Raw genomic sequence first — 115343 nt, 5'->3', positions numbered from 1 at the left:
ACAGGGTGAGTAATAAATTTGCGGTCATTTGCCCGAGATAATAAGCTTGAAGTGACCAGGCAGGGTGTTCCTCTGGCAGCATTTGTGCCAATGTATGATAGCGGCCTTCTATGGCAGGTCCAGATGCCAATCCCTCTAAACAATCATGATGGATCGGGCAGCAGCCCCCATAGGTGTCATGAGGGTGGCGCTGAACGGTGATATGTCCCATTTCTGGATGAAGCAGTCCGTGAATGAGGCGGTTTTCAATATAGGCACCGCCACCGATTCCCGTCCCAACCGTGATATAGATCAAGGAATTTGGTCTGTCTGTTTCCATTGAAAAACGAGCTTCACCGAGCGCCGCACAGTTCACATCCGTATCAAGCTTCATAGGGAGACCGAGTGCTTGTTTTAAGGTTGAGAGTAATGGAAATTGGCGCCAAGCTGTTTTGGGTGTTTCGAGAATCGTTCCATAGCTGGGGCTGTGTTCTTTTACATCGACAGGTCCGAATGCGCCTATGCCAATCGCATCAACTGGATGCTCTGTAAAGTATTCGATCACTTGCCGGCATGTTTCTTCTGGGTTCCCTGTTGCAAAGGAAGTCATATGTTCAATCGTTCCGTCTGTTGTTCCGTAGCCGCAGACAAATTTTGTACCGCCTGCTTCGATGCCTCCAATTCGCATGATCAATGCCCTCCATTAAAGAGAGGCGGAATCCAAATGGATCCCGCCCCTACATGTTCATTTTTTCTTTACAATGTAGGTTTGTACCTGACAAGGTGTGAGCGGTTCAATGTGTAATGATCCATGTTGTGCTTTCAGTATATGTCCTTCAGGTGTTTCGCCTAAATTCGCTGTTTCTCCATGTTGTAGAGATGAACTATTGATTGAAGCGGCTGTTTGACGTGTTAAATATGGATTGAAGAGACGAATGACAATGCCTGTTCCATGCTCTTCTTTTTTCAAAGCGCTTAGAACGGCCCCGTCTGTCTCAATGTCAAGCAGGCTATAAGTAGATTGTAAGTCTTCTTTTTCATCTCGGAAAGAGAAAATTAAACGACCGTTTAAAAAGTCTGCCCGCTCGTAGCACTGAACCGGGGTGGTGTAACGTTTAGCAAGCTGAGCCAAGTGTCCTTCACTCACCGCTTCTTGGCTATAGTGCATGCCAAAGGAGAATGATAGCGATCCTTGAAGCTGGGCATCAGGTGTTTCCACGATTTTTTCTCCAGAAGCCCGGCCGGGACGGTAAAGAAGGTTTTCTTTCCCCATTTTTCCGAAACAGCGGAAGAGTGTATACGCGATCGTTGTGTAGTCTTCTCCTGTGATCTGGTATTCTCTCACGCAGTCCGTCAAAAGAGAGACACCATATGCTTCATCGCGAAGTGCAACAAATGATTGCATGGGTTCAATGGTAATCGGTTTTTCTTCCCAATGTTCATTGTTCCACCATTCTAGCTCTTGCGTCAGCTCCGTTGGACGTTCGATGGTGCCAAACTGTTGATCGCTGAGTGATAAGTTTGACGCAATACCTGTATCAAAGAGCACCCGTAGACGGTGGTCTAGCGCATGGTTGTCCACATTCACATGAAAACGGATGACCGCTTCATCTTTATTTAAAGCCACCTTCGCTGTGATCGGGAGGGAAGTCGTCACCTTTTGCTCCGAACGTTCCTCTAAATCATATGGGACAGTCAATTGAAGCTTGATGGTGAGCTCTTCCTGTAAACTGCTTTTAGATACGGTGATGTCGGCTGATGAGATATCTTTAGATGATACATAAAGATCCTCACGCGGTGGTGAATAGTTATAAGAATCCCCATCATCTCCGTTGTCTTCAAAGATCATTTGCTCAGAGAACGTTCGTCCGGTCTGTTTATCCGTAATTTCTAATGACCCATTGTCATTTGCTGCAATGCGGTAAAACGTATTTTCAATGACACGACCTTCTGTTTTTTCCAAAATGGATTCACTAGATTCATCGAAAACCATGCTAACTTGTGTATAACCAACGGATGGTAAGTCGACTGCTTCAATGAGTAAAACAGCTTTCCATACTTGCTTTGGCATGTACACTTCTTTGCTTGGGTTAAGTGAAATCTGCTGTGCTAAGACATAATCTGTCACATCGGTTTTGCTTTTGACTGTGTAGTAAAGAGTTCGTCCATCAGCGTCTTTTAGTGTAAATGGACGTTCTGTGATAAAGGTTTCGACTTCAATGACTTCAGAGCGCTTTGAAGGCAGTGTATTAAATAAAGTGAACGTGATTTCTTGCTCAGTTTGCAGCCGGATGGCGATGAGACGCATGTGTAAGTCCACAAGATTCTCGGCGATTTCCTTTGCCTGTTTATAGCGGAAGAAGACATCTTGATTCGTCGTATCACTGTTACAGCCGCCAATGCTATCATGCGCTGCATTTTCAAACATGAGGTACCAAATATCACGCACCGTGTCATGCGGATAGTCATGTCCGAGTGAATAGCTGATTGTAAGGATCGGCTCCATCACATTAACAAGATAGTTTTCAATTTGATTGTTTAAGATTTTCAAATCTGCTCTTGTTGAAAAAATGGACTTATGAATTCGCATATGCTTGGCATGAATGAGCTCTCCTTCTAATGTCTCAAAAGAAGTTCGCTCTTTTTTCACTGCTGCAATGTAGTCTTCTAAACTGCTGATTTGATAGTTATGCTCATCTATTTCATTGGCTTTTTCTAATAAGTCAGGCAGGTTTTTACGAATAGGCGCTTGGTCAAAGCCATTTGGGAAATAGACATTCTTTGTCGTAGCTTTTGCTTGCAGCGCCCCGATTTTTTCAGAAAGAAAGGCTTGCAGGTCTTCATCCTTCTCAGGAATATTTCCTCCGTAGTAGTAGCCAAATGGCAGATTCACTGCAAACACTTCACTGCCATCCGCCCCGCGCCAATTAAATTCTGTGTGATTCGTCATATGATCAGAAACGCCGCGCCAAAAGGCTGTATCGACAATTCCAAAGCCTTGATAAATTTGAGGCATTTGTGCAGATTGACCGAAGGAATCAGGGACATAACCGACCTTCATGACATGTCCAAACTGCTGACAGCGCTCAATCCCATATTGCAGATTCCGTACAATCGATTCCCCAGAAATCACGAGCTGATCCGTTTGTGTATACCACGGACCGATGATGAGGCGTTTTGCTGTGACGAGCTGTTTGATTCGATTTTCATCCTCGGGGCGCCATTTTAAGTAATCATCTAGCAAGGATGCTTGCGCATCGAGCATGAAGTAATGGAATCGTTCATCTGTTTCGAGGGTGTCCAATATGTCCATTACGCTTTTCATTAAGTAGATACGGGAGCGGGAGGTGGTAAAATACCATTCCCGGTCCCAGTGAGTATGTGGAATCACATGTACATTGACAGTCATTGTGTAACGACACCTTTCTTTGTTCAAATTATCCTTCTAGCACAAGGTCAAAATCATCTTCTTCTTTCTGCTTCTGATCATGTTCTGGCTTTTGGGGTTCTTTTTTCTCAGAGAAGTTCACAAGTAGGTTGGCACCAATTCCAATAACAAGTGCGCCAGTTAGCGCGCCGATTAAATATGCCCACCAGTTTCCTACTGAGAAGAATCCGTAGAGTCCGCCAATTGGCGGCATGATGTCATGGACACCTAATAAGGCAGCAACCCCGCTTCCAGCAGCACAAGCGACGACATTCAGCGGAATCAATTTCAAAGGATTGACGAGTGTAAAGGGAATGGCTCCTTCTGTAATCCCGATAATCCCCATCACAAGACCGCCTCGTCCGGCTTCTCTAAACGTAGGAGAGAAGTTGCGTTTTCGAATCAATGTCGCAAGCCCGTATCCAAGCGGAGGAATGACAATCGCGATATTGACGAGAATGGCAGGAAGATAGACACCTGATAGGAAGAGCGCGTTACCAGCCATCCAAGCTGATTTATTCACTGGGCCGCCAAGATCAAAGCCAATCATGGCACCTAGAATGAGAGCAAGTGCGAGTGTACTTGTTCCATCTGCAACCATGCCTTTGATCCATTCAATTAATGCGGTGTTCAAAGCCCCTAATGGACCGCCCAGCAGAACGGACATGAGAAGTCCGGTTAAGCCAACAGTAATGAGCGGTAAGATGAGCAGAGGGACGAGTCCAGCTGCAGAGCCTTGAATTTGAATTTTTCTTTTCACAAAGAGAGCGACATACCCGGCAAAGAAACCTGCAATGACGGCGCCGATAAAACCAGCATTTGTTGAGCTGGCAAGAGCTCCGCCGATAAAGCCGGCCGCAAGACCTGATTTATCCGCAATCGAATAGGCAATAAAGCCAGCGAGCAGTACGTTCATTAAGCCAATGCCTGTCCAGCCAACCTGTTCCATCAAATAGGCACCATGTAAAATCCCGCCTGCATCTTTATAGGCGTTTAAATCTGACACACCAAAACCTAACCCGACTAGTTTGGCTAAACCAACGATAAGTGAAGCTCCGATGATCACCGGAAGAATATAAGAAATACCGGTCATGAGGTGGCCTTCAATGACTTTTAATTTTGCTTTCATTCTGCTTTGCTCCTTTCTATATGGCATTGCTCTTGTTTATTGGGATTCAGATTTTTTCTTTTCAACCAGCGCAACGGCTTTTGTGATGATTTGCTCGGCATTTTTTAGGGCGCGTCCGATTTCGACACGAACAGTAGGAATACCTGAGAAGCGTTCAGCGTCGTTAATGTGCTGATTGGAGGCGATAATGCAAAGGTCTGCCTGCTTGGCTTCCTCTGCTGTAATGCCATTCACTTGTCCCATAATTCCTTGTTGTTCGATTTTAATCTCGTGTCCAAGCTGTTTACCCGCATTCTCTAATGCTTTTGCTGCCATTGGTGTATGAGCTAACCCTGCTGGGCATGAAGTGACACCGACAATTTTCATTGTGTAATCCCCTCTTTCAATTGTTGTTCAATGACTTCGTAATAATAGTCTGCTGTTCGACCGGGTTGAATCTTTTCGATGAAAGCAGGCTCCATTAAACTTGTGGCAATGCCAGACAGTAATTTGAGGTGTGTGACATTGGCCTCTTCTAGTGGAACGAGCAGTGTAAATAAATAACTTGTTGGCAAATCGTCGAAGCTTCCCCATTCAATGGGTTGTTCAAGTTCTAAAAAGAGAAGTGAAGCCGTTTGAACAGCAGAGCTTTTTGTATGAGGAATCGCAAAACCTTGCTGAAGTCCTGTTGAGACTTCGTCTTCGCGTTTCAACAAATCTGTTAATAACCCTGACTGATCATCTGTAATGTGAAGGTCTTCAGCTTTCTCGGAAATGTATTGTAAAATCTCATTCTTTGATCGACCGTTTACTTGTGTAAAAACATGATCTTTTTGGAACAAGCTGATCCCTTCTCTCTTGTTTGTTAAGCGCTTACAATTTGATTGTAATGTACTTTTCAACATGGTTAAATAGCATCATTTTCCGTTTGAAATGGCAAAAAGTTTATGAAGCGATTAGACTAGTCATCTGAATATCTCAAATCCTAGCTTAAAACGAGTTTAATTATGTCAAAAATAGATTCTACTAAAAAGGATTCTGTGATATTCTTCCAAGGTATTGTAAAAGATAAGGGGGTCTTTTCATGTTTAAAAAGCAGGTCAAATCCTGTGTGGTTGTACTCATGGCCATCATTCTATGTATGGCTGCATTACCTGGGTACAAGGCATCAGCAGTTAGTAAAGGCACAAGTGTCAATGAAGCCATTGGGTTAAAAAATGGTGAAGTCATCTCAGGTACATTACAGAATGAAAAAGAAGAGTCATGGTACCAAATCACGCCATCTGCACAAGATGTGGCAAAACATACACATATGCAAATTGCTGTCAAAAGCAAACAAGTGTTATCTGTATCGGTCTACCCAAGTAAGGATAGAGCGATAAAGGATGACACTTATTCGAGATATCGTGTGGACACAGCAAGTGGAGAGACAGAAATCAACTTCCCGCATGCATGGTCAGGTCCTTACTATGTCAAAGTGCTGTATTTAGGTTCAGAGGAAGACAGCCGTGATGAGGAAGAGGATGCAGCATATACAATCGGGTATAAAGGCGCGAATCTTCCGCCATCTGAACCGATTTTCCCTGAAGAAGAAGAGCCAGGGATCATCATTATTGAGAAAAAGCATGGACGTCAAATTCTTCAATCCATTCGTACGATCGAAGACAAACGATTCAATGAAACAGCCGATGGTCAGAAGCTTACACGTCTGCTACAAAAAACAAAGCCGTTTCTTAAATCTAAACTCATCAACAATCAAAAAAAGCAGCAAACGGTGTACAATCATTTGCTTACATTAAAATCATTGCTGAATGACGTAGAGAAAAATGGTGCATTCAGCGGTCATATCGTCACAGAGAAAGAGCAACAGGCGATCCGTTCCCTTTTTGATATGCTCAAAGAGGCAAGTCCAGCCTATCTAAAAAAGGAATTAGAAGCAGTGGGGCAAAAAGTAGGAATCGATCAGCTTGAAGGAAAATCGATCGGTTATGTATTAGAGAAACAAAAGCTTGTTCCAGAAGAAAAGGTCAACACAAACAAAATCATCTTTAAATTAAAGGATGGACAAACGCTTCAATCCGCAAAAAAGAAAATGAAAAGCTACGGAATTCAAGAAAACCGTGTGACATCTCAATCAGTAAATCCTTTATTTAAAGGAATGTATGTTTACGATGTACCGGCAGGGAAAGAATCAGCTGGCAAAACGCTTAAAGCAGGCAAAGCTGTGATCAAAAGCACGGCGAGAAAGCTTTCTAGTATGCCGAATGTTGAATTTGCAGAGCCTGTACAAACGTATCGTGCGCTCAGTAATGACGCGCAGTATGGTTACCAGTGGCCGCTGAAAAACAGTGCGCAGAACAGTGGGAAAAAAGGCGCTGATGTGAAGTTTGAACAAATGAATACATTGATTGGCACAAGCAAAATGAAGCAAACGTTAATTGCTGTTGTGGATACAGGTGTCGACAGCCGTTTGTCCGATTTAAGCGGAACGGTTCGCACAGACTTAGGTGCTAATCTGATTGGCCGTAATAAAGATGCAATTGATGACAATGGCCACGGTACCCATGTGGCAGGTATCATTGCAGCAAAAGCCGACAATCATTACTCCATGGCAGGGCTGAATCAACATACAGGTATCATCCCAGTCAAAGTGCTGGATGCGTATGGAAATGGAGATACAGAGCATATTGCTCTTGGCATTAAACATGCAGTGGACAAAGGTGCAAAGGTCATCAACATGAGCCTCGGTGGCTACTATAGCAAGGTCATTGAATATGCGATGAACTATGCTGCACAAAAAAATGTATTAGTGGTAGTGGCGAGCGGAAACGATGGCATTCCAGAAATGGGTTATCCTGCGACTTCCAAATATGCCATGGCAGTTGGTGCAAGCAATCGCATGGATATTGCCGCTGAATTCTCAAGCTATGGGAAAGGATTAAGCATGTCTGCACCAGGGTCCGATATCCCAAGCTTAATGCCTGATGGGAATGTTTCATACTTGAGCGGGACATCAATGGCTACACCGTATGTTGCAGCAGCAGCAGGATTACTGCTTTCTAAAAATCCAACCCTGAAACCAAACCAAGTGAGAAATATTTTACAAAATACAGCGGATGATATTTCATTTAAAGCTGTTGATGGAACAGATGACATTTTCTATGATGAAAATGACGAGCCTGTTGTCGATCCGAAAATTCCGGGTATCGATTGGATGACTGGACATGGCAGACTCAATGCTTTTGCCGCATTAAGTGCTGTTGAATTAAACGCATCAGTCAGCAAAGTAGAAGATCAGCATCAAAAGGTGACAGGAAAGGCGAAAGCCGGCGCTGCCATTTCTGTGTATAGAGGCAAAACCCTGCTTGGAAAAGGCACGGCAAGCAAAAAGGGAACCTTTAGTGTGAAGATCAAGCATCAAAACAAAAATAAAGTGCTTCACATCAAGATATCAAAAGGAAAGGCTGCGACTTCGCTCAAAACGGTCGTGAAAAAGGGCAAAGCACCAGCTAAGCCAAAGGTGAATCGAGTAACAGTGAAAAGTAAAACGGTCAAAGGAACTGCGGGTGCAGGCTTGACAATCAAGGTGAAGAACAAATCAAAGAAAGTCATTCAAACGGTCAAAACCAATAGCAAAGGCGCATTTACGGCTAAAATCAAGCCGCAAAAAGCCAAAACCGTCTTGTATGTGACGGCTTCAGATGTGAGAAAAAGAGAAAGTAAAGCAGTGAAAGTTGTTGTGAAAAAATAGTTTTGCAGCTTCCCTTTTGAATAAAAAGGGAAGTTTTTGTTTTTTACTGGAAAAATGACAATAACTGTCGATAGTAATATAGTAGGAAAAAAAAGGAGGATTTATCGATGAAAAAAATCATGTTTGCTTTCTTTCTATCATTGCTTCTCGTTTTCCCAAGCTTTGCACATGCAGAGGAAACAGGAGCAGTACCAGCATCCGTACAAGTAACAGGCGTCACAGCAGCAGACGGTGGTATGGTTAATTACGGTTCTGGCAGTAAATATCGTGTAGGTTCATATTATCCAGCTACTTTTAAAGGAACATTAAAGGACACAAGTGGTCAACTCATGGCGAATCAGCCAATTCAGCTTTATTTTGAAGCAGCAATCAAATCATATGCTCAAACAGCGACAGGTACAACAGACGAGAATGGACAATTTTCACTAACGATTCAAGTTCCTGCAGGTGCAGGCTACCGTACATACAATAATGCAGGCTGGTCTACACATTACTACGATATCGTTCCAGTGACTTTTACTTCAAACGACATCACGCTATCTTCAAATGTGACAAGTGTGTACCATTTGGCATATACATCACGTTACTAATCTGCTAGAAGAGGCGACTTGGCGAAATTCCTGTCGTTTTCATAGAAAAAAAGGATGTCAGCTAGTGACATCCTTTTCTTTTTGTTAGCAAACCTGCTGGGCGGCAACCGAAAGAGTCGATAAACAAACACTCATGAGCCGTTTCTCCCAGATTCGATCGAGCATTGAGCTTTTCATCTTGAACTTTGATGGATAAGAACTTTGAATACTTGAGCTTTCAGCTTTGAACGTTCAGCTTTGAGCTTTTATCATGGATCATCCTAAGATGATCATCAGATGAGGAGGGAATGACCTTTCCCTCGGAGGTGTTTAGTCCTATCGATTTTCGGCTCACTAACAAAATCGACTAGTCGATCTGTATTTTTGTCAAGGTATTGCTTTCTGACAAGGAGAAATCCACTTCCATTTGGAAATCTTCAATCTCTTTCGAAAGCTGTTCAATCTTCACTCGGAGACGAAGAGGGTCAATGATCGCCGCCTCATTTTCAGCTAGGAATGACTTGACGATCTCTTGGTTGGCAGCGGCTTGTGTTTTCCCGTCTTTCCCAAATAGTGTTTCTAAATGCTGATCCAGTCTCTTTTTCACATCTTCATTGATTTGTTCTGACCGGTCAACCAGCTCTGTGTAGACCTTTTTTAATTTTCGTAAATAACGAATATCGTAATCTATGGATGTCTTGCGTTCAATGGCTTCTGCTACGGTCATGCTAACACCCGCCACCTCAATCGTTGTCGTAGCATTCGACACAACGATGGCTGATTTAATGGCATTTCGGCGTTTGATTAATGCTTGAATCGATTGGTCATCTGCTTTTGCCTTTTTTTCTACTTCTTCTTGATTTTGAAATCCGTTCTGTATATGTTTCCCGATGATCAAACCACCGAGTACGGCTTCATCAATCGTTCGGCTGATTCTCTTATCTAACATTTTCAGTTCACTTAATGCTCTTGTAATGGTCATTTCCATATTAAAAACAGCTCCCTTGATTCATCCTGAAAATCATAGATTCCTATCATATACCAAAATGTCTTTGTTTTGCTAGTGATATCCTTTTTTGGGACAAACAAAAACCCTGGTGCTATACACCAGGTTTTTCTCGTTTTTTCTGAATCCATGTTGTCATGTAATAGGCAGCATAGCAGAGTGCGATAAAAGGGATACCGCAGATAAGAGCAATACGCTGATTTGGATCAAAAGCAATGCCGATCACAGATGCAAGGCATAGGAGGAAGGCAGCAATCGGAACCACCGGATAGAGCGGGGTTCGGAAAGATAAATCATGAAGCTGTCCGCCATCCTGTAAGAATTTTTTGCGAAACATGAACTGTGAAGCTGCAATTCCCATCCATACAACAACAACGGCGAGTCCAGAGATTGAAACAAGAACCAGATACACCGTTTCAGGTGCGATGACACTCGATAGCAAAGAGAGAATGCCCCCAATCATACTCAAAATGAGTGCATTCAAAGGAATTCCCTTTGACGTCAATTTTGCCAGCTTTTTAGGTAATGTTCGTTCTTCAGAAAGGGACCATAGCATGCGAGATGAAGCGTATAGTCCTGAGTTTGCAGCAGATAAGATCGCCGTCAGAATGACAAAGTTCATAAAATCTGCCGCATAAGGAATACCGATGCGGTCAAAGACCACAACGAAAGGACTTTTGATCACCCCGGCTTCTTCTACTGGAATTAAGCCGGCTAAGACCACGATCGTTCCGACGAAAAACAGGACAAGACGTAGCACAGTCGTGCGAATCGCCCGGGGAATGGTCTCATCTGGATTGACACTTTCGCCCGCAGCAATCCCAATTAGCTCAGTACCCGAAAAAGCAAAATTAACAGCCAGCATTGTCATTAAAATCGGTAAAAAGCCGTTTGGGAAGAGACCCCCATCTCCAGTGAAGTTAGAGAAGAACGGAGCGGCCTCACCGCCTTTTAGTGGAATCAATCCAAACATCGCGGCTCCGCCAAGGATAATAAAGAGAATAATAGCCATGACTTTAATGCTAGAAAACCAAAATTCCGATTCTGCAAAAAACTTAACTGTAAAAGCATTGAGTAAAAAGATGAGAATGGCAAAAACACCGCTCCACATCCAAACTGATGTGTCCGGGAACCAGCGCTGCATTAAAAGACCTGCCGCTGTAAATTCTGAACCAAGTGCCACGGTCCATGTCAGCCAATAAAGCCAAGCCACTGTATAGCCAGTGCCGGGCCCAATGTATTTTGTTGCATATGTGTGAAAAGCGCCTGTAACCGGCATTGCGACAGACAGTTCACCTAAACAGAGCATCACGAGATACACAATTAATGCCCCAACCAGATAAGCCAAAATCGTTCCCGCAGGTCCGGCCTGATTGATCGTATATCCTGAACTTAAAAAGAGTCCTGTGCCAATCACGCCACCTAAAGAAAGCATGAACAGGTGACGGCTTGTCATTTTTCGTTGATATTGTTGTGACTGATCTTTTGCTTGTTCCATGTCTTCCCGCCCTTTTGCTTAAAAGTATGTGTGTTGAGTCATGATGCTACGATGTTGCCTGTTTTAAGATATCGGTAATATCCTCTGGTGTCGTCCGGCAGCAGCCGCCGATGATTTGTGCGCCGTCTTTATACCATTGCTGCGCACATTCACCAAATGTATGGTGAGACGTATCGCCGCTCCAAACCTTTTCTTCAGGATCATATAATTCCCCTGAGTTCGGATACACGACAATCGGTTTGCTCGTCCCTTTTTTCATCTCCTGAATAAGAGAAGACATATATTGCGGCGGTGTACAGTTTACGCCAACAGCAGCGATTTGCTCATATGGCTCGAGTGCTTGTACACAGTCTCTAAGTAAATCTCCTTCACTAATGTGCTGACCATCTTTTGCACTAAATGTAATCCACGCATATACACCGCTGAACTCATCCTCCAGCAGTTTAGCGATGGCGATCGCTTCAATGAGACAAGGGATGGTTTCACAAGCGAGAATATCTGCACCAGCCTCTACCAATGCTTGAATTCTTGGTCTGTGAAAATCAATGAGCGCCTGCTCTGTGAGTCCGTAATTCCCCTTATATTCTGAACCGTCAGACAAATAAGCGCCGAAGGGCCCCACAGATCCAGCGACAAATGGTTTTGTCCGCTCTTTACGTTGTGTCTCATCCTGCCAAAACTGCTCACATGCTTCTTTTGCTAAAATGACAGATCGTTTCATTAATTCGATGGCTTCTTCTTTTGTATAGCCTTTTTCAGCAAAGCCATCAATTGTCGTTTGGTAGCTGGCTGTTGTTGCACAGTCAGCACCTGCTTGGAAGTAGTCCAAGTGTACTTGCTGAATCAATTCTGGCTGTTCAATGAGGATTTTGGCTGACCATAAACTGTCGTTTAAATCACAGCCCTTTCGTTCAAGCTCCGTTGCAAGTGCACCATCTAAAATCAATGGTGTGTGAGCCTGTAAACGGCTTTGAATAGGATTCATATAAATCAAACAGCCTCCTTTGTCGATCGGAAATAATGGATATGATATGAGGCAGTAGTTTAAATGACTAAAGTGTTTTTGTCAAGGAGAGGAATAAGCATCATATGACGGAAAAACCCTGAAAACATGCGGGTTTGAGTGCATAAACATACAGTTGAAATAATAGAAAACCAAGTCATTGACAGCCTCTAAAAAGAGATATATATTATGGAAAGGTTCATTTCAGAAAGCTTCATCAAAAGGCGCCGTCTTTTGATTTTTATTTTGTCCAACGACTGTCTTCTTTCGTGCAGAAAGAGGGTTTTTTATATGCTTAAAAAAAGGAGGAAAGAAGAAATTGAAAAAATGTGTAAAAGATATTGCAATGATTCTAGTTGGTTCTTTTTTATTTGCTGCAGCTGTGAACATGTTTGTCATTCCACTTGAGTTTGGTGAAGGCGGCGTAACGGGGCTGTCCATCATTTTCTACTATATGTTTGAGATTGCGCCGTGGCTGACAAACCTTGTGTTGAATGCGATTTTATTACTTGTGGGGTATAAATACTTGGACAAGAAGACCACGATCTACACAGTGGTAGCTGTCGCAAGTAACTCTCTATTTTTACATTTGACCACTACATGGGTGGTGAATGTCCATGAATTGATCATTGGTTCTATTTTCGCTGGGATCATCATTGGGATTGGTATTGGTCTTGTTTTAAGAGCGGGCGGTACAACAGCGGGATCTGCCATTCTTGGTCGAATTGCGAATAAGTATCTAGACTGGAACGTGAGCTACGCCATCTTGTTCTTTGATCTGATCGTTGTTTTTGCTTCTTACTTTATTATTGGTGCGGAAAAATTAATGTTTACGATTGTGATGCTGTATGTGGCGACTAAGGTGATGGACTTCGTCATAGAAGGGCTTAACACGAAAAAAGCAGTGACGATCATTTCTTCATGCAAAGATGATATTGCAGAAGAAATCAATCACACCTTGGATCGAGGCGTGACAATATTAAACGGTCGCGGTCATTATTCAAAGGAATCGAAGGAAATTCTCTATGCGGTCATTCAAAAACAGGAGCTGATGCGTTTAAAGAAAATCATTAAGAAAATTGATCGAGACGCATTCGTTGTTGTCCATGACGTGCGTGATGTGTTTGGAGAAGGATTTGTGAATATATAAAAACGAAAAGACCCAAAAGGGTCTTTTTTTATATTTTATACCTCTTGTCACATCATACTATGTATTGTATAGTATAAATAGTTAGGAGTTGTAAACATGAATGCACAACTAAAAAAAGGATTACTGGAATTCTGTGTACTGGCGGTATTAAAGAAAGGCGATTCCTATGGTTATCAAATGATTAAAGATATGTCCCATTGTATTGAGATTTCAGAATCGACATTATATCCGATATTAAAGCGGTTAGAGCAAAACAATTATGTGGAGACCTATTCACAGGAACATAACAGTCGATTAAGAAAATACTACCGGATGACAAAGAACGGACGGGAGCATATCGCGCAATTTTTAGCGGAATGGGATCAAGTGATGGCGATTTACGACTTTATTTCTGGAGGACAGAGCAATGAATAAAAAAGAATTTTTAGCCAGCTTGGAGAAGCATCTGCATCGTCTAGGCGAAAAAGAAAGTGATCGGTTCATCGAGTATTACGATGAAATGATCGAGGATTATCAGGAAGATGGCTACAGTGAACAGGAGGCAGTTCATCAAGTCGGTCAGCCTGCCATCATCGCTGAAGGGATTATGAAGGAACAAGGAATCAAAACCGTTCAGGTGCCGACGTTTGGAGAAAAAGCCACAAGACTCTCCATCCTCATTTTGGGCTTTCCGTTATGGGGCAGTATTCTAGCAACAGTCTTCCTGCTGATTCTTTCTGTGTATATGGTGATTTGGTGCATTCCACTCGTGACAGGTACAATGACGCTAGTTGGTCTGCTCGGCGGTTTTTGGAGCATCATTGGTTCTCCGTTTATCTTTCAAGACGGTTTGCATGTGGTGGTGACGCAGATCGGAGTTGGTATTCTTCTATTAGGTGTCGGATTATTAAGCGGCATAGCCACGGCGTATTTGACAAAGCTATTTGTGCAAGGGACTGTTCAATCCACTAAGGCATTCATGGGAATGTTTAAAAAGAAGGTCGTGAGAGTATGAACGTGAATGATTTAAAAAAGCAATGCATCAAATGGGGGATCATCTTCACCGTTGCCGGAGGAATTGTCATGGCAATTGGTTTTGGACTTTCAGGCTTTGACCTAGATGCATATCAAAATAATGACCAGTACAATGTGTTCCGCACGATCAATTGGAGCAAGCCATAAATGAAAGGCCCGCTTATGCGGGTCTTTTTTTCGCTCTGGCAACAAAGAAAAAATAACAGCAAAGTGCGCCAAGGTCACAGAGCATAATAATCAGCCCCATGGGAAAGGCAGTCTGGCTTCCAGCTAAGCCGACAAGGGGTGTCATGCATGCGCCAAGAAGCATTTGTGCCACACCGATGAGGGCAGCGGCACTTCCAGCATGCGCACCGTGATGTTGCATCGCAAGAGACGGTGCAGACGTGCCGACAATCCCAACGCTTGAGACCACAAAAAAGAGCGGGATGAGGATGCCATAAAGCCCTGCATCAATAGAGATCATCACACACAAGGTGACGCCCCCTAAAGTAGCTGTCAGCAGCCCGATGCGAAGGACTTTCTCCTCACCAATTTTCGAAGCAACGCGGGCAAATACTTGTCCGGCTGTGATGATGCCAAGACTATTCACCGCAAAGGCAGCACTGAAGCCTTGCGGAGAAAGGTTGAAAATCTCCTGCAATACAAACGGTGATCCAGAGATATACGCAAACATTGCTGCGAAGACAAGTCCTTGTGAGAGAGCATATCCGACAAAGAGTCGATCGCTCGCTAGAATTTTCATCGCACCTAGGATCTGTTTAAAGCCTCCAGTCTGTCTACGTTCCACAGGTAAGCTTTCTTTCAATGAAAACATCGATCTTAGAAGCATGAGCGCCCCGAGGATTCCTAGCAGAACAAATACTCCCTGCCACGTCGTGAACCGTAACATTTGTCCGCCCACGATCGGTGCCGCTGCAGGAGCCACTCCGTTGACTAACATGAGCAAAGCAAAGAATTTCGTCATTTCTGAGCCTTCATAATGATCTCTCACGATGGCTCGTGCAATAACAATGCCTGCTGAACCAGCAAGTCCTTGAATCAGCCTTAAAAGAATGAATGTCCAAATTGATGTGACCACTGTACATAAAAGAGAGGCCGCAATAAAAATGATCAATCCAACCATCAGCGGCTTTCTTCTGCCAACTGTATCACTGATTGGACCTGCAATGAGCTGTCCAAGCGCAAGTCCAATCAAACAAGCCATGAGACTTAACTGAGACAGCGCCGTGCTTGCTTCAAAGTCACGGGCGATATTAGGTAAAGCAGGTAAATACATATCCATTGCCAGCGGTGCAAGGGCTGTTAAAGAGCCAAGAAGCGCGGCAAGGAGGAATCGATTTTTTTTCGATTCTTGGGGATAAGATAAAGAATTCATATGATGACACTCCTCGTATACGTCCTCAAATCAGCATAATGAATCAAGCTTTCCATTTCAATCAAAATTTTCAAAGAAGTTTTCGTGCAAAATCATTGATCTTTCGAAGGAGACTCTTTACATTGAATGAGTAGAGAAAAGAATTAGATCATCGGCATGCAGTGATTGCATGATACGTATATCCATTCATAGACAAACAGGAGGTGCTGGCATGGAGAAGCAAGAGTTGATCATTCGTCAAGCGGTGAGCGAAGATCATGAGGCGATCACACATGTGCTGATCAAATCATACGCACAGTATGAGCCTCAATTTACAGAGGAAGGCTGGCAAAATTATTCTGCAGCCCTGCGAGCGGCTGTAGATAACCCAAACATGGAGTTGATGCTTGTGGCCGAGCTTGAGGGCAAGGTCGTGGGGACCCTTCAAATGTTCCGATCATCAGAACAGGCATATGACAAGCCGGAGATGGGCATTACTTCAGCGATTGTCCGGTTTTTAGGGGTAGATCCTGATGTGAGAGGAAAAGGTATTGCAGAGTCATTGTTGCGTAAAAGTATAGAACTGACGCAATCGTGGGGCGAGAACGTCCTGTACCTTCATACGTCGGATAAAATGCAGGCCGCCATTCGTTTATATGAAAGAATGGGCTTCGAACGGGCACTTGATAAAGAATTTGTGAATCAAAATGGGACGCATGTGAAGAGCTATCAGTATGTGATCAAAAAAGAACAGCCGGCTGGCTCATAATATACACCGAATAAGAAGAGGAAGAGTATGTCCTGCATGGACGGGACTCTTCCTTTTTCTCATGACACCCATACGTTCAGTGCCATATATGAAAAGCACCAGGAGATTAACCCAAACATGACCAGGAATTTTAACACATGTTCATAAAGGGTTAGCTTTCGATCATTTTCGTTTTCACAAGCCGCCAGTAAAGGGCATAACCACAAAAAACCAAGATGATTTGTCCGAGTTCTGCTACGGTTTCGATGATTGTGATTCCGTTCATTTGTTTTCATCTCACCATATGTCTTCCATAGACAGCAGCAGTGAACCTTTATTTCTTCAAAAGAAAGCAGTGTATACTAGAATAAGAAGTAGATGCAGAAGGGGTTGTGACCGATTGTTTCCGCTATATGCAAATTCTTGGGATGACGTAATCGAGAGAAAAATCAAATACGATGATCAGGTTGTGGAACATACGTGTCAGCTGTTAGACGCACAGGAGCAGCAAGTCGTGTTGTTTCATAAAATTCAAGAACCATTTACAATGGTTGCTGGTGATGGCACTGTCACGATTCCAAAAGGGAGTTATACGACCGCCTATTATTGGACGGACCGGCCTTACAATGTCTATTTTTGGCGAGATGATCAAGGTAATGAACTTGGCTCTTATGTGAATATCGTCAGACATACATGGTTTGAAGAACGGGCGGTTGTTTTTGAAGATTTATTGATTGATCTACTCGTTCTTCCGAATGGTGATTTCTTTGTTTTGGATGAAGATGAACTGCCGGAGAGTTTAGCTTCCTTTGAGCAGGGCTCGGTTCATCGAGCACTCCGTGATGTCATCCATTCAATAGCGCACATCCTCGATCAAGTGAGGCTGGATGCGAAAGGGAAATATCATCACACCTTGTTTCAGAAGATGTTGAAATAGAAAAACGATTCCTTGCTGAAAGGAATCGTTTTTTTATCAAACCTTGATCCGGTTGATTCGTTTTTGTAAATCAGTTTTTGTTTTAGATGCTTTTAGTTGTTTGACCGCACTTTGAGCGGTTGCTTTTGTTTTCTTTGTTCGTTTGGCTTCCGCTTTTTTTACTTTTTGTTTGGCATCTGTCACTTTCTTTTGATAGGCGACTTGTTTTTTGACTTTGTCGAGCCGGTTTTGCAGGCTTGTTTTTTCTTTGCCTTTGGATAGCTTTTTAATAGCCGTTTGGGCACTTTTAATCGAGCCTTGGGTTTTACTTTTTTCAGCTGATTTGACCTTCGCTCGTGCGTCACGAATATCAATGGCTGTTTGGACTTTTTTGACTCGGTCAGTGAGTGCGGTTTTTTGCTTGCTGGCAGTTAGTCTGCCAATTTTCGTTTTGGCTTGATCAACATCTGTCTGTTTTTTAGATGTTTCGGCTGTCTTGACTGCGCTTGTCGCAGCCTTTAAAAAGGTTGACTGCGGCACATATTGCACGCGGCCATAGCCGAATTGTGAATCTTTTCCTTTTGCGCCGAGATCGACTGTATAGCTGCGCAATAAAGTGCGGAGCTGAACATTTGTTTTCTTAGGATGTAGCTGTTTTAACAGCGCCAGCATCCCTGTGACATGCGGTGCCGCTTGTGATGTACCGGTTGCATACCAATATTCATTTTTCAAATAGGTACTGATGACGTTCTCGCCGGGAGCGGAAAATTCAATTCCTTTCCCCGTATTAGAGATGGAGGCGAGTTTGTCTTTGTCTGTCGTTGCGGAAACAGCAATGACGCTATTGTATGCGGCAGGATAACTAATCCCATTCTTCTTTCCATCATTTCCACTTGCAGCAACGACCAGCAGTCCTTTTTTGTATGCTTCATCAACTGCTGAACGTAAAATCGGAATGTTATCTTCAAAAGCTAGACTTAGGTTGATGATGTCCATCTTATTGCTAATCGCCCAATCAATGCCTCGGAGCAGACTGTATAAGTCGCCCTCTCCTTTTTTATCTAATACTTTTACAGCATACAGCTTCACACCAGAAGCGACGCCGACCGTACCGTAATCATTATTGAGCGCCCCAATTGTACCGGCGACATGTGTTCCATGTCCTTCATCATCTTTGTAAGAAGACGTGTAATCGACGAATGATTTACCGCCGGCTACCTTTAAATCTTCATGTGGGAAAATACCAGTATCGAGAACGGCTACTTTCACATTTTTCCCTGTCACACCTTCTTTGATTGCTTGCTTTACATTGAGCTTCTGCAAGTTATAAGATTTTTGTACCAAAGCATCCTGGCCAGTAGCAGCAGCCGTTTTTTTCATGGTAGCAGCAGCGAGTTTGATCCTAACGTTTTTTGAAACATAAGCGATGTTCGGGTCTTTTTTAAGTGAGGTGACAGCTTGCTCATCTGCTGTCACTGCTACAGCTGGAAGATGTATGTATTGAGCGTTCACTTTTTCACTTTCTTGAATAGCCGTCTGTTTTCCTTTTTGATTTTTATAGACGATGATGACATCTGTTTCTTTTGGTGGTGCAGCTGCCTGCGAATGGAAGGGCAAAGCAGTTGTCAAAGCAAGAAGAAACGCGATGACCACGACGATTTTCTTTTTCAAGGCAATGGCTCCTTGCATACGAGATGACCTCCGTCTTTTTTTCTTTATTATATCGGAGAAATAAGATGGATGGTTAGAAGAATCATAGTCTAGAAAGAAAGTTTTTTTCACACGTATCCCGAAATTGAATTTCATAGAATTCTAGTAGACAATAGAGAGATCATAATATGAGAAAGAAGGACATGCCGATGAATGTAAAAGAGTATATGACGTATGATGCGACAGGACTGGCGTCACTTGTGCAGAAAAAGCAGGTCACGCCCGAAGAGCTTGTACAAGCTGCATTTACTAGATTGGAAGAAGTGAATCCAGTACTAAATGCGGTGATTCATACTAGACGAGATCAAGTGTTCAAAGACATGAAGTCACTAGATGCGGATCAGCCTTTTGCTGGTGTTCCGTTTGTGTTGAAAAATATATCGCAGGGGCTGGAGAATGAACCTTTGACGGCGGGTGCTTTGCTGTTAAAGGATGTAAAGGCGCAAACAGATTCCCACTTTGTCCGTCGATTGAAGCAGGCTGGGCTCCTCATGATCGGTCATACGAACACACCTGAATTCGGATTGCGAAATGTGACAGAACCCTTTTTATATGGTCCGACGAGAAACCCTTGGAATGCTGACTATTCTCCGGGCGGTTCAAGCGGCGGGACGGCAGCAGCTGTGGCAAGCGGCATCGTACCGGCGGGTGGAGCGAGTGATGGCGGAGGGTCTATTCGGATTCCGGCATCCTTTACTGGTTTATTTGGACTCAAGCCAACAAGGGGGAGAACACCGGTCGGCCCGGGTGCAGGAAGGCAGTGGCAAGGAGCTTCCATTGATTTTACGCTCACAAAAACAGTTCGAGACAGTGCAGCCCTGCTTGATTTGCTTCAAGTCATTCAGCCAGAGGCTGCGTTCCAAACGCCATTATATGACGGTAGCTATCAGGAGGATTTGGTGAAACGAACCTCTTCTATGCGAATTGCTTACAGTGTAGACTCTCCAGTAGGCACGAAGGTGAGTGAGGAAGCAAAGCAGGCAGTCTTGAACACTGTGAAATGGCTGAGTGAACAAGGGCATCAAATAGAGGAAGCGAAGCCGGACATTGATGGTGTCCATCTGATGCAGCAATATTATGTCATGAACAGCGGTGAAATGTCTGCCTTATTTACCTCTCTGGCTCGTTCATTCGGGCGTCCGGTGCAGCCGGAGGAGACAGATATTGTGGCATGGGTACTGGCGGAAGCAGGAAAAAATGTGACAGCTGCTGCTTATACAGAAAGTCTTGATGCATGGGATATGGCCGCTGCAAAAATGGCTGCATTTCATCAAACCTACGATCTATATGTGACCCCAGCTACTGCCTATTCGGCTCCAAAGGTTGGCGAGCTGATGCATAACGAACAAGAAATGTCTGCATTGTTACGTGTGTCATCCCTTTCAATGCAAGCACAGCAGGATCTGATTTATGAAATGTTCCTCAAGAGTTTGACCTACACACCATTTACACAGCTGGCTAACCTAACCGGCCAGCCATCTATGAGTGTGCCAGTTCATCTCACAGAAGCAGGCATGCCTTTAGGCGTACAGGTGACAGCACCGAAAGGAAAAGAGGACTGGCTGCTCAGACTGGCGTCAGAAATAGAATCATCCTCATTATGGAAAGGAACGCATCCATTACTGAATCAATAATACAATGGCATCGACGTTGGTCTATGGAGGAAAGGAGTGTCACACGTGAGTACGAAGGACAAAATCATTCAAACGGCCGCACTTCTTTTACGTAAACAGGGGTATCATGCGACAGGGTTGAATCAAATCATTCGAGAGAGCGGCACGCCGAAAGGATCTCTTTATTATTACTTTCCAAATGGAAAAGAAGAGCTAGCCATAGCAGCCGTTGAATATATTAGTCAAAGGGTCATCGATCAAATTGAAGCAAGCTTTGCCTATTCTGATGACCCATATGTCGCCGTCGATCATTTTATGACAAATATTATTCGGGGTTTTATGGAGCAAGAAAGTGAAAGAGGGATACCGATTGTCTTACTGGCGGCAGAGTCAAAACCTGAACATACAAAACTTCATGCTGCATGCAAACAAGAAATGATCCGCTGGCAAGAGCTTGTCAAAAAAAAGCTGATGAATAGCGGATATGATGAAATAAAAGCGGATGAGCGGGCATCTCTCCTTCATTCAATGGTCATCGGCGGATTATCAATGACTACTGTATTAAAGCAAACGACACCTTTAGAGCACGTAAAATGTTACCTTAGACACTTATTTATGCGAGAAGAGTAAAATCTCTCGCATATTGCCTATCTATTATATCAATTGGTCTATATAATAAAGATAGTCAATTAGTCATGAGGAGTGATGGGATGTCGGAGCAACCACAATCGATCAAGCAATCCGAAGATACCTCTTTTTATACCGTGTCCGGTTCGGGGGAGCTGTATGGTTTGGAAAATCAGCTTGTACATGTGCTGGCAGAAGCAAATCAAACAAATCAACTGTTTGAGCTTGTCTTAATCACAGGTGGGAAAGGTGCTTACTTTCCGCTGCATTGTCATGAGACGCTATTTGAAACCATCTTTGTGCTGGAAGGGAAGCTGGAAGTGATACTGGACGGTAAAAAGTATATGGTGACGGCCTGCGATTATATTCATATTCCGCCCAAAACAATTCATGGCTATAGAATGCATAGTCACAAAACAAGGTTTATTTCTTATACACTGGGCGGGCAAATGACAGATGTCTATCAGCAAATCGGAAAGAGGCTGTTGCAGAATGAATGGCCGATGACTGATCACCCATTTGATGCAGACAGCTTTCATCAGGCTGAAAAAGAAAGCGATATCATATTGATGCACGGCATTAGGGAGCTATCCAATACAACCAAGCCAGCTGTTTTGTTTCATAGTCAGCTCCCGCGCGCAGTGCAGCCATATGTGCTGGAGGCTGGTGAAGGAAAGCAATACATGGTCGAAGGTCAGCTTCATGAGCTGATTGCGACAACGGAAACAACAGGAGACGGATTTAGTTATTTTGTGATTGAAGGGACAAAGGGAAAAGGATTACGTTCGCATTATCATGAAATGCATACAGAAGCACTTTATTGTGTTGAAGGCAGAATCAATCTTCAGTTAAACGGAGAAAATATTTGCTTGATGCCAGGGGATTTTGCCTATATTCCTCCGAATACCGTTCACTTGTATGAATTCGTGTCTCATTCAAATAAAATGTTGGTTTTGCTGCTGCCTGGCTATATTGAGCAAGTGTTTGAACAATTTGAAGAAGCACAAAGTCCAGGTATGTGCCCTTATTTTATACAGGAAGGGAACATGATGGAGGGTGGGGAGACCTCTGCTCAGTATGATTTGGTGTTTGTCGAAGATAAATAGCTGTGTAACGCGTTACACAGCTTTGAATAAACAGCCTGTCGAATCACGGGTTATTTTGTTTTCCCTTGTGGAACAGCATCCCTATTCATATGTATGAACCATCCATTCAAGGTGAAGCTATAGAAATGATGACTTGAACTAAAGGAGGAAATGCAAATGAGAGCTGTCACCTATCAAGGGAAAAGCCGCATTGCGGTAAAGGAAGTAGCTGCACCATCCATACAAGATCGTGAAGATGTCATCGTTCGGATAACATCTACAGCTATTTGTGGGTCAGATTTACATTTATATCAAGGGAATTTCCCGCTTCCTATCGGCTATGTGATTGGGCATGAACCGATGGGGGTGGTAGAGGAAGTCGGGCCGGATGTCACTGCGGTGAAAAAGGGAGATCGTGTCGTTATTCCATTTACCGTGGCGTGTGGTCAATGCCAGTATTGCCATCACCATTTAGAAAGTCAATGCGATCACTCAAATCCTCATTATGATTCAGGCGGACTTTTTGGATACAGTGAGAAATATGGGAATTACCCCGGAGGACAGGCTGAATATTTACGTGTGCCCTTTGGAAACTATACACCATTTAAGGTGCCGGATGATTGTGAGCTAGAGGATGAACAATTGCTGTTTTTATCAGATGTTCTGCCAACTGCTTATTGGAGTGTAGAACACGCAGGTGTAAAAAAGGGGGATACAGTCATTGTGCTGGGGTGTGGACCTGTTGGGTTAATGGCACAGCAATTTGCTTGGCAAAAGGGCGCAGAGCGGGTCATTGCTGTTGATTACATTGACTACCGTCTACATCATGCAAAACGAATGAGCGGCGTAGAAGTATTTGATTTTACAGAAGACCCTGACATGGGAGAAACCCTAAAGGAGCTCACAAAAGGCGGGGCGGATGTTGTCATTGATTGTGTGGGGATGGATGGGAAAAAGTCACCGCTTGAAAAGATTGAACAGAAGCTCAAGCTGCAAGGCGGAACGATAGGGCCCATTCAAATTGCCACAAAAGCCGTGAGGAAATGCGGGACTGTTCAGCTGACGGGTGTGTATGGAGGTCTTTACAATATGTTCCCATTGGGTGCTTTTTTCGCAAGAAACGTCACGCTGAAAATGGGACAGGCACCGGCGAGAGGGTACATGTCAAAGCTTTATCAAAAAGTGACAACCGGGGAAATTGATCCTAGAGCGATCATCACACATCAATTGCCGCTAGATGACGCAGCTCATGCGTATCACATATTCAATGAAAAACAAGATGATTGTATAAAAGTCATCTTAAAGCCATAAAAAGAAGGCTTAGGATATTTCCTAAGCCTTTAATGTATACTCGTCCATCATTTTTTCGATTAATTCAAAAAATGTTTTTTTATCTTCTTCTGATAGGTGATTGAACAGTTGATTGACAAGTAGCTGACGATTGTCGATCATTTGTCTGGCGATTTGTTCACCTGATTCAGAGAGTGTAATCCATACCGTACGGCGGTCATTGTTATTTCTAGAGCGGATAATCAGCCCTTCATCTTCTAAGTGATTGAGAGCGGTTGTTGTTGCGGAGGGAGATAATGAAACTTCCTGCAGAATATTTTTCACAGTACATGATTGATGGCGGTAGATGATGCGTAAAATAAACCCTTTTACATTCGTGACGTTTTTCGGGATATTCTCTTCATCTATTCGTTTCGTCGCCTTTAAATACTTTGTCAGTGCATGGTCTAACAAACTTGCCTCTAGCTCGAAATGTTGCATTCTCCATACCTCTTTTCCTATTGCATTCGCATTTTCCGATCAATTACTAGGTCTATCTTATCATAATAAGCATCATCATTTAAACCAAAATGGAAGACGGCTATAAAATTACCTATATTATCAATTAATAAAAGTAACAATTCCAAAATGAAATGATTTTACTTTCACCTCTTTTTATTTTAGAATGTGAATGAGATAAAATCTGCCAATCCAATTCACTGGAAATTGGCTATTGGACATCAAACGTTTGGAGATGAAGATATTGAATACTTTACAGGCATTACTAAACGACAGAATGGAACGCTCTTCACAAATTGAAGCGGTAACTGGCGGCGGTGTGTCTTATACATTTGAAGAATATGCAAAACGCATTGATCAGCTGGCGCATTACTTACATCGTAAAGGAATTCGAAAAGGTGACCGGGTGTGCTTTATTTGTCAAAACCATCATCACTTTTCTACGATTATGCTGGCAGCCATTAAAGCAGGTGCAGTCGCCGTACCGCTTAGCTGGCAACTTACCTCTTTTGAGCTAGAAGGTATCTTGAAAAAAGCAGAGCCAAAGGCTTTATTTTTTGACCGTGAATTCCGCGACATCATTGCGGCAGTGAATGTGTCTTTAGAAGATTGTCTCATGGTGGAATCTGGTGTCAATGCGAAAACAACACAGCTGTTTGAAGACATATTGGCGTCTAATGATGGCATTGATCTTGCTGAACAGGTATCAGAAGAAGATTTGGCCATGATTTTATTCACCTCAGGTACAACAGGCAATCCAAAAGGCTGTATGGTCGGACATGGACGAATCTATCAATTTTTAACACGACGTGGGAATCGAGGATTTGATCTGAAAGGAAAACGATACTTGGCAAGTCATCCGCTGTATCATATGAGTTCTATTAATCACTTGATTGCAGCTGCAATTGAAGGGTATACGTTAGTCTTCTTACATGATGCAACACCGAAACGCATTTTAGAAACGATTGAGAAAGAAAGAATTACGTTTATGATGGCTTTCCCATCAGCTTATACGTACATGCTAGAAGAAATGAAGCGCGGTTCGTACGATCTCTCATCTTTTGAAATTGCGATTTCTGGTGGTACGAAGGTACCGGTACGCTTAATTAAAGATTACAAAGAAGTAGGCATTCAGATGATGCATGGCTATGGAAGTACGGAAGCGTGGGTTGTGAGTGCGTGGCATCCAGCGATGGGCGAGGATAAGATGGGCTCTGCTGGTAAAGTGGATCCGGATGTAGAAGTCAAAATCGTGCATCCTGAGACAGAGGAGGCGCTCCCAGCTGGAGAAATTGGCGAGGTCGTCATGAGAAGCCCATTTTATTTCTTAGGCTACTATCATCAACCTGAAGCGACAGAGAAAGTGCTCAAAGATGGCTGGTTCCATATGGGGGATGCAGGCTATCTGGATGAAGACGGTTTTCTTTACATCACAGGGAGATACAAAGATGTGATTCTATACGGTGGGGATAATATTTATCCTGACCAAGTGGAAGAGGTCATTGATCAAATTCCAGGTGTAATTGAATCTGCTGTCATTGGGGTACCAGATGACTTATATGGTGAAGTACCAAGTGCGTATATCGTAAAAGACGAATCTGTCGATTTCTGCGAAGAAGATGTGTTGAATTACTGCAAGGAACGTTTAGCAGATTACAAAGTGCCATCCATTCATTTCACGCAGGATCTGCCAAAAAATAAACTTGGTAAAATCATGAAGAAAGATTTACGTGAATTGGTTGTGAATGCGTAGGATCTATTCTGCTATAATGAAATTTGAATGATTTTTTTGTTTTTCTAACGTTTTGGAGGGAAAGGGTTTGCGACATATACTTCGTAAGAAACACATTCACGATTTGTTAGAACAGAGCAGACAGCAAAAGGTAAAAAAAACACTGGGCGGGCTCGATCTCACGCTCCTTGGCATAGGGGCTGTGATTGGGACGGGGGTCATGGTGTTAACCGGAATTACAGCAGCTAAGGATGCAGGACCGGCTGTTATTTTCTCCTTTGCGATCGCAGCGATTGTGTGCAGTTTAGCAGCACTTTGTTATGCAGAAATGGCTTCCGCGCTGCCTGTGTTCGGCAGTGCGTACATTTATTCATATACCACAATGGGTGAGCTCGTAGGTCATCTCATGGGATGGACGTTATTATCTGTTTATATGCTGACTGCTTCAGCTGTAGCGAGTGGCTGGTCGAGTTATTTTAACAGCCTGCTGGAGGGGTTTGGAATCTCAATTCCACATCAATTTTTAGCTGGTCCAGAACAAGGCGGATATATGAATTTGCCAGCAATTATCATTGCTTTACTCATTGCGTGGATCCTATCTAGAGGAACGAAAGAAAGTAAAAAATTCAATAATATCATGGTATTTGTGAAACTTGGCATTATTGTTCTTTTCATTGTAGTAGGTGGTTTTTATGTAGAGCCAGCCAATTGGCAGCCGTTCATGCCGTTTGGTACGGAAGGGATTATTGCTGGAGCCGCTGCTGTGTTTTTTGCCTTTTTAGGATTCGATGCCATTTCGGCTTCTGCAGAAGAGGTGAAAAATCCACAGCGGAACCTGCCAATTGGCATTATTGGTTCATTGCTCATTTGTACGATCATTTATATTGTCGTTTGTTTGGTCATGACAGGTATGGTGCACTATACGAAGTTGAATGTGACAGAGGCAATGTCTTATGTATTGCAAAGTGTCCATCAACATAGCGTGGCTGGTATTATTTCTGTCGGTGCTGTGATTGGATTGATGGCTGTGATTTTCGCCAATAATTATGCGGCAACTCGAATTGCTTTTGCGATGGGGCGGGACGGGCTCTTGCCTAAAGTGTTTTCAAAAACAAACAAAAGTGATACACCTGTTGCCAGTATATGGGTGATTGGCGGGATGACAGCTGTTATTTCAGGGTTTATTGATTTGAAGGATCTGTCCAACCTAGCCAATATCGGTGCATTATTAACGTTTGCGATGGTGAGCTTATCCGTACTCATTTTGAGAAAGACACATAAACAGCTGGAAAGGGGATTCCGGGTTCCGTTTGTACCGGTTTTGCCAATTATCTCGATGGGCTGTTGTGTGTTCCTGATGCTCAATTTACCAGGCCGGACATGGCTGTATTTCGGGGTTTGGCTGATGATCGGTGTCGTCATGTATGCAGCGTATTCTAACAAACACAGTGAATTAGCGAAATCTGCTTGAGAAAAAGGTGCAAATCCGTTGACGATTTGTGCCTTTTTTCATACGATTTGGGATAAGCTATATAAGAGATAATGAACGGAATAAGAGGAGGATGAGGGAAATGATCAGCGTTAGTCCTTATATTGTCGTAGAAGACGTCAAAGAATCTCTTCAATATTATCAAGGAATTTTTGGCGGAGATATTCGTATCTTAAATGAACATCAAGACCGTGTATTGCATGCTGAGCTACACCTTGGAGAATCACTGCTCCACTTTTCAGATACATTTGGCCGCACACCAAAACCAGAGAATCTTCGATTGATCATGCAGTTTGACAATGAGGAAGAGTTAAAGGCTGTATACGAGGCGCTTGAAGCTGACGGAGATGTCCTTGTGGAATTACAGGATACGTTTTTTGGCGCACTTCATGGACAAGTACAAGATCGGAAGAATGGTCTGATATGGGTGCTGAATTATATGAAATAAAGACGTTTTGAGGTGAAGACAAACCCTCGCATTCGTTGTCAGTAATTTGAGACCTTCACCCTTGTGAAGGTTTTTTTGTGAGTGTTTTTATTTTCTGAAAAATGGAAAATATGCTATGTTGGAAGAATGATAAGACATGGGGAAAGGGTGGAAAAGGAATGGATCAAGTTGAGTTTCAATATATTCAAACAAACGGCATAAAGCTCCATACGGCAATGGCTGGTCCTGAAGATGGCCCACTGCTGGTGCTGCTGCATGGATTTCCTGAGTTTTGGTATGGTTGGAAAAATCAAATCCGCCCCCTGGCTGAGGCAGGGTATCGTGTCGTTGTTCCTGATCAAAGGGGATACCATCTGAGTGACAAACCAGAAGGAGTCGAATCATACGTCTTAGACAAATTAAGAGATGATATCGTGGGATTAATTAAGGCGCTGAGCCCAAATCAAAAGGCTATTGTCGGCGGACATGATTGGGGCGGAGCTGTTGCTTGGCATCTTGCTTCAACCCGTTCTCAATATGTAGAAAAATTAATCATCGTCAACATGCCGCATCCTCGTGTGATGATGAAGGTCCTTCCGTTTTATCCGCCGCAGTGGAAGAAGAGCTCTTATATCGCATTCTTTCAGCTTCCAAATGTACCAGAGGCAGCCCTTCAAGAAAATCACTTTCAAAGACTGGATGAAGCCATTGGACTATCTGCTAGACCTCATTTGTTTACAAAAGAAGATGTCTCAAGCTATAAGTTGGCATGGACGCAGCCTGGAGCCATTACGTCCATGTTGAATTGGTATAGAGCGATTAAAAAAGGCGGCTTTGAAAAACCGATTTCCAAACGAATTCTCGTGCCTGTCCGAATGATTTGGGGAATGGAGGACAAGTTTCTAAGCAGAAAGCTCGCAAAAGAAACGATCAAAATTTGCCCAAATGGACAGCTGATTTTTGTCGATGATGCCACCCATTGGATCAATCATGAAAAGCCAGATGTCGTGAATAAGCTCATACTCGAATTTTTAACATAAAGAAATAAGCTCTGATCATATGACCAGAGCTTATTTGTTTTATCCGATTTGATTCTTTTTCAAGGAAACAGGTTCGTCGTCCCAGCATTCAATCTCTTCATTGTTTGGAACAGCGTTTTTATAGAAAACAGGATCTTTGCCTTCTTTTTTCTGTCTCATGTAATCCTTCAGTGCTGCAAAGGCGACTTTGGACAACATGGTAATGGCAATGAGGTTGACGATGACCATGAGACCCATGAATAAGTCGGCTAGACCCCAAACGAGAGGAACAGTCGCAACAGCTCCGAAAAGAACCATGCCAATGACAGCAACACGATAGATGTTGAGCCAAATTTTATTCGCTCCCAAGAACTCAATGTTCGTTTCACCATAGTAATAGTTACCAATTAACGTACTAAAAGCGAATAAGAAAATCATGATCGCCAGGAATCCAGAAGCCCAAGGGCCAATGTGCTGGCTTAATGAAGCCTGAGTTAGCTCAATTCCTTCCAGATTGGTTGTTTTATACGCATCAGAGAACAGAACAAGAAAGGCTGTGCTTGTACAAATAATTAACGTATCTGTTAACACACCAAATGCTTGGATTAACCCTTGTTTGACGGGGTGGCTCGTGACAGCAGTTGCTGCTGCGTTAGGGGCACTACCCATACCGGCTTCGTTTGAGAAGAGACCGCGTTTAATGCCTTGTAACAATGCTCCACCTAATGTACCGCCGGCAAACTGTTCAAATCCGAAAGCGTGCTTCACAATCGTACTGATGACACCTGGTAGTTCAGTGATATTTGTGATAATCACAAAGAAAGCAATCCCGATGTAAGCAACGGCAAGAAAAACGACAATATATTCAGATGCTTTTGCAATCGCTTTGATCCCTTTGAAAATAATGAACGCAAAAATAACAGCCATAACGATTCCGACAGTTAAACGATCTAGGCCAAAAGAGTTTTTAAAAGCGACGGTGATTGTATTTGATTGCACGGCGTTAAAGACAATCCCAAAAGAGATCGTGATCAGGATGGCAAATAAAATCCCCATCCAGCGCTTATTTAATCCTTTTTCCATGTAATAAGCAGGTCCACCGCGGAATCCTGTTTTATCTTTTACTTTATACACCTGAGCTAGTGTACTTTCAACAAAGCTTGAAGCAGAACCGATAATCGCTACGATCCACATCCAGAAGATTGCGCCAGGTCCACCGATCGCAATAGCGATGGCAATCCCTGTGATATTCCCTGTTCCGACACGTGCTGCCATACTGATGGCAAATGCTTGGAACGGTGAGATTCCCTCTTTTTCTTTTCTTCCTTCTTTTAGAACACGCAGCATTTCTTTCAGCATTCTGACTTGCAGGAAGCGTGATCTATATGTGAAGTAGACCCCTACTCCAAGTAACAGAGCAATGATTAGATAAGTCCAAATAAAATCATTTGTAGTTGTTAAATAAGATAGCAAAGCTTTTTCGTTCATAACATCACCTCTTCGATTTCATCACTGTTCTCTTTAAAAAATACTGAGATCCCACTCTTTGGCGAGTTTCTTCAGCATCATGACACCGGTAATACTATTTCCACAATCGTCAATGGCAGGACCATAAATGCCGATACCGCAGCCTGTCTGAAATGGGAATTCTCTTCTTGCGCTTGGCGGAACGCAAGCCATGATTCCTCCAGACACACCACTTTTGGCTGGAACGCCTACGAAAGCAGCAAAATTACCAGACGCATTGTACATGCCGCATGTCAGCATCAATGCCTTTGTTAGTCTTGCGATATCTTTTGGGATGACTTGGACTTGTTTAAAGGGATGGAAGCCATCACTTGAAATAATCAGTCCAATCAAGGCGATGTCCTCTGTTGTGACCTCAATGGAACATTGCTTTAAATACACTTCTAACGTGTCCTCGACATCTGATTCTAAGTAATTGGTTTCTTTTAAATAATAAGCAAGTGCCCGGTTGCGGTGTGCAGTTGCCCATTCTGATTGATAAACCTCTTCATTAACAGAAGGACGCTTACCTATTAAGTTTTCGATTAAATCGAAAATATATGCTAGCTTTTCTGTAGAAGTCTTTCCAGGAAGGATGGAGGATACGGTAATAGCTCCAGCATTAATCATTGGATTAAAGGGCTTCCCTGGTTTATGCATCTCAAGGCGGTAGATGGAATTAAATGCATCACCAGTTGGCTCTACATCTACCCGATCCAAGACGTACGGAACGCCTCTTCCTAAACAGGCAGCTATAAAGCTGATGACTTTTGAGATACTTTGCAGGGTAAAGGGAACGTCCCAATCACCATAACGTACAGATGATCCATCTGGGCCTATCACGCTGATACCAAGTTGAGAGGAATTTACTTTTCCGAGTGCTGGAATGTAGCCAGCGTTCTGCCCGTTTTTGTAATACGGACGTATTTCTTCTGCCCATTGATCAACAGAAGACTGGCATGCGTGTTGTGTATTATTAGAAATTGCTGTTTTCATACGATTCCTCCAATCAAAAATCAAAAAGTACCCTATTGAATTGGCGGATGACAAAAAATGCGATCAAATAGGCACGAAAACATGTTACACATCTTCAAAGAACTTGTCATGCGCTGCTTGTACCACTCCTTTACACCTAAATATATGTTCAAATGAAGGCTTTGGCGGCGAAACAACAAAAAGGGTTTTTAGTGAAAAATCAGAAAACGCTTACATATAGTTTCACTAAAATTGTTCATTCAATTTATCTTGGAAACTACACAATCTGACGAAAATCTACAGAAAAACTTACAAATAAAAATCAGTCTGCATGCAATTGTCTAAACAATTCCCATTATTGTAGACAATTTCCAAATCGTAGAATAGCTGAAAGGTCACCATGCCTCCTCGGAGAATAGTCATAAAAAATGATTTTGAAGAGAGAAGAAGCCGTGAAAATAATTTTTTTGCTCATTGTGAAGCAAAGAGTCTCCTTGTATACTGTGGCTATGTAAACAGGGGAAGGGATGTCAGTCATTTGAGTTTAAACCAGCTTGTCAAAAAAGACGCATTTATTTTGATTTTTATGATCGTCATTGTGCCGCTTGCGGGAGAGCTGAAGTTTTATCCTGTGAATGAAACATTTCGCATTAGTTTTGGGGCACCTGCGTTTTTCTTTTGCTTATTACTTTTAAGAAAATCAAGACCATTGCTGCCAGGGTTTTTAACAGGCGCAGCCATTGTTCTATTTCGGGTAGGTTTAGATCTTATTCAGCAAAAAGCTGATCTGGCTCTGTCATTTTATCAGCAGTTTCCGAGCTTCTTTTTTTACTTTACTTATGCTTTTCTTTTCTTTGTTGTCCGTACAGGACGTTTCAAGCAACGTTCCATTTTTATTGGGCTGATCGGACTGATGATTGAACTGCTGGCTGATTTTGTTGAGCTGTTTGTACAATTTTTAGTGTTTGATACAACCATGACTTTCTCAAAGCTGAGTGATATGATCCTCATTGCATTTGCTCACAGCTTCGTGGTCATCAGCTTTTTTAATATGATGAGGCTGTATGAGGCACAATCAAGAGAGAAACAAATCATGAAGCAAAATGAGCATATGATGATGGTCATTTCAAATCTATATGAGGAAACAGTTCATTTAAAGAAAACGTTAAATCATACAGAGCACATAACGCAAGAATCCTATCGGCTCTATCGTCTGCTGAATGAACATGAGGCAGGAAAGAAAGTGAGTCAGGAGCTGCTCAAGCTTGCAGGGGAAATACATGAAGTCAAAAAGGACAATCAGCGTATTTACGCTGGGCTTTCAAAGCTAATTTCCAAGGAGAATATGCAAGATTATATGAGGGCAGAGGATCTTGTTCAAATCGTGATTCGCATTCAAGAGAAATATGCGCTATCTCTCGGGAAGAACATTTCCTTTACATCTGATATAAAAGGCATTCACTTGCATGAGTATCATGTGTTCATTTTCTTATCGCTGATTAATAATTTAATGGCAAATGCAGTTGAAGCAATCAAGGATGATGGAGCCATCTCACTCGTATTAAAAGGGAGTCATGATAAAATAGAGATTCGGGTTGAGGATGATGGACCGGGTATTCCTGAGAAATTGAGAGAGATTGTATTTGATCCTGGATATACTTCAAAATTTGATGCATATGGAACACCGTCAACTGGGATTGGCTTATCCTATGTGAGAGAGCTGGTTCAAGAGCTGGACGGTCAAATCCAGATTGAGCAGAAAGAAACGAAGGGAACAGCTTTTCAGCTTGTCCTTCCGATAAAAAATTTAATACAGAGAGGGTGAGTGTATGCGATTTTTCATTGCAGATGATGATCGTGCAATACGCTCGATTTTAGGTCAGATCATTGAGGATGAGGATCTAGGAGAGGTCGTGGATGAAGCTGATGACGGCATTGGATTAGAAGCGCATTCATTGAACCTGAAAAAAGTAGACATCCTTCTGATTGATCTTTTAATGCCAGCTAGAGACGGCATTCAAACCATACGTCATATTCACCCTGAATTCAAAGGCAAGGTCATCATGATATCTCAAGTAGAAGCAAAAGAGATGATGGCAGAAGCCTATGAACTTGGAATTGAATATTATATTCATAAACCCGTCAATCGAATTGAGATTGTCAGTGTCATTCGAAAGGTCATGGAGCGGATCAAGCTCGAAAAATCAATTTACGATATTCAAGCTTCTCTTCGACATGTGCTGCCTTTAGAGCCGGTGATTTCTCATGAGACAGGTACTGGATCGAAGCGAAGAACGATGAAAGAGGCAGGGGAATTCCTCCTATCTGAATTAGGAATTGTCGGAGAGAGTGGCTCTAAGGATTTACTAGAGATCTTGATCTATTTACATGAAACGCAGACAGCCAATTCTCATGAGGTGAATTTTCCGCCATTAAAGCAGCTATTTATCAAAACGGCGGAACGAAAGCTTGGTCGTGGTGCGTCGGATGTGGAAGTGATGCGGGAAGTGAAAGCAGCAGAGCAGCGAATTAGACGAGCCATCCATCATTCCTTAAATCATTTCGCATCACTAGGGCTCACAGATTTTTCAAACCCTAAATTTGAGCACTATGCGTCGAAGTTTTTTGATTTCACTGATGTCAGCCAAAGAATGAAAGAAATGCAGAAGACTTCTTCATCTGCAGGGTCAACAGGCAGAGTCAATACGAAAAAGTTCGTGCAAATCTTTTATTTTGAAGCAAAGCAGCTATTCGAAGGGATGAGCTGAGGGAAATCTATTGGAATGATTGGAGAAAATAAACAGAGACAGAGTGCTTTTGACTATGAGCCGCCTTGCTCTTTTAGACGTCTTTGTTATTTATCTGATCATTCTGATTTTTCTTTTTTATTGAAAATAAAACTCTCCTGTGCAATCGTTTGTTAAAATAGTGAGGTTAGACTAGAATGTCGGAGGTTTTATTTTGGGAAAAATTAAACGAAATGCGCTCTGCCCATGCGGAAGCGGAAAAAAATATAAACATTGCTGTGGTCAAAAGTCAGGCGGAGAACAAACGTCTGAGCTTGTGTTTAAGGAAGCTGTACAAGTTCAAAAGGATTTAATGAATTATGCGTTCTCTAAGCATCAGAGAGCGATCAATCAATTCATTAATGAGTTTTCTTTCCTAGCAGATATGGATAAAGAAACGCAACAAATCTCAGTCTTTCATTTGAGTGTATGGGGCATTTTCTTCCGCCCATTAACAGATAAGAAAGAGACCATCTTCCAAGAATTCCTGACAAAAAAAGCAGAAGATATTACCCGTCCTAAAACAAGACAAGTGGTTGAATCTTGGACAGACATGGAGCCATCTTTGCTTTTATTAAATGAAAAAACGGACGAGTCTCTTTACTTTGAGAATATGGTGACAGCTGAGAAGGTTGAAGTTGATGTGAAGCCGGATCAAACTGTGCTGCCAGAGAAAGGTAGTCTTGTTCTAGGTTTCCCTGTTCAGTTTGAAGAAAAAGCAGAGTTTTTCATTCAATATACGATGTTTGCGAAAGAGTTTACTGATACGCTTCTTCTTCAGGTTCGCCAGCTCGTTGAAGCACATGAGGCAAACGGTGGAGCACGCAGCACATTTATGAGAGAAGCCTTCCCTGAAGTGCTGAAGTGTATGTTTGCGAAGCAAGAAGTTGAAGAAACAGAAGCGCCTGCTCAAACAGAAGGAAGTACAGTAGGACTATCAGCAGATCGGATGGACTGGGCTAGTGACGTTCAGCTGGAAACAGCCAAGCTGATTGAAGACGGGATGAAAGAGCACGGTGACCAAAGCCTGACAGATGGTGCTTTAACAGTTTGGAAAGCTTACTGTGATCAGAAAGCACCTGTGATCCGTAAAGTGGCGTCATTTGCTGCGGGAATCGAATATTATATTCATTCACTTGCAAGCGATGCCCCGCTTTCTCAAGCACAAGTTGCTAAAAAGTATGGTATTAGTGCGTCCACTGTATCGAGCCGATTTAAAGATATTGAAAAAGCGGTCAAAGAAGAGCAAGAGACGACTGTATCATAGCATGAAAAAAGACGCGGCACCTTTCAAGGAGCCAGCGTCTTTTTTTCATCATCTTGTTTTAATAAAACCACTCATGTATTGCTCTGTATTATAATCATTGAGGTCAATTTTCCACTGACCATCTCCGTTACGTTTCATTTTCACTTCATACTCAGCAGGGCTTGAGACTGGAGGAAGCTTTTCAAACTCAGATGCGTACATATTCAAGCTTTTCTTATACAATTCTTCTTTCGAACGGATTTTGCCGTTGTAAAACTCATCTCTTTGTTTGTCTAGTTTGTCTTTTAAGTTAGAAGCATCAATACCGGTTACTTGAGCGACAACCTTCGCTTCGTCATCTGAGATGGTTTTCACACTTGTTTCCACTTTCGCTTTATCCTTCATTGTATTTTGCATGCGTTTGTACATGGATAAAATATCGCGGTCACTGACTTCGTTTCCATATATGCCTGCACTTCTTTTAAAGTCTTTTACAAACATTTCGTGATATTTATTAACGACATCTGATTGATTGTCACCTGTTAATTCTGAGAATTGATCATTCTTTTTGTCAAAAACAATGAGATCTGTATAAGCAGATAGTGCTTTTGCTGGGTTATCTAGCTTTTTCGCTGTATCCAGTATCTTTTCGCCATCTAGTTCAATTTCGATCGAATCGCTGTTTTTCTTGATGCTATCTTGGTACACGAACTGATATTTTTTGCCTTTATCTACTAGGAAATAAAGAGCTCCTGATAGTGATTTCCCTTTGTTCAATGACCCTAGATCAAGTCGGTCTTTACTGCCGTAGAATTTTAAATCAGAGACTTTGGCATCGTCCTGATAAAGGGTGAAATCAGAGTTATATAGTGAAAGGGCTTTGTCACCTTTGTTGGTGATCGTCAGGTTGACTTTTAACACCAATTCATTGTCTCGCAAGGTAGTTGTTGAGTCTTCTGGTAACGTATATTCGTAGCTATTCACTTTTACCTCTGCTGTTTTTGTTGATTTTTGGTCAGCCTTTGTTGATTTTGCTGAGCTCTGGCAGGCTGCAGAGATGATCATCACGAATGAAATCATGAGGAGTGCACTTATTTTTTTAAGATTCACAGTTGATGCTCCTTTGCTTTTCTTTCGTCATTTTCTTCCCGCTATCTGACTGAGAAAAAAGAAACAGATAGAATGGTATATTCGGGTGTTAAAGGGGAAAATCTCCTAATGACGATTTGCACTATTCATTCTATCGAATTTCATTCGTGAAGAGGAATAGGTTGTATTCCCTATCTTTGATAGATTTTTACACAAATACCTATAAAAAACGGAATTTAATAAGTAAAATATACTAGTTAATAAGAATTAATTTATCTATTTATCATGGGTTTTAAATGTTTTTTGTATAAAATTCTTGAAGTGGAGGTATTTTTCATTTCACAAGGCGATGACGAATAGCGAAGACGACAGCTTGTGTCCGATCTTGTGCATTTAATTTCTGCAAAATGCGATGGACATGCGTTTTTACCGTACTTACACTAATAAATAACTGATCAGCAATGTCTTCATTCTTTAAGCCGTAAGCCATTTGCTGCAGAACGTCACGTTCCCGTTCTGTAAAAGATTCTTGAAGAAAATGAGTGTGGTGCCGATCATTTGCCTGTTGAAGGGCCTGGGCCATCATATGCTCGGAGGCTGCCGTTTTAAACACAGATTCGCCAGCAAAAGCCGTTCGAATGGCCTCAATTAATTCCTCCGGCGATGTGTCCTTTAGTAAATAACCGACTGCTCCTGCACGGATTCCGTCAAAGACATATTCTTCTGTATCAAAGGTCGTCAGAATGACAACTTTGATATCAGGCTGCTGACTTAAAATGTGCTCTGTTGCTGTGATACCATCCATTTTAGGCATTTGGACATCCATCAGCAGGACATCTGGTTTGCGGCTAGCGCAAAGGTCTACTGCTTCCTGACCGTCTGCCGCTTCCCATATAACCTCAATATCCTCTTGAGCACTTGCAATATAACGAAATCCTTGGCGAATCAGCGGTTGATCATCAATTATGCCAATTGAAATAGGGTTTTTCATGATAGGGTATCCTCCTTGATTGGGATTTGAACAAGTATAGAGAAGCCATGTGGATCACGAATGGAGGTCTTGAGAGTTCCCCCTGCTGCCTCACAGCGGGCTTTCATACCTGACAGGCCAAACCCGTATGATATGCTGCCGCCGTTTACATATCCATCATCTTCAATGTGCATGATGAGCTCTTTATCATCATTACATAATGTAATACTCATCGTGGTCGCTTGCGCATGCCGAATTGTATTGGTGATCGCTTCTTGCAAAACACGATAGAACAGTTCAGATATAGTGAGCGGCCATTTTTTATATGTGAGCTGATTGGTATAAAAGTGAAGCTCAAGCTCTCCAGTCATTTCTCCTTGTTTCACTAAGCTGCGGAGTCCTGCAAGACCAAGTCCTGCATCATCTGACGCCATATGATGAACAACGGAACGGACCTCTGTGAGACAGTTTTTAGAAATGGAGATCAGTTCATCAAATGTTTGAGCCATCTGTTCAGGTTTTTCTTGTTTTAAGCGGTAGGGCAGAGATTGAAGCTGCACAATCATAGACGTTAATTGGTGGCCGATGCTGTCATGCAAATCCCGTGCAATTCTGCTTCGCTCTTCCAGCACAGCAAATTGCAATGACTGAACCGTCGCTTCTTCCAGTTCGATATGAGCCTGTTTCAATTTCTCATGTGCGTCTGACAATTCACGGTGAACCAGCTGAAGTTCTCCGAAGTGTTCTTCCTTTAATTCTTGTTCCCGCCGTCGCATTCTAGAGATCAAGACAATGGTATACACAAGCAGCTGGAATAATGGAAGGGTGATGACCATGCTCCAAGAAAGGCCATTCACGTAGTAACTTACACCACTGGTGAGAAAGATCAGTCCGAATAAATAGGGATGATGTGCCTCTGAAAAACGAAAAGCAATAAAACCAATCATAAAAAAGGTGAGCCCGATACTGTCTTGCAGATGTCCTGTGACGATCCAAAGGAGATGTGTCAGTATCCACATCAAGAAAAGCATGGAAAATTGCTTTTTAGGTGCCAGCTTGTTTTTTGGAAAAAGACAAAGAAGAAACACCAAATAGGCGAAGGTGCGAAACACCAATTCGCCTATAGAAAGTGGCTCGTACATTTGAATATACATATACGTCAACACAAGACCTAACACTACTTTTCGTCTCATTTGACCTAAAAGCTCGAGTGGCTTCTGAAGATTCATGTGTAAAACTCCTGTCTGTCAGTTAAATGGCTGCAGATGCTTTGAGGGCCATATATTTTTTAAAAAGGATGAACCGCAATCCAATCATGCTTCCGACTGGCAGTAATGTCAGGCCATTTGCGAAGATCATCAGCGAATGACCGCCGTCTTGAACAAATGAGCCAACTGCCATACGTATCAGGATAACCCCAATGAAAAAAAGGGTTCCAGAGAGAGAGCTTGCGGCAGTAATACGCCCTGACTGACGATCAAATGTTACTTTATATAGTGTACCTCTCCATAGCCCGATTGCAAAACCTACAAGTACAAAGGCTGCCATTACGAGCAGGCCCGTAGCAGTGATTTGCACATGCTGCATGAATGAATAAGAAAGAACGGCTAATAAAATCATCGGACCTATCAGAAGTTTGATTGGACGAACTTCTTTTTCCTTGCCTGACCTTAAAAGTAGAATGACGATGATGATCACAATTTGAATGGTCATGTGAAGAACGTCTTTTCGTTTAAGTATATCTTCATCATACGAATCTTTTTCTTTCAAAGCGTCCACCTCCAGATTGATTTTCAGAGAGCAGAATACTTGAATGTTGAAAATGATTCATGGGAAAATAAGGATGATTAAGCAGATAAGGGAGATGAGCTTTTGAAAAAAGTAACGCTTGGACGAACTGATTTACAGGTGAATCCGATAGGGCTTGGAACAAATGCAGTAGGCGGGCATAATTTATTCCCGAATCTGAGTGAAGATGCAGGGCGGGAGCTGGTAGAAACAGCTCTTGATCATGGTGTCAATTTCTTAGATTCTGCTTTTATTTATGGGCTGGGCCGTTCAGAAGAATTGATTGGTGAGATCATTGCCAAAAGAGGCGGCAGAGACGAACTTGTTCTTGCGACAAAAGGGGCTCATAAAGAGGTAAACGGGCAAATTGAACTGGATAATAGCCGAGATTTCTTAAGACAGCAAGTCGAAGACAGCCTGAAGCGGCTCCAAACCGATTATATTGATTTGTACTATATGCATTTCCCAGATGGCCGCACGCCGCTGGATGAAGTGGCCGGTACTTTAAAGGAATTGAAGGATGAGGGGAAAATCCGGGCAATTGGGGCATCAAACCTTGATTTTGAACAGCTTCAAACCTTTAATCGAGATGGATACCTAGACGTGCTTCAATCAGAGTATTCTCTGCTGAAACGTCAGGCCGAGCAAGACCTTCTCCCATACTGCGTGGAGCATGGGATTTCCTTTATCCCTTATTTTCCATTGGCGTCAGGCCTGTTGACTGGGAAGTTTACAAAGGATGCGACATTTGATGATATTCGAGCAAAGGACCCGCTTTTCCAAGGCGATGCTTTCCTTCAAAACCTCGAAAAAGTAGACAAGCTGAAGGCCATTGCGCAATCAAAACATGCCGAAACAGCTCATGTAGCGCTGGCGTGGCTATTGGCGCAGGATGGCATTGATGCCATAATTCCGGGTGCAAAACGAGCCGAGCAAGTCTTACAAAACTTGAAAACAAACGATGTTCAGTTAACAAAAGAAGAAATCAACGAAATCGATCAGATCTTTTCATAATATAAAAAATAAGGTGCCAAGCAGCACCTTATTTTTTTATGCCATTGTGAGAGGAATCTTGATCACGAGCCTCAGGTTTGGAGAACGATACGTAAAATCAAGCGTGCCGTCTGCCTTTTCAACAAGCTGATGAATGATATAAGTACCCATACCTTGATGATCACCGCCTTTTGTCGAGCGGCCAAACGTCTTAAACAGATGATCTAATACGTGTTTTTCCATTCCCTTCGTACTGTTTTCACAATGAATCAAAAAGAGCCCGCTCCGTATGGAAGTCGTGATCGAGATGCTTCCCTCGTTCCCAGCTTGCTTCGCTTCAATGGCGGCGTCTAATGCGTTATCAAGCAGGTTGCCAGTAAAACTCACCTGATCCGCCTTAGAAAAAGGCAGAGAAGAAAAGGGTGCTTGAAGATCTAGTGAAAGGGCGATGTCCTCTTTTTCAGCCCGCTGGAAAAAGGAATGAAGGGTTGAGGCCAAATAAGTATTTTCCCCTTTGATCCAAGGGAAATGTTTCACATATTGCTGAATCAAATCTTTGATCTCATGCTCGTCATTCGATGCGGAAAAGGCATTTAAATGTCTAGCTGTTTCATGGTGTTTACTTCGCAGCTCAAGCAGCAAGTCATTGGTTCTCGACTCAGCATGAATCAGCTCTTGAAGCCGTCCATTTAATCGTTGCTCCGTTTGCATTATCTTGAAGGAAAGGAGATCGGCTGTCAAAATGATGATGACAGTTAAAAGATGGCTTAGTCCATTTCCGTGCGTGAGAAAAAGTGAAATGCCTGAGCAGGTAATGAGCACAAAAGCGCCTAATATCACGTAACCACTCATACCTAGCCAAAACCTTTTGTAAATGAAAAAGGTGTAAAGGCACAAGATGCAAAAGGTCAGAAGCCACACCATGCTTGATGACAAAGGCAGAACAGCGTTAGCAGCAGCATGAACTGCAAGACCCAGCCAGATGAGCGTATATATGCGAAATCCAAGATAGAAAGCGTTCACGTTCGTTCTCCTTAAAAGTAGTATTTCTTAAAGTATTCTAATTGCTGCTTCGTCATCATGGCTTTTTTATCAGTCCCTTCAAAAGACACGATAAATGAATTTTTGGCATACGCCGAAAAGTTCTTAATGTAATGAATATTGATGATAAACGAGCGGTGGGAGCGGATAAAGTCTTTCTCAGCTAAATCACCTTTTAACTCGTTGAGAGTTTGGTATGTTTGAATATCTCCTGTTGTTGTGACAATGGTCGTCGACCTGCCAGTACGTTCAACAAAGATGACATCCTTTTTTTGCAGTACATGAATATCTGATTGCTGTTTGATGAGAAGCCGTCCGTGAATGCTTTTCTCCTGCTTGGTGGACATGTAGCGCTCTAAGGATTTGGCGATTCGATCAGCTTGATAAGGCTTCATAATATAATCATGGACATTCAAATCAAAGGCATGGACAGCATACCCACTGTTTCCCGTCACAAATACAACATCTACATTCAGTGCATGAGAGTGAATAAGGTCTGCTAATTCATAGCCTGACATGCCAGGCATCTCAATGTCTGCAAACAATAGATCAATGTCTCCCTGTTTGACCTTCTCATATGCCTCCTCCGCTGACTGCGTCACAAAAACGATGTCAACGGCATCCATTCTGCCGACAATGGCATGCAGCTTTTCTAAATCCACTCGGTAATCATCGACAAGACCTACTTTTATCATAAAAATCACCTATGACTCTTCTTATTATTTGTCTATTTTACCATTTGTTTTTTAAAATGGATCATTTCAAGACAGAAAAAGGACGTTTCGCGACATTTTTATGTCAGACAGGCGGTATTTTTTCTATCATAGACGTAGATAGTCGAAAGGGGCGAACCAAATGATTACTCTCAGCGATTGTAGTTGCTGGTTTACAGATAAGAAAAAAGTCGTAAAGGCGATGAAACATATGACGTTCTCAGTGAAGGAAGGAGAAGTTGTCGGCATCTTAGGAGAAAATGGTGCGGGGAAAACCACATTATTACGCGCCGTTGCGACATTATTGGAGCCTACTCATGGAACAGTCAATGTTGCAGGCTTTGATACAGTCAAAGAAGCAACTGAAGTGAAGAAGCGAATTGGGGTCTTATTTGGCGGCGAGACGGGACTTTATGACCGTTTGACGGCTCGTGAAAACCTTGAATACTTTGGGAAATTATATGGCTTAGATCAGCATGAAATCAAAGCAAGAATTGAGGATTTGGCAAAGCGATTCGGGATGAGGCAGTACATGGATCGCAAGGTAAAAGGATTTTCAAGAGGGATGAAGCAAAAGGTGGCGATTGCCAGAACATTGATTCATGACCCTGACATTATTTTGTTTGACGAACCGACAACAGGTTTAGATATCACATCGAGTAATATTTTCAGAGAGTTTATTCATCAGTTGAAACAGCAAAATAAAACGATTCTATTTTCAAGCCACATCATGGAAGAAGTCAGCCTGCTTTGTGACAGTGTCATGATGATACATCAAGGGGAGCTCGTGTACAAAGGAACGCTTCCAGAATTATATGCACAGGAACAAAGTGAAGACTTGAATTACATCTTTATGTCGAAGCTCGCAAGGGGGAATGCATAATGTGGAAAACCGTCTTTTTAAAAGAAATGACAGATTCGCTCAGAGACAGGAAAACGTTGCTCTTAACAGTGTTGATCCCTCTTTTGACGATGCTCGGACTCGTGTTTTTCTACGAAAGCATGATCGCTGATCCAGGCGATAAAACGTATACAGTCGCAATCAATGAAAAGCTTCCGTCCGATATGAATGACATGATCAAAGAAGTGAAAAACCTGAAACTTGAAACATTTGATGACCCGCAGCAAGCCGTTAAAGACGGTGAGGCAAATGCTTATCTAGAAATGCCAAAAGATGCAGGTGATATGCTTCAGCATCAAACATCGTTTGCCATTAAAGTCCATGGGTATCCAACAGATGATGATTCCGTGATTGCGGTTCAAATGCTGCAATCATTGCTGGAGCAATATCAAAATCAAGTCGTAGAAAAGCGTTTAGCACAGGATCAGATCAAATCGTCAGTGATTCATCCGTTTGAGGTACAATCGGTTGATGTGCAAGAAGGAGAGGACGGGGATGGAGAAAACGGTGTGACCACCATGCTGCTGTCGATTCTCCTTCCAATGATTTTAGTGACGTCCGTGATCTCAGGTGCTTTGCCAGCTGCGCTTGATATCGTAGCAGGTGAAAAGGATAGAAAGTCAATTGAAGCTTTATTCCTGACACCGGCCAGCAGACTTCAGCTTTTAATTGGAAAATGGCTAGCTGTTTCTATGTTTGGTATATTAAGTGGCATTGTGGCGATTGGCATGCTGCTGCTCTCTACATTGCTCTTTACAGAAAAACTGAAACAAGCGCTGAACTTCGGAGATCAAGTGTGGAGCATCATCGGTGTTATGTTTGCGGCATTAATTATTTTCTCATTCATGGTATCCATGATTGAACTGCTGCTCAGTGTCGTTTCAAGCTCAGTGAAAGAAGCACAGTCGTACATGTCCATGATTATTACACTAGGTGTGATTCCGATGTTTTTCACCATGAGAGCAGGCGCTACGCAGCTAGATACGTATTACTTTGCGATCCCATTCCTTAATATTCACGCACTATGCAAGCAATTGATGTTTGGCATCGTTGACCCAATGTCGATTGCCCTGACGCTCGGCTCCTCGGCGCTGACAGTGATGATTTTGTTTGTCATCGTGAGAAGTTTGTTTATGAAAGAGAAATGGATGCTTGCGAAATAGAAAGATCATTTCATTGATAAAGATGAAGAACTTGTAGATTTTTTCTACAAGTTTTTTGTTTTGTATGTTTAAATGAGTGATAAAAATTGGGTCACAATGTGAAGGAGGTTATAGAATAAAAATGCTCAGTCGTGTAAAATTTTACTTAATTTTACTTAAAAGGGGTTTTGTATATGAGTTATCAAGTAGAAGACGATGATGTTTTGGGATTATGTAATATATATGCTCAGCAAACACATCATTTTGAAGCTTTCATTTTAGGGAATAAAAAAGGACTGATAGAATTGAGAAATGCAATTGATAGAGCTTTAGAAACAGGTAGTTCTGTTGCACATTTATTCCCATCTGACTATGAAGGCGATGAGCAAAGTTTCGAGAAATTAATCACTCCTTATGTAGAGGAATACATACAAGAAGATGATGCAGTTGATCCGATTGACATCATAAAAGGATATGATGCTGAAAAGGGGAATTCATCTTCATAGTATGTTGTATCCTTTTGTCAGTATAGGCCTTGTAATAAGGAGGTGCGAAAATTGCCCGCAGCTTTCAGTTATGGAATCACCTGTTTCATCGCTTTTCTACTAATCATTTTCGTTCTCACCCATAAAAAACTAGAAAAAAAACTAGATCTCACAATTTTGATCGTAGTAGCCACCACATTATTGATGGTGAATGTCTTGTGGGTGTGGGTCACCATTTTCTTCCTTACTTGCTTGTATGTCGGAATCAAATATAGACATCAATCGAAAAAAGACTAAAGAAAACCCCCGGGAAACGGGGGTTTTTCTTTAGTTCTTGATGAACTTTTCAACCAATGAGCTTGTTTTGTAGTCGTTCAAATCAAGTTTCCATTGGTCGATATCGTTTTTCTTCATGTTCACTTCTACTGTTTCTTCAGAAGATGATGGTCCTAATTTTTTAAATTCATCTGGATAGATAGAAAGTAGATATTTCTGTGCATCATCATAAGATGCTGTACGGTTTTTGCTGTAGAATTCAGTTGCTTTTTCTTTTAAACGATCGACAAGCGGGCTTGCATCAATTGGTGTAAGTGTCACAGTCACGACAGCTTTATCACCGCTGATTGATTTTGTTTTCGTTGATACTTTTGATTTTTCAGCTAATGTTTCTTTCACAGCTTTTAGAAGCTTATCAAGGTTTTCGTCTTTTGCTGAGCTAGATGAAATACCAGAAGAAGAAATATAGCCTTGTTTGAATGATTTATCAAATTCGTTTACGACAGTTGATTTGTTATCACCTGTTAGTTTTTCGAAATCGTCATTTTTCTTACCAAAAATCATGACATCAATATAAGAAGAAAGGGCTTTTGCAGACGCTTGAAGTGTATCTGCCTTTTTCATCAAGTCTTTTCCTTTAATATCGAATTCTAGTGTTTTGTCATCTTTTTTCGATCCAGAACCAGGCTCTGTGTAGACAAGTTGATAGTCTTTTTCTTTATCAACTACATAGAAAAGACCACCTTTTGATACTTTACCTGCATTTAGAGAGCTTGAAGATAATACTTCGTTGTAGTCATCAGGAGAGATGGTAGACACCTGAGCGTCATCTTGGTAAAGCGTAAAGTTGCTTTTATCCACATTCAATGGTTCTTTGCTGATGTTTTTTACAGATACATTCACTTTTAGGACATATTGATCATCCTGAACAGATGTATCGTATTGAGGTGGTAAAGTGTACTCAGCACTTTCTACTTTTACTTCAGCTGCATCAAGGGATTTTTTTGTATCGCTTTCTTTCGCAGCAGTTTTGTCTTTTCCACCACTACAAGCAGCAGCGACAACAGTTACACACAAAATCAGAAGAAACAGGGATAATTTCTTTTTAAACATGAGATGTTTTCCTCCTCGGGTTTTATGGTGAATTTCATTGGAAAGCTTTAGTTCATATCGTTCTTTTTGCACAAAAAGAAAAATACTGTATGTTTTTTACTGTAGAATGAAGCGAAAGTACTGTCAATACCTCAGTGCGTTCGAAAGGTTCATCCACTTCAAGTAGTAAAAATGACACTATGTTGAGAGGAGAAATGTGTATTTTATTGTTTGAAATCTCCTGTAAAAACTCAACATTTTATATTTTAAGGTTTTGAGTCGGATTATTGAATAGGTTCAAATGACTGTTTTTGAAGAAGATGTAGCAAATAGAAGGATTTTTATGACTTGTAAATGAGTCGTTAGTAATGAATATTTTTTCCTGTGATGTGTATGATCACTAGGTTTGTGTGTTGTTGACATAGAGACACTTGTCCAGCGAAATGTTGAGGTATTTAGACAGGCTCTCGACACGGAATGTGTCTTTTCCCTTCAAAATGGCAGTCATCTACACAGAAACCCTACATAAAATAAAAGAGAAATGAATGGGAGGTGGATGTATGGCAGTGGTAAGAGCGACAAGCTCTGATATTGATTTAATGGCCAGACTGCTGAGAGCCGAAGCGGAAGGTGAAGGGAAACAAGGGATGCTGCTTGTAGGAAATGTAGGCATCAATCGTTTGCGTGCCAACTGTTCTGACTTTAAAGGGCTGCGTACGATTCCACAAATGATTTATCAGGAGCATGCGTTTGAGGCGGTCACGCATGGCTATTTTTATCAGCGAGCACGAGAAAGTGAAAAGACACTTGCACGGAGGAACATTAATGGTGAACGATTTTGGCCTGCGAAATTCAGTCTTTGGTATTTTAAACCGCCTGGAAATTGTCCATCCACTTGGTACAATCAGCCGTTTGTGGCAAGGTATAAGTCACATTGCTTTTACCAGCCCACAGCTGAAACATGTGAGAATGTTTATAACACCTTTTAGTTTGATGAACAGCACAATCCTTTGTATTCAAGAGGATTGTGTTTTTCTTTTTTTCAAAATGGGTAACCATTGTGTATCAACAAGATGAAGCACGTGATTGGAGGAAATGAGAATGTATCAAGACTTAAAAGGGAAAACAGCCATTGTGACAGGTTCTTCTAAAGGCATAGGACAAGCCATCGCCTTGAGATTTGGACAAGAACAAATGAACGTGGTTGTGAATTATAAAGGCGATGAAGAGGGTGCTGAAGAAACGGTACAAGCCATTCTGCAGCATGGGGGTCAAGCAGTGAAAGTACACGCAGATGTCTCCAAAGAGGAAGGAATTCAGGCGTTAATGGATGCCGCGCTGGAGAATTTTAACGCACTAGACGTGTTCGTCAATAATTCGGGATTTAATGGTGAAGAAGCAATGCCGCATGAAATGACGCTGGAACAATGGCAAAAGGTCATTGATGTGAATATCACAGGCTCATTTTTAGGAGCAAAGGCAGCGATTGCCTATATGATGGAACATGATGTGAAAGGATCCATCTTGAATATATCCAGTGTCCATCAAGAGATCCCGCGTCCGTTTAATGTTCATTACTCTACTTCTAAAGGAGGAATGAATATGATGACGAAGACGCTGGCTCTTGATTATGCCGAAGCGGGTATTCGGGTCAATGCGATTGCACCAGGTACAATGGCAACGGAATCAAATGACGACCTTCAAGATGAACAGAAAAAACAAAAGCAGCTTGAGAAAATTCCAATGAGAACGTTTGGCGATCCGAAAGAGATTGGGTCCGCCGCTGCATTTCTCGTATCGAAAGAAGCGGCCTATATTACAGGTACTACATTATTTGTTGATGGAGGAATGACGCTTTATCCTTCTCAATTAAATGATGAATAATAGAAAAACATCCGCCCCATTAGCCGGCGGATGTTTTTTCTTTGTAGCGGTGTGCTGACTTTGCTGGTTTGCCGAGCAGCATAGGATACTTGCTCAAGAAAGAGATACATGGCACCATGAGCAGCAATGTACCGATCGTATAAAAGAGCGTCCAAGAAAGCTGCGCTGTATCAGAGATATTGATGCCTAGTCCGTAATAAACAAATGCCTTCATGATATCGATACCGGCAAATTGCAGGACGAGAATCACAATGGAATGACGTCCGAGATACGTCAATATCGTGGACGTTTTCAATTTGAAGCTTAAATAAATGACAGCAGCTGAACCGAGCAGTGCACAAGCATAAAAAATGAATAGATCTCCATAGTCATTGACCCGCATATCAATTCGTGAATTAAAGCTTTGCATATATGCAGTCAGTACAAGCAGACCTGTACATAACAGAAGGGTAGGATCTGTTTTTAATTCCACAAACCATTGTTTTGCTAAAAATCCGATTGAATAAAACACAACAGCCGTTAACGCAACGTTGGCATTCCAAGGGAGACTCTGGTTTAACAATAGCGTGGAAGCATATCCGGCTCCACCGCAAAGGACGGTCAGTAAAATCAATACAGCTGGTTTTCCTTTTGTCAGACGATGCATCAAGAAAAACAACATTTCCACTAAAAAGAGTGTCGTTAAAAACCAGATGGCTGGGTTATGTGTCAGTCTTGCTTCATCGGCATTTGAAATGAAAATTCCCGTAAATGGAACGAAGGGATCAATATCTGTTTGCCCTTTAAAGGCGAAAAATCGGGTCACCGTGAACCAGAAAACGTACGTAATAATGGAGAAATAGAGATAAGGTAAGAGCAAGCTTTTCGCTTTTTTCTGTATAAATGACATAGCAGGTTGTGAAGATGATCGAAACATCATACCTGATAGTAAAAAGAAGAGTGGCATATGAAAAGAGTATATAAATTGCTTGAATGAATCAGGAATGGGTACATGTGCCATAACGACGAGCAGAATGCCGATTCCTTTAGCCGCATCCACCCAGTCGAGTCGCTTATTCAAGGCCAGTCATCTCCTTCCTTCTCAGCATTGTAAACCGTTACTTCATATGTACCTCTACTATATAAAAGGTACACCTACAATGCGTTTACAGTTCGCTAACGATTAGAAGACACATTTGCGATCAGATGACAGAAGGAAGCGTTTTGACATCTCGATGTTACATTTCCCATTTTTTATGACAATGTAAAAAAGAAGCCAACGAAAGATTGGCTTCAAAATAGTTCTGCGATTCGTTCAAAGGAACGCTGCTTTTCCATTGGATCAAATGAATTGTTTAATATCATGATCTCGCCTGTTTGATAGCGGTCCATTAAGATTTGCAGCTGTTCTTTCACTGTTTGCTTTGAGCCAACAATCATTCGCTGGCGGTTTTGTAACACTTTTTTCTTTTCTTGCTCAGTGTAATGATAGTTCTCTGCTTCTTCTATAGAAGGAACGCGACTGTCCAGCCCTTTTTCAACCCGAAGCAGCCATAAATCTGTACTGGTGGAAATGCGGCTTGCTTCCTCGTCTGTGTCTGCGCAGATCACAAAGACAGCAAACATAGACTGAGGCTGACGTGAGAAAACGGATGGAGAAAAGTGTGACCGATACGCTTCAAAAGCTTGCCGGCCTCGTGCAGGATGAATAAAATGTCCGAAAATATAGTTGATTCCAAGTGATGCCGCCTGGATGGCACTGTTTTCCCCGAGTCCAAGCAGCCAGACTGGCGGATAAGAATCAATGAGCGGAGCCGCTTTCACTCCTGCATGCCGATGACCAGAAGGCAGGCTGTCAGATAAGTAAAAAAGAAGGTCCTCCAGCTGGCGGTCAAATTGAGACAGTTCTTTCTTCACGCCGTCTGTCAAAGCGAGTCTCGTCCGTTCAATTCCGCCTGGGGATTTACCAACCCCGATCTCAATCCGCCCAGGGTAAAGGGCTTCAAGCTGGCGGGTGACTTCTGCTACTTTAAAAGGGCTGTACTGCGGGAGTAAAATCCCCCCAGAGCCTGTGCGCAATGTCGATGTGTGTGAAGCAATATGTGCCATTAATATTTCAGGCGCTGTACTCGCGAGTCCTCTCGTGCTATGGTGTTCAGCAAACCAATACCGCTCATACCCCAGTGTTTCCGCAAGCTTGGCCAGCTCTGTCGTATGAACCAATGTTTCTTGTGCGGATTGGCCTTTAGGGATGGCGACTTGATCTAATATATGAAGTGATGGCATCATCAACACCCTTTCATCAATACGTTGAATTCTATCCATAAGTATAAAGAAAGTCATGAACGGAAGGAAATGAAAGGGTTTATCACAGCTATGTACATGAATTTTCTATATCAACATATGAAGTGGGTGCGCGCCCTGTTTTTAAGCGAGAGGCTGTGTAACGGGAACATTCGACAATGTTTCACATGAAACACTTCTTTTACGACATGAATCATTTTTGTCATGGATCTTTCTTTAAAAAAATATCATCATATTGAAACCTCTTTTATACATAGATCGTATATACTAGTAAATAGAAAAAAGAGTAAGAGGCTCCAATGTCATTTCATGAATTTTGTCGAATTTTCATGTATGATGATTTTAATAGGGTCCATCGCTTAATAAATAGATTTTTATTATGCTGGAGGAGTGATTGATTTGGCGATTACATTAGAAAAAGGTCAACGTATTGATTTAACAAAAGGAAAAGCAGGACTAACCAATATTCTAGTTGGACTTGGCTGGGACCCTGTGTCACAAGGTGGCGGTTTTCTTGGAAAGCTGTTTGGCGGAGGCGGCGGTGCTGATATTGATTGTGACGCTTCAGTGCTGATGCTGAAAAATGATAAGTTTGTTGAAAATAAAGATTTGATTTACTTTGGTAACTTGAAAAGCAAATGCGGCAGTGTTGAGCACACAGGTGACAACCTGACAGGTGAAGGAGACGGAGATGATGAACAAGTCCTCGTCAACTTAAGCAAGGTACCAGGCAATGTGAATAAATTGGTGTTCGTTGTGAACATTTATGATGCACTTAGAAGAAACCAACACTTTGGTATGATTCAAAATGCTTACATCCGAATTGTTGACCGTTCAAACAATCAAGAATTAGTGAAATATAATTTGAAAGATGAATATGCAGGTAAAACATCATTAATCGTTGGAGAGCTTTATCGCCACGAGAATGAGTGGAAGTTTGCAGCTGTAGGAAATGGTACAAACGATGCGAAGCTTGCCGATATTACGAGAAACTACATTTAATTAGAAGGGAGAGGTTCCTAGTGGGAATTTCTTTAGCGAAAGGTCAAAAAATTGATTTAACAAAAACGAATCCAGGTTTAACAAAAGTAGTCGTAGGTCTTGGCTGGGATGTAAACAAGTATGATGGCGGACATGACTTTGATCTAGACGCAAGCGTATTCCTGTTAGATGCAGCAGGGAAAGCAAACTCTCCATCTGACTTTGTCTTCTACAATCAAACAACTGGCGGTGGCGGAAGTATCGTACATACAGGCGATAACCGTACAGGTGAAGGAGACGGAGATGACGAGCAGGTCAATGTTGATCTTTCAACTGTACCAGCAAGTATTGAGAAAATCTCCTTCGTCATTACAATCCATGATGCAGAAGCACGCAGCCAAAACTTTGGACAGGTGTCTAACGCTTACGTCCGTATTTTAAATGCGGCATCAAATGAAGAGCTCATTCGCTATGATTTGGCAGAAGACTTTTCAATTGAAACAGCGATTATTGTAGGTGAATTATACCGTCATGGCGGAGAGTGGAAATTCTCAGCTGTTGGATCAGGCTATCAAGGCGGACTTGCCCGCATTGCAACAGACTTCGGCTTAGATATCGGGTAACGCCCGTTTTCATATTTTCAGGAGATAGGAGAGATACGAATATGGCGATTCAGCTTTCAAAAGGACAACGTGTCGATTTAACGAAAACCAATCCAGGGCTGACAAAAGTGATGATCGGACTTGGCTGGGATACGAATAAATATTCAGGCGGAGCCGAATTTGATTTGGACGCTTCGGCTTTCTTAGTAGATGCAAACAATCGTTGTCAACAAGACACAGACTTCGTGTTCTATAATAATCTGCAGCATCCAAGCGGTAGTGTTACTCATACCGGTGATAACCGTACGGGTGAAGGAGATGGAGATGACGAGCAAATTCTCGTTGATTTCTCGAAAATTCCTGCTAACATTGATCGTATCGGAATTACAGTGACGATTCATGATGCAGAGGCACGTAGCCAGAATTTTGGACAAGTCTCTAATGCATTTGTTCGTGTTGTAAATGAAGAGGGCGGGGAAGAATTGATTCGTTTTGATTTAGGGGAGGACTTCTCAATTGAAACAGCTGTCGTCGTATGCGAACTATACAGACACGGCAGCGATTGGAAGTTTAACGCAATCGGAAGCGGATTCTCTGGCGGACTTGCTGCTCTTTGTCAAAATTATGGGTTAGAAGTGTAAAGAGAAGAAACAACTTCATTCAAGAGGCGCTGCCAATGACTCATATGAGGGTATTTTCCAAAGTGAGAAAGAAACAGCGATCAAGAATAACAGCAGGCGAAAGCCTGCTGATGCTTCTACACTTATAGGAGGAAAACCAGTTGGACATTTTGAAACATATGTTGGACACGTATGCCTCGTTTTTTGATTGGCATATGTGGGCAGAGGTATTAACAGACCCTGTCTCTTGGGGGCTTATTGGGACCCTTGTCGTGCTTGAAGGTTTGTTGTCAGCGGATAACGCACTTGTATTAGCTGTTATGGTGAAACATTTACCTGAAAAGCAGCGTAAAAAGGCATTAACCTACGGATTAATTGGCGCTTATTTCTTCCGTTTTCTATTCATTGGCGTAGGGATGCTGCTTATTAAGTTTTGGTGGATTAAGGTTCTAGGCGCTGCATACTTAGCTTGGCTGGTCATTAAGCACTTCTGGTTAGGTGACGGAGATGACGAAGCGAAGGAATTGAAAAAAGAAGGCTGGATGATTCGTGTATTTGGCGTCTTCTGGGCAACTGTTATTTCTGTAGAAATTATGGACCTTGCCTTCTCGGTAGATAGTATTCTTGCTGCATTCGCTGTATCTGAGGAAGTATGGATTCTTCTTTTAGGTGGAATGCTTGGAATTCTCATGATGCGTACAGTGGCACAATTATTCCTTGTGCTCATCGACCGTATACCAGAGCTTGAGAATACGGCATTTATTCTCATTGGAATTATTGCCATCAAAATGGGCTTAAGTGCTGCTCATATTGAAATCCCGCATCTCGCATTCTTTGCGATTATTATCCTAGCGTTTATCGGAACGTTTATTGTTCATAAAATCAATAAGAAGAAGCATCAAGGTGTAACAAACGAAGCTGCGGCTTCAAAAGAAGAATAGGACGATCAAAAAGGAATGGAGTTGACTAGCGGCTCCATCCTTTTTTGAATCATCAAGTCATTACAACAGGAGGTGGCACTGCATGCGATATTTTCGTTTTTTATCAGAGACGAGGCAGCACGATATTTTTTTTAAGCGGCCGGCGGCAGTTCATTCATTGACGCCAAGGCATGTACTTGCGCATGCATTAGGTGCTACTTTGTATATGCCTGCGACAAGACAGGATGTAGCAGACATGCTGCTTTCGCAGAAATATGAAGCGCTTTGCTCTGTTGTGTTTTGCTTGGAGGACGCCATTGGTGATCAGGAAGTGGACATGGCTGAACAGAATATAGTGGCACAATTGACCTGCCTTTCTGAGACAATTCATCAATCTCCAGAAATGGCTGAGCATTTGCCGCTTTTATTTATTCGGGTTCGTTCGCCCAAACAGCTGCTCAAAATGGCAGATTTGCTCGGTTCCTCTCTTCATTTACTGACTGGTTTTGTGTTTCCAAAGTGCTCCGTTCACAATGCAAAGGAATATGTAGACAGTTTGAAACGAGCTTCAGCACAAACTCAGAAAACACTATACGGAATGCCCATTTTAGAAACACCAGATTTATTAGAAAAAGAAACGAGATATCAGGTGTTGTCTGAGTTAAAGCAGATCATGCTGAATGATGAGGAATATATTTTGAATATTCGCATTGGGGCAACGGATCTGTGTGGATTGTACGGCATTCGCCGTGATCGCGAGACCACCATTTATGAGATCAGAGTCATTGCTGAGTTGATCACAGATATCATCAATTATTTTGGTCGTTCATTTGTGATATCAGGAGCTGTATGGGAGCATTTTGGACCGGCACGAAAAGAACAAAATCCATTCATCCGTGCAATTTCTAAGAGTGGTGAGTCTTTATCATCTGAGCTCGATCATATGCAAGGTCTGCTCAAAGAGACAAGGCTGGATGTGGTAAACGGTATTCATGGCAAGACAGTCATCCATCCAACGCATCTCAAGCCAGTTCAAAGCATGTACGTTGTCACAAAGGAAGAGTACATGGATGCATTAAGTATTTTAGAGCATGCAGATGGTACAGTCGGCGTGATGAAGAGTACCTTTTCTAATAAAATGAACGAAACGAAGCCGCACTATCGCTGGGCGGAAAACATTTTAATGAAGTCAGACATTTACGGGGTGTTTCATGAAAATAGAAGCTATATCGACATACTCACAGAATCAGAAGCCGCATACGCTGAACATCTTGGAACATATGGAGGTGGAGCTTAACCTCAAAGAGGGTACGCTTCAGCTTGAAAAAGAACATCTTTTTGACATGGCGGCACGGGTGAACAAAAAGAGAGCCTTTTTATTTGTTAGCAAGGTGCTCGGGAAACATATGCCTGTTCACCCGTTGAAGCCACTCCTCGTCTCAGGTCTTTTGGCAATGGCTTATGCAAAAGAACAAACAGGCAAGACGCCCCCGCATCAAGACGATGTAGTAGAAGCACTAAAAACGAATGATCATGTTAAGTTAACTGAAGCCTATGCTGCGCTCAAAAAAGAGAAGCTTTCGGCGGTAAACGAGCCGATTGTGATCGGCTTTGCTGAAACGGCAACAGCGCTTGGTCATGGTGTGTATGACGTCATAGAAGGAGCATCTTACATTCATACGACACGTGAACAGCTGTTGGATCTTGATCCTTCACTCGTATTTGAAGAGGAACATTCTCATGCGACAGATCAGCTTTGCTACGCAGATGACGCCTTACTTCGGACGGATCGCCCGATTGTGCTAGTAGATGATGAGGTCACGACAGGCCGGACAAATATGAATATCATTCGGGATCTGCACGCAAAGCACCCTAGATCCTCTTATACGATTCTATCCATTTTAGATTGGAGAACAGAGGAGCACGAGGAAGCGATGCTTCAGCTTCAAGAGGAGCTAGGGGTAAATATCACATCATTATCTTTATTAAAAGGGCAGATGATGTTTCGGGGGACAACGCTGGATGAGCCTGCTTATTCGTATGAAATTGCTGCGCAAGAGAAAAGACCTGAACTCTCTTTTCATTCTCTTCAATCCTTCTTTAAGCAAGTGCCATATTCACTTTCCCATGCAGTCAATCCGGCGGGGCATTCGCCGTATATCCATGAAACAGGTCGTTTCGGTTTAAGCGCAGTGGACACGGACGCCATTGATCAAGCAGCTACTGAGGCTGGGCTGAAGCTTCAGCGAGAACGAAAAGGAAAACAGACACTCTGCTTAGGAACAGGAGAATTGATGTATGTGCCGATGAGACTTGCAGCTCATATGGGCGAAGGTGTCCTTTTTCATTCGACGACAAGAAGTCCGATTCATCCGGTTGAAAAGGAAGGGTACGCTGTTCAAAACGGATTCGCATTTTTGAGTCCAGAGGATGCTCGCATTCAGCACTACGTGTACAATATCCCTAAAGATCAGTACGATGATGTCTTTTTGTTTTTTGAGAAAAAGGTGTCTCAAGAAGCTTTGATGCCGCTGATCCACTTATTTGCCGAGCGGCATGTGAAGCATGTGCATATTGTGACTTTATCAGATGAGGTGAAGGTGAATGGCTAACGTGTATACAAAGATGGGAAGCTATCCAGAGCAGGACGTAACCTTCTTACTCAAGGATTTATCATCGATTGAGATGGAGAAAAGTACAGAAGAGCGGGAGCTCTCTATTCAAAGCGGTGCCCATTACTCAGAAATGCTGCCAATTGAATATAAGCCGACGGCATCTTATATGGACTTATTCTATCAATCTCTTGAAAAAAGTAAGCAAAAGGTAGCGGAAGCCGTAGCGATTGTCGCAGAACAAATTGTGAAAAAGCGAGGATTTCAAACCGTTCTGTGCAGCTTGGCACGGGCTGGGACACCAATCGGGGTGCTCATTAAACGGTATATCAGAAAGACATATGGTCTCGATTTGCCGCATTATAGCATCTCTATTATTCGTGATCGTGGAATAGATGAAAATGCGCTGCATTATATACTCAAAGAACATCCAGGTTTTGAGATTGCCTTTATTGACGGCTGGACCGGAAAGGGTGCTATTTCCAAAGAGCTTCAAAAAGCGGTGCTCGATTTTGAACAGAAATATGGAATTCGTCTTTCGAGTGAGCTAGCTGTGCTTGCTGATCCTGGTTATTGTACGAGTGTTTACGGAACGAGAGAGGATTTCCTCATTCCAAGTGCCTGCTTGAATTCAACGGTCTCTGGCCTAGTTAGTCGAACGGTGCTAAACAACCGCTGGATCCATGCCGATGATTTCCATGGGGCCAAGTATTATGAAGAGCTCATTGATGAGGATGTCTCTAATTTGTATGTCAATACAATTGAAGAAGCGTTTTCTGAACTTGATGCAAATGTAAAAGAGAAAGCAGAGACCCTGCTCGCAAAAGGAACGCCTCCTGACTGGCGAGGGATGACCTCCATTGAAGCGATTGGTCAGGAGTTCCAAATTGACAATACGCATTTGATTAAGCCGGGCGTCGGTGAGACGACCCGTGTGCTGCTCAGAAGAGTCCCTTGGAAAATACTCATTCAGCCTGGATCTCGGGAGAAGCTCAAGCACATTTTACTACTCGCAGAGGACAGAGGCGTGCCCGTCATTGAATATGCCAACATGTCCTACACATGCTGCGGGCTCATCCGCCCGTTGGAGCAATCGTCATGAAGAATATCGCATTTGCCAGTGATTTAGACCGGACACTGATATACTCACATCGAATGCTGGAGCAGTATGCATACAAGGGAGCATACGAATTAATTGAGGTGCTGGACGACCGGCCGCTTTCCTATGTGTCGATTGAAACGAAAGCATCCTTACAGGCAATTCATCAAGCAGGTTGGTTTATCCCAGTGACGACAAGAACGACAGCACAATTTGAACGAATCACTCTCTTTCAGCAAGAGATCAAACCAGAGTATGCCGTCACGACAAACGGCGGCTGTATCCTTCATCACGGCAAGCCGCTTGAGGAGTGGCAGGCGATTGTAGATGAGAGACTGCAAGAGTGTATGCCGGTGAGAGATATGCTGCGGGCGATCTCTGAACTTCCGGTTGCCGCTTGGGTGAAACGTACTCGAACAGCTGAGGGAAAATTTCTTTATTTAATTATGAAAGACGAGTTTCTTTCTCATATTCCGCTTGCTGAATTAAGGCTGTGGGGTGAGGAGAGAGGCTGGCAAGTTTCCCTTCAGGGCCGGAAGCTATATTTTATTCCAAAGCCGCTCAATAAGTGGGCTGCTGTTGCTTTTCTAAAAGAAAGGCTACACCTTGAATATGTATATGGTGCGGGCGACTCCTTGTTAGATGCTGATCTCATACGTCAAGCAGATAAAGGCTTCGCTCCGAGTCATGGGGAAGTCTTAGATGTTGAGCTATCGTTTGAACCGACGACAGCCTCTGGCATGGCGGCGGCAGACGAAATCGCCGCTTCTGTCGCAAAGAAGATGAACACAGCAAAAAAGCCTTCGATTCGATAGCAGAAGTAGAAGGCTGAATGATATGATAGTAGTAGCTTTCGAGAAAATATAGGAGAAAGGAAGGAGCGGCGTGAGTTATAAAGAAATCAACGTAACCCAGACACGGGCGAAACAGGAAGCCTGGAAAAACCTGCTGAAAAAGCCGCTCCCTGAACGAGACGGCTACGTCAAGGACGAGCACACCTTATCCTTGCCGCGTCTCGCCGCCCGTGTCCTTGGAACTCCGCATGATGCAACCGATTATTTTATTTATTTACATGAATTATACGAAACTGACGGCATGCATATTTTAAGTGAAACCCTCAACCGTCATATTGAGCCGGAGCACTTTCAAGCGCTCCAGCGGATTCATATGATCAATCAGGAAGAAAAGGGATTGTCCGTGAATCGATTTGTGGCTTTCTTAGACGGTGAACAGCTCATTGTCCGTCATCCAAACCCAGTGATGAACCGGCATATTCGCCTTTCGTTAATTCAGGTGTTTGAACATTTCAAGCAGCTGCATGAAGGGGGATTCCAGCATCCTGATTTCCGCCGTGTGTTGCTAGATGTGGTGAAGTTTTCAAATAATCATCTAGGACAATGGCTGAAGGAAGGCAATATGGAAGAAAAAATGCCAGCTGTCATTTGGTATGGAGAGGCGAATAAAAGTCAGCTTTATTTTCTTTACTATGTCATGCTGATTGGCTGTGATGTGGTGCTGTTTCATCCAGAAGGCAAGGATCAATTTCGTGAATTAGATCCAGAAGAAAAGCTGACTTTTATTGATCAGTATCCAGGGACGTCAAAGCTTGAACCGTTCCCTACTGAAAAGCCTGAGAGGAAATCAACGGTGGCGTACCGTTCGACAAGAGAGCTTGAAGAGGTACTTCACACAGAAGATTCCATGCTGTATAAGCCATGGCAATTCAGAGATCATACCCCTCATTCTATTACGCTAAAGACAACGTATGATGAGCTATTTTTAATTGCGAAGGAACGGTCGTTTATCCGCCCGAATTTCAAAGCAGACCGTGACACCATACAGATTCCGAATCTTTTTGCGAAGATGATGGGGGTGACGAGAGACAAGCGAGAATATTGGGACCGTATCCACACGCTAATGGAGGGGAAAGAAACGAAAACGATTCGTCATTTCCCTTTCACACAAGAAGTGTCTTCGAATTATCAATTTCATTATCAGCATGCACTCTCTAAAGCAGGAGAGGTTGACCCTGATTTGGTAATGAAAAGCAATGTGTGGCAGTTCTCGCATTTATATGAGGGCACGCAGCGTGCGATCGCAGAGGCCATTTCTCGCATATGTCAGCATCCGAAGCTGTTAAAAGAAGGCCATGAGACCGAATTAGATGTGCGTATTTATTTATTCAAGCAGCTTTTGCATATGAACCAAGATGTAATTGAACTCATTCAAACCTTTGATTATGCCCAGACTGTACCGAAAGTGATTTTATACCATACGGAATATAATGGTGAGCTGACTCGTTCTGATGCGGCTGCCCTGATTTTCCTAAATGAAATGGGTGTGGATCTCTTCGTCTATCATCCCGCCGGCTATCAGTGTATAGAGCGGTATATAGACGATCAATTATTTGATACACATTGGCTTGATGAAATGGTCATGAACCAAGAGTTTAAAGAGCCGTCTATTGTGAGAAAGTTATTTCAATCCATTAAAAACCGATAAGGAGATCAAAGCTTATGACAAATACAAACGGAAATGACATCATTTCAATTGATAAAGAGGAAATCACGATTGAAAAGGCAGACGATATTCGCGTTCAGCTGCGCAATGAACCAGAAGTCCAAAACATTGCGAGACAGATTGATGCCAAAAATCAGCTTGAACTGCTTGAATACGGAAAACAGCCGGCTGTCGAAATCTCTAAGTTTTCTGACCGTATTCTCTCTATGATGCGTTCAACAAGTGTCACAGACTCAGGAACGATGCTTACACAGCTTGGAAAAATTATGGATCGTTTTGATAAAAATGATTTTGACGAGCCGAAGGGTGGTTTGTTGTCAAAAATCTTTAAACGCGGCGGCAGCATGATCGAAAAGATATTCAGCAAATATCAAACGCTCGGTGCAGAAATTGAAAAAATCAATGTGGAAATCAGTAAATACAAAGATGAAATGACCAAATCGACGGTTACGCTTGAAGAAATGTATGAGCATAACATTCAATACTATATGGAGCTTGAAAAGTATGTCGTCGCAGGGCAAATGAAGATCGAAGAATTAAAACAATTGGTTCCTTCTTATGAAGAAAAAGCGGCGGGGGGAAACCAGCTGGCACAAATGGAGTTGGATACGCTTCGTAATGGGATTCAAGCGCTTGAAGAGCGTGTATATGATCTTGATATGGCACGGATGGTGGCACTTCAAACGGCACCGCAAATCCGTTTGCTACAGCGTGGTAATACGAAATTAATCGGGAAAATTAACTCTGCCTTCATCATTACGATTCCAATTTTCAAAAATGGAATTATTCAAGCGGTGACAGTGAAGAGACAAAAGCTTGTGGCTGATTCCATGAGTGAACTGGACAGAAGAACGAATGAAATGCTGAAACGAAATGCTGAAAATATCTCAAGTCAAAGTGTTGAGATTGCTAAATTATCAGGTCGTCCAAGCATCGACATTGAAACGATCGAATCATCCTTTAATACGATTGTACAAGGGATGAAAGAGACGAAGCAGATTGAAGAAGAAAACAAACGATTACGTGAGGACGGAACAAAACGTATGCTTGAGCTTCAAGATAATATTAAGAAAGCTGCCCTAGAGTCCTAAAAAAACAGGCTGTCTGTAACGAAAGTTGCAGGCAGTTTTTTTCATGAATTTGATTAAAATTTGAGGAAAAAGGTTTTTATGTGACCTTTTTCGGGTAAATCCTGTTCAGGGGCATGGTTCACCCATGAAAGAAAAAGTCCGCTATCACAAGGATTCGACTTATTTTTTAGCACAATAAGGAATTTCCAGTAAAATATTGTCTGATGAGAGAAAATACCCCGTAAAATATGTAGTTTATGAAGCATTCTATAGGATTTACGAGTAATACGGCGTATAAACTGTAATCACCAGACCTCTATATGGAATTCATACATATTGTACGGAAATAAGCGAATTCTAAAGATTGTTCGCATCATAACGCTTATGTTACGGTTATAAAGATGCTAATTTGGAGGGAAAAAATGAATTCTGAAGAGAGAAAGATCAAAATCAAGATAAATAATGTATCTAAAATTTTCGGTAAAAATGCTAAAAAAGCATCTCAAATGCTTGAAAAAGGGAAGACAAAAAGAGAAATCCTAAAAGAGACCGGCGCAACAGTTGGTGTCAATCGAGCAAATTTTGATGTGTATGACGGCGAGATATTTGTCATCATGGGGCTATCAGGGAGCGGAAAGTCCACACTTGTGCGGCTGCTAAATAGGTTAATCGAACCAACCTCCGGCGAAATTTATATTGATGGGGATATGATAACAAATATGTCAAAGGATCAATTGCGTGAAGTTAGACGGAAAAAGATCAGCATGGTCTTCCAAAACTTCGCATTGTTCCCGCATCGTACCATTCTGGAGAATACAGAATACGGGCTTGAATTGCAAGGTGTAGAGAAAGAACAGCGCCGCTCTAAAGCGCTTGAATCTTTAAAGCTTGTTGGACTTGAAGGTTTTGAAGAGCAGTACCCAAATCAATTAAGTGGCGGTATGCAGCAGCGTGTTGGATTGGCACGTGCACTAGCTAATGACCCTGATATTTTGTTAATGGATGAAGCATTCAGCGCACTAGATCCATTAATTCGTAAAGACATGCAGGATGAATTGCTTGAGCTTCATACGTCTGTAGGAAAAACAATTATTTTCATCACGCATGATTTAGATGAAGCGCTTCGTATTGGCGACCGCATTGTCCTCATGAAAGACGGGAATATCGTTCAAATCGGAACACCAGAAGAAATTCTGATGAACCCATCGAACGAGTATGTTGAACGTTTCGTTGAAGATGTAGACCTTTCTAAAGTATTAACCGCTGGTCATATTATGAAACGTGCAGAAACAGTTCAGATTGATAAAGGGGCACGTGTTGCGCTCACGCTCATGAAGAACCTTGGTATTTCGTCTATCTATGCAGTAGATAAGAAAAAGCATTTATTAGGTGTTATTTCTGCACAAGCAGCGAAAAAAGCGGCAGAAACGGGTGCGTCGCTAGAAACTGTTCTTGATAAAGAATTTACGACAGTATTGGAATCAACGTATTTAACAGAGATCTTTGACGCGGTGTCTGATGCGAACATTCCAATTGCCGTTGTAGATGAGAAAAACAGAATGAAGGGTATTGTGGTCAGAGGTGCATTGATTGGTGCATTATCAGGTAATGATGAATATATCAACATGTCTTCTAACAAGCTAGAGGAAATTAAAGCACAAGAGCCTTCTGCACAGGAGGTAGAATAAGATGTTTAGTATGAGTGATTTACCTAGAATTCCGTTCGCGGATTATATCGATCAATTTGTTGACTGGTTAACATTAACCTTTGGTGGTTTCTTTGATGGCATCACAAATGGATTAGCTGGAACAGTAAATGGTATTGTAGCTGCACTTGGCGTCATTCCATCCATTATTTTAACGCTTATCTTTGCCGGCATTGCTTGGTGGATCAGTACAAGAGGAGTTGCTCTTTTCACACTTATTGGATTCTTACTGATCGACTATTTAGGCTACTGGCAGCCAATGCTGCAAACACTTGCGCTCGTTCTGACAGCTGTGGTCATTTCTATCGTGATCGGGGTTCCGATCGGTATTTGGGCATCACAGAAGGAAACAGTGCGTAAAATTGTCACACCTATTTTAGACTTAATGCAGACAATGCCTGCATTCGTATACCTTTTACCAGCGATCTTCTTCTTTAATATTGGAGTTGTTCCTGGGGTTGTGGCATCGGTTATTTTCTCTATGCCGCCAACGATTCGTATGACCATTCTTGGGATTAAACAAGTACCATCTGATTTAATTGAAGCAACAGAAGCTTTTGGTTCAACGACATTCCAGCGTTTGTTCAAAGTTCAGCTTCCACTTGCTACAAAAACCATCTTAGCTGGGATTAACCAAAGTATCATGCTTGCTCTATCCATGGTCGTCATTGCGGCAATGGTTGGTGCACCAGGACTTGGTTCGGAAGTATATAGTGCAGTAACGCAGCTGAAAACAGGAATTGGTTTTGAAGCTGGTATTGCCATTGTTATCGTAGCGATTACACTGGATCGTATTACACAAAACATTAAAACGAAAAAAACCAGGGGGAATGCTTAATGTGGAAAAAGTCTCTCTACATTGGGATGACCGCCCTGCTTGTCTTTTTACTAGCCGCTTGTGGTGCACAATCAGATTCAAATGCAAGTGCAGCACAGCAGGTCAATAAAACGATTATCGGGATTGATCCGGGTTCAGGTATTATGGCCTTAACCGATCAAGCGAAAAAGGATTACGGTTTAGAGGATTGGACGGTTGTATCTGCCTCAAGTGCAGCGATGACAGCGACATTGAAGAAATCGTATGACCGTAAAAAACCGATTATCATCACTGGCTGGAATCCTCACTGGATGTTTTCCCGCTACGATTTGAAATATTTAGATGATCCGAAAAAATCATATGGTGACGAAGAAGAAATTCACACCATTTCTCGTAAAGGATTTGCGAAGGATCAGCCGGAAGCAGCCAAAATGCTCAGTCAGTTTAAATGGTCTCAAGATGACATGGGTGAAGTGATGCTTGATATTCAGGATGGCGTCAAACCAAAGGATGCTGCTGTTAAATATGTGAAAAAGCATAAAGATCAAGTAGCGAAATGGACAAAAGGCGTGAAAAAGTCAAACGGTGACAAAATCAATCTTGCCTACGTTGCGTGGGATAGTGAGATTGCAAGTACCAATGTGGCCGCAGAGGTATTGCGTGAACTTGGCTTTAAAGTGACCTTGACTCAGGTTGAAGCGGGCCCAATGTGGACAGCAATTGCAACCGGAAGTGCTGATGCATCATTATCTGCATGGCTTCCAAATACGCATAAAACGTATGCAGCGAAGTTTAAAGGAAAATATGATGATCTCGGTACAAGTATGAAGGGTCTTCGCATGGGTCTCGTTGTTCCGACTTATATGAAAAACGTCAACTCGATCGAAGATTTGAAAAAATAGCCAATTGTATAACAGTTCCCTTATAATAGAAGGGAGCATATGGAAAAAGCAGTCTGCTCAAAAAGCGACTGCTTTTTCTTATATATAAGGATGGTGGATGAGTTGTCGATGGTGGAAAAACCAATGATGATTTTCCTGCACGGTGGAGGCGTAAGCAGCTGGATGTGGCAGGAGCATATGGAAATATTCAAGGAAACGTATGAATGCTATACCCCTGATTTTATCGGACACGGGACAAGAGCAAATGAAACGTCGTTTTCCATGCGAGGAAGTGCTCTTGAAATCATTTCATGGATAAAGGAGCATGCACATGGCCGTACAGTCATTCTAATTGGCTTCTCTCTAGGTGCACAGGTAGCCGTTGATGTGTTATCGAGAGAGCCAGACATCGCAGACATCGCCATCATCAATAGCGCCCTTGTGTTGCCATTACCATGGCTCTATTTGATGGTAAGGCCCATTTTACCTCTTACATATCCGTTATTAAAGAAAGATTGGTTCATCCAGCTGCAAGCAGAAAAGATGGGACTTCCAAACGATGTACTGGATCATTATGCAGCGGATTCCAAACAATTGCAGAAGAAGACGCTGCTTACGATGTTTCAAGAAAATCTTCATTACAAGCTCCCTGACACGTTTCAACAAGCGAAGGCACGGATTCTTGTGACAGTGGGAGAAAAGGAAAAGGGCATTATGACTAGGTCAGCAGAAAAAATCACGAATGCACACCCGAATGCAGCGGGGGGCATCGTTCCTGACATTGGACATACGTTTACTTTTGAAAAGAAAGAACTTTTTGTCGACATGATCAAAAGCTTTATAGAAGAGCGTGCGTTACCAGCGGAATTAAAGGAAATAAGGAAGCTAGGCCATTTAGAAAGTGAAGATGAGCATAAAAGGGGCAGGCATGTATAAGACACTGTATGATATAGGTATAAAACGCTTACAGATGAATGGGTGTATGGATGGAAGCTCGTAAGTGAGCCATGAAGGAGGAAGCATGAGTAAAAACTATATCATATTTGGTGCGAGTCAAGGATTAGGGGATGCCTTTGTAAAAGGTCTTCCTTCAAGTGGAGATACAGTATGGATTGTGTCACGAAGTGAACCAAGCAGTTTGAACATAGACGATGGGGTGCGTAGAATCTGGCTGAAGATCGATTTATCAAGCCAAACCCATATCCCTTTTATGCTAGAAGCATTGAAGGATCAGACAATTGATGTACTCATTTATAACGTAGGTTTATGGGAGAAACGCGGCTTTGAAGATGATTATTCTTTCGATCATGATCAACCGGAGGATATCGCTCATTTAATCAATGTGAACGTTACCTCAACGATTACCTACATTCAAGCTCTGCTTCCGCACGTAAGGACATCTGAGAATGGAAAGATCATCGTCATTGGTTCTACTGCGGGACTTGACCATACGAATTTGCCTCAGGTTTCTTTTGTTGCTTCTAAATTTGGGCTTCGTGGTATTGTGAACGCACTAAGAGAGCACGTAAGGAAAGATAAAATATCCGTTACCTGTATCAATCCAGGAGAGCTGGCGGCAGAAGTTCCGTACGAAGATGGCGCTGAAAAAGCCATTGCTCTGTATGATGAAACGAGAATACCTGTACAAGATATTGTCGAGCTGGCGAGATGTGTTATTCATCTATCCAGGGTGTCCTGTGTCAAAGAAATCAATGTCCCGGCAATGACAGATGTGAATGCGTAAAATAAAGGAGACCACCCGCTTCAGAAAAGACGGGTGGTTTTTTTATTTTACGATGAATGCTGTTGAAGTGTTTCGTATACAGCTTCCGTCAAAATCTCAATACCGGTAAAAATGGCAGAGCGGTCAAATGTCATATAAGGGTGGTGTAGCCCTGGTTTTAAATCACAGCCTAAACCGAGCATCGTCGATTTAATATGAGGAAGCTTTGCTGCATAAAAATGAAAGTCCTCTCCGCCTGTCGTTACGATCGGTGGATCGAGCTGTTCTTTGCCTAGCACTTGCTCTATGGCATGTGACATGATCTCCACAGCTTCTTCATTTAATGTCGCAGCTGGAAGACGATGATCAGTTGAAAGTGTGATAGAGGCGCCAAAAGCATCCGCTACAGAATGGCATGCTCTTTCAATTTCCTTTTCTAATTCATCCATCACTTCGTTTGTCTGTGCCCGAACGTCGAGTGTAAAAGAGGCTTTGCCAGGTATGATGTTTGAGCTGCCGCCGCCTGCATTTAAATTGGTCATTTTCACAGAATGGGCGACTCGTGGATCGACATGGATATGTGCCAGTCTCTGCACAAGCGTAGATGCAACTTCGATGACGTTGACCCCAAGGTGCGGGCGTGCACCGTGAGCTTCCTCCCCTAGAATGGTCCCGACGTAATGATTACTTGATCCGTGCAAAATGGCAGGAGCGCATCGTCCGTTTAAGGTTTCTTGAATTGGGCGCACATGCACCCCGTATAAATAATCGACATCTGCTAACACACCTTTTTCGATCATCTTTAAAGCGCCGCCGCCTCTTTCTTCGGCAGGCTGAAAAATGAATCGGATCGTGCCACTTGGGAGTTCTTTTTCTTTCAATGCCATGAATGTCCCAAGTGCCATCGTCATGTGTGCATCGTGTCCGCATGAATGGTTGGCTTGGAAAACGCCATCTACTTCCTGCCAGAGGGCGTCAATATCGGCTCTCACAGCAACCACTGGTGCGCCTTCCCCAATTTCACCGATTACCCCTGTACAGTCTTCAAATGTTCTCGTTTTACAGCCTGCTTTCTTTAATAGATCTTCAATATAAGCCGTCGTATTTGTCTCTTCCCAACTGATTTCTGGATGGGCGTGCAGATGTTCAAAGATGTCTGTCACGGTTTGTTTCATCTCGTTTGTCAAAGTTGTCATGAGAAGCCTCCTTGCTGACAGATAATCTGCCAAAACATTCTTTTAGTGAAATAATATTGATCTTAAATATCATCAGTGTTTATAATATAACACATCATTTGATTATTCAGAAAATTAAGTGAAATTCCGATCGGGACAAAGGGGTTTTGACAGATGAAAACAGCGACAGTATCAGCACCTGAGAAACAAAAAAGAAAACTTCAGATGCCGGATGCGTATGTACTCTTATTTATGATTGCTTTAATTTGTACGATCGCAACGTATTTTGTACCAGCCGGTGAATTTGATCGGAAAACGTCAGGAGAGATCACAACAGCTGTTCCTGGCAGTTATCACCGTATTGATCAATCACCAGTTAGTCCGGTTGGTTTTTTTACAGCGATTCAAGAAGGGATGGTTGGTTCATCCTCTATTATTTTTCTGATTCTTTTTACTGGCGGAACCATTGCGATTTTGGAAAAGACAGGTGCCATTAACGGGATGATTCACAATGTCATCAGCCGGTTCCAAACGAAACAGCTATTGTTTATTTGTATTGTTGGTGGATTGTTTTCTGTACTTGGGACGACCGGAATTGTGGTGAACTCGGTCATTGGCTTTATTCCTATTGGGATTATTGTGGCACGTTCTTTAAAGTGGGATGCAGTGGCGGGAGCGGCGGTTATTTACATCGGCTGTTATGCAGGTTTTAACGCAACCATTTTGTCTCCATCTCCATTAGGTTTATCACAAACGATTGCAGAACTGCCGATTTTTTCTGGTATTGGTCTACGTGTCATCATTTATCTTTGTTTTCTCTTATCTAGTATTGTGTACATCTATTTATATACAAAACGCCTGAAAAATAAAGAAAAGGGAAGCCTGCTTGGTGACGAGTGGTTTCCTGCTAAAGGGCTTGGAGGAGCTGATGCGGAATCTGTGGACAAGCCTGAATTCACCGGCAGACATAAGCTGATTTTAGCGGTGTGCGGTTTGTCGCTTGGGGGTTTTTTATATGGTGCGCTTCAGCTTGGCTGGACCGATAAGGAAATGGCTGGTGTGTTTATTTTCATGGCAATTGCTGCTGGCCTGCTTGGCGGATTAGCTGCCAATGATATTGCAAAAACGTTTATTGTCGGCTGTCAAAGCCTTGTATACGGCGCACTCATTGTCGGCATGGCACGCTGCATTTCAGTCATTTTAGAAAATGGCAAGCTGCTTGATACTGTGGTGAATGGGCTTGCGAGTATGCTGACAGGGTTTAGTCCAATCGCTGGTGCGATCGGCATGTATATCGCCAGTGCGCTCCTTCACTTTTTGATTTCATCAGGATCAGGGGAAGCGGTTGTTTTTATACCGATTCTTGCGCCGCTTGCTGATTTAATGGGTATCACGAGACAAGTAGCGGTAGAAGCAGTGATGCTCGGTGAAGGGGTGGTCAACTGCGTGAATCCGACTTCAGGTGTGCTGATGGCTGTCTTGGCTGCAAGTGGGATTCCTTACGTGAAATGGCTGCGTTTTATGGTGCCGCTTGCGCTCATTTGGTTCGTCATCGGCCTTGTCTTTATTTGTATCGGTGTCATGATCAATTGGGGACCTTATTAAATAAGAAAGAAGCTGCCAAAGAGTGTTTGGCAGCTTTTTTCTTATGAGAAAATGTATGGGGACAGCGGTTTAAAACCACAATAAGAGTGTTCACAAAATGGCTACATTATTTTTTTGAGCAATCCCCTTGCAAAAGTTTGTGAAGTATTGCACAATAAGAATGTGAAATACTTCACATATAAAAAACAACCTAGTTTTACTCAGGAGGATGAGATAAATGACAAACGAAAAAGTAAACAAAGTAGCACTTATTGGAGCAGGTTTTGTCGGCAGCAGTTATGCCTTTACATTAATAAATCAAGCGATCACAGATGAATTGGTTGTCATCGATTTGAATCAAGATAAAGCAATGGGTGACGTCATGGATTTAAACCACGGGAAAGCATTCGCCCCGCATCCTGTGAATACTTGGTATGGAGATTATGAGGATTGTCAGGATGCTGACATTGTATGTATCTGTGCTGGTGCAAACCAAAAGCCAGGTGAAACGAGACTTGACCTTGTTGAGAAAAATTTAAATATATTTAAAGGCATTGTAGACAATGTGATGAAAAGCGGATTCGATGGTATTTTCTTAGTTGCTACGAACCCAGTTGATATTTTGACATATGCGACTTGGAAATTCAGCGGACTGCCAAAAGAACGAGTGATTGGCAGTGGAACAACGCTTGATACGGCAAGATTCAGATACATGCTTAGTGAGTACTTTGAAGCAGCGGCGCACAATGTGCATGCTTACATCATTGGAGAGCATGGGGATACAGAGCTTGCTGTTTGGAGCCATGCGAATATCGGAAGTGTACCGATCACAGAATTAATGAAGAGAAATGACCAATACAAACAAGAAGATTTAGACGACATCATGGAAAATGTCCGTCATGCCGCTTACCAAATCATTGAGAAAAAAGGCGCGACTTATTACGGCGTAGCGATGAGTTTAGCCCGTATTACTAGAGCCATTTTGCACAATGAAAACAGCATTTTGACTGTCAGCACTTATTTAGATGGAGAATACGGAGCAGAAGATGTCTACATTGGTGTACCTGCCCTCGTGAATCGAAATGGTGCAACTGAAGTGATGGAGCTCGCACTGAATGACACAGAAAAAGAAAAATTCGCTCGCAGTGTAAATGTGTTAAAAGAGATTTTAGCTCCTCATTTTTAATCAATCAAAGGCAACCTATCTGAGCAGAAAAGGATGAATCACTATGTGGCAACAAATATATGATCCGTTTGGTAATGAGTTCGTTAGTGCATTGGTGGCCATGCTTCCAATCTTATTTTTCCTACTTGCATTGACTGTATTTAAGTTAAAAGGTGTATTAGCCGCTTGTTTTACCTTGATCGTCAGTTTTGTAACAGCTGTTTTCTTCTTTCATATGCCAATTGAAAAAGCATTATCTGCTGTGGTGCTCGGTGTATCTAATGGGCTGTGGCCAATTGGATATATCGTCATCATGGCCGTATGGCTCTATAAAATTGCTGTGAAGTCTGGAAAGTTCGATGTCATTCGTTCTAGTATTGCAGGAATTTCTCAAGATCAACGGTTACAGCTCTTATTAATTGGTTTTAGTTTTAACGCATTTTTAGAGGGAGCCGCTGGATTCGGTGTACCGATTGCGATTAGTGCCGCTCTTTTAACAGAGCTTGGGTTTAAACCACTAAAAGCCGCAATGCTCTGTTTGATTGCGAATGCTGCGTCTGGCGCTTTTGGTGCAGTAGGTATCCCGGTTATTACAGGGGCGCAAATGGGAAATATGACGCCGCTTGAGCTGTCTCAAACCCTTGTGTACACCATTCCGTTTATTTCTTTCTGTATCCCGTTTCTGCTGATTCTCATTGTAGACGGCTTTAAAGGGATCAAAGAAACGCTTCCAGCCTTGCTTGTTGTGAGTGGAAGCTACGCGATTCTGCAGGCTGTTACAATGGTCACGATGGGTCCTGAGCTTGCCAATATTATTTCAGCTTTAGCGAGTATGGGAATTCTGGCACTATTTCTTCGAAAATGGCAGCCAAAACACATTTACCGTGAAGAAGGCGCGCCGGCCATTGAACAAAAACAAACGTTTAGCGGAGTTGAGGTGCTGAAGGCTTGGTCTCCGTTTTATATCTTAACGGCTGTCATTACAGTATGGAGTCTGCCTGCATTTAAAGCATTGTTTGCTGAGGGAGGCCCGCTTAATTGGACAACCATTTTAGTGAAAATGCCGTTTCTGCATCAGCAAATTGTGAAATTACCGCCAATTGCTCAAACAGAAACACCGATTGATGCGATCTTTAAAATTGATGTTATTAGTGCAACAGGTACCGCCATTCTAATTGCGGTGATGCTGACAGGATTGTTCAGCAGACATATTACATTAAAAGAAGGGTCTGCCTGCTTGAATGCAGCGGTCAAAGAGCTTTGGGTCCCTGTTCTTACGATTTGTTTTGTTATGGGCTTTGCCAACTTGGCGAACTTTGCAGGCCTAAGTTCTGCTATCGGACTAGCGCTTGCTAAAACAGGCGATTTATTCCCGCTTGTCAGCCCAGTGCTTGGCTGGATCGGCGTATTTATTACGGGATCTGTTGTGAGTAACAATGCCTTATTCGGTAACCTTCAAGCAGTCACCGCTTCTCAAATCGGCTCTCAGGCAGGTTTGTTAATCGGGGCAAATACGACCGGCGGTGTGATGGCGAAATTAATTTCTCCACAATCTATTGCCATTGCAACAGCAGCTGTTGGAGAAACAGGTAAAGAATCTGAGCTCTTCCAAAAAACAGTGAAGTACAGCTTCATTTTGCTCGGCATCGTATGTATATGGACATTCATTCTTGCTCAATTTGTATAGGTTGATCGATTGATTGAAAAATGAAAGACTGAGAGATTTCTCAGTCTTCAGATTGTTAACAAAGGGCTAAAATGTACTTTTTTTAGCCCTTTGTCTTCTTTTCAGCGTGAAAGAAAACCTTTGCAGTCTAGGAAGGACGAGCACTGGAGCGGAGCGAATTCGGCATTCGTGAGCACCAGAGCGCAGGACTGACAAAGAATGCGAGGGTTTGTCTACACGCTGAGACTGAGAGATTTCTCAGTCTTTTTTTATGTAGATTCTCGTGTGACAAGCCGAGTAGGCAGCTGAATATGTTCACGTTGTAATGGTTTTTGATCTTGCAGCAGCTGAATCATTTGTTTTACAGACTGCTGGCCAAGCTCGACGATGGGGATGTCGATGGTCGTGATCGTTGGAGCTGTCACCTCGCAAATGTCTTGATTGTCATAACCGATCACCGCTAAATCTTTAGGAATGTCATATCCATATGAAATGGCTTGTTTAATGAGGCCTGCTGCCACTTGATCATTGCCGGTGAAAATCGCATCCGGCGCATCCGGCATCCGGTGGATTAAGTCCATTAAACGAAAGCCGTCTTCAATGGTAAAAGCCTCGCCAAACAGCCAATCTTCTTTAAGCGACAAACCGTGATCAGAAAGCGCATCAAGATAGCCTTGCTTTCTTTGTTTTTGCGCTTCGCTGCTTTCTGTATCAAAGCAAAATCCAATGGATGTACGCCCTGATTGAATCAAGTAGTCAACCGCTTTATAGGCAGCTTCCCGCTCATCATATCCGATAATCGGAATGTCTGCTGTTTGATGATACTCATTTGCCATGACGATCGGACCGTTTGCTAAAAATGGCTCGATTGTTGCCCACTTATTTTCTAACGCCCCCAATATGACACCATCTACTTCTTTTCTTTTTAATAATTGAAGCCCTTCAAATTCTACTGATTCTTGATAAAACGTCTGAAGCACGATCGCTTTATACCCTTGATCCAGTGCTTCCTTTGAAATGCCTTTAATCAATTGTGCAAAAAAAGGATGGTCCACAGCTGGAACAGACACAGCAATGGTTTTTGTCTGATGTGACCGAAGGGTGCGGGCTGCTGAGCTTGGTGTATACTCCATTTCCTTCATCACCTGTAAAATGTGCTGGCGCTTTTCTTCTGATACATATGGATGGTTGTTCAGCACCCGAGAAACAGTGGTCGTTGAAACCCCGCAGCGTTTGGCAATTTCATAAATTGTACACATATTAACAAATCCTTTACACAAAGTTATTGTTCTGAAATCGATAACATCATTTACAATGTGAAACAAGTTAAATATTAACAAATGGAATTGATTAATTGGAGGGAATGGAATGCAAATATTGACGAAGATATCAGGTAAAAGCAAGGATTATCTACCGTTGCTGGATATGATCAATCAAGGTGTTCAAGTAAAGGCTGATTCAGTTGAAAAGAATCTAGCGAATGATAAGCTTGCTGCGTTCCTTGAGCAAGATATTGCGCGTACGGGTTTGGAAAAAATTCTCTTCCATTATAAACAAAATAAGGAAAAAAAGATACCGTTCCTGCCGGTCGATAAACTGATTTCGGAGGATGAAATCGATGATATTATGCAGGTACTGAAAGAAGTATTAAGTTCAGGCCGTTTTACATCAGGCCCTTATATTCCAAAGTTTGAAAAGACGCTCGCAGCGTACTTAGGGAAAAAATATGTCATTGCCACATCAAGTGGAACAGATGCCTTGATGATCAGTTTAATATCAGCAGGTGTCCATCCTGGAGATGAGGTCATCCTACCTGCCAACAGCTTTGCTGCAACAGAAAATGCAGTGCTTGCGATTGGTGCGATTCCAGTCTATGCCGATATTGATCCAGACACCTACTGCCTAGCGGCGAATGAAATAGAAAAGCATATCACAGATAAGACAGTATGTATTCTCCCGGTTCATTTGTATGGAAAGCAAGCGGATATGAAGGCCATTTCGACGATTGCGAAACGGCATGGTCTATCGATCATTGAGGATGGCTGTCAGGCGATTGGCAGCAGCGGGCTTGGGGCATTTGGGGATGGACTTGTTCTCAGCTTTAATCCTTACAAAAACCTTGGAGTTTGCGGGAAGGCAGGAGCCATCGCGACAAATGATGAAGCACTAGCAGAAAAATGCATGGAAATCAGCTATCACGGTTTTGAACCAGGAAAGAAAAACGTGAAGCGCAGTGACTATGGCTTTAATTCTAAGATTGATAACTTACAGGCCGCAATCGGGCTAGAACGAATGAAATATTTAGGTTTACAAAACTTTAAACGCTTTTACTTGGCAAAGAGATACATAGATCAGCTGCAAACGCTGGAAGACGAAGGCTATATTAAGCTTCCGAAGCTGACAGACGATCATGTATGGCATCTATTCCCGATCAGAGTGGTGAAGGGAAGCCGAGATGAGCTGGCAGAGAAATTATTAGAAATGGGCATAGAAACAGACGTCTATTACCCAATTTTATCGCATCAGCATCAAACGAATCTTGTTTCTCAAAAGTATAGACAAACGGAACTACCACATACGGAAAAAGCCGTACAGCAATTACTCCATTTGCCGCTTTATCCAGGTATGCCGCTGCAAGATCAGGAGAAAGTCATCGAGGGGGTCCATCATGTTATCAAATCTTCCATTCAATAAAAAGCTTGTGCATCAACCGCAACATCCGCAGTGGATCGTCTTCTGTGATTTCGATGAAACCTATTATTCTCACGGAATGACCGAGGAGCAGAGAGAGGATGTAAAGTGCCTGGAAGCTTTTGTGGCAGAAAAGAGCGAAGCCGGACAGCTCATGCTGGGCTGGGTGACGGGAAGCAGCCTCGATTCTGTTACGAGCAAAATGGAGAAAGGCGGTTTCTATCAATTCCCGCATTTTATTGCGTCGAATTTAGGAACTGAAATCGTGTATACATCAAATGGGAAATTTGGACAGCCGGATGCAGAATGGATGAAACGGCTTGATGCACAGGGCTTTTCAGACGAAAAAATTGAAGATATTCTGCAAGCCGTACGTGAAAAGGGGATCACCCTTAGGCCGCAAACGCAGCTAGGCAGCTCTGGGTATAAAAAGAATTTCTATTATCAGGAGCAGGATGAACGAACAGATCTCCATCATCTATCGTTCATCCAAACACTTGCGAAGGAGCGGGGTGTGGCGGTGAACATCAATAAATGCAACCCACTTGCGGGTGACCCTGCGGATTGCTATGACGTTGATTTTTTACCAGTGGGAACAGGGAAGGATGAAATCGTTCGGTTTATGCTGAATCAATATAACCTGTCAAAAGATAAGGGCTTTGCTTTTGGTGATAGTGGGAATGACCTGCGGATGCTTCAATCCGTCACGCACGGCTTTCTTGTCCAAAATGCAACAGCCGAAGCCAAACGGCACCATCATCAAATTTGTCATCATGGGTATGCAAAAGGAATCTATGAAACATTGAAAACAGTGATGTATAAACATGAGGAGGCACATTCATGAAGAAAATTGGAATTGTTGGAGCAGGGAATATTGCAAAAGCACATGCTAGAGCCTTATCAACGATCAAAGGTGCAGAATTATCTGGGGTCTATGACTTGCACGAATCCGTCGCACAAGGATTTATTAAACAGTACGGCGGACGGGTGTATGCCAGTATCGAAACACTAGCGGATGCATCAGATGGATTGATCATTGCTTCCCCTAACTTCTGTCACAAGGACCATGCCCTTCAGGCACTTAGAGCGGGACAGCCGATTTTATGTGAAAAACCGATGGCTGTATCGTTAAAAGAAGCGAAGGAAATGGTGGAGACAGCCAAACAGTTCCAGGTTCAAGCCAGTATGGGCTTTAACTATCGCTATTTATCCTTTGTGAATATTTTGAAGAACTTGATCGCCAATGGTGAATTAGGACGCGTTTTGACAGTACGGACACATTTTAAGAAAAATAGTGCCCTTAGAAGAAAGACATTTTCGTGGAGAGACAGCGGCGAAAGTCTGCGTACAAGCGGTGCATTAGGAGATTTAGGGATTCATTTGATTGATATGCTGTGGTACTTATTTGGCAGTGAAATGAAAAAAGAATCCCTTAATACGAAGATGCTGACACATGTAAAGGAAAAGGAAGAGAAAAAGGTACAGGTCGATGACCATACCGAAATTTTTGGGCAAATGGAGAATCAAGTGTTCTTTCATTTGGTGACGTCCAAAAGTACGCAGCCCGAGGAATGTGGATTTAGTGTAGAAGTGGTGGGGCATGACAAGGTTTTTAAATACCATACAAACATGAAAAACGAATATGAGATCAGTGATGGTTTGTGTGTAGAGCGTCATCAAATGCCGCAAACATTGCTGACAGATCCGCCGAATGAATTTTATGGATGGTCTGATACATTCCGTGATCAGCTGATGCATTGGGTAAATACAAACTCATATCCATCTCATATGAAGGTAGCTGATTTTGAAGATGGTTATCGCGCGCAGGCTGCGCTGAATACATGCTTCGAGAGGGAAGAGGCTGTCGTCTCTGCCCGTGCATATTAATGAAGAGGTGGAGCGGAGGATATCATGACTCCGCTCCTTTTTAGAGGAAGTGAAAAGATGAAAAAGGTGTTTTATTTTGGTTGTATCTTTTATTTTTTTATTGGGACCATTCATGTGTTTTTTGGCAGTTTAACGCCTTATTTGCTGTCTAGTTATGATAAGGGTCCTGGGGAATTATCTTCTTTAATCTTCTTTCAGTTTATTGGTTTTTTGACAGGCGTTCTTTTGTCGCCCATTCTTGTGAGGAAAAAAGGCTATGGCACTGTTCTGACGATGGGATTGCTGCTGATGATCGGAGCGCTTCTTCTTGGCCTTTTAGTGCCGGGCTGGACGATTCTTGTGGTGGCAGGTTTTTTCCTTGGGAGCGGTGCAGGCAGTCTTGAGACGACGGCCGGGGCGTATGTCATTTCAATGGCAAACAGTGCAAAGCGAATCAGCATCATGGAGGTCTTTTTTGGATTAGGTGCGCTATTATTTCCTCTATTGATTCTGCTGACTGTGACAGAGGAAACGTGGCATTATGTATTTTTATTTCAAGTCGGTGCACTGACTTTTTTCCTTATGCTCTGGCTTACCTTTATGAATAAACTCCCTCGTGGGCAGATGGCGGCTCCTGTTCAAGACATGAAGAAACCGTCCTTGCTGTTTGATCGAGGGAATCGAATGATTGTGGTGCTTATGATCTGTTTTGCGTTTTTCTACGCAGGAATTGAAACGAACTTTGCGAACTTTTTACCGTCGATCATGCTGGAAAAAGGGGGAGACAACTGGGGTCTTTTTGCGGTCTCTACTTTTTGGACAGCGATCGTCATTGGCAGAACTGTCATTGCGAGAAAAGCCGATCAGCTGCATCCGCTGCGTTTTTTAAAACTAAGCGCAGCGCTGATGATTGTGCTGCTCGCCGTATTTGCTCTAGCCACCCACATCGCTGCGCAGCTGATTCTTATCTTTTTCATCGGTCTGTGCGCAGCTGGCATGTTTCCCATTGCCTTGACGGCTTCTGCATTAATGATTGAAAATGCCATCGACGAGGCAACGAGTTATTTTATTGCCGCCGCTAGTTTAGGTGGAGCCTGTTTGTCCTTTTTGATTGGGTTTAGCCTTGAGTGGGCAGGTGCGGCAAGCGCCGTCTTTGTTTTCGCCTTTTTAGCTGTTCTCCTTTTTGCGGCTGCCATTCAAATGAATCGATCTCGGAAAAAAGAAACCATACCCACACAGCCGCCGGCGATGAAAGCAGATCGATAAGCAGCTGATCTGGTGGCTCCTCCTTTTGTATAGCTTATCTTCAGAAAAGGTGACGAAGGACTTGTACTAAAACAACGAAAGCGTGAATAACATGTACAAGTCAGCATCAAAAGGAGGACGTCTATGTGGCGGTGTTTTTTGGTTATATCTTTTTAGGGTTGTCACTTTCAGCGCCTGTTGGGCCAGTCAATGCAGCCCAAATCGACAGAGGGATTAAAAGTGGATTTTGGCACGCTTGGATTTTTGGTGTGGGGGCTATGGCTGCGGATATTGTCTATATGATCCTCATCTATTTTGGTGTCGCCCAGCTTTTGACTGCACCTCTTGTGAAAACCTTTTTGTGGCTGTTCGGCTTTTTCGTTCTGACCTATACCGGTATTGAAAGCCTTCGTAAAATCAATTTGCATGAAAGCCCAAAGAAGGACGGAGGAAACACGTCGATCGGGCATTCGTTCATGACGGGATTTTTCATTTCCCTTTCCAATCCGCTTAGTATATTATTTTGGCTTGGGATCTATGGCAGTATTTTAGCCAATACGATTGAAAAGTACGGGGCATCTCAAATGCTGATGTACAGCATTGCTATTTTCATCGGCATGCTCTTATGGGATTTCTGTATGGCGTTGCTCGCCAGTACGTTTAGACGATATTTAAATGAACGGATTTTGCACGGCTTATCCGTTCTGGCAGGTCTCTCTTTACTCGGCTTCGGTGCTTACTTTGGATATCAAGGGATCATGGCGCTCATTGGATAGAATGGTTGATAAGAAAAAGGGCTAAAATCTAAATCATTTTAGCCCTTTTTCATATTTGACAATAATAGGACACTCTTCAATAATGATGGAAGATACATAAAATTGAAGGAGTTTTTGCCATGCGTATGTTCCTGCCAGCATTCAACTATGTGTGTATGCTGATGTTGTCTGTGATCACAGCGACATTCGTTTATACCATGTTGTTTGCCCCACCTGAATCCAGATTCAGTTATGTGGAGGTCACCAGTCTTTTCATTTTGATCGCTTATGTCCTATTTGCTACACCTATCCAAATGGTTTTACACCGTCATCCTGAGAAGTTTCGACGCCGTGATTTATTGGTTTATTTTATCGGGGCGTGGGTGGTTTGTTCGGCGCTTGCTTTATGGATTGATTATGGTGTTGTCGTCTTTATTAGCTACAAAGTTTATCTATTTAGCTTTTGCGCGGCCTTTATTTATTGGCTGCTTGATTCAGTCTTTTTAAAGAAGAAGAATCAATCATAAAGGCTTTTCCCGTTTTTTCTCTTGAACATGAACGTGTATGACCTTCGAGCATCCGCTTGATACAAAAGCAAGAGCCGTCATCAGAAGGACCCAGTATAGATTGCTAAGGTCAAATCCAGTATAAACGAAGATGAAAATCATCGAGATCACAGACGTTAATATGAGGACAGGCCATATCCGTTTAAATAGCAGATAACCAACAAATCCCCAAAGGAAAGCCATCACTGGTAGTGTAAATAAGATCAGATACATCGGATGGAGAAAAAGAAGACGCATGTCATTCACCCATTTCTTTTATGATGACCGACTCTATTAGATAGAGGCGGCTAAATGATGATATGCAGAAGCATACTCATACATGATTAGATAAATGGAAGTGAATTCCTGCTTCATCCGGCAAATCAACCACCCTGTGAATGTCCAGTGAAAGTCGTTGAAGGACAGTCACCACAGCTTTTTCCTCCTCATAGGCTATGGAGAAGACGCTAAAACGAGGTGGAAAAAAATGGCCCAGCTGTATGCAAAAAGTTGCCTTGATCAAAATCTACGATCACTCGAAGAATGGAAGCAGGATGCCTTCACACAGTTTGGAGAGATGGTAGGGGATGAGGCAGATACATTTCCGTGTGTACCAGGCAGACAAGGATTTTTTCTCGATCATTTGCGTTATGGGTTTGTCGGTGATCCGCGGGGAGAAGAGGCCGTGAATGAATTAGCAGAGCTTTTAAGGGAATACCAAAGCTGCTCTAGGGAAACCGGTCAATATGCTTCGTTCATTTGCTTTTTTGAAACACCGCAGGATATGAAGGAGTATTCGCTCGAAGAGTATGAGGAGCAGTTTTGGTCGATGGTTCAGCAATTACATCAAAAGGATGAAATGAAATGGCCAGAGGAAATTCCATCAGATCCTGAAAATCATGAATGGGAATTTTGTTTTCATGGGGAGCCTTATTTTATTTTATGCGCGACACCAGCGCATAAGCTAAGAAAAAGCCGTCATTTTCCTTATGTGATGTGGGCCTTTCAACCAAGGTGGGTGTTTGAAAAGATGAACGGTTCCACCACATTTGGTCAAAAAATGAGTAAACTCGTTCGGAAGAGGCTGAAGGCGTATGATCAAGTAGATGTACACCCAGCATTAAAATGGTATGGGGATCAGAAAAATTTAGAATGGAAACAATACTTTCTTTCAGATGATGAGGCGGAGAAACCAGCCTCCGCCAAATGTCCATTTACTGCTTTAAAAAACATGATGAAATTATGATGCGGCCTGATCCTGTTTCCACTTTTTTCTCATAAAGAGTACCATGATGCCAATGACAGCAATGATTCCAAGGCTAATAAAAAAGCCAGGTCGTCCGCTTGCCTCTGTCAGAGTACCTGAAACAGCTGCACCAATTAAGATCAGGGCAAGAACCATTTCGCACGTTTGGCGAGTGGATGGCTTTGACAGTTTTTTGCTTGAAAGCAGAATAAACACCCATGTGTACAAAAGAGTTAAACCGGCTGCCGTTGTGAGATGCTCGTAAATGTGTTTGGACAAAAAGAGTGCCAGCAAAATCGAGACAATCAACCCTGCAGCAGTTAAAAGAATTGAAGACCATCTGACATGAGATGGTTCTTTTTGTTTAAAACAAGCAGGTGCATCCTGATGCTCCGACATCGTGCCGAGCAGTGTTGTGACCGCATAGAGGGAGGCAACCAATGTGGAAAACCCCGCAATAATGAAAATGCCATTAAAAATATGAAGGAAAATCGATAAATGAAATGGCTCCAGTGATGTAATAAATGGACTGCTATTCTCGTTAAAGGCTGTCACTGGAACAAGCAAAAGCGCAAGTCCGATGGAGACGATATAAATGACAGCAAGAATGATCAGCATCACACGTCCAGATTTTGCGGCGTCTTTCGGGTCTTTTAAATGAACCGCCATCAGCCCCATGACTTCAATCCCCCCGAAAGCATAAAACGCATAAATTAGCCCATTCCATAGACCGAGCGGACCGAGCGGCATCCATTCGTGATCATTATTTGGAAGATGAAGGGTGGGCCTATGCTCTGTGAGAATGCCACATAAAACAAGAACGGCAAGAATCATAAACAGCAGAATCGCCCCGGTCTTCAGTACGGCAAGGACATTTTCCGTCTTTTGGAAAGAAGAAAGCCCAATGATAATCACAAGCAGGGCAAGAGCGGAATAAATCGCTGAAAACACCCATAGTGGAATGGATGGAAACCAGTGACGAGTAAAAAGAGAAATCGCCGTCAGCTGACTCCCTGTGATGAGCATTTCTGAAAACCAATACACCCAGCCATTACTAAAACCCGCCCAGCGCCCATAGGCTTTTCGGGCATAGGAACAAAATGATCCCTTATCTGGGTTTTCGGCTGTCATCGCAGCCAGGTGTTTAAAGACGAGATATGTGCCGACTGCCGCAAGCAAAAATGAAATACAGACGGAATAACCGGACTTTGTAATGGCGATGCTGGAACCAAGGAAGAAACCAGTGCCGATTGTACAGCCGACTCCGATAAGAGAAAGCTGCCACCAAGATAAAGATTGTTCTTCTTTCAATGCATGTGCAACACCTTTCTGATTCAATAGCATTAGCTTGTGACCGCCTCTTTTTTTTATACATGATCAAGAGGACGTTTTGGGCATACTGTCAACATGGAAAGGAGTGCATGTGATGAACGGAGAATACGTGATTTTACCAAAGGATGGGATTGGTTTTCGGTTAGGAAAAGGACAATGTATGCGAGTGGTTGATGTCGAAGGGCAGCAAGTAGCAGATGTGATGGCCTATCATGAAAAGGATTTTTATGAAAAATTTGATCAAGGCGCTACAATGGACAGCCTGTTCTCTTCCAAGGTGAAAAAGGGAGATCAGCTTTATTCTAATTTATATAAACCAATGTTTACGGTCATTGAAGATACAGTTGAATGTCATGATTTATATATGCCTGCGTGCCGGCAAGAAATGTATCAACTCTTATATGGGCGTACGCACCTAGAGGTCATGCATACATGCTACGATAATCTCAGGACAGCCTTTGAGCCATTCGGGATTCCAAAAGAGGATATGTATTATCCTTTTAATGTCTTTATGAATACAGTCATTGATGACAAAGGAAAGTTGTCTGTCGAGCTGCCAAAATCGCTCTCCGGTGATTACATCCGCCTGCGTGCAGAAATGGACCTCATTGTCGCGGTGTCTGCATGTCCTGCCGACATTGGAAAATGCAATGGTTCAAGCTGTACATCCATCCGAGTGGAGATCGATTGAAAAGGAGAGACCAGTCAAAGCGGCTTGGTCTATTTCGTTTGTGAATGTTTGATCATTTATGAAAAAGGGGAACGTCTAAAAAATATCCTTTATCAAAACATGATATAATAAAGTGGCTAAAATCGTTGGTAAACCAATTGAATTGGAAGTAAAACCTGTTCTCTTCATGTAGAGGATGCTTAGGAGGAAAAGTGTATGAGTTTGCAGAAAAAAATCAGCCAAGAGTTGCATGTGCAGCCCTCAATTGACCCAAAGCAGGAGATCGAAAAACGGGTTGGATTTCTAAAGGCTTACTTGAAAAAGACCGGTGCAAAAGGATTCGTTCTCGGTATTAGCGGCGGACAGGATTCAACGCTTGCCGGCCGTCTCGCTCAGCTTGCTGTAAGTGAGCTTCGTCAAGAAGGAAAAGAGGATGCTGTCTTTATTGCAGTCCGTCTTCCGCATGGCACGCAGCAGGATGAAGACGATGCGCAGCTGGCTCTATCATTTATTCAGCCGGACAAGTCTTGGAAATATGACATCGCGCCTGCCGTGACGGCATTCAGTGAACAATACCAAAAGGAAACAGGCGGTGCGCTGTCTGATTTTAATAAAGGGAACGTCAAAGCACGCATGAGAATGATCGCACAGTATGCCGTCGGTGGACAGGAAGGCTTACTTGTCATTGGAACGGATCATGCAGCCGAAGCTGTGACGGGCTTTTTCACGAAGTATGGGGATGGCGGTGCAGATGTCCTTCCGCTCACAGGTTTAACGAAACGCCAAGGACGGTTGCTGCTTGAGACCCTTCAGGCGCCGGAGCGATTATACTTAAAGAAACCGACAGCCGATCTGCTAGATGACAAGCCTCAGCAAACGGATGAAACAGAACTTGGTATTACGTACAATGAAATTGATGATTACTTAGAAGGAAAGCCAGTTTCAGATCAAGCAGCAGAAGCGATTGAAAAACGCTATGTTCAATCAGAACATAAACGTCAAGTACCAGCTTCTATGTTTGATGACTGGTGGAAATAAAATAAGTGACCTCTCCAGAAGATGGAGAGGTCTTTTTATGTCAAATTTCAGCTGGATTTGACAGAATGAATCGGAAATGGTTCATTAATTAGTAGAACGATCTACATAAGTCTGTTTGACTAAATAAAGGATGAATTGAAGAATAAGTGGTGAAATAATTAGTTCGATTCACTTAATTTCTCTTCAAAAGACAGTATTTTCAGAAAAAATGATTGACGATAAAAACGAATGCGCTTACAATGAAAACACATTCCAAAAAGTGAAATTGAATTCCACTAGACGGAATTAGAGGAGTCGTTCATCTCCAAATAAGTGGCTAAAGGAATGATTCACACAATGAAAAATCGAAGTGCACTGGAAATATACAAAGAAGGAGGCGCTTGGTGGGAGACTGAGATTAGTCATATTCAAAAAAATTCAATTGAACTTCGGGGCTATCCAATTGAAGAGCTTATTGGTCAATTATCGTATCCACAAATGCTTTATCTACTGCTTGTTGGTGAATTACTAGATGATTCGAAGGCAGCTCTTTTTGAAAGTGTTCTGGTCGCAGGTGCGGATCATGGGCCAAGGGCACCGTCTATTGCAGCGGCAAGAATGGCGGTTACGTGCGGCATTTCGTTTAATTCTTCTGTTGCAACAGGGGTGAATCTATTAGGTGATATTCATGGTGGAGCCGGTGAAAAGGCGATGCGTATGTTATACGAAGCCAAAGCAGCCTATGATGAACACAAGGATATCAAGTCTGCTGCAAAGCAAGTATGTCAGACATGGTTAGCCCGCAAGGAAAAAATTCCGGGAATCGGTCATCAGCTGCATGATGATGATCCGAGAGTGAGACGGCTGTATGAGCTGAGTCAAACATATGTGCAGCAAGGTGATATCAGCGGAACATACTTACGGTTAGCTGAGGCGATTAGACATGAACTAGAACAATTAAAAGGGAAAAAAATCACGATGAACATAGATGGTGTATCTGCTGCGATCCAATGTGAATTAAACATTCCAGCTGAAGCGGCAAAAGGCATCTTTTCCTTATCGAGAGGAATGGGCATCGTGGCGCATGCATATGAAGAGCTGACAAAAGGTGCCCTAGTGAAAGGCCCTTGTCCGAATGAAGAAAGACTGGTTCGTTATGCGGGGGTCGGGACGCGTCACTTGAAGGAGGGTGAGAAAATTTGAGTGAATTGAAAGCGTTGTCATATATAAGCGGCGAATGGCTGGATGCAAACCATGGCAAAGAAGATATCATCAATCCATACTCTGGGGAAAGCATCGGTACATCCTATCTTGCCTCCTCAGAAGATATTGAACAAGCGCTTTCTATTGCGCAGCAAGCTAAAAAACAAATAGCGGCAATATCAGCATTAGAACGCTCAACGCTTCTAACAAAGGCAGCCGCCTTATTGGAAGAACAAAAAGAGCATTTTGCAAAACTCATTTCTTTAGAATTAGGCAAACCGCTTAAAAATACAAGAGATGAAGTCTCACGATCAATTGAAACGCTGGCGCAGTCAGCCGAAGAAGCCAATCGACTAATCGGTGAGACTATTCCTGGCAATGTATCTTCCCGTGGACAGAGAGCAATGGCGATGACATTTAAAGTGCCGGTTGGGGTTGTGCTGGCGATTACGCCTTTTAATGCGCCTCTCAACTTAATTTGTCACAAAATCGGTCCAGCTTTTGCGGCAGGGAATGCCATTATTTTAAAACCAGCACCGCAAACATCAGCTGTTGCCACAGCGTTTGTTAAGCTCCTGCTTGAAGCAGGGTTTCCAGAAAAGAGCGTGCAGCTTGTGATTGGAGGAGTAGACGCCGGCAAGCAGTTAGTCACTGATGAAAGAACCAATCTTGTTTCTTTTACTGGCGGTGCGGTGGGCGGAGAACATATTTCAAACTCTGCTGGATTAAAAAAGGTACTGCTGGAACTCGGAGGAAATGGAGCGACGATTGTTCATCATGATGCAGATATCGAGCAAGCCGCCTCTCTTTGTGCCAAAACGGGCTTTAGCAACTCTGGTCAAAGCTGTATTTCTGTTCAAAGAATTTATGTTCACAAGCAAATTTTGTCGACATTTACTGAGACACTTAAACAAAAAGTAGAACAGCTCGTCGTTGGAGATCCGCTGTCTAATGAAAGTGATATCGGCTGTATGGTTGATGTACAGGCAGCAAAACGTGTGGAGGCATGGATACAAGAGGCAGAGAAAATGGGTGCCGAGCTTCTATCTGGAGGACAACGAAATGGCGCAAGCATCACACCGGCTATTTTGCTAAACCCGCCAAAACAAGCCAAGGTCGTCTGTGAAGAAGTGTTCGGTCCAGTTGTCAGCATTCTCCCATATGAGGAGCTGGATGAGGCAATCAAAGAAGCAAACGATAGTCGATATGGTTTGCAGGCAGGTGTCTTTACGAATCAGCTAGATGTTGCGTTACACGCAGCAAAAGAGCTTGAAACTGGTGGCGTAGTCATCAATGGGACATCGAATTTCAGACTAGATCACTGGCCATATGGCGGGATTAAACGAAGCGGTATTGGAAGGGAAGGCCCGCGTTTCGCCATCGAAGAGATGACCGAAACCAAAATGGTTGTGCTGCCAAATGGTCTATAAAGGGGGCAGATGGACGTGAATGTCTTTCAGCAAAAGGTGAAAAGTGCGCAGACAGGCGGTCAGCCAATGATTTGTACGCCGCTCATTGGACAAACAAAGGAAGAATTGTTTCTTGAAGTTGAGGTGTTAGCTGAGAAGAAGCCTGATGTGATAGAGTGGCGAGCGGATTTTTTCAATCACCTCAATGACAAGGAACAAGTCATCACCACCCTGAAAGGGATGATTGAAAAGGCAGGTAGCATCCCATTTTTATTCACCATTCGTTCTGAAAAAGAGGGCGGCGAACGCATCTCACTCTCAGAGGATGAAAAGGTTTCCCTGCTTGTCGAGCTTTGTGCCACTCAGCTTGTGGCTGCCGTTGATTTTGAATTAATGCATGATGTCTCGCATATCCAGCAAGTCAGTCAGGCGGCTAAGAGAAACGGGGTCATCTTGATTGTGTCGTACCACGATTTCCAGCGTACCCCGGAGGCGGATCGGCTCGTGGAACTATTCACCAATGCAGAATCGGTCGGTGCCGACATTGCAAAGATCGCCGTCATGCCGCATTCCTATGAGGATGCACTGACACTGCTCTCTGCGACAGGCAAGGCGAAAAAGCATCTGTCCATCCCCGTTATTTCGATGGCGATGGGGGAATATGGCGCCTTCACAAGAATGGTAGGTGGACTCTTTGGGTCTGTCATGACCTTTGCTGTAGGGAAAGAAAGCTCAGCACCTGGACAAGTTGCGATACAGGATTTGAATACCGTTCTATCGATTGTGTTTTCAAAGAATCAGTGAGTAGCAGATTCATAGCTGCACCGTGAGAGGAGAGAAACATGAAGAAGAATATATCTACACAGGTCATTCAGTATTTAGAAAATCGAGGAGTTGAGCATATCTTCGGTCTGTGCGGTCATACGAATATTGCTTTTTTATCAGCCCTAGAAAAAAGCCGTATTCAATTTGTGAATGTTAGACATGAACAGATAGCGGCGCATGCAGCAGACGGTTATGCACGAGCGAAAAAACAGACGGCTGTTGTGCTCAGTCACTTAGGTCCTGGACTCACCAATGCGGCAACAGGCGTAGCGAATGCCGCACTCGATTCCATTCCAATGGTTGTCATTGCAGGAGATGTTCCAAGTCATTACTACGGAAAGCACCCACACCAAGAAATCAATCTTCATTCCGATGCTTCTCAATACGAAATTTATCGCCCATTTGTGAAAAGAGCATGGCGAGTCGACATTCCAGAATTATTTCCAGAAATTTTATCAAAAGCGTTTCAGTTAGCTGAAAGCGGCCGCCCTGGGCCAGTCCTGATTTCAGTTCCGATGGATGTGTTCTCAAAAGACTTAGATGTGTCGTTATTTGAACAAATCGCTCATCATACACAAACCGTTGAAAAACCATCTATTGATGATCAAACAGCGAATCGGATAATAGATCGATTGCTGCAGGCAGACAAACCGCTTTTATATGTAGGGGGAGGCATTTTACTAGCCGATGCAGCAGAAGAGTTAAAGGCATTTTCTGATCATTTGAGTATCCCTGTTGCCCATTCTTTGATGGGGAAAGGGGCGATGCCAGATGATCATCCAATGACCCTTGGCATGACAGGGTTTTGGGGGACGAAATTTATCAATGATCAGTGTAAAGCAGCGGATTATATATTGGCATTAGGCACCCGTTTTGCTGAAGCAGATGCGAGTTCGTGGGAATCGGAGTATACGTTCAATTTCCAATCAACCAAGCTCATCCATATTGACATTGATCCGAATGAAATTGGCCGAAATTATCCTGTGGAAATTGGAGCAGTAGCAGATCTCAAGCAGGCGCTGACTGTACTTAATCGTGTGGCGAAAGAAAGGCTGCCAGAAGGTCTGGATCGCCCTCAATTGAAAAAGGACATTGCGGCATATCGTGAGGAATTTCAGAAGAGCAATTTGACGAATATTCAAGACGAGTCTTTCCCAATGAAACCACAGCGTATTTTGCAGGAAGTGCGGGAAGTATTGCCACCTGATGCCTTCATTACAACCGATGTTGGCTGGAATAAAAATGGGGTCGGACAGCAATTTCCTGTATACACGCCAGGCACTATTTTAACCCCAGGTGGTTTTGCGACGATGGGATTTGGCGCTCCTGCTGCACTTGGAGCAAAGATTGCCCAACCTGACCGTGTCGTTGTATCACTTGTTGGGGACGGCGGTTTCGGTCAAAATCCATCTGTTCTCGCAACAGCCATGGAAGAAAACATTCCTGTCGTGTGGATTGTGATGAACAACAGTGCGTTTGGGACGATCGCCGGCTTGCAAATGGCACACTATGAAACGACTTACGGCACTGTTTTTAGAAAAGATGGAGAAAGCTATTCGCCTGATTTTGCAGCCATTGCAAGAGGTTATGGGATGAAGGGGATCAAAATTACGGCGGCTTCTGAATTCAAAGAAGCTTTGGCTGAAGCAATCGCTTCTCAGGAGCCATGTGTCATTGATGTAGCGATGAAAAATGATCCAGTGCCTACTGATGGACATTGGAACATTAATGATATTTATTCACCAAATACAAAACGTTCACATGTCAGTGTGAACTAAACATGACTAGGGAGGAATCAACAATGAAAATTAAAGTATTAAATCCATTTCAAGACGGTCATCCATTATGGTTAGGTTTAGATCATCCAGAAGAGAAAATGATTCGGAAAGTGTTTCAAACGATCACACCAGATACCGTAGGGTCAGAGCATATGATGGCAGGTCTCACTATTTTTGAGCCGGGCGAAGCAAGCTCGGTACACAATCACCCGGGTTCAGAGGAATTTGATTATGTGATTAAAGGGTCTGGCGAAGTCATTTGCGATGGAGAAAGACAATCATTTAAACAAAATGACTTTATGTTTATTCCAGATGGTGTCTCACATCAGCATGTGAACACAGGGGACGAACCTTTATGGCTGATTTGGCTCTATACACCGCAAGGGCAGCTTCCGAAGGACTAAAAAAACCTTGCACGAGAGAAAGAAGAAAAGGGGCTAAAATAGAAAGCATTTTAGCCCTTTATCAATTGAATGAAAGGGAGTCAAGCAATGAATAAGAATACACCGCTTGAAGGAATCAAAATATTAGATGTTTCTACGATGATTGCTGCACCATACGGCGCGGTGCTTCTAGGGGATTTCGGTGCAGAGGTCATTAAAGTCGAGATTCCCGGAAAAGGGGATACACTGCGGCATGTTGGCCCTTTTGCAGATGGTGAACCTTTGAGATGGTCAGGGCTTTCAAGGAATAAGAAATCTCTTACACTCGATTTGCACAAAGAAGAAGCAAAAGACATTTTTAAAAAGCTTGCAGCGCAGGTTGATGTGATCATTGAAAATTTTCGTCCAGGAACACTTGAAAAATGGGACGTTGGGTACGATGTATTAAAAGAAATCAACCCTCGTTTAATTATGATTCGTGTTTCGGGTTATGGGCAAACCGGTCCGTTTAAGGACAAGGCGGGATTTGGTACACCTGCGACGGCGTTTAGCGGCTTTACATATATTCAAGGGTTTCCAGATCGGCATCCAGTCAGCCCTTCCTTTTCCCTTACGGATTATATCGCAGGAATCTATGTGGCGTTTGCCACTGTGACAGCGATGTATTACCGTGACACACATTCAGAAGGAACTGGGCAAATGGTGGATTTGGCTCTCTATGAATCTGTGTTCCGCATGTTAGAATTTTTGGTTGCTGAATATGACAAGCTAGGAAAGGTGCGTGAGCGTTCACCAGGGTTAAGCGGTCATTCAAGCCCTGCCGGCACCTATGAGACAAAGGACGGGCATTATTTGGTTCTTGTGACGAGTACAGATTCGACCTTTAATCGATTGGCAGAGGCGATGAATCGCTTAGATTTACTTGAGAACGAGAAATTCTCTGTGAATGCAGCCAGGCTGAAGCATAACGATGAAATGGATGCGATCGTCTCGCAGTGGATTGCGTCCAAAACAAGAGATGACGTCCTAGACATTCTAGATACACATGGTGTGCCTGTGAGTCCGATTCTAAGCATTCGGGATATCTTTGAGCATCCGCAATTTAAAGCACGAGAAAATATTGTCGAGGTGCATCACCCGCGACTTGGAAAAGTGAAGGTGCCTGGGATCATTCCGAAGTTTGAAAAAACCCCCGGTAGTATCCGCCATATTGCGCCTGATTTAGGTGAACATAATTATGAAATTTTAACGAAAATGCTTGGCTTCACAGAAGAAGAGTGTAAACAGTTAGAAGAAAAAGGGGTCATTTAAGACACTCAACCGATCCGCACGCTGCGGAAACAAAGGAGGATGGTTATGAAAGTGCATTCAGAACTGAAGGGGAACGACTTGCGGCCTGCTTATGCGAAACCAACAAAAGCTCGTTTCGGCATCTTGATTCTGTTGTTTTTTATTACCGCTATTAACTATATTGATCGAGCCAGTGTATCCATTGTTGCACCTGCGATTCAGTCTTCATTGCAATTAAACCCTGCCTTATTAGGCCTCATCTTTTCAGCATTTAGCTGGACCTATACAGCCATGCAGATCCCTGGCGGCTTTATTCTTGATAAGTTTGGATCAAAGGTAACGTATGGAATATCACTCATTACTTGGTCTATTTTCACCGGTTTACAGGCGTTTGCGAACAGCTTTGCCTTCTTATTTGGCTGCCGTTTGTTTATCGGAATTACAGAATCTCCCGCATTTCCTGCGAATAACCGCATTGTGACCACATGGTTTCCAAGGCGGGAACGCGCATTTGCAACAGGGGTTTATACCGCTGGAGAGTATGTGGGGCTTGCATTTGCGACACCTCTTCTTTTTTGGATCATGACAACTTTCGATTGGAGAACCGTCTTTATCACTGCTGGTGCGCTCGGTATTATATTTGCTTTCTTTTGGTACAAGTATTATCACGAACCGAAAGAGCATCCGAAGATCAATGAAGATGAGTTAGAATTGATCCGTCAAGGCGAAGGGCTGACAGTGGCATCACAGGAGAAACTGAAATGGGCAGACTTTGCCGCACTTTTAAAATATCGTAAATTGATTGGACTCTATATTGGTCAATTTTCTGTTGCGTCTACCCTCTTTTTCTTTTTAACATGGTTTCCGACCTATTTAGCAGAGGCGAAAAATATGGCCTTTCTCAAAGTGGGTTTTGCGGCATCCCTGCCATACATCGCTGCATTCTTTGGGGTGCTGTTTGGAGGCTATGTGTCTGACTGGTTGCTTAAAAAGGGTGTATCGGTCAATGTAGCGAGAAAGCTGCCGGTTGTGGTCGGTCTGCTTCTGACAAGTACCATTGTTTTAGCGAATTTTACAACGAATATCCCGCTTGTGCTGACCATTTTATCCATCGCTTCCTTTGCACAAGGACTGTCTAATATCTCCTGGACCATGCTGTCTGAGGTGGCACCACGAGAAATGGTCGGTCTGGCTGGCGGCGTATTTAACTTTTTTGCTAACTTATCCGGCATCATCACCCCGCTGATTATCGGATTCATCGTATCGGCGACAGGCTCTTACAACGGCGGTATTTTATTCGTCAGCCTAGTGGCATTAGGCGGAGCGTTGTCGTATATCTTTATTGTAGGTAAGATTGAACGGATTCAATTAAAATAATAGAGAGCAAGAAAAAGAGAACTCATAGGGTTCTCTTTTTCTATGAATAAAAGATGACGGTGATGATCGTTGCACATGCGATCCCCATGCTGATATAAAAACCAGCAAACCAGATATTCCATCGAGTGATTCGGTAAGGATTGACCTTCATCAAATCGGCTAATAGGGAGACAGATACATTATATGGGCTAAACATGACCGTTGAGGTTCCAGCGATAATGAGCATGATTGCGATGGGAAGGGCAGGCAGTTCATGAATGACAGGTGCCATCAAGCTCACTAATAGAGCAAGCGAAACGAGCGGGTGAAAACCGCAAAGAGCGGTGATGAGAAAATACAGCCCGATGACCCCATAAACCCAAATGGCATGATCTGATATACTGACGATAAATGCTTGAATCGGCTGCAGGCTGTTTGTGACAAGCAGCATATCGACAAAGAAGCCTGCGCTTAAAAATAGACACATATAATTGGAGAGCTGGCGGGTCCGTTCTTTCCAATGGGGAATAGCGACGGCTACATATTGTTTTCGTTTATTGATGATAGACGAGAATAATAGAGCGAAAGGAATAATCGTCAGCACAACAGCGAACAGATAACCTTTCCCAATCCAGGCGTCAACAAGCGAAACGACTGTCATAAAACTGAGCAGCATAAAAGCAAGCTGAAGGGTTTTTCTCTTGATGCGATGAGGGTTGGAGTGAGCTTCCGCCGGCTGGATGATATGCGGCAATCGTTTGCTTTGACGAGAAAACAGCAACCAATCCGTCAACAGCACAAGCACCATTAAACAAAACGTAACGGGTGCAATCTGATAATATTTCAATTTGGTTGCATCAATGGTGACACTCACCAGTACTTCGACAGGACTCCAGCTAAGACATAGCGCATATGACCTTAAAAGATTGCGCGTATAAAGGTGCTGTTTGATTTGTTCCTGAAGGGCGTTCAGCGATGGTTTCAAGGATGTATATAATAAGGGAATCGTTGCGATATTTAAAAACATGCCAAGAACATGAGTGACAAATGAACTCTTGCGATAAAGCTGATTTGTACTCGTTGTATGTAAAGTAAGCAGTTTATTTAATTGAGTATCGAAATGTCCAACATGTATGAGAGAATGAATAAATGGCAACATGAAAAATAAAGAAAGCAAGCCTAGCATGGAATGAAAATGAAGAAAAAGCGTATGCAAAGGCTGTTCTGACCAGAAAAATAACACCAATCCAATCAAGAGAAACATAGCACCCGTTTTCAAATAAAGCCCACTTGCCTTCTTAAAGGAAATGATGAGCGAAGCAGCCGCCAGCAGACCAACCAAATAGGAGAGAATGGGAGCAGGGAATAGTTGATGAACGATGTATAAGCTAATAAGAAGTGTGAAAATGAGCAGGTAGATCATGATATCTCCTCCATCAAAACATCTATTGGTTTTATTCCGTACAGTGGAATTTGTTTTCTTTTAATGGAACATTTAAAATGGATTATAGCAAAATTGGTCAATCATGTCGATAAGAAATCAAAGGGGAAAAGGAGAAAGTGAACATGGCTGATAAGAAGTCAAAAGAAGAATCAGGATTGCGTACCGTTCAGCGCGCTTTGGATATTCTTTCTTGCTTTAGCGAAGAACGTCAAGAGTTGACGCTAACGGACATTTCAAAAGAGATGAACTTAGCAATGTCTACCACAACGAGACTGCTCAAGGCACTTGAAATGAATCATTTTGTGGAAAAGAACCAAGAGACAATGAAGTACCGGCTCGGTCAAAGACTTTATCTTCTCGGTTATATTGCTGGGAAGTCCATCAAATTGAGGGAACTGGCAAAACCGCTCATGTACACACTTCGTGATGAAACAAAGGAAACCGTCAACCTGTATGTGCTCGATCACAAAAGCAGGGTATGTATTGAACAAGCCGAAGGGCTGCAATCGATTCGGCATCTTGTGAAAATCGGTGAGAAGTTGCCGTTATACGCTGGTGCTGGTGGAAAGGTGCTGCTTGCTTTCCAAAGCGAAGAGTTTCAACAGCAAGTTTTCGCATCTGAGGCTGATCACATGACGATGGAGGAATGGCAAAAAGAATGTCGTCATATTCTTGAAACGCATACCGCTTGCAGTATTGATGAACGGGAAGTCGGATCGGCGGCAGTGGCGGCACCGATCTTTAACATTCATGGGGAAGTGCAGGCATGTTTATCCATATCTGGACCGACCCAACGATTTACTGAAGATGTCATCCCTCAGCTGCAGCAAAAAGTGAAAGAGCATGCCGAGAAGCTCTCCGAACAGCTCGGTTACGTCGTCAAACACAATTTTTAAGAATGCCTATCTTTTCTCAGTCCATTTATCATATAATAGAAACATTATGTAGCATTCCTTGTCGTAAGGAGGACGTGTCACGAACATGAAAAACAATAGAGAGATTCCTGTGAGACAGCGAAATATTGTCCTCATTGGCTTTATGGGCGTTGGGAAAACAACCATTGGGCAGCTGGTTGCCAAAAAGTTATATAGAGATTTTATTGATGTTGATCAGGAGATTGAGAAAAAGTACAACATGACGATTCCAGAAATGTTTCAGCAAAAAGGAGAAGCGTTCTTCAGACAGGCTGAAAAGGACTATATCGTCGATTTATGTGAACATACTCAGCTAAAGATCGTGTCTCTTGGAGGCGGTGCGTTTAAACAGGAAGAAATCAAACGATCTTGCTTAAAGCATTGTACGGTTCTTTTCCTTGACCTATCTTGGGAGAATTGGAAACAACGGCTGGATATTTTAATTGAAAACCGTCCTGTTCTTCATAACCGCACGCTTGACGAGATGAAAGAGCTGTTTGAAGAGCGCCGGGAAATTTATTCCCTTCATAACTCAAGAGTGGAAACAGATCATCTAGAAGCTGAAGAAGTCGCCAATTATATTGTCGACACACTCAAGCTTGGCTGGGATTTATATTCTAAATAAAAAGTCTACCGCTTTAGGGTAGACTTTTTTCTATAGGATCAGTGTTTGATCCCTTGAAGCAGTGCGGCTTTTAGGCAAAAGGATATTGGCTGACGATGTTCGTCGAATTGCAGTTGAAACAGCTGTTTCGTTTCATCGTCTGCAGCATGAAGGTGGGCAACGATTTCCTTTTGAACATTTTCTGGTGTACGTCCACGTATGATCCAGTCCTGATAATCAATATGCAGATCCCAGTAACGGATATCTTCTTTCGTCAGATGGTTGTCAGCGAAAAGCTCTTTCCATTCTGATAACGAGCTTTCTCGCACATGGGAGGGATCTCTCAGTCTATTTAAATGATTAATAAAGTCATCCTGTGCTTGGTTTTCAGGTGCATAATGATCCACAAGTAGAAATTTGCCGCCTTTCTTTAAGACTCGGCTGATTTCAGACATGGCTGCCGGGAGATGTGGGAAGTGATGAGCAGCAAATCGGCATGTGACGAGATCAAATGATGCATCAGAAAAGGGCAATGCGTCTGCGGATGCCTGCTCAAACGTAATGTGGTTCAGCTGGCGCTCATCCGCAAGTGCTGTAGCAACCTCGATCATTTTGTGTGTGACATCAATCCCGATTCCTTTAGAGATGACGTCTGAAAAGGAAAAAACGGTATGACCTGCCGCGCAGCCGATATCAAGTAGATGCTCATCGCCCTTTGCCTTCGCCGCCGTTTTCATCCATTCAAGTTCTTTTCCAGCTGCAAAGATAGGTGAATCTCGGTAGTTCTCTGCATTTTGTGAGAATTGTTTCTCGGCTTTTGAATATGGATTCATTCCTTTACCCCCTTTTTGTTGTTTCTTTATCGTAGGGTTCTTCCCGTGATTTGTCTAAGACATAAAAGATATGATATGAATAGTTAAAACCTATGAGGTGAGAGAAGTGGATATACGAATGATGGAATATGTCATGGAAGTGTACCGGCAGCAAAGCTTTACAAAAGCAGCGGAAAAACTTCACATTGCACAGCCCTCATTAAGTCAGCAAATTAAAAAACTTGAGGAGGAATTAGATACTCCTCTGTTTATTCGGAAGTATGGACAAGTCACTCCTACACCTCAAGGAAACCGATTGATCAAAAGAGCAGAGACCATTTTGAAGGAACGAGATGATTTGTTACGTGAGATGGGGGAAGCTGCTTATGAGGTAGGGAAAGAACTGAAGATCGGTGCGCCAGCTGTCACAGGGGGATATGTCCTGCCAAGTTTATTAAAAACCTATTGTCAAACGTATCCGCACGTTCACGTTCATTTGATAGAAGAATCGCCTCGTGAGCTAGAAAGACGTTTACTCGCTGGGAAACTGGATCTTGCGATTCTTTCTCTGCCTGTCGAGCATGAATCATTGAAAACAAAACAAATGCTGACAGAGCCGCTTCTCCTCGCCATTCCGCAAACGGCTCAACCGTGGTTGACGGATGAACTCAATGAAATCATCAATCAAGCGGATCAAGAAGGGTCTGTCCCGTTTCATCTTCTGGAAGATGCCCCATTTATTATGCTGAAAGAGGGATATGGCTTTCGGCAAGTGGTCACGGAACTGTGCCGTCATCATGGCTTTCGGCCTAGGATTGCATTTGAAACAAGTCATATTCAAACAGCTCAGGCATTGGTTGAAAATGAGCTAGGGGTGACAGTGGTGCCGAAAATGGTGGCACAAGAGGAAAGGAAAGCAGTCACTTATTTACACATTGATTCATGCCCAACCCGCACACTTGTGTTTGCATATGTGGAAGAAAGATATTTAACGAAAGCCGCTCAAGCCTTCATGGACCTTCAACAGAATCAAGGAAAAGCTTAAACAAACGTTTAATTAAACGCAAAAAGCAGGGGAGTCCCCTGCTTTTACCTTTTTTCAGCGTGATAGAAAACCTTTGCAGTTTAGGAAGGACGAGTACCGACGCGGAGCGAATTTGACATTCGTGAGCACCGGCACGCAGGACTGACACCGAATGCGAGGGTTTGTCTACACGCTGAAAGCAGGGGAGTCCCCTGCTTTCTAATATAAATCCAGCCGCTGATCTGTCATGACGGGGATTTGTTGTCTCACTTCATCTACGAGCTGAAGATCAATGTTTGCATAATAAATGTCTTCTTCATCATTTGTCTCAAGCAGAATGCGTCCGAGCGGGTCAATCACCATGGAGTGACCAGGGAATTCAGTGTCTCTGCTTGTGCCCGTCCGGTTCACCGCAATCACAAATGACTGATTCTCAATGGCTCTTGCGATGAGCAGACTGCGCCAATGGTCCACTCTTGCTGACGGCCATTGAGCGGTATTAACAAGCACCTTCGCCCCTTTGTTCACGAGCGTCCTAGAAAGCTGAGGGAAGCGGAGGTCATAGCAGATCATGGTGCCAATCTTGACATCTTCATCATAGTTAAATAAACCAAGCTGATGACCGGCGGTTAAATAGTTGTGTTCATCCATTAAGCGGAATAAATGAATTTTATCATAATCTAACAAAAGCTCACCTTGACGGTCAAACACATACATTGTGTTGGTGATATCTTCATTTGTTGTCCGTTTATTCAAGACACTTCCAGCGATGAGATACACTTTGTGTTTACGAGCAAAGGAAGAGAAGAGTTGTTTTGTCCGCTCACCATCTGCATCGGCAAGCTCATCCGCTTGTTCCAGCGCATAGCCGGTATTCCACATTTCAGGTAGAATAATCAAATCAGGCTGTTGACGGATGGCCTCTTCTAAAAACGCTTCTGCTTTCTGAAAGTTTACATCAGGTTCTCCTATTTGTACGTCCATTTGAATCAGGGCGATGTTCATGTCGGTCGTCCTCCTTTATTCGTTTCATGCAATGAATGGTTCGTTGATATTGCCTGAAACATCTAGTCTTCAAGCCAGTTTCTTTATCATAAAGCTTTCCGCTATCTTTGCCAATAGAAATGTCAGAAGGTTTTGTTAAATGACTTTCTCAATCAAGAAATGAGTGGTATGATACTCATAACTAATAAAACAAAGGGGAATAGTATGATATGCAATTGTTCGATTTATCACTAGAAGAGCTAAAAAAATATAAACCAAAGAAAACAGCACGTCCTGATTTCTCAGACTTTTGGAAGAAATCGCTCGAAGAACTGCGCCAAGTGGAGGCAGAGCCAACACTTGAATCTTATGACTATCCAGTGAAAGGCGTCAAGGTGTACCGCCTGACGTATCAAAGCTTTGGACATTCTAAAATTGAAGGCTTTTATGCTGTGCCTGATCAAACTGGTCCGTATCCAGCGCTCGTTCGTTTTCATGGCTATAATGCCAGCTATGACGGCGGCATTCACGACATCGTCAATTGGGCGCTGCATGGCTATGCGACGTTTGGAATGCTTGTCCGTGGTCAAGGTGGCAGTGAAGACACATCAGTGACACCAGGCGGGCATGCATTAGGGTGGATGACAAAAGGCATTTTATCGAAGGATACGTACTATTATCGAGGCGTTTATCTAGATGCTGTTCGTGCACTCGAAGTCATTCAGTCTTTCCCCGAAGTAGATGAACACCGTATCGGCGTGATCGGTGGAAGTCAGGGGGGGGCGTTAGCGATTGCGGCCGCAGCCCTTTCAGACATTCCAAAAGTCGTTGTGGCAGACTATCCTTACTTATCAAATTTTGAGCGTGCGGTTGATGTAGCCTTGGAGCAGCCTTATTTAGAAATCAATTCATACTTTCGCAGAAACAGTGATCCTGAAGCTGAAGAAAAGGTATTTGAGACATTAAGTTACTTTGATTTAATCAATTTAGCCGGCTGGGTGAAACAGCCAACATTGATGGCGATCGGTCTGATTGATCAAGTGACACCGCCATCCACCGTGTTTGCGGCATACAATCATTTAGAAACAGATAAAGAGCTGAAAGTGTACCGATATTTTGGGCACGAGTTTATTCCTGCTTTTCAAACAGAGAAGCTGTCCTTTTTACAAAAGCATTTGCTTCTATCAACATAAGAGCATTGACAAAGAGCTAAAATGACATTCATTTTAGCTCTTTGTCTTTTTTCAGCTATTGGAGCGATCAGCTTAATAACTGGTGTTCTGTCTTGTTTTTTCATCAGGTACTAATGCTGTAACGATCAGGGCAAGGGCTGTGATGATGTGAAGGATGAATCCGAGAATCGGAATCCAGGCAAGGCAGGATGTCACAATGCCAATGATACTTCCAATCATTGGTCCTTGGTCTCGCTTCGATAAGACGAGTGTGATAATATGCAGAATAAGCATGACCATGAGCGGTGAATAGCCATTGCTGATAACGAATAGACCTCCGATCACAGGGATAGCAAGGCAAGCTTCAAAAATTCCAGTAATCCATTTCATGATGCGAGATATAGACATGAGGTTCAACTCCTTTTCATATAGGTCTTATTCGTATTTTCCCAAAAGGTGAAGAAGTCATGCAGAATTCTATAGAAAGAGTTGATGGACACTTGAGAGAAAGAATTAAGGAAGAGCTGAAAATCATCGAAGAAACGTATGACGTCAAGATTTGTCTCGCCGTTGAATCGGGCAGCAGGGCATGGGGATTTCCTTCAACTGACAGTGATTATGATGTTCGCTTTTTATACGTTCCCCGGAAAGAATGGTATTGGGCGATGGAAGAGCATCGTGATGTCATTGAACGGCCGATTGATGACATGCTTGATATCAGCGGCTGGGAGCTGCGAAAGGCGCTGCGTTTATTCAATAAATCGAATCCGTCCATTATGGAATGGCTGTCTTCTGATATCATTTATGCTGAATCTTTCTCTTTGGCAAAGCAGCTAAGAGAATTAAAGGATCGAGCGTTTTACCCTGCGGCTTTGATGTATCATTACCTCAATATGGCGAAGCGGAATGAGAGCCGGCATTTACGAGGAGAGCAGGTGCGAATCAAGAAGTATTTCTATGTGCTTCGTCCGCTGCTTGCCTGTCAGTGGATTGAACGCTACCGGACGGTTCCACCAATGGATTTTCATGAATTACTCAAGGAGCTAGTGGAGGAAGGCCCGCTGTTAGCAGAAATTCACGAACTGCTCAAACGTAAAATGGACGGAGAAGAAATGGATGTAGAGAACCGTCTCGCTCATGTCCATCCATTTATTGATCAAGAGCTGGTGCGTTTTGATGAATTGGTGAAAAGCTACAATCAGCCGAAAGACAATCTGATGCAAGAATTAAATGAGCTTTTGCAGTCTACCCTTGATGAGGTGTGGGCGTAAGCATGAAAGAGCCAGCCGGTTAGCGGTAGGCTCTTTTTTATCTCTTATTGTGATAAAACCACAAAAAAAGTCAGAATTTTTGTCATCTTCAAATATTGTAGCGGACAGCTCATGAGCCTTACAATAAAGACATAGCTTACAAAGAGTGGGAGGTGCCCTTTATGGAGTCGGTCACAAGAAATTTCTTCTTGTTTTTGTCAAAGAGCAGTCTCTTGAACCATATTGCTCGTAATTGGGGAAGTGCTGTTGCATCAAAGAAAATCATCGGTGGGAAGGATTTTGAGAGCGCTATCCCTGTCATCAAACGATTAAACGATCAAGGTATGGCCGTAACGGTTGATCACCTTGGTGAGTTTGTCACAAAGGCAGAGATTGCAAATGAGCGGACGAATGAGTGTATTCAAACCATTCAGCGAATTGCAGAGGCGGGACTCAATTCCCACGTCTCACTTAAAATGACATCGCTTGGCTTAGATATTGACGATGATCTCGTGTATCGCAATATGAAAAGCATTTTAGATACGGCAGAGAAACACCGTATTATGGTGACAATTGATATGGAGGATGAACAGCGCTGTCAAAAAACGCTGGACATTTTTAAAGAAATGAAATCTCAGTATGAGTATGTCAGTACGGTTTTGCAGGCGTATTTGTACAGAACAGAACAAGATCTTGATGACCTAAATGAGTTGCAGCCATTTTTAAGACTTGTAAAGGGTGCCTATAAGGAATCCGCCGAAGTGGCGTATCCAAACAAAAAAGACGTCGATCAGAATTACAAGAAGCTGATCGAAAAGCAATTACTCTCAGGGAACTATACAGCCATTGCGACACATGACGATCAAATGATCGAGTTCACGAAACATATTGTGAAAAAACACAATATACAGACAGATCAGTTCGAATTTCAAATGTTGTATGGCATGAGATCAGAAACGCAGCAAGCACTCGTGAAGGAAGGCTATCAAATGAGGGTCTACACCCCGTATGGAAGAGAGTGGTATGGCTACTACATGAGACGTCTTGCAGAACGACCGGCAAACATTGCATTTGCTTTAAAAGGGATGACGAGAAAATAATTTGAAACGGGAGCGTGACAAAGATGACAACACCTTACAAGCATGAACCATTCACGGATTTTAGCCAGGAAGAAAATCGCCAAGCGTTTGAACAAGCATTAGCCAAAGTAACAGAATCACTTGGGCAAACCTATCCGCTTGTGATTAATGGAGAAAGAATCGAAACAACAGACAAGATTATCTCGATCAATCCGGCGAAGAAGGAAGAAGTCGTGGGTACCGTATCAAAAGCTGGGAAAGAAGAGGCAGAGCAAGCGATTCAAGCTGCGGCAAAAGCGTTTGAAACATGGCGCTACACGTCTCCAGAAGAAAGAGCAGGCGTCTTATTCCGCGCTGCGGCAAGCATTCGCCGTAAAAAGCATGAGTATTCAGCCCTTCTCGTAAAAGAAGCAGGGAAGCCTTGGAATGAAGCGGATGCAGATACAGCAGAAGCCATTGACTTCCTAGAGTATTATGCCCGTCAAATGCTAGAGCTTGCGAAAGGCAAACCGGTGAACAGCCGCGAAGGGGAACGCAATCAATATGTGTACACACCAACTGGCGTGACGCTTGTCATTCCACCATGGAACTTCTTGTTTGCGATCATGGCAGGAACAACAGTAGCGCCAATCGTCACTGGGAATACAGTTGTTTTAAAACCAGCAAGTGCGACGCCTGTCATTGCTGCCCGCTTTGTAGAAGAACTGGAGCAAGCAGGTCTTCCGAAAGGTGTTGTCAACTTTGTGCCAGGTAGCGGAGCAGAAGTAGGAGATTACTTAGTAGATCATCCGAAAACAAGCCTTATTACATTCACTGGATCAAGAGAAGTGGGCACACGTATTTTTGAACGTGCGGCAAAAGTACAGCCAGGACAACAGCATTTAAAGCGTGTCATTGCTGAAATGGGCGGTAAAGATACAGTCGTTGTAGATGAGGATGCAGATGTTGAATTAGCGGCTAACGCCATTTTCACATCAGCCTTCGGTTTTTCAGGTCAGAAATGTTCAGCTGGATCTCGTGCTGTCGTCCACGAGAAGCTGTATGACCAAGTCGTTGAGCGAGTGAAGGAAATCACAGAAACGAAAACAACAGCGAATCCGTTATCAGCTGATGTGTACATGGGACCTGTCATTGATCAAGCTTCCTTTGACAAAATCACGGAATATATCGAAATTGGCAAGCAAGAAGGCCGTCTAGTCACTGGCGGAACAAGTGATGATTCAGAAGGGTACTTCATTCATCCAACCGTGTTTGCAGATCTAGAGCCAACATCTCGTTTAATGCAAGAAGAAATCTTTGGACCTGTCCTAGCTTTCTCAAAAGTCTCAAGCTTTGATGAGGCGCTTGAAGTAGCCAACAACACAGAATACGGGTTAACCGGTGCGGTCATTACAAATAATCGTGATCACATCAACCGTGCGAAGCAGGAGTTCCATGTCGGGAACCTTTACTTTAACCGTAACTGTACGGGAGCAATTGTGGGATACCATCCATTTGGCGGCTTTAAAATGTCAGGAACTGATTCAAAAGCAGGCGGACCAGATTATCTTGCTCTGCACATGCAGGCCAAAACGATCAGCGAAATGTTTTAATATGGAAAAGCATGAACTCGTGCAGGCGAGTTCATGCTTTTTTTACCTGTCTACGACTTGTTTCTATACAAATATGACTGGAAAGAAGTATGATAAATGTATCACTTATTCAGGGAGCAATCGGGATGGAAGAGATATTAGAAAAGCTTCATACATTTTTTGATGTCGATAAATTAATTGCATTTATTAGTGGGTATTTAAAAAAACCAGTCATTTTAGAAAGTACTGAATGTCAGCTGCTTGCTTATAATTCTTACAGCATCCAGCAGTTCGACCCAGTCAATCAGCAAACCATTTTCTCAAAGGAATGCCCGGGAGCTGTGGTGGATTGGTTAAAAAAAACAGGGGTCATTGAGCAGCTATATACAGATTCAAATCCTTTTTATGTGAATGGTCATGAGGAGCTCGGGTTTAATCGACGAGTGGCTGTGAGCGCCAAACACAAACAAGAGGTTGTCGGCTTTATTTGGGTGCAGGACATTGAAGATTCTCTCTCTCAAGAGGAGCTGCAATTTTTACACGAGGCATCGTTTCAGGTTGGAAAAGTCATTTATAAAAATAAGAAGCAGTTGGAGAAAAAGGAAGGCAAGATTGAAGAGTTCTTCAAAAAGGTCATGGATGATCATTTTTATACAGAAGAAGAGCTAAAATGGGAAGCTGAGAATTTAAGCATACCACTGCCAGCTGTCTTTACTGTGATGGTTGTTCATGCCGCCGATAACAAAAGTGAGACGGCAGAAGATGTGAAGGATATGATTAGAACCTATTTACAGCTAGAAGACAAGGTCAATCATGTCTACTCTGTGCAAGCAGACATCGTCGTGATATTAGGCAGTTTGTCAGATCGCCACTCACCAAAAGCGACCGCTGCGGATGTCGTCGCCCATCTTCAATCGAAAACGCATACACACCCATCTCCTTTATATATTGGGATGGGAAGAGAATATCGAGATGTCATGAAAATGAGCACAAGTCGATTTGAAGCGATAGAAGTCGTGAAAGCAGTGAAGATTGTCGGCGGACAGGAATTGATTCCATACGATTACGAGCATTTGGGGGTCTTCCGGTTCTTAGACTCGATTTACAGTCACCAAAAAAAGAAAAACGACTTCAATCCAGATTTGTTGCGCCTAAAGGAAAAAGACCGTGACAGCCAAACATCATTTTTAAAAACTTTAGAGGTCTACTTATTGAATAATTGCAAGCTAAAACCAGCTGCAGAGCAGTTGTTTATTCATCAAAATACACTAAACTATCGAATGAAACAAATTTTTGAAATGACGTCTATCGATTTAAGTCATTTTAGCCAGCGATGTGAGTTATTTATTGAATTGATGCTGATGAAAAAAGATCAATAGGCGTGGACTCCGCAGGTGCAAAGGCTGACCTGCGGATTTTTATGCGAGATGATAAAATGGCATACAATTGCCTTATTTCGTTGTATGATAGATAAAGATTTTATAAGGAAAGTGAAAGGAGGGCCACCTTTGGGATCAGTCACCTTGGCCATTTTGATTTTCATCATGACCCTCGTCCTTGTCATTTGGCAGCCAGGACGTTTAACCATTGGATGGTCAGCATGCGGGGGAGCGATTCTTGCGCTTGCTTTTGGGGTCGTTCATTTGGGCGATGTATGGGAAGTTACCCAAATTGTCTGGAACGCCACCTTTGCATTTATTGGAATTATCATCATTTCATTGATTTTAGATGAGATTGGTTTTTTTGAATGGGCGGCACTTCATATGGCAAAAGCCGCAAGAGGGAACGGGGTCCGCATGTTTATTTATTTAACATTGCTCGGCGCTGTGGTAGCAGCTTTTTTTGCCAACGATGGAGCGGCACTTATCTTAACCCCGATCGTTTTATCTGTGGTCAGAGCACTGAAGCTGGATGAGCGTATGATCCTGCCATTTGTCATGGCAAGCGGCTTTATTGCAGATACGACGTCTTTGCCATTTGTCATTAGTAACTTGGTCAATATCGTATCAGCCGATTATTTTCATATTGGCTTTCTTGAATATACAGCAAACATGTTCGTTCCAAACCTTGTATCGCTTGGCGCTAGTATGCTTGTGTTGTATGTGTTTTATCGGAAACTCATCCCGAAAACGTACGATGTTTCGCAGGCGAAGGAACCAGCTTCGGCCATTCGTGATCTGCGCATGTTCCGGTTATCTTGGTATGTGTTAGGGTGCTTGCTTGTTGGATATTTTGCTGGCGAATTGGCAGGCATTCCGGTGTCAATCATTGTAGGAGGCATTGCCATTGCTTTCTTATGGCTGGCGAAACGGAGTCCACAAGTAGCGACAAAACGAGTCGTCAAAGAAGCGCCGTGGTCGATTGTGTTTTTCTCTATCGGCATGTATGTCGTGGTGTATGGGCTGAAAAATGTCGGCCTGACAGAAATTTTAGCAGCGTGGATTGAACAGGGGGCGTCACACGGTTTACTTGCGGGAACGATGTTTATGGGGGTTCTGGCAGCCGTGTTATCCTCTGTCATGAACAACCTCCCAACCGTTTTAATTGATGCGATTGCCATCGGTCACACAGATACAGCAGGTGTGATGAGAGATGCACTGATTTATGCCAACGTCATCGGCTCAAACCTTGGTCCGAAAATGACCCCAATCGGTTCATTGGCGACATTGCTGTGGCTTCATGTCTTGAAGAAAAAAGGTGTGCATATTTCTTGGGGAGCATACATGAAAGCTGGAATCATTCTAACCATACCGACGCTGATCATCACGTTATTGGGGTTGTATGTGTGGTTATGGCTGATACATTAAAAAGCAGATCCAATGGATCTCAGCGCGTAGGCAAACCCTCGCATTCTTTGTCAGTCCTGCGTGCTGGTGCTCACGAATATCAAATTCGCTCTGCGCCAGTACTCGTCCTTCCTAGACTGCAAAGGTTTTCTATCACGCTGAAAAGAAAACAAAGGGCTAAAATCAAGTTCATTTTAGCCCTTTGTTAACAATCTAAGCAGATCCCATGGATCTGCTTTTTGTTGTTATAGATATTTTGCATAGCGTTTTTCCAAAAAGTCTTGGAGCAATGAGACCACACTGCATATGCCCCAGTAAATCAAGGCAACCAAAATATACATGGTCATATAATCGAATTCTCGTCCACCCACAATTTTTGCTTGCTGGAAGAGTTCGGGCACAGTAATCATTGCCGCTAGTGAGGAAGCTTTGATTAAATCAAGCATGACGTTGGTCAGGGGCGGCAGTGCAATGCGCACGGATTGAGGCAAGATGACTCCGCGCATCGTTTGCCAATAACTGAGACCAAGTGATTTGGCGGCTTCCACTTGACCACTTGGAACAGAGGAGAGAGCCGCCCGGTTAATTTCGGCAATGTATGCAGCACTATTGAAGCTGAATCCAATAATAGCAGCAGTGACAGCTGTAAATTCAATGCCGATGTAAGGGAATCCGAAATAAAGGATAAACAAAATGACCAGAATGGGAACCCCACGCATGAATGAAATATACAGTCGTGCAGGCAGCCGAAGGAACCACGTATTTGCCATTCGAGCAAGGGCAATAAAAAAGCCTAGAATCGTACCAAAAAACATGCTCACAAAAGAAATGAGCAGCGTCAGCCAGATGCCTTTCATGACAAATGGAAATGACGCTTTTGCCAGTGCAGGATTAAAGATATATTCTAAATGAATATCTCCCACGGCTGCGGCCCCTTATTTAGAAATGTCGACATCTTCGACATCAACATCAATTTTCTTTGAGACGTCAGCATGATTAAAGAATTTCTCCGAAATCTTTTTCATGGTTCCGTCTTTTTTCATCTCTTTTAATACACGATTTAATTCTTTTTGAAGCTCTGTATTGTCTTTTTTCATCACAAACCCTTGTTCATTCGGCATGTACTTTAAGTCTGGATGGATCGTAATATTTAGCTTAGGGAATGCAGCAAGCGCCAGTGTTTGCAAGTAGTAGTCATTTAAAATGACATCTGTACGGCCGTTTGCAACATCCTTTAAATATTGCTCGTTTGTGGCATTATCATAGATGACTTCTTTTGCACCATACTTACGGGCAACATCCATATAAATGGTCGTTGCAGCACCTGCTGCTTTCTTTCCTTTTAAATCCTTTAGCGTTTTAATACCTGACAGATCATCTTTTCTGACGATAGCGGTTCCATAGGAGTATTTATAAGGTGTTGAAAAGGCGAACTTATCTTTCCTGTCATCTGTGATGTCGATATCGTTTGCAGCGGCATCCACCTGACCTGAATTAATGGCACTGAGCATACCGTCATAACCCATTTCTTTAAATTCTACTTTTACGTCAAGGCGCTTAAATGCTTCTTTGACGACTTCCACTTCATAGCCAGTCAATTGATCCTTGCCGTTCGATGTATCATGGTAAGACGTAGGATACAAGGTGCCTGAAGTAGCGACCACGATTTTCCCTTTCTTTTGAATCTGATCCCACTTTGATTCTCCAGACTGAGATGAGCCTGATTGATTGCAAGCAGACATGACAAGCATGAGAGCAGACACAACAAGCAGCACCCATATAGGTTTTCTATGATAAAAACGACTCATTTAAGAATCCTCCTCTATTTTTTATACAAAACAAAACATAGCACGCTTTTTCAGTTAGGACAACGTTTTCAGATGAAAAGCGAAAAAGTAAGAATATTATGTGCAATTTGATGGTGTGAATAATGTATAAAAAAGGAAAGGATGCGCAAATTAAAATCGAATAAAGGAGGGAACGACAGAGATGAAAAAAACAAGTGGTTTGATCATACTAACGATGGTGATATTATTTGGTTTTCAAGTGAATACGGCTCATGGAGAAACACCCCAAATGGAAAAGCGCCCCGTCACGCATCAAGTAAAATTAACGACAGAGCAACAAAAACAAATTGAAATACTTGAACAGCAAATTTTGTCTAAACGAAAAGAAGTGATCGAAAAATACGTTCAGTATGGTGTGTTAACGAAGGAACAAGGCACGCACATCACAAAACGAATGGATGAACATTACAATCACTTAAAAAATAACGGGTTTGTTCCATTACTAAAAAAACCACAGCACCATCGACCATAAGTTCAAGAAAACCGGCAGCAAGGTGCCGGTTTTTATTGTTTAAGTGTTAAAAGGTCAGCGTCTCACCATCTTGAGGGACAAAAATGGCCTGATCTGCATGATTCTCTTGAATGTAAGATGTTAATGCCGCTCTTGTTAATAAACAATGATTCACGGCTTCAAGGTGACAGGCGATGATTTGAGCTTGTGGTTGAGTATGGTGAATGTCTACAATCTCTTCCTTTGTCATCGTAATGGGATCTCCCTCTAAAAATTGGGCAGCCCCACTATTGACCACAATAATATCTGGCTGGCATGTATTCACAACCTCTTTCGGCTCATCACACCAAATGGTATCTCCTGCAATATAAAGAGTAGGCTCATCAGGATGAGAGAAAACAAAACCACTCACTTGTCCCATCCGTTTAGCGGTTTCTCCTGTCCCGTGCTGCCCGCCAGTTCGTTTGATATGAACACCGCAAACATCCATTTCATCTTCAATGCATGTAACATGCTGAAATCCAGCTTCTTTTACTTCCGTGCGATCTTTCTCTGATTGAGTATAGATCGGCAAAGTTTGAGCTAATCTCTTTTTTGCCTCGTCGTCAAAGTGATCTACATGTAAATGAGTAAGCAGGACAGCATCCGGCTGTAATATCTTGTCCAAATCAATGTTTGCAGGCAGATCCACAATTGGATTGTTTGCATGTTGATTGGCAGTATGCGGGAATGGTGGATAGGTTCCTTTTGCTGCTAAAAAGGGATCGATTAAAAATGTTGACGAACCATATTGAAGGTATAAAGTAGCATTACGAATGAGTGTTATTTTCATTAGAAGGCCTCCTTTTTTTCTCATTAAGTTTACAGTATATTAAAAGAGCCTCATGTGACAGAGGATCATGAAAGTCTTTCAGCGGAAAGACTTGATTTTTGAAAGAGGTGAGCTAATGCTAGACAAAACAGATATGGATATATTAAAAGAACTCTCAAAGAATAGCCGATTGACGATGAAAGCACTTGGTGAAAAAGTCCATTTAACCGGTCAAGCTGCTAAAAATAGAGTTTTAAAGCTTGAGGAAGAGGGGATTATTGAAGCCTATACCATTTCAATTAACTGGCGGACACAGCAGAACATCCAAACATTTTTGCAGCTCTTTACCCGAAGTTATGATCATGAACCGCTTTTATCGTTTCTCCATCAAAAGGAAGAAATCAAAAACCTGTTTAAAATAAGTGGAGAGGGCTGTTATATGGCTGAAGGACATTTCTCCAGTCATGATGAGCTTGATCAATTTTTAACGGAGCTAACAAAGCATGCAAATTATAAGTTGTCTATCGCTGTGAAACGTCTCACTCATCAAGAATAGATGAGGCGCAGGAGGAAATAACCGATGAAAAGATTAATTGAACATCAGGCTGAACCGATCACAAAGGAAAGAATCAAAGCGGATTTGGTTCAACTTGGTGTAAGGAAGGGCATGATCTTATGTGTCCACTCATCCTTGTCATCTATTGGCTGGGTGAATGGAGGAGCTATAGCCGTTATACAAGCTATGATGGATATTTTAACAGATGAAGGAACACTGATTATGCCGGCACAAACATTAGAGCTGTCTGATCCTGCTGATTGGATCAATCCGCCTGTTCCTTATTCTTGGTGGAAACCGATCAAAGACACGATGCCTGCATTTGATCCGGCTTACACAGCTCCAACAGCAATGGGAAAGGTAGCGGAGACCTTTTGGAAATACCCAGGCGTAGAAAGAAGCAATCATCCTCATTTCTCATTCACCGCCTGGGGGAAAAGGAAACATGAAGTGTTGAACCACCATGCGCTTCCTTATGGTTTAGGAGAAAATTCACCTCTTGGACGTATGTACGATCTTGATGCAAAAGTGCTGCTAATTGGCACGTCATTCGAGAGTGTTACAGCTTTTCACTTAGCTGAATATCGAATCTCACAGCAAGACCTCATGACACGAGGGGCCCCCATTTTAGAGAATGGTTGGAGGGTGTGGAAAGAGTATCAAGATATCATCACAAGAGAAGAACTATTTGAACAGATTGGTCGTGATTTTTTACAATCAGAATGTAGTTATAACCACAGTCAAATCGGGCTAGCCAATTCGTATTTATTGCCGATGAGAGAATCAGTCGATTTTGCAGAAAAATGGCTTGAGCAGTACGACCAGGCGTGATCTAAGCAGTCTGAAAATCAAAATAATAGAGATCTTGATCAGGGTGCTCAGATATATAGCAGGTGAGCTGATAGTCTCCTTTTGGAATGGAGAAAGACAGTACCTGTGCCATGACGCTTGTCAGATAAACATGATCACTTGAATGAGTAAATGGCACTGTGATGACTCTATTAACGGATGATGGAGGCTCATGGCTGTTTAATGTCACGATAATAGAAGCTTTTCCGTTATTGATGCCTTCAAAAGAAATACCTCGATCCCCAGTTGCGAATCCTTGAAGAATATCGTCATCTGTCCAATCAATCACAGGTGGCGTCGTGCTTCCAGTGTATACGGTGATTTGGTGATAGGAGATAGATAGGGGATACGTTTGATTTAAATCATTCATAATAGATAACTCCTTTATTCATAAAATTTGTCCAGCTTGGAATCATGTTGAAAAGTGAATGTTTGAAAGTAAGATAATTGAAGAGAATGTTAGGCAGCAAGACGATTGTCGCCGTCTTGCGCTACTGTATGAGGGATCTAGATGTGAAATTGCGAAACCATTTCTTTTAGGTCTCCTGCTAAATGGGCGAGAGCCTCTGATGAAGCTGTTACTTCTTCCATTGCTGCGAATTGTTCTTCTGTTAAACCTGCTACTTGTTGTGAATGTTCACTCGTCAGTTTAACGCCTTCTGTGATAGAGGCAAAGGTTTGCTTCGCATCATTTGTATAAGCTGCGATTTTTTGGGATGCATCTGATAAATGTTTAATGCCATCTGCCATTTCCTTCATTGACTGCTGAATGTCAATAAATGATTCCTCTGTATGAGAAATAAGAACAGCCCCTTGAGTCGCTTCCTCTCGTACTCGTTTAATGGCACTCGTCGAATGATTCATCTCTTTTTGTATTTCGGAAATGAGATGTGAAATCATGTTGGATGATGTTTGCGATTCTTCTGCGAGCTTCCTCACTTCGTCTGCCACAACGGCAAAGCCTTTTCCGTGTTCACCTGCGCGTGCTGCCTCAATGGCCGCATTAAGAGCAAGTAGATTTGTTTGGTTAGCGATATCTGTAATCACTTTGGAAATCTGATCAATCTCGGCTGAACGTGTTTCTAGCGCTTGAATTGCTGTACCGTTCTCTTCAATTGATTTTGCAATAGATGTCATTTGTGAATTAACTTCACCGATATTTTGTACACCTTTTTGGGCCATTTCTTGTGCGGACTGACTTCTTGTTGCCATTTGTCCTGCATTTTCAGTGATGTTTACCAGCTCGTTAGATACTTGTCTCATCGTGTGCTCACTAGCTGTCATTTGGGCTGATTGCTGTTCAGACGATTGAGCGACTTCTTGAATGGTATGGGTAATTTTTTCTGATGCTGCACTCGTTTCTTCTGCGCTAGCTGACAGCTCCTCAGAAGAGGTGGCTACTAATTCAGATGTTTTGATCACATTTAAGATGGTTTGATTTAATTTCTCACGCATCTTATTAAAGTGACCTGCCAGCTCAGAAAGTTCATCGCCTGTGTGATCTGTCACGTTGATGGTTAAATTTCCTTCGCCCGCACTCTTAATAGCAGATGCCATATGTTTGAGACGTGTCTGAATCCGCTTTGTGAAAATAGAAATAATGATAACAGAAACAATTAAACTTAACAGTAGGACCGTGACAAATTGAATAAAGAAAGACTGAAGCATTTGTGAAATCATGCTTTGATTTGCACCGGTATAGAAAATACCAATCGTTTCCCCTGTATCATTTTTGATGGGCATATAAGCCGTTTGGTAGTCTTTCCCGGCAACATTGGCTGTTCCGTAATAATTCTCGCCTTTATCCAAAACAGCGGCCTTTACTTCAGGTGAGACTTCGGTTCCTACAGCTCGTTTCCCGTTTAACATGACATTTGTGGCAACACGGGTATTTCCTTGGAAGATCGTGATTGTATCACCAGTATATTCGGCTAATTGATCAACCAATGTGTCATGGTTATTGATTTGAGTATTTCCTTTGTAAAGCTTGCCATCTTTTATCTGCCACGAGCCAGCAACCTTTTCAGTTAGATAAGCGTATCCTAGCTTTAGATCGCCTTTTGCTTTTTCGGTGGCCATTTGCTTAATGTTCTCTGTCATTTCGCGGTTCACTACATAACCAACCACTGCTGAAAATACGATGAGGACACTTAAAAAGATCAGCATTATTTTGGCGCCAAGCCTCAGTTTTCCTTTTTTCTTCATGCTTTTTACTCCTTTAGGTATAAGGTAGGGTATCCCTCCTTAAAGATTATCGGCATGAAAAAAATGTTTGATATACGTGAATGCACTTACACAGAAATTTTTGTTATGAAAAAAGGAAAGATCGTGCTACTCGATAATAAATTGGATTCTTGTGCCATCAGGATCATCTGATAATTGATGACTTACCCAAGAGCCTGCCCCCCTATTATCCGAAGGACGTACATATTTGACAGAAGCCCCTGCTCCACCTTCTTTACACATCGCCATTGGCCATTCATCACGATCATAACCACGCTTTGTTGGAATGCCATGAAGTGATTTGTCTCTTTGCTCATCACTATTTTTTCGATCAATGGTGCAAATGGAAGAATGACCTTCGTCAATAGCTTCTTCTATGTGCTTCGCGGTTTCTGGATATCGATCTGATGGAAAGTGAATGGTTTTGTCATAAGAAGAGTTTGTCGTCTCTTGTTTATGTTGCCCTAGTTGGACATAGCCTGTCGCTATACCAATGACAATCAATAAAAGCAAGAGAATGGTTTTAAGAAGTTTCATAGATGCTAGCTCTCTTTCTCTTTAGCGTATTTTGTAAACAGAAGTATAGCAGAATTACTTACCAATTTCTCCTCGTTTTGAAAAAACGTCTTTTAAAGTTCGAAAAACGTTTTTTACCTGTTTATGCTCTTTTCCTATTTGAACAAAAATCACAAAAATTTTAATTTTGCTGCTCATATTACAATTCTGCTTATGTAAAATGGCTTTATCACAGGTTTTTAGGCTAATTTCAAGATTTTAACACACAGAAATTTCAAAAAAATAAAATTGACTAGACCGATATGCTTTAATAATATGGAGTCAAATATCAAAAAATGTCGTAATTTATCAAAATATGATTCCATTTACATTGCAGGAGGGAAGTACAAATGGCGGATGTCTCTTATCGGCTCGGAATAGACATAGGTGGAACATTTACTGATTTATCGCTGATGAATGAAGCAACAGGGGAGCTAACTGAACTCAAGACACCTACAGTGACAGATGACCCAGCTCAAGGAATAATCAATGGGCTAAAACTTCTAAAAGAAAGAGGTGTCGATTTATCCAAAATCCAATATCTCGTACACGGCATGACAATCGGTCTTAATACATTATTGCAGAGAAAGGGAGCAGATTTAGCCCTTTTTGTAACGGAAGGTTTTCAAGACATTTTGTCATTACAGCGTTTACGTCTACCCATTCCTTATGACTTCAATTCTCAATTGCCAGAACCATTGATACCACGAAAACATGTATATCCAATCTCTGAAAGGCTCATACACGATGGTTCGATCAAAAAACCTCTCCAACTGCAGCAATTAGATGATGCTGTCCAGCAGGTCATCTCTAAAAAGCTAGCAGGCATTGTCATTTCTTTTTTACATAGCTATCAAAATCCAGTTCATGAATTACAGGCAAAAGCCTATATTCATCATCATTACCCACAGTTAGATGTCCTGACATCTTCAGAATTATGGCCACAAATGAGAGAATATGAGCGGACAGTGATGTCTGTTGTCAATTTGTACATTCAACCAAAGGTGAAACAATATTTACAAACGTTGAAAAACCGTTTGAAAGAAGAAGGTGTACCAATTTCTCCATACATTACCCAATCAAATGGTGGTTTAATGGATGCAGAAAGTGCAGCCACTTCACCCGTTAAAACACTTTTTTCTGGCCCGGCAGCTGGTGTAATTGGTGCGGCAAGAATTGCAACATCTGCAAATGAACCCAATTTAATTACGTTTGATGTTGGTGGCACAAGTGCAGATATCTCGATCATTCAAAATGGGCAGCCTACAATGGCTCAATCGAATCAGCTTTCAGGATTTCCGATCATTCTTCCATCTGTTGCAATGTATTCGATAGGGGCTGGCGGAGGTTCTGTCGCATGGCTTGATCAAGGCGGGCTTCTTAAAGCAGGACCGGAATCAGTTGGCTCGCAGCCTGGACCGGCTTCGTATGGAAAGGGAAAAAAAGCTGCTTTAACCGATGCATTTCTCATATGCGGTTACCTCAATCAAGATCGGTTTGCCGGAGGACATTTACAATTGAAGCGGTCTGCAGCGGAAATAGCCTTTCAGCCAATTGCTGATCAACTTCATAAAACGGTCGAACAGGCGGCTGACCAGTTGATTCAAGTGGCTGTTGCCAATATGTACACAGAACTAAGCAATGTCATGGAGCAGCAAGGGTTTGATCCTAGAGATTTTAGTTTGCTAGCATTTGGCGGGGCAGGGCCTGTTGTCGCGAATTTCCTTGCGAGAGAAATTCATGCGAAAAATGTGGTCGTCCCTCCAAGTCCAGGGACATTATGTGCGCTAGGTGCACTTACAGCCGATTTTATCCATGATGCTGTGTTGTCTAAGAAAATCTGCTTACAAGACTATACGCTTGACGAATTAAAACAAGATTATGAAATGCTTTCTCGCAAAGCAACGGGTTGGTTCAGCCAGCAAAACATTCAACATATCAAACAAACGTCCATTTTGTTATTAGCAGATGCCCGCTATCAAGGACAGGCATTTGAGATTGAATTGCCATTATCGGTGGATTGGCTAAAGCAGGAACAAGACGTCTATCATCTGATTGAAGCTTTCCACAGCCTACATGAGCGTCAATATGGCCATAGAGATGATCAGGCGAACATTGAATTTACTCATTTGCGAGTTCGGGTTATAGGTGAAACGCCTCCACTGCCTTTCTCTCCTGTTGATGAAAGCAGCGGACAGCCTTTAATACCACAATCATACAGACGAATCTTTATAGAAGAAAAAGAGTACGAAGCATCTGTTTACAATCGGAGTACTTTGTCATTAGGCGCTGTTGTGAAAGGACCTGCCATCATTGAGCAAGATGATACGACAACATTGATTTTGCCAAACTGGGCAGGCAGCATAGACCATTCAGGAAACTTGGTGATTTCAAGGGAGGCGGCTTTACATGGGAACTGATCCAGCAAAGCTTGAGATGATGAGGAGTTATTTTAATGCAATTGCATCAGGCATGGGACATGTCATTGAGCGGACATCCTTTACAACATTCGTAAAAGAATCGGCGGATTTTGCTACAGCATTAGCCACGCCTTCTGGAGATTTCTTTGTTTACCCAAAAACAGTCGGTGTCACGATCTTTTTAGGGCTGAGTCTCAAAAAAGCGATTGAAGAAAGCGGACCGATGCAGCCGGGTGACATTATCATCACAAATGATCCTTATACGACAAACGGTTTAGCGACTCATTTGCCAGATGTCCATATCATCAAACCCATTTTTATAGAAGATGAAATTGTCAGCTATGCCTGGTCTTTTGTTCATGTAAGTGATGTGGGAGGTCTTGTCCCTTCAAGCATTTCTCCAACTGCAACAGATGTTCATCAGGAAGGATTAAGAATTCCACCAGTGAAAATCTATGAAGGTGGAAAAGAGAATCAGGTTGTTCGTACCTTTTTAAGAGCTAATAGCCGGGCGAGTCATTTAAATGATGGCGATATTAATGCGATGATTGCCGCTGTTAATACAGCAGAAATCAGACTAAAAGAAATGATCGAGAAATTCGGAAAAAACGAAGTGAAGCAAGGAATGATTGATCTGCTGAAGCAAGCAGAGGATCGCGCAGGAAAAGTCATTGAAGCCATCCCTGATGGAACGAGTGAATTCGCTGATTACTTGGATGATGATATGATTTCGGACGTGCCGATCCGATTAAAGATCAAGCTGACGGTCAAAGGGAAACAGCTGACACTGGACTTCTCTGAGTGTGACCCGCAAGTTAAGACAGCTTTTAATCTTGTCACCAATGGTCAAAAGCACTCCTTTTTATATCAAGGGTTGATCAATTACATTATTAGTAAAGATCCTTTTATTCCGATTAATGGTGGGATTACGTATCCGATAGACGTGATTTCACCTAAAGGAACGCTTGTCCATCCAGAATATCCGGCTTCTGTCGGTATTCGGCATTCCATTACAATGAGACTGTATAATGTCGTGCTAGGTGCTATTGGTAA

109 protein-coding genes (2 of these 109 running past the window's edge) are annotated in these 115343 nt (G+C 42.6%); 74 read left to right on the top strand and 35 right to left on the bottom strand.

What is annotated here, in order from left to right; all coding sequences use genetic code 11:
- The 5 genes in view from N521_RS06860 to N521_RS06840 are tightly spaced (at most 57 nt apart) and all read right to left on the bottom strand, a layout consistent with a single transcriptional unit that may run on beyond the window.
- On the bottom strand, positions 1 to 667 hold the 5' portion of the coding sequence (locus N521_RS06860) for an ROK family protein (RefSeq protein ID WP_008342179.1). It extends 218 nt beyond the left edge of the window; the window shows 667 of its 885 coding nt (coding positions 1-667); its start codon is at positions 665 to 667; its stop codon lies off the left edge, out of view.
- Between the two features lie 57 nt (positions 668 to 724).
- On the bottom strand, positions 725 to 3388 hold the full coding sequence (gene mngB, locus N521_RS06855; protein ID WP_035390589.1) for a mannosylglycerate hydrolase: 2664 nt from the start codon (positions 3386 to 3388) through the stop codon (positions 725 to 727).
- 28 nt (positions 3389 to 3416) lie between these two features.
- Positions 3417 to 4535, bottom strand: coding sequence for a PTS fructose transporter subunit IIC (locus N521_RS06850; RefSeq protein ID WP_017358746.1), 1119 nt, complete (start codon positions 4533 to 4535; stop codon positions 3417 to 3419).
- Between the two features lie 36 nt (positions 4536 to 4571).
- A complete protein-coding gene (locus N521_RS06845) occupies positions 4572 to 4901 on the bottom strand; it encodes a PTS fructose transporter subunit IIB (protein ID WP_007498438.1) in 330 nt (109 codons plus the stop codon).
- Positions 4898 to 5356, bottom strand: coding sequence for a PTS sugar transporter subunit IIA (locus N521_RS06840; protein WP_035390588.1), 459 nt, complete (start codon positions 5354 to 5356; stop codon positions 4898 to 4900). Before N521_RS06840 ends, N521_RS06845 begins: the two co-directional genes overlap by 4 nt.
- A 242-nt stretch (positions 5357 to 5598) precedes the next feature.
- Between N521_RS06840 and N521_RS06835 the strand changes: the two genes are divergently transcribed.
- Together N521_RS06835 and N521_RS06830 are read left to right on the top strand one after the other, a co-directional pair.
- Positions 5599 to 8265 carry a S8 family peptidase gene (locus N521_RS06835; protein ID WP_035390587.1) on the top strand — a complete coding sequence of 889 codons (2667 nt, stop codon included), beginning with the start codon at positions 5599 to 5601 and terminating at the stop codon, positions 8263 to 8265.
- Between the two features lie 107 nt (positions 8266 to 8372).
- Positions 8373 to 8855 carry a DUF2059 domain-containing protein gene (locus N521_RS06830; RefSeq protein ID WP_007498435.1) on the top strand — a complete coding sequence of 161 codons (483 nt, stop codon included), beginning with the start codon at positions 8373 to 8375 and terminating at the stop codon, positions 8853 to 8855.
- 346 nt (positions 8856 to 9201) lie between these two features.
- Here N521_RS06830 and N521_RS06825 read toward each other — a convergent pair whose 3' ends face one another.
- The 3 genes from N521_RS06825 to mmuM all read right to left on the bottom strand — a co-directional run bounded on the left by N521_RS06825 (position 9202) and on the right by mmuM (position 12323).
- Positions 9202 to 9822: a hypothetical protein gene (locus tag N521_RS06825; RefSeq protein WP_017366532.1), complete on the bottom strand. Its 621-nt coding sequence runs from the start codon at positions 9820 to 9822 to the stop codon at positions 9202 to 9204.
- Positions 9823 to 9934: 112 nt separating this feature from the next.
- Complete coding sequence (gene mmuP, locus N521_RS06820) at positions 9935 to 11338, bottom strand: S-methylmethionine permease (RefSeq protein ID WP_035390586.1); 1404 nt, start codon at positions 11336 to 11338, stop codon at positions 9935 to 9937.
- A 46-nt stretch (positions 11339 to 11384) separates the two neighbouring features.
- Positions 11385 to 12323: a homocysteine S-methyltransferase gene (mmuM, locus tag N521_RS06815; RefSeq protein ID WP_035390584.1), complete on the bottom strand. Its 939-nt coding sequence runs from the start codon at positions 12321 to 12323 to the stop codon at positions 11385 to 11387.
- A 337-nt stretch (positions 12324 to 12660) separates the two neighbouring features.
- On the opposite strand from mmuM, the gene N521_RS06810 reads away from it, so the two are divergent.
- From N521_RS06810 to N521_RS19645, 4 genes are all read left to right on the top strand, one after another.
- Complete coding sequence (locus N521_RS06810) at positions 12661 to 13491, top strand: YitT family protein (RefSeq protein ID WP_025206673.1); 831 nt, start codon at positions 12661 to 12663, stop codon at positions 13489 to 13491.
- Positions 13492 to 13587: 96 nt separating this feature from the next.
- Positions 13588 to 13905 (top strand): PadR family transcriptional regulator, encoded by a 318-nt coding sequence (locus tag N521_RS06805; protein ID WP_025206674.1) that lies wholly within the window; start codon positions 13588 to 13590, stop codon positions 13903 to 13905.
- Positions 13898 to 14485, top strand: coding sequence for a DUF1700 domain-containing protein (locus tag N521_RS06800; protein ID WP_035390581.1), 588 nt, complete (start codon positions 13898 to 13900; stop codon positions 14483 to 14485). The genes N521_RS06805 and N521_RS06800 overlap by 8 nt, the downstream gene beginning before the upstream one ends.
- Positions 14482 to 14652, top strand: coding sequence for a hypothetical protein (locus tag N521_RS19645; protein ID WP_017360401.1), 171 nt, complete (start codon positions 14482 to 14484; stop codon positions 14650 to 14652). The genes N521_RS06800 and N521_RS19645 overlap by 4 nt, the downstream gene beginning before the upstream one ends.
- A 13-nt stretch (positions 14653 to 14665) precedes the next feature.
- Here the strand turns inward: N521_RS19645 and N521_RS06795 are convergent, their stop codons facing one another.
- Complete coding sequence (locus tag N521_RS06795; protein ID WP_035390579.1) at positions 14666 to 15883, bottom strand: multidrug effflux MFS transporter; 1218 nt, start codon at positions 15881 to 15883, stop codon at positions 14666 to 14668.
- A gap of 211 nt (positions 15884 to 16094) precedes the next feature.
- On the opposite strand from N521_RS06795, the gene N521_RS06790 reads away from it, so the two are divergent.
- Both N521_RS06790 and N521_RS06780 read left to right on the top strand, forming a co-directional pair.
- Positions 16095 to 16631, top strand: a complete 537-nt coding sequence (locus tag N521_RS06790; protein ID WP_035390577.1) for a GNAT family N-acetyltransferase — start codon at positions 16095 to 16097, stop codon at positions 16629 to 16631.
- Between the two features lie 379 nt (positions 16632 to 17010).
- Complete coding sequence (locus N521_RS06780) at positions 17011 to 17547, top strand: ribonuclease FAU-1 family protein (protein WP_035390575.1); 537 nt, start codon at positions 17011 to 17013, stop codon at positions 17545 to 17547.
- A gap of 36 nt (positions 17548 to 17583) precedes the next feature.
- Here the strand turns inward: N521_RS06780 and N521_RS06775 are convergent, their stop codons facing one another.
- Entirely contained in the window at positions 17584 to 19215 is a 1632-nt protein-coding gene (locus N521_RS06775) for a S8 family peptidase (RefSeq protein ID WP_035390574.1), read from the bottom strand.
- A gap of 170 nt (positions 19216 to 19385) precedes the next feature.
- On the opposite strand from N521_RS06775, the gene N521_RS06770 reads away from it, so the two are divergent.
- The 4 genes from N521_RS06770 (at position 19386) to N521_RS06755 (ending at position 23872) form a co-directional block, all read left to right on the top strand.
- Entirely contained in the window at positions 19386 to 20870 is a 1485-nt protein-coding gene (locus N521_RS06770) for an amidase (protein ID WP_035390573.1), read from the top strand.
- A gap of 45 nt (positions 20871 to 20915) precedes the next feature.
- The gene (locus N521_RS06765; protein WP_035390572.1) at positions 20916 to 21479 is read left to right on the top strand and encodes a TetR/AcrR family transcriptional regulator; all 564 of its coding nucleotides are present in this window, start codon (positions 20916 to 20918) and stop codon (positions 21477 to 21479) included.
- 80 nt (positions 21480 to 21559) lie between these two features.
- Positions 21560 to 22582: a quercetin 2,3-dioxygenase gene (locus tag N521_RS06760; protein ID WP_035390571.1), complete on the top strand. Its 1023-nt coding sequence runs from the start codon at positions 21560 to 21562 to the stop codon at positions 22580 to 22582.
- A gap of 156 nt (positions 22583 to 22738) precedes the next feature.
- Positions 22739 to 23872 carry a zinc-dependent alcohol dehydrogenase gene (locus N521_RS06755; RefSeq protein WP_035390568.1) on the top strand — a complete coding sequence of 378 codons (1134 nt, stop codon included), beginning with the start codon at positions 22739 to 22741 and terminating at the stop codon, positions 23870 to 23872.
- A gap of 21 nt (positions 23873 to 23893) precedes the next feature.
- Here the strand turns inward: N521_RS06755 and N521_RS06750 are convergent, their stop codons facing one another.
- Positions 23894 to 24331, bottom strand: a complete 438-nt coding sequence (locus N521_RS06750) for a MarR family winged helix-turn-helix transcriptional regulator (RefSeq protein ID WP_024719020.1) — start codon at positions 24329 to 24331, stop codon at positions 23894 to 23896.
- 262 nt (positions 24332 to 24593) lie between these two features.
- Here N521_RS06750 and N521_RS06745 point away from each other — a divergent pair, with 262 nt between their 5' ends.
- From N521_RS06745 to N521_RS06730, 4 genes are all read left to right on the top strand, one after another.
- Complete coding sequence (locus N521_RS06745) at positions 24594 to 26102, top strand: class I adenylate-forming enzyme family protein (RefSeq protein WP_035390565.1); 1509 nt, start codon at positions 24594 to 24596, stop codon at positions 26100 to 26102.
- A 67-nt stretch (positions 26103 to 26169) separates the two neighbouring features.
- Positions 26170 to 27552 carry an amino acid permease gene (locus N521_RS06740; RefSeq protein WP_017358611.1) on the top strand — a complete coding sequence of 461 codons (1383 nt, stop codon included), beginning with the start codon at positions 26170 to 26172 and terminating at the stop codon, positions 27550 to 27552.
- A gap of 100 nt (positions 27553 to 27652) precedes the next feature.
- Positions 27653 to 28018 (top strand): VOC family protein, encoded by a 366-nt coding sequence (locus N521_RS06735; protein ID WP_008342155.1) that lies wholly within the window; start codon positions 27653 to 27655, stop codon positions 28016 to 28018.
- Positions 28019 to 28176: 158 nt separating this feature from the next.
- Positions 28177 to 29037, top strand: coding sequence for an alpha/beta fold hydrolase (locus N521_RS06730; protein WP_035390563.1), 861 nt, complete (start codon positions 28177 to 28179; stop codon positions 29035 to 29037).
- A 39-nt stretch (positions 29038 to 29076) separates the two neighbouring features.
- On the opposite strand, the gene N521_RS06725 is transcribed toward N521_RS06730, so the two are convergent.
- Positions 29077 to 30504 (bottom strand): alanine/glycine:cation symporter family protein, encoded by a 1428-nt coding sequence (locus N521_RS06725; RefSeq protein ID WP_017358609.1) that lies wholly within the window; start codon positions 30502 to 30504, stop codon positions 29077 to 29079.
- Between the two features lie 33 nt (positions 30505 to 30537).
- On the bottom strand, positions 30538 to 31518 hold the full coding sequence (locus tag N521_RS06720) for a glutaminase (protein WP_051632373.1): 981 nt from the start codon (positions 31516 to 31518) through the stop codon (positions 30538 to 30540).
- Positions 31519 to 32035: 517 nt separating this feature from the next.
- Here N521_RS06720 and N521_RS06715 point away from each other — a divergent pair.
- The 3 genes from N521_RS06715 (at position 32036) to N521_RS06705 (ending at position 35550) form a co-directional block, all read left to right on the top strand.
- Positions 32036 to 33322, top strand: coding sequence for an ATP-binding protein (locus tag N521_RS06715; RefSeq protein WP_017358607.1), 1287 nt, complete (start codon positions 32036 to 32038; stop codon positions 33320 to 33322).
- Between the two features lie 4 nt (positions 33323 to 33326).
- Entirely contained in the window at positions 33327 to 34265 is a 939-nt protein-coding gene (locus N521_RS06710) for a response regulator (protein WP_017358606.1), read from the top strand.
- Positions 34266 to 34458: 193 nt separating this feature from the next.
- Positions 34459 to 35550 carry an SEC-C metal-binding domain-containing protein gene (locus N521_RS06705; RefSeq protein ID WP_035390561.1) on the top strand — a complete coding sequence of 364 codons (1092 nt, stop codon included), beginning with the start codon at positions 34459 to 34461 and terminating at the stop codon, positions 35548 to 35550.
- Positions 35551 to 35598: 48 nt separating this feature from the next.
- Here N521_RS06705 and N521_RS06700 read toward each other — a convergent pair whose 3' ends face one another.
- The 4 genes from N521_RS06700 to N521_RS06685 all read right to left on the bottom strand — a co-directional run bounded on the left by N521_RS06700 (position 35599) and on the right by N521_RS06685 (position 39367).
- Positions 35599 to 36639 (bottom strand): DUF4352 domain-containing protein, encoded by a 1041-nt coding sequence (locus N521_RS06700; RefSeq protein WP_008342147.1) that lies wholly within the window; start codon positions 36637 to 36639, stop codon positions 35599 to 35601.
- A gap of 313 nt (positions 36640 to 36952) precedes the next feature.
- A complete protein-coding gene (locus tag N521_RS06695) occupies positions 36953 to 37609 on the bottom strand; it encodes a response regulator transcription factor (RefSeq protein WP_007498386.1) in 657 nt (218 codons plus the stop codon).
- The gene (locus tag N521_RS06690) at positions 37606 to 38817 is read right to left on the bottom strand and encodes a sensor histidine kinase (protein ID WP_035390558.1); all 1212 of its coding nucleotides are present in this window, start codon (positions 38815 to 38817) and stop codon (positions 37606 to 37608) included. The genes N521_RS06695 and N521_RS06690 overlap by 4 nt, the downstream gene beginning before the upstream one ends.
- Positions 38818 to 38839: 22 nt before the next feature.
- On the bottom strand, positions 38840 to 39367 hold the full coding sequence (locus tag N521_RS06685; RefSeq protein ID WP_231493299.1) for a CcdC protein domain-containing protein: 528 nt from the start codon (positions 39365 to 39367) through the stop codon (positions 38840 to 38842).
- 93 nt (positions 39368 to 39460) lie between these two features.
- On the opposite strand from N521_RS06685, the gene N521_RS06680 reads away from it, so the two are divergent.
- Positions 39461 to 40390: an aldo/keto reductase gene (locus tag N521_RS06680; protein WP_007498377.1), complete on the top strand. Its 930-nt coding sequence runs from the start codon at positions 39461 to 39463 to the stop codon at positions 40388 to 40390.
- Positions 40391 to 40426: 36 nt separating this feature from the next.
- Here N521_RS06680 and N521_RS06675 read toward each other — a convergent pair whose 3' ends face one another.
- Both N521_RS06675 and N521_RS06670 read right to left on the bottom strand, forming a co-directional pair.
- The gene (locus N521_RS06675; RefSeq protein ID WP_035390554.1) at positions 40427 to 41392 is read right to left on the bottom strand and encodes a sensor histidine kinase; all 966 of its coding nucleotides are present in this window, start codon (positions 41390 to 41392) and stop codon (positions 40427 to 40429) included.
- 11 nt (positions 41393 to 41403) lie between these two features.
- Complete coding sequence (locus tag N521_RS06670) at positions 41404 to 42105, bottom strand: LytR/AlgR family response regulator transcription factor (protein ID WP_017358602.1); 702 nt, start codon at positions 42103 to 42105, stop codon at positions 41404 to 41406.
- A 160-nt stretch (positions 42106 to 42265) separates the two neighbouring features.
- Here N521_RS06670 and N521_RS06665 point away from each other — a divergent pair, with 160 nt between their 5' ends.
- The 4 genes from N521_RS06665 to N521_RS06650 all read left to right on the top strand — a co-directional run bounded on the left by N521_RS06665 (position 42266) and on the right by N521_RS06650 (position 44948).
- Positions 42266 to 43006, top strand: a complete 741-nt coding sequence (locus N521_RS06665; RefSeq protein WP_007498365.1) for an ATP-binding cassette domain-containing protein — start codon at positions 42266 to 42268, stop codon at positions 43004 to 43006.
- Positions 43006 to 44187 (top strand): ABC transporter permease, encoded by a 1182-nt coding sequence (locus N521_RS06660; RefSeq protein WP_017358600.1) that lies wholly within the window; start codon positions 43006 to 43008, stop codon positions 44185 to 44187. The genes N521_RS06665 and N521_RS06660 overlap by 1 nt, the downstream gene beginning before the upstream one ends.
- A gap of 173 nt (positions 44188 to 44360) precedes the next feature.
- Positions 44361 to 44672, top strand: coding sequence for a hypothetical protein (locus N521_RS06655; protein WP_035390552.1), 312 nt, complete (start codon positions 44361 to 44363; stop codon positions 44670 to 44672).
- 51 nt (positions 44673 to 44723) lie between these two features.
- The gene (locus tag N521_RS06650; RefSeq protein WP_017358598.1) at positions 44724 to 44948 is read left to right on the top strand and encodes a hypothetical protein; all 225 of its coding nucleotides are present in this window, start codon (positions 44724 to 44726) and stop codon (positions 44946 to 44948) included.
- 30 nt (positions 44949 to 44978) lie between these two features.
- Here the strand turns inward: N521_RS06650 and N521_RS06645 are convergent, their stop codons facing one another.
- Entirely contained in the window at positions 44979 to 46040 is a 1062-nt protein-coding gene (locus tag N521_RS06645; protein ID WP_035390550.1) for a DUF4352 domain-containing protein, read from the bottom strand.
- A gap of 539 nt (positions 46041 to 46579) precedes the next feature.
- Here N521_RS06645 and N521_RS06640 point away from each other — a divergent pair.
- Positions 46580 to 47008: a cell wall hydrolase gene (locus N521_RS06640; RefSeq protein WP_008342138.1), complete on the top strand. Its 429-nt coding sequence runs from the start codon at positions 46580 to 46582 to the stop codon at positions 47006 to 47008.
- Positions 47009 to 47120: 112 nt separating this feature from the next.
- The gene (locus tag N521_RS06635) at positions 47121 to 47903 is read left to right on the top strand and encodes a glucose 1-dehydrogenase (protein ID WP_035390548.1); all 783 of its coding nucleotides are present in this window, start codon (positions 47121 to 47123) and stop codon (positions 47901 to 47903) included.
- Between the two features lie 19 nt (positions 47904 to 47922).
- Here N521_RS06635 and N521_RS06630 read toward each other — a convergent pair whose 3' ends face one another.
- Both N521_RS06630 and N521_RS06625 read right to left on the bottom strand, forming a co-directional pair.
- The gene (locus tag N521_RS06630; RefSeq protein ID WP_017358596.1) at positions 47923 to 48963 is read right to left on the bottom strand and encodes an acyltransferase family protein; all 1041 of its coding nucleotides are present in this window, start codon (positions 48961 to 48963) and stop codon (positions 47923 to 47925) included.
- Positions 48964 to 49175: 212 nt separating this feature from the next.
- Positions 49176 to 50168, bottom strand: coding sequence for an LLM class flavin-dependent oxidoreductase (locus tag N521_RS06625; protein ID WP_035390546.1), 993 nt, complete (start codon positions 50166 to 50168; stop codon positions 49176 to 49178).
- Between the two features lie 417 nt (positions 50169 to 50585).
- Here N521_RS06625 and N521_RS06620 point away from each other — a divergent pair, with 417 nt between their 5' ends.
- The 15 genes from N521_RS06620 (at position 50586) to N521_RS06550 (ending at position 65758) form a co-directional block, all read left to right on the top strand.
- On the top strand, positions 50586 to 51188 hold the full coding sequence (locus N521_RS06620; RefSeq protein ID WP_017358594.1) for a TerD family protein: 603 nt from the start codon (positions 50586 to 50588) through the stop codon (positions 51186 to 51188).
- A 20-nt stretch (positions 51189 to 51208) separates the two neighbouring features.
- Positions 51209 to 51790, top strand: a complete 582-nt coding sequence (locus N521_RS06615) for a TerD family protein (protein WP_008342133.1) — start codon at positions 51209 to 51211, stop codon at positions 51788 to 51790.
- Between the two features lie 41 nt (positions 51791 to 51831).
- Positions 51832 to 52410: a TerD family protein gene (locus N521_RS06610; RefSeq protein WP_007498343.1), complete on the top strand. Its 579-nt coding sequence runs from the start codon at positions 51832 to 51834 to the stop codon at positions 52408 to 52410.
- 140 nt (positions 52411 to 52550) lie between these two features.
- Complete coding sequence (locus tag N521_RS06605; protein WP_008342130.1) at positions 52551 to 53330, top strand: TerC family protein; 780 nt, start codon at positions 52551 to 52553, stop codon at positions 53328 to 53330.
- Positions 53331 to 53412: 82 nt separating this feature from the next.
- Positions 53413 to 54606: an HpcH/HpaI aldolase/citrate lyase family protein gene (locus N521_RS06600; protein WP_017358591.1), complete on the top strand. Its 1194-nt coding sequence runs from the start codon at positions 53413 to 53415 to the stop codon at positions 54604 to 54606.
- Positions 54590 to 55921, top strand: a complete 1332-nt coding sequence (locus N521_RS06595; RefSeq protein ID WP_025206691.1) for a phosphoribosyltransferase family protein — start codon at positions 54590 to 54592, stop codon at positions 55919 to 55921. Before N521_RS06600 ends, N521_RS06595 begins: the two co-directional genes overlap by 17 nt.
- Positions 55914 to 57023, top strand: a complete 1110-nt coding sequence (locus N521_RS06590; RefSeq protein ID WP_035390544.1) for a cysteine protease StiP family protein — start codon at positions 55914 to 55916, stop codon at positions 57021 to 57023. The genes N521_RS06595 and N521_RS06590 overlap by 8 nt, the downstream gene beginning before the upstream one ends.
- Positions 57020 to 57835: an HAD family hydrolase gene (locus tag N521_RS06585; protein WP_035390542.1), complete on the top strand. Its 816-nt coding sequence runs from the start codon at positions 57020 to 57022 to the stop codon at positions 57833 to 57835. Before N521_RS06590 ends, N521_RS06585 begins: the two co-directional genes overlap by 4 nt.
- A 70-nt stretch (positions 57836 to 57905) precedes the next feature.
- The gene (locus N521_RS06580; RefSeq protein ID WP_025206694.1) at positions 57906 to 59522 is read left to right on the top strand and encodes a YceG family protein; all 1617 of its coding nucleotides are present in this window, start codon (positions 57906 to 57908) and stop codon (positions 59520 to 59522) included.
- Positions 59523 to 59536: 14 nt separating this feature from the next.
- Positions 59537 to 60631 carry a toxic anion resistance protein gene (locus N521_RS06575; protein ID WP_025206695.1) on the top strand — a complete coding sequence of 365 codons (1095 nt, stop codon included), beginning with the start codon at positions 59537 to 59539 and terminating at the stop codon, positions 60629 to 60631.
- A gap of 401 nt (positions 60632 to 61032) precedes the next feature.
- Positions 61033 to 62298 (top strand): glycine/proline betaine ABC transporter ATP-binding protein OpuAA, encoded by a 1266-nt coding sequence (gene opuAA, locus N521_RS06570; RefSeq protein WP_017358586.1) that lies wholly within the window; start codon positions 61033 to 61035, stop codon positions 62296 to 62298.
- A 10-nt stretch (positions 62299 to 62308) separates the two neighbouring features.
- Positions 62309 to 63154, top strand: a complete 846-nt coding sequence (opuAB, locus tag N521_RS06565; protein WP_024718999.1) for a glycine/proline betaine ABC transporter permease subunit OpuAB — start codon at positions 62309 to 62311, stop codon at positions 63152 to 63154.
- Positions 63154 to 64035 (top strand): glycine betaine ABC transporter substrate-binding protein, encoded by an 882-nt coding sequence (locus N521_RS06560; protein WP_008342122.1) that lies wholly within the window; start codon positions 63154 to 63156, stop codon positions 64033 to 64035. The genes opuAB and N521_RS06560 overlap by 1 nt, the downstream gene beginning before the upstream one ends.
- Positions 64036 to 64143: 108 nt before the next feature.
- Positions 64144 to 64950, top strand: coding sequence for an alpha/beta fold hydrolase (locus tag N521_RS06555; protein ID WP_231493304.1), 807 nt, complete (start codon positions 64144 to 64146; stop codon positions 64948 to 64950).
- Positions 64951 to 65035: 85 nt separating this feature from the next.
- Entirely contained in the window at positions 65036 to 65758 is a 723-nt protein-coding gene (locus tag N521_RS06550; protein ID WP_007498314.1) for an SDR family NAD(P)-dependent oxidoreductase, read from the top strand.
- A 47-nt stretch (positions 65759 to 65805) separates the two neighbouring features.
- On the opposite strand, the gene N521_RS06545 is transcribed toward N521_RS06550, so the two are convergent.
- Positions 65806 to 66933 carry a M20 peptidase aminoacylase family protein gene (locus tag N521_RS06545; protein WP_035390537.1) on the bottom strand — a complete coding sequence of 376 codons (1128 nt, stop codon included), beginning with the start codon at positions 66931 to 66933 and terminating at the stop codon, positions 65806 to 65808.
- A 153-nt stretch (positions 66934 to 67086) separates the two neighbouring features.
- On the opposite strand from N521_RS06545, the gene N521_RS06540 reads away from it, so the two are divergent.
- The 3 genes from N521_RS06540 to N521_RS06530 all read left to right on the top strand — a co-directional run bounded on the left by N521_RS06540 (position 67087) and on the right by N521_RS06530 (position 71348).
- Positions 67087 to 68517: a YfcC family protein gene (locus N521_RS06540; protein ID WP_007498311.1), complete on the top strand. Its 1431-nt coding sequence runs from the start codon at positions 67087 to 67089 to the stop codon at positions 68515 to 68517.
- 217 nt (positions 68518 to 68734) lie between these two features.
- On the top strand, positions 68735 to 69682 hold the full coding sequence (locus N521_RS06535; protein WP_008342118.1) for an L-lactate dehydrogenase: 948 nt from the start codon (positions 68735 to 68737) through the stop codon (positions 69680 to 69682).
- 43 nt (positions 69683 to 69725) lie between these two features.
- Positions 69726 to 71348, top strand: a complete 1623-nt coding sequence (locus N521_RS06530; RefSeq protein ID WP_035390535.1) for an L-lactate permease — start codon at positions 69726 to 69728, stop codon at positions 71346 to 71348.
- Between the two features lie 248 nt (positions 71349 to 71596).
- Here the strand turns inward: N521_RS06530 and N521_RS06525 are convergent, their stop codons facing one another.
- Positions 71597 to 72586, bottom strand: a complete 990-nt coding sequence (locus N521_RS06525; RefSeq protein ID WP_035390533.1) for a LacI family DNA-binding transcriptional regulator — start codon at positions 72584 to 72586, stop codon at positions 71597 to 71599.
- Positions 72587 to 72695: 109 nt separating this feature from the next.
- Here N521_RS06525 and N521_RS06520 point away from each other — a divergent pair, with 109 nt between their 5' ends.
- The 7 genes from N521_RS06520 to N521_RS06485 all read left to right on the top strand — a co-directional run bounded on the left by N521_RS06520 (position 72696) and on the right by N521_RS06485 (position 79675).
- Positions 72696 to 74021 carry a DegT/DnrJ/EryC1/StrS family aminotransferase gene (locus N521_RS06520; RefSeq protein ID WP_017358580.1) on the top strand — a complete coding sequence of 442 codons (1326 nt, stop codon included), beginning with the start codon at positions 72696 to 72698 and terminating at the stop codon, positions 74019 to 74021.
- Positions 73996 to 74862 (top strand): HAD-IIB family hydrolase, encoded by an 867-nt coding sequence (locus N521_RS06515; protein WP_035390531.1) that lies wholly within the window; start codon positions 73996 to 73998, stop codon positions 74860 to 74862. Before N521_RS06520 ends, N521_RS06515 begins: the two co-directional genes overlap by 26 nt.
- On the top strand, positions 74859 to 75905 hold the full coding sequence (locus N521_RS06510; RefSeq protein WP_007498302.1) for a Gfo/Idh/MocA family protein: 1047 nt from the start codon (positions 74859 to 74861) through the stop codon (positions 75903 to 75905). Before N521_RS06515 ends, N521_RS06510 begins: the two co-directional genes overlap by 4 nt.
- Before the next feature lie 57 nt (positions 75906 to 75962).
- Positions 75963 to 77150: an MFS transporter gene (locus N521_RS06505; protein ID WP_035390530.1), complete on the top strand. Its 1188-nt coding sequence runs from the start codon at positions 75963 to 75965 to the stop codon at positions 77148 to 77150.
- 125 nt (positions 77151 to 77275) lie between these two features.
- Positions 77276 to 77905: a LysE family translocator gene (locus N521_RS06500; RefSeq protein ID WP_008342111.1), complete on the top strand. Its 630-nt coding sequence runs from the start codon at positions 77276 to 77278 to the stop codon at positions 77903 to 77905.
- Positions 77906 to 78024: 119 nt separating this feature from the next.
- Positions 78025 to 78411: a UPF0715 family protein gene (locus tag N521_RS06495; protein WP_035390528.1), complete on the top strand. Its 387-nt coding sequence runs from the start codon at positions 78025 to 78027 to the stop codon at positions 78409 to 78411.
- A 505-nt stretch (positions 78412 to 78916) separates the two neighbouring features.
- Complete coding sequence (locus N521_RS06485) at positions 78917 to 79675, top strand: YqcI/YcgG family protein (protein WP_035390524.1); 759 nt, start codon at positions 78917 to 78919, stop codon at positions 79673 to 79675.
- Here N521_RS06485 and N521_RS06480 read toward each other — a convergent pair.
- On the bottom strand, positions 79670 to 81019 hold the full coding sequence (locus tag N521_RS06480) for an amino acid permease (RefSeq protein WP_035390523.1): 1350 nt from the start codon (positions 81017 to 81019) through the stop codon (positions 79670 to 79672). The two genes, N521_RS06485 and N521_RS06480, sit on opposite strands and share 6 nt — an antisense overlap.
- 82 nt (positions 81020 to 81101) lie before the next feature.
- Between N521_RS06480 and N521_RS06475 the strand changes: the two genes are divergently transcribed.
- The 9 genes from N521_RS06475 (at position 81102) to N521_RS06435 (ending at position 90959) form a co-directional block, all read left to right on the top strand.
- Positions 81102 to 81698, top strand: a complete 597-nt coding sequence (locus N521_RS06475; protein ID WP_035390696.1) for a DUF1989 domain-containing protein — start codon at positions 81102 to 81104, stop codon at positions 81696 to 81698.
- 195 nt (positions 81699 to 81893) lie between these two features.
- Entirely contained in the window at positions 81894 to 82715 is an 822-nt protein-coding gene (gene nadE / locus N521_RS06470) for an ammonia-dependent NAD(+) synthetase (protein ID WP_007498287.1), read from the top strand.
- 324 nt (positions 82716 to 83039) lie between these two features.
- On the top strand, positions 83040 to 83897 hold the full coding sequence (locus N521_RS06465; protein WP_081832182.1) for a citryl-CoA lyase: 858 nt from the start codon (positions 83040 to 83042) through the stop codon (positions 83895 to 83897).
- Positions 83894 to 85327, top strand: a complete 1434-nt coding sequence (locus tag N521_RS06460; RefSeq protein WP_035390520.1) for an aldehyde dehydrogenase family protein — start codon at positions 83894 to 83896, stop codon at positions 85325 to 85327. Before N521_RS06465 ends, N521_RS06460 begins: the two co-directional genes overlap by 4 nt.
- 9 nt (positions 85328 to 85336) lie before the next feature.
- A complete protein-coding gene (gene aroD / locus N521_RS06455; RefSeq protein ID WP_035390518.1) occupies positions 85337 to 86110 on the top strand; it encodes a type I 3-dehydroquinate dehydratase in 774 nt (257 codons plus the stop codon).
- 38 nt (positions 86111 to 86148) lie between these two features.
- The gene (locus N521_RS06450) at positions 86149 to 87909 is read left to right on the top strand and encodes a thiamine pyrophosphate-binding protein (RefSeq protein ID WP_035390516.1); all 1761 of its coding nucleotides are present in this window, start codon (positions 86149 to 86151) and stop codon (positions 87907 to 87909) included.
- A 23-nt stretch (positions 87910 to 87932) separates the two neighbouring features.
- On the top strand, positions 87933 to 88313 hold the full coding sequence (locus N521_RS06445) for a cupin domain-containing protein (RefSeq protein ID WP_008342095.1): 381 nt from the start codon (positions 87933 to 87935) through the stop codon (positions 88311 to 88313).
- Between the two features lie 87 nt (positions 88314 to 88400).
- Entirely contained in the window at positions 88401 to 89603 is a 1203-nt protein-coding gene (locus N521_RS06440; RefSeq protein ID WP_035390514.1) for a CaiB/BaiF CoA transferase family protein, read from the top strand.
- Between the two features lie 45 nt (positions 89604 to 89648).
- On the top strand, positions 89649 to 90959 hold the full coding sequence (locus N521_RS06435; protein WP_008342087.1) for an MFS transporter: 1311 nt from the start codon (positions 89649 to 89651) through the stop codon (positions 90957 to 90959).
- 40 nt (positions 90960 to 90999) lie between these two features.
- Here the strand turns inward: N521_RS06435 and N521_RS06430 are convergent, their stop codons facing one another.
- Positions 91000 to 92361 carry a hypothetical protein gene (locus N521_RS06430; RefSeq protein WP_035390512.1) on the bottom strand — a complete coding sequence of 454 codons (1362 nt, stop codon included), beginning with the start codon at positions 92359 to 92361 and terminating at the stop codon, positions 91000 to 91002.
- Between the two features lie 143 nt (positions 92362 to 92504).
- On the opposite strand from N521_RS06430, the gene N521_RS06425 reads away from it, so the two are divergent.
- Positions 92505 to 93278 (top strand): IclR family transcriptional regulator, encoded by a 774-nt coding sequence (locus N521_RS06425; protein WP_017366579.1) that lies wholly within the window; start codon positions 92505 to 92507, stop codon positions 93276 to 93278.
- 85 nt (positions 93279 to 93363) lie between these two features.
- Complete coding sequence (locus N521_RS06420; protein ID WP_007498270.1) at positions 93364 to 93921, top strand: shikimate kinase; 558 nt, start codon at positions 93364 to 93366, stop codon at positions 93919 to 93921.
- Positions 93922 to 93959: 38 nt separating this feature from the next.
- Here N521_RS06420 and N521_RS06415 read toward each other — a convergent pair whose 3' ends face one another.
- Positions 93960 to 94733, bottom strand: coding sequence for a class I SAM-dependent methyltransferase (locus N521_RS06415; RefSeq protein ID WP_035390510.1), 774 nt, complete (start codon positions 94731 to 94733; stop codon positions 93960 to 93962).
- A 118-nt stretch (positions 94734 to 94851) separates the two neighbouring features.
- Between N521_RS06415 and N521_RS06410 the strand changes: the two genes are divergently transcribed.
- A complete protein-coding gene (locus N521_RS06410; RefSeq protein ID WP_017366581.1) occupies positions 94852 to 95757 on the top strand; it encodes a LysR family transcriptional regulator in 906 nt (301 codons plus the stop codon).
- A gap of 198 nt (positions 95758 to 95955) precedes the next feature.
- On the opposite strand, the gene N521_RS06405 is transcribed toward N521_RS06410, so the two are convergent.
- Positions 95956 to 96741, bottom strand: a complete 786-nt coding sequence (locus N521_RS06405) for a carbon-nitrogen family hydrolase (RefSeq protein WP_035390508.1) — start codon at positions 96739 to 96741, stop codon at positions 95956 to 95958.
- 209 nt (positions 96742 to 96950) lie between these two features.
- Here N521_RS06405 and N521_RS06400 point away from each other — a divergent pair, with 209 nt between their 5' ends.
- Positions 96951 to 97913, top strand: coding sequence for an acetylxylan esterase (locus N521_RS06400; RefSeq protein ID WP_035390506.1), 963 nt, complete (start codon positions 96951 to 96953; stop codon positions 97911 to 97913).
- 72 nt (positions 97914 to 97985) lie between these two features.
- Here N521_RS06400 and N521_RS06395 read toward each other — a convergent pair whose 3' ends face one another.
- Positions 97986 to 98300, bottom strand: coding sequence for a hypothetical protein (locus N521_RS06395; protein WP_008342068.1), 315 nt, complete (start codon positions 98298 to 98300; stop codon positions 97986 to 97988).
- Between the two features lie 59 nt (positions 98301 to 98359).
- On the opposite strand from N521_RS06395, the gene N521_RS06390 reads away from it, so the two are divergent.
- The 5 genes from N521_RS06390 to N521_RS06370 all read left to right on the top strand — a co-directional run bounded on the left by N521_RS06390 (position 98360) and on the right by N521_RS06370 (position 104599).
- The gene (locus N521_RS06390; protein ID WP_081832181.1) at positions 98360 to 99163 is read left to right on the top strand and encodes a nucleotidyltransferase domain-containing protein; all 804 of its coding nucleotides are present in this window, start codon (positions 98360 to 98362) and stop codon (positions 99161 to 99163) included.
- 161 nt (positions 99164 to 99324) lie between these two features.
- Positions 99325 to 100242, top strand: coding sequence for a proline dehydrogenase family protein (locus N521_RS06385; RefSeq protein WP_007498256.1), 918 nt, complete (start codon positions 99325 to 99327; stop codon positions 100240 to 100242).
- Between the two features lie 23 nt (positions 100243 to 100265).
- Positions 100266 to 101813 (top strand): L-glutamate gamma-semialdehyde dehydrogenase, encoded by a 1548-nt coding sequence (pruA, locus tag N521_RS06380; protein WP_035390504.1) that lies wholly within the window; start codon positions 100266 to 100268, stop codon positions 101811 to 101813.
- Positions 101814 to 101938: 125 nt separating this feature from the next.
- The gene (locus tag N521_RS06375) at positions 101939 to 103171 is read left to right on the top strand and encodes a PucR family transcriptional regulator (RefSeq protein WP_008342058.1); all 1233 of its coding nucleotides are present in this window, start codon (positions 101939 to 101941) and stop codon (positions 103169 to 103171) included.
- A 129-nt stretch (positions 103172 to 103300) separates the two neighbouring features.
- Positions 103301 to 104599: an arsenic transporter gene (locus N521_RS06370; RefSeq protein WP_008342056.1), complete on the top strand. Its 1299-nt coding sequence runs from the start codon at positions 103301 to 103303 to the stop codon at positions 104597 to 104599.
- Between the two features lie 224 nt (positions 104600 to 104823).
- Here the strand turns inward: N521_RS06370 and N521_RS06365 are convergent, their stop codons facing one another.
- Positions 104824 to 105501 (bottom strand): amino acid ABC transporter permease, encoded by a 678-nt coding sequence (locus N521_RS06365; protein ID WP_008347854.1) that lies wholly within the window; start codon positions 105499 to 105501, stop codon positions 104824 to 104826.
- A gap of 12 nt (positions 105502 to 105513) precedes the next feature.
- Entirely contained in the window at positions 105514 to 106329 is an 816-nt protein-coding gene (locus tag N521_RS06360) for a transporter substrate-binding domain-containing protein (protein ID WP_370529221.1), read from the bottom strand.
- 238 nt (positions 106330 to 106567) lie between these two features.
- Between N521_RS06360 and N521_RS06355 the strand changes: the two genes are divergently transcribed.
- Entirely contained in the window at positions 106568 to 106897 is a 330-nt protein-coding gene (locus N521_RS06355; RefSeq protein WP_008347851.1) for a YckD family protein, read from the top strand.
- A 46-nt stretch (positions 106898 to 106943) separates the two neighbouring features.
- On the opposite strand, the gene N521_RS06350 is transcribed toward N521_RS06355, so the two are convergent.
- Positions 106944 to 107708, bottom strand: a complete 765-nt coding sequence (locus N521_RS06350; RefSeq protein WP_008347848.1) for an MBL fold metallo-hydrolase — start codon at positions 107706 to 107708, stop codon at positions 106944 to 106946.
- Positions 107709 to 107823: 115 nt separating this feature from the next.
- On the opposite strand from N521_RS06350, the gene N521_RS06345 reads away from it, so the two are divergent.
- Together N521_RS06345 and N521_RS06340 are read left to right on the top strand one after the other, a co-directional pair.
- The gene (locus tag N521_RS06345; RefSeq protein WP_008347846.1) at positions 107824 to 108243 is read left to right on the top strand and encodes an Lrp/AsnC family transcriptional regulator; all 420 of its coding nucleotides are present in this window, start codon (positions 107824 to 107826) and stop codon (positions 108241 to 108243) included.
- 24 nt (positions 108244 to 108267) lie between these two features.
- Complete coding sequence (locus tag N521_RS06340) at positions 108268 to 109074, top strand: AAC(3) family N-acetyltransferase (protein ID WP_025206721.1); 807 nt, start codon at positions 108268 to 108270, stop codon at positions 109072 to 109074.
- A 1-nt stretch (position 109075) separates the two neighbouring features.
- Here the strand turns inward: N521_RS06340 and comJ are convergent, their stop codons facing one another.
- The 3 genes from comJ to N521_RS06325 all read right to left on the bottom strand — a co-directional run bounded on the left by comJ (position 109076) and on the right by N521_RS06325 (position 111852).
- Positions 109076 to 109462: a competence protein ComJ gene (comJ, locus tag N521_RS06335; RefSeq protein ID WP_017366590.1), complete on the bottom strand. Its 387-nt coding sequence runs from the start codon at positions 109460 to 109462 to the stop codon at positions 109076 to 109078.
- Between the two features lie 137 nt (positions 109463 to 109599).
- Entirely contained in the window at positions 109600 to 111297 is a 1698-nt protein-coding gene (locus N521_RS06330; RefSeq protein ID WP_035390503.1) for a methyl-accepting chemotaxis protein, read from the bottom strand.
- 126 nt (positions 111298 to 111423) lie between these two features.
- The gene (locus N521_RS06325) at positions 111424 to 111852 is read right to left on the bottom strand and encodes a NucA/NucB deoxyribonuclease domain-containing protein (protein WP_007498233.1); all 429 of its coding nucleotides are present in this window, start codon (positions 111850 to 111852) and stop codon (positions 111424 to 111426) included.
- A gap of 368 nt (positions 111853 to 112220) precedes the next feature.
- On the opposite strand from N521_RS06325, the gene N521_RS06315 reads away from it, so the two are divergent.
- Positions 112221 to 114290: a hydantoinase/oxoprolinase family protein gene (locus N521_RS06315; RefSeq protein WP_035390501.1), complete on the top strand. Its 2070-nt coding sequence runs from the start codon at positions 112221 to 112223 to the stop codon at positions 114288 to 114290.
- A protein-coding gene (locus tag N521_RS06310; RefSeq protein WP_035390499.1) for a hydantoinase B/oxoprolinase family protein crosses the window boundary here: on the top strand, positions 114280 to 115343 show its 5' portion. It continues 922 nt past the right edge of the window; only the first 1064 of its 1986 coding nucleotides appear in the window; it begins with the start codon at positions 114280 to 114282; the stop codon falls past the right edge of the window. Before N521_RS06315 ends, N521_RS06310 begins: the two co-directional genes overlap by 11 nt.

Origin of the sequence: Bacillus sp. UNC125MFCrub1.1 (assembly GCF_000701305.1) — a bacterium.
In the GTDB taxonomy this organism is placed as follows: Bacteria; Bacillota; Bacilli; order Bacillales; family Bacillaceae; genus Bacillus; species Bacillus altitudinis.
This window is presented reverse-complemented; position numbering and strand designations above follow the sequence as displayed.

Excerpts from the sequence above, each read along its gene's own strand:
- N521_RS06790 (WP_035390577.1), top strand. The coding sequence starts at position 16,095 with ATGGAGAAGCAAGAGTTGATCATTCGTCAAGCGGTGAGCGAAGATCAT.
- N521_RS06390 (WP_081832181.1), top strand. The coding sequence starts at position 98,360 with ATGCAGAATTCTATAGAAAGAGTTGATGGACACTTGAGAGAAAGAATT.
- N521_RS06495 (WP_035390528.1), top strand. The coding sequence starts at position 78,025 with ATGCGTATGTTCCTGCCAGCATTCAACTATGTGTGTATGCTGATGTTG.
- N521_RS06505 (WP_035390530.1), top strand. The coding sequence starts at position 75,963 with ATGAAAAAGGTGTTTTATTTTGGTTGTATCTTTTATTTTTTTATTGGG.
- N521_RS06805 (WP_025206674.1), top strand. The coding sequence starts at position 13,588 with ATGAATGCACAACTAAAAAAAGGATTACTGGAATTCTGTGTACTGGCG.
- N521_RS06670 (WP_017358602.1), bottom strand. The coding sequence starts at position 42,105 with ATGATAAAAGTAGGTCTTGTCGATGATTACCGAGTGGATTTAGAAAAG.
- N521_RS06315 (WP_035390501.1), top strand. The coding sequence starts at position 112,221 with ATGGCGGATGTCTCTTATCGGCTCGGAATAGACATAGGTGGAACATTT.
- opuAA (WP_017358586.1), top strand. The coding sequence starts at position 61,033 with ATGAATTCTGAAGAGAGAAAGATCAAAATCAAGATAAATAATGTATCT.
- N521_RS06800 (WP_035390581.1), top strand. The coding sequence starts at position 13,898 with ATGAATAAAAAAGAATTTTTAGCCAGCTTGGAGAAGCATCTGCATCGT.
- N521_RS06445 (WP_008342095.1), top strand. The coding sequence starts at position 87,933 with ATGAAAATTAAAGTATTAAATCCATTTCAAGACGGTCATCCATTATGG.
- N521_RS06450 (WP_035390516.1), top strand. The coding sequence starts at position 86,149 with ATGAAGAAGAATATATCTACACAGGTCATTCAGTATTTAGAAAATCGA.
- N521_RS06360 (WP_370529221.1), bottom strand. The coding sequence starts at position 106,329 with ATGCTTGTCATGTCTGCTTGCAATCAATCAGGCTCATCTCAGTCTGGA.
- nadE (WP_007498287.1), top strand. The coding sequence starts at position 81,894 with ATGAGTTTGCAGAAAAAAATCAGCCAAGAGTTGCATGTGCAGCCCTCA.
- N521_RS06535 (WP_008342118.1), top strand. The coding sequence starts at position 68,735 with ATGACAAACGAAAAAGTAAACAAAGTAGCACTTATTGGAGCAGGTTTT.
- N521_RS06475 (WP_035390696.1), top strand. The coding sequence starts at position 81,102 with ATGAACGGAGAATACGTGATTTTACCAAAGGATGGGATTGGTTTTCGG.
- N521_RS06405 (WP_035390508.1), bottom strand. The coding sequence starts at position 96,741 with ATGAACATCGCCCTGATTCAAATGGACGTACAAATAGGAGAACCTGAT.
- N521_RS06660 (WP_017358600.1), top strand. The coding sequence starts at position 43,006 with ATGTGGAAAACCGTCTTTTTAAAAGAAATGACAGATTCGCTCAGAGAC.
- pruA (WP_035390504.1), top strand. The coding sequence starts at position 100,266 with ATGACAACACCTTACAAGCATGAACCATTCACGGATTTTAGCCAGGAA.
- N521_RS06690 (WP_035390558.1), bottom strand. The coding sequence starts at position 38,817 with ATGAATCTTCAGAAGCCACTCGAGCTTTTAGGTCAAATGAGACGAAAA.
- N521_RS06550 (WP_007498314.1), top strand. The coding sequence starts at position 65,036 with ATGAGTAAAAACTATATCATATTTGGTGCGAGTCAAGGATTAGGGGAT.
- N521_RS06775 (WP_035390574.1), bottom strand. The coding sequence starts at position 19,215 with ATGCAAGGAGCCATTGCCTTGAAAAAGAAAATCGTCGTGGTCATCGCG.
- N521_RS06635 (WP_035390548.1), top strand. The coding sequence starts at position 47,121 with ATGTATCAAGACTTAAAAGGGAAAACAGCCATTGTGACAGGTTCTTCT.
- N521_RS06695 (WP_007498386.1), bottom strand. The coding sequence starts at position 37,609 with ATGAAAAACCCTATTTCAATTGGCATAATTGATGATCAACCGCTGATT.
- N521_RS06555 (WP_231493304.1), top strand. The coding sequence starts at position 64,144 with ATGGTGGAAAAACCAATGATGATTTTCCTGCACGGTGGAGGCGTAAGC.
- N521_RS06435 (WP_008342087.1), top strand. The coding sequence starts at position 89,649 with ATGAAAGTGCATTCAGAACTGAAGGGGAACGACTTGCGGCCTGCTTAT.
- N521_RS06835 (WP_035390587.1), top strand. The coding sequence starts at position 5,599 with ATGTTTAAAAAGCAGGTCAAATCCTGTGTGGTTGTACTCATGGCCATC.
- N521_RS06735 (WP_008342155.1), top strand. The coding sequence starts at position 27,653 with ATGATCAGCGTTAGTCCTTATATTGTCGTAGAAGACGTCAAAGAATCT.
- N521_RS06760 (WP_035390571.1), top strand. The coding sequence starts at position 21,560 with ATGTCGGAGCAACCACAATCGATCAAGCAATCCGAAGATACCTCTTTT.
- N521_RS06655 (WP_035390552.1), top strand. The coding sequence starts at position 44,361 with ATGAGTTATCAAGTAGAAGACGATGATGTTTTGGGATTATGTAATATA.
- N521_RS06585 (WP_035390542.1), top strand. The coding sequence starts at position 57,020 with ATGAAGAATATCGCATTTGCCAGTGATTTAGACCGGACACTGATATAC.
- N521_RS06515 (WP_035390531.1), top strand. The coding sequence starts at position 73,996 with ATGTTATCAAATCTTCCATTCAATAAAAAGCTTGTGCATCAACCGCAA.
- N521_RS06845 (WP_007498438.1), bottom strand. The coding sequence starts at position 4,901 with ATGAAAATTGTCGGTGTCACTTCATGCCCAGCAGGGTTAGCTCATACA.
- N521_RS06425 (WP_017366579.1), top strand. The coding sequence starts at position 92,505 with ATGGCTGATAAGAAGTCAAAAGAAGAATCAGGATTGCGTACCGTTCAG.
- N521_RS06710 (WP_017358606.1), top strand. The coding sequence starts at position 33,327 with ATGCGATTTTTCATTGCAGATGATGATCGTGCAATACGCTCGATTTTA.
- N521_RS06770 (WP_035390573.1), top strand. The coding sequence starts at position 19,386 with ATGAATGTAAAAGAGTATATGACGTATGATGCGACAGGACTGGCGTCA.
- N521_RS06730 (WP_035390563.1), top strand. The coding sequence starts at position 28,177 with ATGGATCAAGTTGAGTTTCAATATATTCAAACAAACGGCATAAAGCTC.
- N521_RS06465 (WP_081832182.1), top strand. The coding sequence starts at position 83,040 with ATGATTCACACAATGAAAAATCGAAGTGCACTGGAAATATACAAAGAA.
- N521_RS06640 (WP_008342138.1), top strand. The coding sequence starts at position 46,580 with ATGGCAGTGGTAAGAGCGACAAGCTCTGATATTGATTTAATGGCCAGA.
- N521_RS06600 (WP_017358591.1), top strand. The coding sequence starts at position 53,413 with ATGCGATATTTTCGTTTTTTATCAGAGACGAGGCAGCACGATATTTTT.
- N521_RS06420 (WP_007498270.1), top strand. The coding sequence starts at position 93,364 with ATGAAAAACAATAGAGAGATTCCTGTGAGACAGCGAAATATTGTCCTC.
- N521_RS06720 (WP_051632373.1), bottom strand. The coding sequence starts at position 31,518 with ATGAAAACAGCAATTTCTAATAATACACAACACGCATGCCAGTCTTCT.
- N521_RS06830 (WP_007498435.1), top strand. The coding sequence starts at position 8,373 with ATGAAAAAAATCATGTTTGCTTTCTTTCTATCATTGCTTCTCGTTTTC.
- N521_RS06350 (WP_008347848.1), bottom strand. The coding sequence starts at position 107,708 with ATGAAAATAACACTCATTCGTAATGCTACTTTATACCTTCAATATGGT.
- N521_RS06410 (WP_017366581.1), top strand. The coding sequence starts at position 94,852 with ATGATGGAATATGTCATGGAAGTGTACCGGCAGCAAAGCTTTACAAAA.
- N521_RS06385 (WP_007498256.1), top strand. The coding sequence starts at position 99,325 with ATGGAGTCGGTCACAAGAAATTTCTTCTTGTTTTTGTCAAAGAGCAGT.
- N521_RS06530 (WP_035390535.1), top strand. The coding sequence starts at position 69,726 with ATGTGGCAACAAATATATGATCCGTTTGGTAATGAGTTCGTTAGTGCA.
- N521_RS06755 (WP_035390568.1), top strand. The coding sequence starts at position 22,739 with ATGAGAGCTGTCACCTATCAAGGGAAAAGCCGCATTGCGGTAAAGGAA.
- N521_RS06430 (WP_035390512.1), bottom strand. The coding sequence starts at position 92,361 with ATGATCTACCTGCTCATTTTCACACTTCTTATTAGCTTATACATCGTT.
- N521_RS06590 (WP_035390544.1), top strand. The coding sequence starts at position 55,914 with ATGGCTAACGTGTATACAAAGATGGGAAGCTATCCAGAGCAGGACGTA.
- N521_RS06540 (WP_007498311.1), top strand. The coding sequence starts at position 67,087 with ATGAAAACAGCGACAGTATCAGCACCTGAGAAACAAAAAAGAAAACTT.
- N521_RS06750 (WP_024719020.1), bottom strand. The coding sequence starts at position 24,331 with ATGCAACATTTCGAGCTAGAGGCAAGTTTGTTAGACCATGCACTGACA.
- N521_RS06795 (WP_035390579.1), bottom strand. The coding sequence starts at position 15,883 with ATGAATTCTTTATCTTATCCCCAAGAATCGAAAAAAAATCGATTCCTC.
- opuAB (WP_024718999.1), top strand. The coding sequence starts at position 62,309 with ATGAGTGATTTACCTAGAATTCCGTTCGCGGATTATATCGATCAATTT.
- N521_RS06560 (WP_008342122.1), top strand. The coding sequence starts at position 63,154 with ATGTGGAAAAAGTCTCTCTACATTGGGATGACCGCCCTGCTTGTCTTT.
- N521_RS06480 (WP_035390523.1), bottom strand. The coding sequence starts at position 81,019 with ATGCTATTGAATCAGAAAGGTGTTGCACATGCATTGAAAGAAGAACAA.
- mngB (WP_035390589.1), bottom strand. The coding sequence starts at position 3,388 with ATGACTGTCAATGTACATGTGATTCCACATACTCACTGGGACCGGGAA.
- N521_RS06520 (WP_017358580.1), top strand. The coding sequence starts at position 72,696 with ATGCAAATATTGACGAAGATATCAGGTAAAAGCAAGGATTATCTACCG.
- N521_RS06525 (WP_035390533.1), bottom strand. The coding sequence starts at position 72,586 with ATGTGTACAATTTATGAAATTGCCAAACGCTGCGGGGTTTCAACGACC.
- N521_RS06340 (WP_025206721.1), top strand. The coding sequence starts at position 108,268 with ATGAAAAGATTAATTGAACATCAGGCTGAACCGATCACAAAGGAAAGA.
- N521_RS06355 (WP_008347851.1), top strand. The coding sequence starts at position 106,568 with ATGAAAAAAACAAGTGGTTTGATCATACTAACGATGGTGATATTATTT.
- mmuP (WP_035390586.1), bottom strand. The coding sequence starts at position 11,338 with ATGGAACAAGCAAAAGATCAGTCACAACAATATCAACGAAAAATGACA.
- N521_RS06345 (WP_008347846.1), top strand. The coding sequence starts at position 107,824 with ATGCTAGACAAAACAGATATGGATATATTAAAAGAACTCTCAAAGAAT.
- N521_RS06375 (WP_008342058.1), top strand. The coding sequence starts at position 101,939 with ATGGAAGAGATATTAGAAAAGCTTCATACATTTTTTGATGTCGATAAA.
- N521_RS06575 (WP_025206695.1), top strand. The coding sequence starts at position 59,537 with ATGACAAATACAAACGGAAATGACATCATTTCAATTGATAAAGAGGAA.
- N521_RS06400 (WP_035390506.1), top strand. The coding sequence starts at position 96,951 with ATGCAATTGTTCGATTTATCACTAGAAGAGCTAAAAAAATATAAACCA.
- N521_RS06325 (WP_007498233.1), bottom strand. The coding sequence starts at position 111,852 with ATGAAACTTCTTAAAACCATTCTCTTGCTTTTATTGATTGTCATTGGT.
- N521_RS06545 (WP_035390537.1), bottom strand. The coding sequence starts at position 66,933 with ATGACAACTTTGACAAACGAGATGAAACAAACCGTGACAGACATCTTT.
- aroD (WP_035390518.1), top strand. The coding sequence starts at position 85,337 with ATGGACGTGAATGTCTTTCAGCAAAAGGTGAAAAGTGCGCAGACAGGC.
- N521_RS06330 (WP_035390503.1), bottom strand. The coding sequence starts at position 111,297 with ATGAAGAAAAAAGGAAAACTGAGGCTTGGCGCCAAAATAATGCTGATC.
- N521_RS06510 (WP_007498302.1), top strand. The coding sequence starts at position 74,859 with ATGAAGAAAATTGGAATTGTTGGAGCAGGGAATATTGCAAAAGCACAT.
- N521_RS06440 (WP_035390514.1), top strand. The coding sequence starts at position 88,401 with ATGAATAAGAATACACCGCTTGAAGGAATCAAAATATTAGATGTTTCT.
- N521_RS06395 (WP_008342068.1), bottom strand. The coding sequence starts at position 98,300 with ATGTCTATATCTCGCATCATGAAATGGATTACTGGAATTTTTGAAGCT.
- N521_RS06645 (WP_035390550.1), bottom strand. The coding sequence starts at position 46,040 with ATGTTTAAAAAGAAATTATCCCTGTTTCTTCTGATTTTGTGTGTAACT.
- N521_RS06610 (WP_007498343.1), top strand. The coding sequence starts at position 51,832 with ATGGCGATTCAGCTTTCAAAAGGACAACGTGTCGATTTAACGAAAACC.
- N521_RS06850 (WP_017358746.1), bottom strand. The coding sequence starts at position 4,535 with ATGAAAGCAAAATTAAAAGTCATTGAAGGCCACCTCATGACCGGTATT.
- N521_RS06485 (WP_035390524.1), top strand. The coding sequence starts at position 78,917 with ATGGCCCAGCTGTATGCAAAAAGTTGCCTTGATCAAAATCTACGATCA.
- N521_RS06595 (WP_025206691.1), top strand. The coding sequence starts at position 54,590 with ATGGAGGTGGAGCTTAACCTCAAAGAGGGTACGCTTCAGCTTGAAAAA.
- N521_RS06665 (WP_007498365.1), top strand. The coding sequence starts at position 42,266 with ATGATTACTCTCAGCGATTGTAGTTGCTGGTTTACAGATAAGAAAAAA.
- N521_RS06415 (WP_035390510.1), bottom strand. The coding sequence starts at position 94,733 with ATGAATCCATATTCAAAAGCCGAGAAACAATTCTCACAAAATGCAGAG.
- N521_RS06725 (WP_017358609.1), bottom strand. The coding sequence starts at position 30,504 with ATGAACGAAAAAGCTTTGCTATCTTATTTAACAACTACAAATGATTTT.
- N521_RS19645 (WP_017360401.1), top strand. The coding sequence starts at position 14,482 with ATGAACGTGAATGATTTAAAAAAGCAATGCATCAAATGGGGGATCATC.
- N521_RS06625 (WP_035390546.1), bottom strand. The coding sequence starts at position 50,168 with ATGCCATCACTTCATATATTAGATCAAGTCGCCATCCCTAAAGGCCAA.
- mmuM (WP_035390584.1), bottom strand. The coding sequence starts at position 12,323 with ATGAATCCTATTCAAAGCCGTTTACAGGCTCACACACCATTGATTTTA.
- comJ (WP_017366590.1), bottom strand. The coding sequence starts at position 109,462 with ATGAATGATTTAAATCAAACGTATCCCCTATCTATCTCCTATCACCAA.
- N521_RS06825 (WP_017366532.1), bottom strand. The coding sequence starts at position 9,822 with ATGGAAATGACCATTACAAGAGCATTAAGTGAACTGAAAATGTTAGAT.